Here is a 113,761-nt window from a genome sequence, read left to right on the forward strand (position 1 = left end):
CGTGAAGGCCGACGACGCCGTCGTGCGCGACTTCCTCGACCGCGCCCGCGTCGCGCGCCTGGCGACCCGCTCACCGAAGGGCGCGGCGGCCCTGGCGCCCCTGTGGTTCGTGCAGGTCGACGGCCGGCTGTACTTCGGCACCGGGCGCGACACCGTGGCGGCGCGCAACGCCGCCGCGAATCCCGACGTCGTCGTGCTGCTCGACGACGGCGAGCGCGGACCGGTCCTGCGGTTGCGCGGCCGGGCCACCGTGCGGCCGGGGGCGCCGCCCGCGGCCGTCACGGCCCGTTTCGGGCGGAAGTACTACCTGGGCGGATGGCGCTCGGAGCTGTCGCACGCGCGGAGCTGGTTCCTGCGTACCCGGTACTACGGGCAGAGCGCGCCGGCCACGATCGTCGTCGAACCGGGAGAGGCCGAGCTGCTGCGGCGGCCCTGAGGGGTGTCCCTCACGACGGCGGTCCGGCGTTCACGGCGGCGACGTGCCGCAGCCAGTCGGCCAGCGCCTGGAACCGCTGCCGATCGGGGTGGTGGAACACCACGGTGTCGGGATCCGTCGGCGCCGGCGCACCGTCCCGCCCGCTGCCCGTCACGATCCGGAGCATGCCGTCGGTCTGCGGCAGCGCCGGACGGAACTGCACGTCGCTCACGTCCCGCAACCGGATCCTTCTGGGCGTCAACGGAACCGGTCCCAGAGCTCGTGCCACGGGACCCTCCCGCAGGATCCACAGCCGGTCGCCCTGCACGACGATCTGCCCGCCCCACCCGTGGTACCGGCGCATCGGCAGCACCGGGTCGGGCGGGTCGGCGACCGGTCCGGGCGCCAGCCGTGGCACCGTCACCGGCGGCCCGTCGAGGACGCGCTCGTCGATCTCGTCGGCCGGGGTCACCGACACCGTCACCTCGGCGGCCAGCCGGGATCCGCTCACCGCGGCCCGTGCGGCGGTGCGCAGCCCCCGCCCGGACAGGTGCGTCACGATCGGCAGCAGACGCGCGCTGGACCGCCGGCCGAGATACCCGCACGGTCGATCGTCCACCCGCACCTCCACCAGCGCGCCGTCCGCCTCGTGCAGGGTGACGAGCAGGGCGTACTTGCCGGGCGGGTCGGCGTAGGGGTGCAGCAGGTCGAAGTGCTGTTCCTCCCCGGTGACCTGCAGGGTGCGACCCGAGGGCAGCAGCGTGTAGGGCACGTCCGGCGGATCGTTGCGGGGCACCAGCCTGGCCGGGGCGCCGAGGCTGACCGTGACGCGCGCGATGATGCGCCCGCTGCGGCCGGGGTCGTCGTTGTAGGTGCCCGCGTCCGCGGCCCAGATGCGGCCCGGCACGGTCGGCAGGTACCCGCCGGCGACGACGCGGCGCAGCACCGGCCCGTAGCGCAGCGCGTCGCCGTCGCCGAGGATCCCGACCGTCAGCCCGTCCGCGCGCACGCTCACGCCGTGCGTCTCCGGCAGCAGGGACACGTCCCTGCGGATCTCGGCGCCGGCCGGGTCGAACGCCGCACCGAGGGTCCGCACGATGTGCTCGGTCCAGGCGAACTCGCCCTCGATCTCGGTGTCGAACCGGTCCGGTCGGCACCCCCACAGCCGATACGGAACCAACTTGTCGCTCAACCGAACTCCACGCCCTGCGCCAGGGGGAGATCGCCGGAGAAGTTGACGGTGTTCGTGGCGCGGCGCATGTACGCCTTCCACGAGTCCGAACCCGACTCGCGTCCGCCGCCGGTCTCCTTCTCGCCGCCGAACGCGCCCCCGATCTCGGCGCCGGAGGTGCCGATGTTGACGTTGGCGATGCCGCAGTCCGAGGCGGCGAGGAAACGCTCGGCTTCACGCTGGTCGGTGGTGAAGATCGACGACGACAGCCCTTGGGGCACCCCGTTGTGCAGGGCGATCGCCTCGTCGAAGTCGTCGTAGGTCAGCACGTAGAGGATCGGAGCGAACGTCTCCTCGCGCACCACGTCCGTCTGCGCCGGCATCCGCACGACCGCGGGCCGGACGTACACCCCGTCGCCGGGGACCTCGACCGGATCGCCGCCCGTGACGAGAATGCCGCCGTCGAGCTCGGCGCGCTCGAGCGCCGCCCGCATCGCGGCGTGGGCACGGCCGTCGATCAGCGGGCCCACGAGCACCCCCTCGCCGAACGGATCACCCACCCGCAGTCCCGAATACGCCTTGGCGATCCGCTCGGTCAGTTCGTCGACGACCGAACGATGGGCGATGAGCCGTCGCAGGGTGGTGCAGCGCTGACCGGTGGTGCCGGCCGCGGCGAACACCACGGCCCGCACGGCGAGGTCGAGGTCGGCGGAAGGGCCGACGATCGCACCGTTGTTGCCGCCGAGTTCGAGCAGGCAGCGCCCGAACCGCGCCGCCACCCGGGGCGCGACGATGCGGCCCATCCGGATCGAGCCCGTTGCGCTGACCAGCGCGACGCGGGGGTCGTCGACCAGCGCCTCACCGACGGCGGCGTCGCCGACGAGGACGTGGTGCAGGCCGCCGGGGGCGCCCACGTCGCGTGCGGCCCGTTCGAGCAGGGCGTGGCAGGCCGACGCGGTGAGCGGCGTCTTCTCCGACGGCTTCCACACCACCGGATCGCCGCACACCAGCGCGATCGCGGTGTTCCAGGACCACACGGCGACGGGGAAGTTGAACGCCGAGATCACCGCGACCACCCCCAGCGGATGCCACGTTTCCATCAGGCGGTGGCCGGGTCGCTCCGACGGCATGGTGTGGCCGTAGAGTTGGCGCGCGAGGCCCACCGCGAATTCGCAGATGTCGATCATCTCCTGCACCTCGCCGAGCGCCTCGGAAGGGATCTTCCCGGCCTCGAGCGTGACGAGTTCGGCGAGATCGGACTTGTGCTCGCCGAGCAGTTCCCCGAGCCTGCGGACCAGCCGTCCTCGCACCGGCGCAGGAACCTGCCGCCAGCGTTCGAAGGCCGTGCTCGCCGCGGTGACCGCGGCATCGACATCCTCCGCGCGTGCCGGGTGCAGGCGCGCGAGCTCCGAACCGTCGATCGGGCTGGTGACCGGGTGCGGGCCGTCGAGCGCGGGCGCGCCCGCCCCGCAGCGGCGCAGCGCGGCCACGGCGCGATCGTGGAGATTGCCAGTCGGATTCATCGTCGATGTCCTTTCCGGGTCGGTTAGCCTGCGCTGATGGCGGAAAACTCGAAGGAGTCCCTGGACGAGATCGACCGGCTGCTCATGCGCGAACTGGTGGTGGACGGCCGGGCGACGCTGGCCACGCTCGCCGAGAAGGCCGGGTTGTCGATCTCCGCGGTGCAGTCCCGGGTCCGCCGCCTCGAAGCCCGGCACGTGATCCGCGGATACACGGCGAAGGTAGATCCCGAGGCGCTCGGGCTGATGCTGTCGGCGTTCGTCGCGATCACTCCTCTCGACCCGTCCCAGCCGGACGACGCGCCGGCGCGGTTGCGGCACATCGACGCCATCGAATCCTGCCACTCCGTGGCCGGGGACGAGAGCTACATCCTGCTCGTGCGCGTCGCCTCACCGCGGGCACTCGAACAACTCCTCCAGGAGATCCGCGCGACGGCGAATGTAGCCACCCGCAGCACGGTCATCCTCCAAACATTTTACGAACGATAGCGTTGCTGTGGATCGATCTTCCGGCATGTAACCGTTATGAGAGAAAATTTGACGTACCCTCGTGGCATGAGCACTGCATTCCGACACCCGGACGGTGCCCGCGAGCTGCCCCCGAGCCGGGTACATGCCGTTCTGCGTGAACATCTGCTGGTGGACGGGTTCGATCTCGTCCTCGACCTCGACCGATCACGGGGGGTGCGGCTCGTCGACCAACGGGACGGCACGGCCTACCTCGACATGTTCGGGTTCTTCGCGTCCTCCGCGCTCGGGATGAACCACCCCGACATCGTCGACGACCCGGCGTTCACCACCGAACTCGCCGCGGCCGCCGCGAACAAGCCGAGCAACTCCGACATCTACACCGTGGCGATGGCCCGGTTCGTCGACACCTTCGCCCGGGTGCTCGGCGACCCGGCCCTGCCGCACCTGTTCTTCGTCGACGGTGGCGGACTCGCGGTGGAGAACGCACTCAAGGCGGCCTTCGACTGGAAGAGCCGGCTCAACGAGGCTCGCGGACTCGGCTCCGACCTCGGGGGCAGCGTTCTCCACCTCTCCGAGGCGTTCCACGGCCGCACCGGTTACACGATGTCCCTCACCAACACGGACCCGGTGAAGACGGCCCGGTACCCCAAGTTCCGCTGGCCGCGCATCGACGCGCCCTACCTGGCCGCCGACCGCGACGTCGAGGCCGCCGAGGCGCACGCACTGCAGCAGGCGCACCGGGCGTTCGCCGAGAACCCGCACGACATCGCGTGTTTCATCGCCGAACCCATCCAGGGCGAGGGCGGCGACCACCACTTCCGGCCCGAGTTCTTCCAGGCCATGGCCGAACTGTGCCGCCGGCACGATGCGCTGCTGATCTTCGACGAGGTGCAGACCGGCGTCGGGCTGACCGGAAGCACATGGGCGTACCAGCAGTTCGACGTCACCCCCGACATCGTCGCCTTCGGGAAGAAGACCCAGGTCTGCGGCATCATGGCCGGCGGCCGGATCGACGAGATCCCCGACAACGTCTTCGCGGTCTCGTCGCGCCTGAACTCCACCTGGGGCGGCAACCTGACCGACATGGTCCGTGCCCGGCGCATTCTCGAGGTGATCGAGCGGGACCGGCTCGTCGACCGAGCGCGGATGACCGGGGCACATCTGCTGTCCGGGCTGAAGCAGCTCGCCGTCCGCCACCGGCTGGTCGGCGAGCCCCGAGGGCGCGGCCTGATGTGTGCGTTCACCCTGCCCACACCGGCGGTGCGCGACGCCGTGCTCACCCACCTGCGGGTCGACGAGCACGTGCTGATGATCGGCACCGGGCAGCGCGGCATCCGGTTCCGGCCGCCGCTGACGGTCACCACCGCCGAACTGGACGAGGCACTCGACGCCCTGGATCGGGTCCTGGGGACGATCGCGCGGACCTGACGGCCCCCTCGGAGTCGCCGCGGGGCGGCGGAGGTGACCCGCGCGGTGTGCGATCGCGAACCGTCCACCGGGTGTTCCGGTCAGGACCCGGCGTCGACGCGGAACGGCAGGGTGACGTCGACGGTCGTGCCGCCGCCCTCGGGGCTGTCGAGGACGAACTCGCCGCCGAGCGCGGCCGTCCGATCGCGCAGCCCGTCGAGCCCCCCGCCGGGCGTCGGCCGCGCGCCACCGCACCCGTTGTCCCCGATCGTCATGCGCAGCATGTCGCCCGTCCGGTGCAGGCCGATCCGGACGACGGTGGCCCCGGAGTGCTTACCGGCGTTGGTGACGGCCTCCGCGCCGATGAGGTACGCGGCGAGTTCGACGGGGGCCGAGGGGCGTTCGCCGAGCGCGTCGTCGATGTCCACGGGCACGGGTGCCCGCTCGGCCAGTGAGCGCAGCGCCGCCGCGAGTCCGCGCTCGGTGAGCACCGCCGGATACACGCCTCTGGCGAGCTCTCGCAGTTCCCGCAGCGCCACGTCGAGTTCGGCGGCACCGTCCGCGAGCAGCCGCCGCAGGGTCGGCTCGTCCCCGGCACGCTGTGCACGGCGCAGCAGCAGCGACGCGGCGACGAGACGCTGCTGCGCACCGTCGTGCAGGTCGCGCTCGAGGCGCCGGCGCTGGACGTCACCGGCCGTGACGATCCGTTCGCGGGAGCGCCGCACCTCGTCGAGCCGGAGCTGCAGGTCCGCGTGCAGCCGCTCGTGCTCGAGGGCCAGGCCGGTGGCGCTGCGGACCGCGGCGAGCAGCTCGGGTTGCGTCTCGAGCGACGGGTCGTACACCAGCGCGCCGACCGGTGTGCCGGCGCGCTCGAGGACGGTCGCCGCCCGGGGATCCGAGCGGCGGGGCAGAGCACGCACCGCACCGTCCGGATCGACGTACGCCGCCCGCTCCGGGACGTACGTCCACAGCACCAGGCTCGGGTCGTGCACGGCGCGTCGGAGCGCGTCGACGAACCCGGCACCGAGCGGCGCGGTGCCGATCTCGACCATCGCGTCGCTGACCGCAGCTCGGGCGAGCCGGTACCGGAGTAGGCCGATCGCGACCGCGAGCGGGAACAACGCCGTGGCCGGGTAGCGCAGGTTGAGCACCCAGGTCGGGGGCGACCAGGGCAGGTTCACCGCGCTGGAGAGCACGGCGAGTGTGATCACCGCCGAGAGGCCGTATGCGACCCCGAGCGGTGCGAATCCCGACCGGTACGCGGGCGACCCCGAACGCCAGCGCACGATCACCACCACCACGAGCGTCACCACGATCAGGAACGCGCAGAACCCGACGACGAGCTGCACGGTCCGCGCGAGGGACGGATCATCGCGCAGGAGAAGTAGATTCGTCGATGTCGACGGGGATGCCGCGGGTGCGGTCCGCGGATCGAAGAACAGCCACTCGGCCACGATGCCGACGGTGGCGAGGATCCAGGCGGCTCCGACGAACAGGCGTTGCCACGGTCGTTCCAGCCGACCGGTCGGGAATCCCACGAGGGCCTGGAGCAGGACGGGTAGGTACAGGTTCGTCGCCACCGCGCCGACGGTGAAGGCCACGGGTTCGCCGGAGCGCCGCAGACCGCCGAGGAACCACAGCAGGCCGGCCATGAGGATGAGAGGACCGGTCAGGTCGTGCGGGCGGGTGTTCCATGCGATCGCCCCGGCCACGACGAACGCCACACCGGCGCCGAGGAACAGCCCCAGTTCGGTCGGCCCGAACACCGGGAGGAACGGGCCCTCGGCGGCGGCGAAGGACTCGCGCGGCCCGAGCAGGAGCGTGCGCGCCGGATCCCGCAGTCCCGTCGGCGACCGGTCCACCGTGGCGGCGATCGCCGCGACCAGCACCGCAGTGACCACGACGAGTAGCTGGATCACTCGTTGCCGCACCCCGGCCTCCTCCCGGACCGTCTCAGTCTCCTCCCGCGTCGGCGTGGGCACCACCGTGCTGGCACGGGACGCCTCCGGTGTCACCACGGTGCCGGAATCCGGTGTCACCACGGATCCGCCGACCGTCTCGGCTGCCGGCGCAGCCGGCATGAGTGCGGCTGCCGGCGCAGCCGGCATGAGTGCGGCTGCCGGCGCAGCCGGTACCCGTGTCGATCGATCGGTCGACGAGGGGGCACACACGGACACCGTCACCGGGCTGCCGGAGTTCCCCGGCCGCGCGACGCCGGTGGCACGGTCACGACAGCGTGAACCCACCCCGTTAGGGTGGGCCCATGTCGGACTCCGCCGCCGGTAGCCCTGCCCGAACGCCAGGGCCCGGGCTCGAACCGAAGTCGATCCCCAACCTGCGCGACCTCGGCGGGTGGACCACCGGGGACGGCGCGTCGGTGCGCCGGGGCGTGGTGTACCGCTCGACCGACCTGAGCCGGGTCACCGACGCGGATGCGCGCGCACTCGAAGGACTGGGGCTGACGACGGTCGTGGATCTGCGAACGGCCGCGGAACGGGAGGCGGCGCCCGACCGGGTGCCGGCCGGCGTCCGGCATGTGCCGCTCGACGTGCTCGCCGATCGTGAGCACGGTTCGATCGCCGCACACATGAAGGAGTTGCTGACCGACGCCGCGTTCGCCCGGGAGGTTCTCGGGGACGGCCGTGGCGCCGAGTACCTGCGGGGCAGCTATCGCGACTTCGTGCTGCTGCCGAGCGCCCGGGCGGCGTACCGGACGCTGCTGCGCTCGCTGCTCGTCGAGGACGGGACCCCGGTTCTCGTGCACTGCACCACCGGCAAGGACCGCACCGGCTGGGCCGCAGCCGTGCTGCTGCTGGCGCTCGGTGTGGATCGCGACTCGGTGTTCGAGGACTACCTGCGGACCAACGAGATGCTGCTGCCGGCGTTCGAACCGATTCTCGCCGCGCTCACCGCGAAGGGAGTCGAGCGTGCGGACCTCGAATCCGTTCTCGGCGTCCGCGCCGAGTACCTCGAGGTGGCGTTCGCGACGGCCGAGGACGAATTCGGGTCGTTCGACCGGTACCTCGACGACGGATTGGGGCTCACGACCGCCGATCGGGACCGACTCGGGCAGGCTCTGCTCGGGTGAGATCCGGACCGACGCTACCGCGCGACCCGGATCATCCGACGCGACCGTCCCACTCGCGCACCAGCCTCGCCGGCGCCGTGACCCGGAACGACATGTCGAGCAACTCGGCGATCTCGTCCCAGTCGACGTCGGCCCGCTCCAGATCGAACCCGATCCACCCCGACGGACCGAGGTACGCCGGGTCGTAGGTGTGGGGCTGCCCGAGCAGGGCCTCGCGCTCGGCGGCGTCCGGTTTGACGATCAGCGATCGCGGGAACTGCACGCCCGTGGCCTTGACGGACCCGCCGTACACGGCGAACGCAGTCCTCGTGTAGAAGAACGGCCTGCCGTGCGAGATCTTCTCGGCGGCACCCGGGAAGGTCAGCGCCAGCCCACGTACCCGTGTCAGCAGCGGATCGGCCTCGTCGAACATGACGGGATGCGGCATGCGCGCAGCGTACCGTCCGGCGGTGACACCACGACCGGCGTCCGTTCTCGCTGTTCGCGACGTCCCGGGCGGCGGGGAAGTCGTCCCGGCGGACGCGGGCGCCTACGTCCGTGCGCGGGAACGACGACGCACCGCGGCGTACAGCGCGATGCCGAGCAGCACCCCGGCCAGGTCCGCGCACCAGTCCCACACCGACCCCGACCGGCGCACCGCGACGGCGGCCTGGAGGACCTCGGTGAGCGCCGCGTACACGGCGAGCCAGGCGACGGTCGCGGCGGGCGGGATCCGGGCGAAGCGGGAGGCGTACGCGAGCACCGCGAACATCAGCGCGTGCGTGATCTTGTCGGCGTGCGGGAAGCCGGACGGGGTCGTATCGCCCGGCAGCATGAGCAGCACGGTGACGACCACGAGCGTGAGCGTCACCGGCGCGAACCGGGCGGTCATGGACGTTCGGTGACCGTCATGCCCCAGGCGCCCTCGGCGAACCGTCGCACGGCCGCCGAACCTGCGGCCAGGGCGGCGGAGCCGCCGGGTTCGGCGGTGCCGATCAGTGTCCCGTCGGGACGCAGTTGGACGGTGGCTTCGACGGCGGCGGTCGTCGCCTCCCGGACCGACCAGTGGTAGCCGGTGTCCGCGGCCCACGCCTCGGGGTCCTCGGCGAGCAGATACCAGTTGCCCGCGTTGATCTCGACGGGCTCCACTCAGCAGCCACCCTTCGTGCCCTTGGTCGCGGAGAACAGGATTCCCGCGACCGGGATCAGCAGGAACCACAGCCAGTTGTCGAAGACGAAGAACAGCACCAGCGCGACGAACGGGACCAGCGCCATGGCGGTGGTGCGCCACTTCTCCCACTGCTCGGCCTTCGCGGTGTCCTGTACCGGCGCAGGCGTGTTCGGGGTCGCGGGGGGCAGGTCGGTGAACAGGGTGTCGAGCTCGGCGCGGGTGGTGGCCGCTGCCGCCTTCGCGCTGCGCTCGTCGAATTCGGTGAGGGTGAGCCGGCCGGCACCGAAGTGCTCACCGAGCAGGTTCAGTGCCTGTTCGCGTTCGACGGTGCCGATACGGACCTCGGGGGAGTCGGCCATGGGTCCACACTAATGTGTCGTCAGCGACCGGTCCCGCCGGTGCCGGTCCGGAATGCTCTGGAGATGATCAGGATCAGCGCGACCGCGGAGATCAGCAGCGCCACCGGATGCCGCAGTACCAGGGCCGGGGCGACGGCGAACATGCTCATCGCCAGCAGCCACACCACGTCGGGAATGTCGCGGGGGGCGGGCGGTTGCGGTTCCCGGGGGGCGGGGGCCGGAGCGACATCGCGCAGGAAGGCCGGCTCGGCCGGACGTGGCCGCCCGCCGCGGGCGCGGACGGCGAGGACGGCGACGGTGGCGGCGGCGCCCGCGCCCGTCATGATCCACACGCCCGGTTCCAGGAGTGCGTGGAGCGCGAACAGTCCGAGCACCACGACCGGGACCAGGAACCACCACCCGCGCCGACGTCCGTCGGTCCGGCCGGTCAGGGGAGGCAGGTCGGTGAACAGGAGTGCGAGGTCGCGGCGGGTGGTGGCGGCGGCGATGCGACCGCTGCGGTCCTCGAATTCGGCGAGGGTGAGCCGGCCGGCACCGAAGTGCTCGCCGAGCAGGACCTGAGCTTGCTCGCGCTCGACCGTGCCGACACGGATTTCCGGTGAATCGGCCATGTCACCACCCTAGACCCGGGACGGCCGACGGCGCGCCCCCGGAATCCGAGGATTCCGGGGGCGCGCCGTCGGACGCGGGACTACTTGAGCTCGGCGAGCACCGTGCCCTGGGTGATGGCGGCGCCCGGCTCGACCGCCAGGCCCGTGACGACACCGGCCTTGTGCGCGTTGACCGGGTTCTCCATCTTCATGGCCTCGAGCACCACGATCAGGTCGCCCTCGGCGACCTCCTGGCCCTCGGAGACCGCGACCTTGACGACGGTGCCCTGCATCGGCGCGGTGACCGCGTCACCGGAGGCCTTGCCGCCGTGGGCGCCGCCGCGCTTGCGCGGCTTCGGCTTCTTGCGCAGCGCCCCGCCGGCCGCAGCGCCACCGGCGCCGAGGGTGAACTGACCGGGCAGCGACACCTCGACGCGACGGCCGCCGACCTCGACGACGACGTTCTGCCGCGGCAGGGCCTCGTCCTCGTCCTCGGTCGCGGCCGCACCGCCGGTGTACGGCTCGACGGTGTTCTCCCACTCGGTTTCGATCCACTTGGTGTAGACGTCGAACTTCTCGCCGTCCCCGACGAACGCGGGGTGCTCGACGATGTGCCGGTGGAACGGGATCACGGTGGCCAGGCCGTCGACCTCGAACTCGGCCAGGGCGCGGCGGGCGCGCTCGAGCGCCTGCTGCCGGGTCTCGCCCGTGACGATCAGCTTGGCGAGCATCGAGTCGAACTGCCCGCCGATGACGTCGCCCTGCACCACGCCGGAGTCGACGCGCACACCCGGGCCCGAGGGCTCGCGGTACACGCTGATCGGGCCGGGGGCCGGCAGGAAGCCGCGGCCGGCGTCCTCGCCGTTGATGCGGAACTCGAACGCGTGCCCGCGCGGGGTCGGGTCCTCGGTGATCTCGAGCTTCTCGCCGTTGGCGATGCGGAACTGCTGGCGCACCAGGTCGATGCCCGCGGTCTCCTCGGTGACCGGGTGCTCGACCTGCAGGCGGGTGTTGACCTCGAGGAAGGAGACGGTGTCGCCCTGGACCAGGTACTCGACCGTGCCGGCGCCGTAGTAGCCGGCCTCGCGGCAGATGGCCTTGGCGGACTCGTGGATGCGGCGGCGCTGCTCGTCGGTCAGGAACGGCGCGGGGGCCTCCTCGACGAGCTTCTGGAAGCGGCGCTGCAGCGAGCAGTCGCGGGTGCCGGCGACGATGACGTTGCCGTGCTGGTCGGCGATGACCTGCGCCTCGACGTGGCGGGCCTTGTCGAGGTACTGCTCGACGAAGCACTCGCCGCGGCCGAAGGCGGCGACGGCCTCGCGGGTCGCGGATTCGAACAGCTCGGGGATCTCCTCGATGGAGTGCGCGACCTTCATGCCGCGGCCGCCACCGCCGAAGGCCGCCTTGATCGCGACCGGCACGCCGTACTCCTTCGCGAACTCCACGACCTCGTCGGCATTGGCGACGGGGTCCTTGGTGCCCGCGGCCATCGGCGCCTGGGCGCGCTCGGCGATGTGCCGTGCGGTGACCTTGTCGCCGAGGTCGCGGATGGCCTGTGGGGAGGGGCCGATCCAGATCAGGCCGGCGTCGATCACGGCCTGGGCGAAGTCGGCGTTCTCGGACAGGAAGCCGTAGCCGGGGTGGATCGCGTCGGCGCCGGACTTGCGGGCGGCGTCGAGGATCTTGTCGAACACCAGGTAGGACTCGGCGGAGGTCTGGCCACCGAGCGCGAATGCCTCGTCGGCGAGCTTCACGAACTGGGCGTCGGCGTCGGGTTCTGCGTAGACGGCCACGCTCCCGTAACCGGCGTCCTTGGCGGCTCGGATGACCCGCACAGCGATCTCGCCGCGGTTGGCGACGAGCACCTTCGTGATGTGCGCGCTGGCATGACTGGGCACGGAGCCTCCTGTTGATCGATCGTTAGGTTATTGCCGTCTCTGGGAGTGTAGGCGCCAATCCGATAGACGATGTAACCGGATAGCCACTACACCCTACGGGTCGCCCGGAACCCGGCAACGTTACCGGTCGGTAGTCGGATCGCCCCGGTTCGCGGGTTCCGGCGTGTCCCACGCGCGACCCTCGCTCACCTCGTGCATCAATTCCCGGACCCGCTCGACGAACGGCGGCACGTTGGCCACGGCGGTCGGCGTGTCGGGAAACCGGCCCGCCAGGTTCACGCCCTTCGGGCTGCGGTTGAACCACAGGAACACGTCGTGCGTGTAACTGCGGCTGCGCAGTGTCCGGGCGTTCCACTGCGGCCACTGCGCGGCCATGGGGACGAAGCGAACGTCCATGTACGACACCAGGAATCGCGGTCGCATGGGTATCCCCAGCAGTTCGCCGACGAGGTCGAACGGGACCCGGGCGCTCGCCCGGGTGCGGCGCAGTTCGGCACCGGCGCGCGCCACGAGCGTCGCGAAGTCCGCGGTCCCGGTCGTGTCGATCTCGACCGGACGCAGCCCCACGAACCAGCCGAGGGCTCCGGCCCACATCGGGCCGCTGCGGGTGTGGGCGGGCGCGATCGTCCGGAACAGTTCGATCCCCGCGAGTTCGACCGCGGCCCGGGCGAGACACGCCAGCGTGCCGGCGAAGAATCCGTGCCCGGCCTCCCGGCAGCGGGCGGCGAACCGGTTGGCCCGTTCGTCGTCGAGCATCCGCACGGACAGCCGACGCTGCGGCGACCCGTCGACGGGCCGGGGGCCGAGGGGCAACGGGAACTCGGGCATGCCGCCGCCGGCGGTCAGGGCGTCTCGCCAGATCCGCACGGCCTCGTGGTCGCCGGCCAGGTCGGCGGCGTCCGCCCGTTCCGCGGCACCGAAGTCGATGTAGCTGCCCACGGGGAACAATCCGGCCGGCCGGCCGGATCGCTCCTGCTCGTACAGGGCGGTGATCTCGTGGGCGACCAGGACGACCGAGTAGGCGTCGGCCACGGCAGGGTCAGCGGCGAAGAACACCGTGAACGACGAGCCGGACGCGTCCGCGTCCTCGGGTTCGAGGGTGGCGAAGACGTACGCCGGCCACGTGTGCGGTTCGGTGCAGTCGGCGAGCAGTTGCTCGAGGTGCTCGCGGATGTCGTCCGGAGCGGAGGGCAGGTGTCGGACGTACCGGACCGACACCGCACCGGCGGGCGCGGTGCGCCGGGTCGCGCCGGCGGGCGCGGTGCGCCGGGTCGCGCCGGCGGCCGCGTCGCGCCGGTGCGCGCCGGCGGCCGCGTCGCCGCCCAGGGCGACGTGGCTGCGCAGCGGTTCGTGGCGGTCGATCCAGCGTTCGAGGGCCCGCCGGAACGGTTCCTGTTCGAGATGCCCGCGGACCTCGAAGGCGGTACCCAGCCACGCATCCGGAACGTCGCCGTATCGGCTGCCCGCGGTGCGGCGCAGATGCGCCTCGTGGACGTACGACACCGGCCGCGGATCGGTCGTCCAGGCATCCTCCGCGGCGCACGGCAGCCATTCGGTCAGCACACCCGCCGGGATCGGGTAGTCCGCCAGCTCGGTGAACTCCATGACATCTCAGGTGCGCAGATGCCGCTTGATGCGCGCCAGCATTGCGCTCATCCCTCGCAGGCGCAGCGGGCTGACAGCTTCGGCCAGGCCGAGGGCCGAGTAGAAGTCGTCGGGGACCTCGAGGATCTGTTCGGCACTGAGGCCGTCGAGCCCCTGATGCAGGATGGACGCGAAGCCGCGGGTGGTCGGGGCCTCGGGGGGCGCGCTGAAGTGCAGCCGCACATGCTCACGGTCGGCCGTGTCGACCGACAGGAACAGCGGTGACTGGCACTCGGGCACCGGCTCCATCGCCGCCTCCTCGAGTTCGGCGGGAATCGGCGGAAGTTCCCGGCTGAACTCGAGCAGCAGCTGCAGCTTGTCCTGGCCGTCGACCGCGGCGAAGTCGTCGACGATCTCGGCGAGAGGTGCGGGCAGGGTCACCGGGCCGGCACCTCTCCGGGCTCCTCGCCCTTGACGATCGGCACCCGTACCGCATTGCCCCACTCGGTCCACGACCCGTCGTAGTTGCGGACGTGCTCGTAGCCGAGGAGATGGGTCAGCACGAACCACGTGTGGCTCGACCGTTCGCCGATGCGGCAGTACGCGACGACGTCGGCGTCCCGCGGGATGTCGGCGTAGATCTCCTCGAGCTCGGTGCGCGACCGGAACCGGCTGTCCGGTGCCGCTGCCCGCGCCCACGGAATGGACACCGCGGTGGGGATGTGCCCGCCGCGCAGCGCACCTTCCTCGGGGTAGTCCGGCATGTGGGTGCGCTCGCCCGTGTACTCCTGCGGGGAGCGCACGTCCACGAGCGGTCCCCTGCCGAGGTGGTCAAGGACGTCGTCCTTGAACGCCCGGATCGCGGCGTCGTTCCGCTCGACCACCGGGTAGCCGCTGGTGGTGCTCACCGGGATGTCGAGGGTGGTGTCGCGGTTCTCGGCGATCCAGGCGTCGCGGCCGCCGTCGAGCAGACGCACGTCCTCGTGACCGAACAGCGTGAACACCCACAGCGCGTAGGCGGCCCACCAGTTCGACTTGTCGCCGTAGATGACGACCGTGTCGGTGCGGCGGATGCCCTTGCGGTCCATCAGGGCGGCGAACTGGGCGCCGTCGATGTAGTCGCGGGTGACCGGGTCGTTGAGGTCGAGATGCCAGTCGATCTTCACGGCGCCGGGGATGTGGCCGACGTCGTACAGCAGCACATCCTCGTCCGATTCGACGACCTTCACCTCGGGTGCGCCCAGGTGGGCGGACAGCCACTCCGTCGACACCAGGCGGGTCGGATCGGCGTAGGCGGCGAAGGACGGGTTGGCGTCGGGCGCGACGGGCACAGGTGGCTCCTGAGGCAGTGGTGACAGTTCGGTGATCGACAATCCGGTGACGACGTGCGCCGTCGATTCTAGGCGGTACCGTCGGGCAACGTGCTGTGCTCCCCGTCCGCCCCGACGGACCTCGCGACCCGCGCCGACATCGATCGGCTGCTGCGCCGGTTCTACGAGCGCGCGCTGGTCGATCCCGTGCTCGAGGCGCCGTTCTCGACCCTCGCCGTGATCGGCCTCGACGACCATCTCCCGACGATCGGGGACTTCTGGGAGCAGGTGCTGCTGCGCACCGGCCGCTACCGCGGCGCCCTGGTGCCGGTGCATGCCGCGCTGCACCGCCAGTACGGGCTCGACGCGGCCCGATTCGACCGCTGGGTGCGGCTGTGGAACGAGGCCGTCGACGAGTTGTTCGCCGGGACGAACGCCGACCGCGCCAAGGCGAAGGCGGCGTCGATCGCGGCGGCGCTCAGCGCGCGGCTGGATCGAGCATCGTCAGCATGAGCCGCGACGGCTCGACTGCTCGTACCGCGTGCGGCAGGCGGGTGGTCATGTGCACCACCCCGCCCGGCTCGAGGTCGACGGTGCGCCCGTCGGCGGTCACCTGCAGGTGGCCGGTGAGGGCCTGCAGCAGGACCGGAAACGCGGCCGTGTGCTCGCGCAGTTCCTGCCCGGCGTCGAAGGCGAAGACCACGACGCGGGCACCCTCGGCGACGAGGACGCGCTGCGGGCGCGGTCGGTCCGGGTAGGGCTCGACGGCGTCGCGGACGTCGGCGAGGTGCGACAGGGCGGGGGCGGCGGGTTCGGGCTGCGGCGCGGCGGGGCTCACGACCGCAGGCTACCGCGGCTTCGTCGCGACGATCGCCCTACCGCGGCTTCGTCGCGACGATCGCCACGGCCGCGATCGACTTGCGGTACGTCGTGAACGTCGCGCGCATGCCCAGCACCCGCTTGCGGGCGTCGCCGTCGCGCAGCACGTTGCGTACGAAGCGCAGGGTGCCGAGGACGCCCTCGTCGGCGACGAACCGCGCGGGCCGCAGCAACGCCATCGGGGCGAGCCGCACGACGTCGACGCGCAGGCCGGCGTCGGTGAGCAGGGACCGCCACTCGGCGACGGTGAGCGGACGGGCGTTGACCTTGATGGAGCGGGCCAGGCCCTGCCGGATCTCGGTCTTCACCGCGTCGTCGAGCTCGTCGGGCACGAGGGCGAGCTCGTGGATCGCGTACCGGCCACCGGGGCGCAACGTGCGCACGGCCTCGGCGACGATGCGGGCCTTGGCGGCGTCGGTCTGCATGGTGAGCATCGCTTCGCCGACGACGACGTCGGCGTCCGCATCGGGAAGGCCGGTGGCCGCGGCGTCCGCGACGACGCAGCGACCGCGGTCGCCGATCGCGTCGCGGGTCAGCTCCGCGGCGGTCTCGTCGTGCTCGACGCCGGTGTACGAGAGCGGCGCCGAAGCCAGGATCTCCCGCGCGGTCCGACCGAGGCCGGGGGCGAGTTCGACGACGTCGCTGCCCTCGATGCCCGCATCGACGAGCAGGCGCGTGGTCATCCCCGCGCCGCCGGGACGCAGCACGCGCTTGCCGAGGCGAGCGAGCAGCCAGTGGCCGGGCAGGTGGGCGGAGTCGCGCTCGGACATGGGCAGGACATGGGGATCGCTCATGCCTCGATGTTAAGGGAAGGCAATCCTAAATAGAAGGGGCCTCGGCGGTGTTCGACGCCCAGAGCCGCGCCACCGACACGCCCACCTCGGCGAGCAGTCGTCGCACCAGCGGCAGGCCGATCCCGATCACCGAGGACGGGTCGCCCTCGACGCGCTCGACGAACCACCCGCCGAGGCTGTCGAGCGTGAACGCCCCCGCCACCTGCAGCGGCTCGCCGCTGGCCAGGTAGGCCTCGAGGTCGGCGTCGGTGGGGCGGCCGAAGTGGACGGTGGTGCTGCTGTGGCCGGCGGCGCGGGCGACGACCTCGCCGCCGCCCAGGCGCAGGACGCTGTGGCCGGTGAGCAGGTCGGCGCTGCGGCCCGCCATCGCCCGCCATCGCTCGCGGGCGACCTCCACCGTGCCCGGCTTGCCCTGGAGCTGCCCGTCGACCAGCAGCATCGAGTCGCAGCCCACGACGAGGGTCTCGTCACCGAGACCGTCGCGCACGAGGGCCGGCACGACGTCCGCCGCCTTCGCCCTCGCGAGCTCGGTGACCACCAGTTCGGGTGCCGCGCCGGGACCGAGCTCGGCGATCAGTGCATCCTCGTCCACCGCCGAGACCCGCACGATCGGGTCGACCCCGGCCGCGCGCAGCACGGACAGCCGGGCCGGGGACGCCGACGCGAGCACCAGCCTGGCCACGATCAGCCCAGGTTCGGGTACGAGTACGGCGAGAACGGCGCCGTCCGGCGGTGCATCCGCGTGGGGTCGCCCCACGTCTCGCGCGGGCGGTCGTCCTCTGCCGGGGCGGCGGATCCGGAGGCCGCGGCGAGCACCGCGACCAGCGCGGCGATCTCGACATCCGAGGGGTTGCCCTTGACGATCCGGATCGCCGCGGACGTCTCGGGGCCGGCGGTCTCGGCCGCCGGCGCCGTCGACTCGGCCGACTCTGCCGACTCGGCCGCTGCGACCTCGGTCACCTCGGTGTCGATGATGGTCTTCTCCTCAGCTACCGCAGTCACAACACACCTCCCGGGAGGTTACCGGAGGCGGCGGGCAGGGCGCGGGAGCGGGCGCGCTGCGCGTTCGAAGTCATGTCGTCCCTCTCGTGGGTCGGGGCCCGGCCGGCTCGGCGGAACCGAACCGGCCGGGATGGTCTCGGCCGAGTGGCCGTCAGAGGGGGATGTTCCCGTGCTTCTTCGGCGGCAGCGTGACCATCTTGCGCTCGAGCAGCCGCAGGGCCGCCACGATCTGCCCGCGCGTGTGCGACGGCGGGATGACCGCGTCGACGTAGCCGCGCTCGGCGGCGACGTACGGATTCACCAGGGTGTCCTCGTACTCGTTCTGCAGCTCGAGGCGCAGCGCGTCGACGTCCTCGCCGTTCTTGGCCGCTTCGAGCAGGCGCTTGCGGTAGACGAAGCCGACGGCACCGGAGGCGCCCATCACGGCGATCTGCGCGGTCGGCCACGCCAGGTTGACGTCCGCACCCATGTGCTTCGAGCCCATCACGTCGTACGCGCCGCCATAGGCCTTGCGCGTGATGACGGTGATCTTGCCGACGGTGGCCTCGCCGTACGCGTACAGCAGCTTCGCGCCGCGGCGGATGATGCCGTTGTACTCCTGCTCGGTGCCCGGCAGGAAGCCCGGCACGTCGACGAGGGTGACGATCGGGACGTTGAACGCGTCGCAGGTGCGCACGAAGCGCGCGGCCTTCTCCGAAGCGTCGATGTCCAGGCAGCCCGCGAACTGGGTGGGCTGGTTGGCGACGATGCCGACGCTGCGGCCGTCGACGCGGCCGAAGCCGACGATGATGTTCTGGGCGCGCTCGGCCTGCACCTCGAGGAACTCGTCGTCGTCGAGCAGGCGACGGATCACCTCGTGCATGTCGTAGGGCTGGTTCGCCGAATCCGGGATCAGGGTGTCGAGCTCGAGATCCTCCTCGGTGAGCGAGTCCTCGATCGAGCCGACGATCGGGTCGGTCGGCGCCGTGCGGGGCGCGGCGGCCTGATTGTTGCTCGGCAGGTACGACAGCAGGTCCTTGACGTAGTCCAGGGCGTCCTGCTCGCCGTCGGCGACGTAGTGCGCGACCCCGGACTTGACCATGTGCGTGTGGGCGCCGCCGAGATCCTCCATGGTGACGTCCTCGCCGGTGACGGTCTTGATGACGTCGGGTCCGGTGACGAACATCTGGCTGGTCTGGTCGACCATCACCACGAAGTCGGTCAGGGCGGGGGAGTAGACGTGTCCGCCGGCGGCCGGGCCCATGATCAGCGAGATCTGCGGGATCACGCCGGAGGCCTGCACGTTGCGGTGGAAGATCTCGCCGTAGAGGCCGAGGGAGACGACGCCTTCCTGGATGCGCGCGCCGGCGCCCTCGTTGATGCCGATCAGAGGACGGCCGGTCCGCAGCGCGAGGTCCATGACCTTGACGATCTTCTCGCCGTAGACCTCGCCGAGACTGCCGCCGAACACGGTCGCGTCCTGCGAGAACACGCACACGTCGCGGCCGTCGACGGTGCCGTAGCCGGTGACGACGCCGTCGCCGACCGGCCGGTTCTCGGCCAGGCCGAAGTTGGTGCTGCGGTGGCGGGCGAGCTGGTCGAGCTCGACGAACGAGCCTTCGTCGAGCAGCGCTTCGATGCGCTCACGGGCCGTGAGCTTGCCCTTCGCGTGCACCTTCTCGACGGCGGCCGCACCGCTCGGGGCCTGCGCCTGAGCCTGGCGATTGCGCAGGTCCGCCAGCTTGCCGGCGGTCGTGTGGATATCGGGCGTGCTCGCCGCCTCGGGCGCGGACGGCTCCTGGACAGTGGTCATGGGCCATGAGCTTAGCGAGCGTCAGTCAGCGAGCGCGCACCGAGCCCCCGCTTGTGTTGAATCATTGAACTGAAGCTACCGGCGAGTACGGTTCGCCGCCCATCCTAGGCTGTGCGGATGCCCACCGAACCCGAACCGCAGCGTCCGCCCGTCGACCCCGCGCCCGCGCGAGGCGAACTCGACGTCGAACGGTTGCGCGCCGCCCTCGTGCGCGGCGCCGATCCCGACGCGTTCTACCGGCGCCTCGACGTGGTCACCGAGACCGCCTCCACCAACGCCGACCTGCTCGCTGTCGCCCGCGACCCCGGCACCGACCGCCGCGTGCTGCTCGCCGAGTTCCAGCACGGCGGCCGGGGGCGGCACTCGCGGGGATGGGCCGGCGTTCCCCGCGCTCAGGTGATCGTCTCGGTGCTGCTGCGCATGCCCGGCATCGACCTCGCCGACCTGGGCTGGCTGCCGCTGCTGGCCGGCACCGCGACCGTCGACGCGATCCGGTCGGTGACCGGGGTCGATGCCGAGCTGAAATGGCCCAACGACGTCCTCGTCGAGGGCCGGAAGGTAGCCGGAATTCTCGCCGAGGTCGCCGGAACCCATCCCGAGCCCGCCGTGGTGGTCGGGATCGGACTCAACGTCTCGCTCACCGAGGACGAGTTGCCGGTACCCACCGCGACGTCGCTCGCGCTCGCCGGGGCGACCGATCTCGATCGCACCGCACTCGCCGAGGGGCTGCTGCGCGAACTCGGCCGCCGCTGGCAGCAGTGGTACGTCGCGGGCTGGGACGTCACCGGACCGGCCGCGGCGTACCGCGAACGGTGCGGCACGCTCGGGCGCCGGGTGCGAGCGGTGCTGCCCGGCGACACAGAACTGCACGGCGTCGCGGTCGACGTCGACGAGCAGGGCCGCATCGTCATCACCCCGGACGACGGCGGCGAGCCGATCGCGGTGTCGGCCGGGGACATCACCCACCTGCGCCCGGTGCCCTGACCCGCCCTCGAGCACCCCGCATCGCGGCTGTGTCATCGTGTCCGGCATGGGATACCCGGAGGACGCCCTCGCCGCCGAGGAACGGCTGCTGCTGCACCGGCACCCGCACTGGAAGATGCTCATCGTCCCGGCGGCGATCTTCCTCCTCGCCACCGCGCTCGCCGGATTTCTGCTCGGCCTGAGCCAGGCCCGGCTCGACGGCTCCACCGCGAGCACCCTGACGATCGTGCTCGCGGTGGCGTGGGCGGCGATCGTCGCCTGGCAGTGCCTGGCGCCGCTCGTCGGCTGGCTGTCGACCCACTTCATCGTCACCGATCGACGGGTCCTCGTCCGGCAGGGCGTTCTCACCCACTCCGGCATCGACATCCCGATGGGACGCATCAGCAACGTGCAGTTCCGGCACGGCCTGCTGGACCGGATCCTGCGCACCGGCACCCTCGTCATCGTCTCCGCGGCCGACGACCCGCTCGAATTCGACGACATCCCCGACGTGCAGCGCGTGCATGCCCTGCTGTATCAGCAGGCCTTCCACGCCGACCCGGTGCGGGGCGGGGAACCGCGGACCGACGGGCCGAGCCGCAAAGCCTGGTAACGCGCCGTGCGCCCGGTGCCGATCCGTACGCTGGATCCGTGACCGCAGTCCTGCTCGCCGAAGACGACGAAGCCATCGCCGCGCCCCTGTCCCGCGCGCTGGGCCGGGAGGGGTACGACGTCACCGTCGAACAGACCGGTCCCGACGCGCTCGAACGGGCGCTGTCCGGTGAGTACGAACTGCTCATTCTCGACCTCGGACTGCCCGGCATCGACGGCCTCGAGGTGTGCCGGCAGATCCGTGCCCACCGCTCCGACCTCGCCGTCCTGATGCTCACCGCCCGCACCGACGAGGTCGACTTCGTCGTCGGTCTCGACGCCGGCGCCGACGACTACGTCGGCAAGCCCTTCCGGCTCGCCGAGCTCATGGCCCGGGTCCGGGCGCTGCTGCGCCGCCGCGGGGGTGGCGAGCCCGAGGACGTCGTCGAGGTCTCCGGGATCCGGCTCGAACGGGCGGCCCGGCGCGTGCTCGTCGACGGCTCCGAAGTCACCCTCGCCAACAAGGAATACGAACTGCTGCGGGTGCTGCTCGAACACGCCGGCCAGGTGGTCTCCCGTGACGCCATCCTGCAGGAGGTCTGGGGCGACGCCGACCTGCGGGGTTCCAAGACCCTCGACATGCACATGTCCTGGCTGCGCCGCAAGATCGGCGACGAGGGCCCGGCCGGGGAACGACGCATCGCTACCGTCCGCGGTGTCGGATTCCGGCTGAACACCGACTGACGGGGCCGGGGTGCGCAGCCGAATCCTGTTCGCGGTCCTCGCGGGCTCCCTGCTCGTGGCCCTGCTGCTCGGAGTCCCGCTCGCCTACACCGCCTGGTTGTTCGTCGAGGACACCGCACGCCGCGACCTGCAGGGCCGGCTCGAGCGCATGTCCGCGGAGGTCATCGCCCAGGAAGGCGCCGACGGCCTGGTGGTCGGGGGACTCGACACCAGTTCCCTGCGGCTCGTCGTCCCCGACGGCGGACGCCTCCTCGTCGTCTACCCGACCCCCGAGGACGCCGCGGCCCGGCTCGACATCGGTGCCGCCACGGTGCCCGACCCACTGGTCGAGTCCCTGTCGATGGGAACGTCGGGATCCCTGCGGCTCGAGGCGCCGTCCGAGGACATGCGTCTGCTGCAGCGGCAGGTTCTCGTCGGGGTGACGCTGCTCGTGCTGCTGTCCGTGGCTGTCGGTGCCGTCGTCGCCGTCGTCACCGCGCGCCGGCTGGCGGACCCCTTGCGCGACGTCGCAGCGCGGGCCCGCCGGCTGGGCGAAGGCGACTTCCGGCCCGATCCGCGCCGGCACGGCATCCCCGAACTCGACCGCGTCTCGGACGTCCTCGACGCCGCCACCGTCGAGATCGCCGGTCGCCTGCAGCGCGAGCACGCCCTCGTCGGCGACGTCTCGCACCAGCTGCGGTCCCGGCTGACCGCGGTGCGGCTGCGCCTCGACGAGCTGTCCACCCACACCGACCCGGCTGTCGTCGAGGAAGCCGAGGAAGCGATGCGCCAGGTGGACCGGCTCACCACCGCCATCGACGAACTGGTCCGCGCGTCCCGCAACAGCGGTTCCGAACTGCGCACCGAGGTGTCCGTCGTCGGGGAGCTGACGGGGGTGATCGCGGACTGGCGAGGCCCCTACAAGGAAGCGGGGCGGGAATTGCACCTGAGCGGGGATCCGTCGCTGCGCAGCCGGGTGACCGGGTCCCGGCTGCGCGAGGCCGTCGCGGTGCTGGTCGACAACGCGCTCATGCACGGCGACGGCACGTGCACCGTGTCCGTGCGGCGGGTCTCGACCCTCGGCGGCGGATCGACGGTGTGCGTGGAGGTCACCGACGAGGGGGACGGTGTCAGCGACGAGCTGGCGCCGCACATCTTCGACCGCGGCTTCTCCGGTACCGGCTCGACCGGTGTGGGCCTGGCCCTCGCCCGGGCTCTGACCGAGGCCGACGGTGGGCGCCTGGAACTGCAGCGCCGCCGCCCCGCCCTGTTCGCACTGTTCCTCGGCTCCACCCGTGACGAGTCCACCCACACGGGGATCCGGGAACCGCGCTGAACCGTGAGTGGGGGCGGGACCGGAGTCAGCCCGGGTTCAGGAGTGTCCCAGGCCTTCCTCGGCGAGTTCCTCGTGCCCGGGAACCTCGTCCCCGTCCGGATTCATCTCCTCCGGGAACACGAAGCGGCGGAAGCACCAGAACCGGAAGACCATCTGCAGCAGATTGCCGATGATGTACGCGCTGACGAAGTCGGCGATGTTCTCGACGGTGAGGCTGACGTCCGGTACCCGCAGGTCGAACACGTAGCTCGAGATCCACAGCGGGATGAAGCTCAGGACCACGCCGATGCCGCTGACGGCGAAGAACAGCAGCGCCTCGTGGTGCCGTTCCCGGCCGCCCCGGTTCTTGAACGACCACTCCCGGTTGAGGACGTACGAGCAGATCACGGCGATCACCCCGGCGATGACCTTGGCGGTCACCGGCTTCTCCTCGAGCACCGTGAGCTTGAGGGTGTAGAAGATGACCGAGTCGACGACGAAGGTGGTGCCGCCGACGATCGCGAACTTGATCAGCTCGTGGTGCCGCAGCAACAGCCCCCGGAGAGGCTCGGGGACTCGGTTCACGGCCGCATCGACGAAAGACACCCGGACGAGTCTACGAAACCGTGGCTCGAAGACACGAACCCGCCGGTGGATTATCAGCTTTACCACAGGAACGCGGGGGTGTCGCGCGGGAGCGCGGCGCCACCCCCGTCGCCCGCTGTGACACCATGGTGAGCCGTGACCGCTACACCCCCGGACTCGGCCGCCGCGACCCCCGCCCCCGCGGCCGGCGACACCCCCTCGCACACTCCCCGCACGCTGCCCGCCGGTATGCCGGTCGTCGCGATGGTCGGCGGCGGTCAGCTCGCCCGCATGACCCACCAGGCCGCGATCGCGCTCGGCCAGACCCTGCGGGTGCTGGCCGCGAGCCCGGACGATCCGGCCGCCCGGGTCAGCCCCGACGTGGTACTCGGCAGCCACACCGACCTCGACGCGCTGCGCAGTGCCGCGACCGGCGTCCACGCCCTCACGTTCGACCACGAACATGTGCCCACCGAGCACCTCGAGGCGCTGCAGCGCGAAGGCGTCAGCGTGCAGCCGCCGCCGCAGGCCCTGATCTATGCGCAGGACAAGCTCGCGATGCGTCGGCGCCTCGCCGAGCTCGGCGCACCGGTGCCGCCGTTCGCCGAGCTCACCTCGGTCGAGGACCTCACCGCTTTCGGCGACGAGCACGGCTGGCCCGTCGTGATCAAGGCCGCCCGCGGCGGCTACGACGGCCGCGGTGTGTGGATCACCGGCGACGCGGACGAGGCGCAGCGGATCGTCGCGGAGCAACTCGCCGCCGGGGTGCCGCTCATCGCCGAAGAGAAGGTCTCGTGGCGGCGGGAGCTGTCCGCGATGGTCGCGCGCTCGCCGTTCGGGCAGGGCGCGAGCTGGCCCGTGGTCGAGACGGTGCAGCTGAACGGGCAATGCGCCGTCGTCATCGCGCCCGCCCCGAACCTGCGGGCCGACGTCGAAGCCGCCGCCGAACAGCTGGCACTGCGCATCGCCGCCGAACTCGGTGTCGTCGGGGTCATGGCCGTCGAGCTGTTCGAGACCGAGACCGGCGAGTTGATCGTCAACGAACTCGCGATGCGGCCGCACAACTCCGGGCACTGGGGCATGGACGGTGCCCGCACCGGCCAGTTCGAGCAGCACCTGCGTGCGGTGCTCGACTACCCGCTCGGCGACACGTCGCCGATCGCGCCGGTGACGGTGATGGCGAACGTGCTCGGCGCCCCCGAGGCGCCCGAGATGAGCATGGACGAGCGGCTGCACCACCTGTTCGCCCGGATGCCCGACGTGCGTGTGCACCTCTACGGCAAGGGTGAGCGCAAGGACCGCAAGATCGGGCACGTCAACGTGCTCGGGGACGCGACCGGGTCGATCGACGACCCGCAGTACGTGGCGGCGGTGCGCGAACGCGCGGAGCGCGCGGCGCACTGGCTCTCGCACGGAGTGTGGACCGACGGATGGGATTCTCACGGTGACTGACGGAGCACAGGTCGGCCTGATCATGGGCAGCGACTCGGACTGGCCGACGATGCAGGCTGCGGCTGAGGCGCTCGTCGAGTTCGGCATCCGCTTCGAGGTGGGGGTCGTCTCGGCCCACCGCACCCCGCAGCGCATGCTCGACTACGCCCGCGACGCCGCCGGACGTGGCATCAAGGTGATCATTGCCGGCGCCGGCGGCGCCGCGCACCTGCCGGGCATGGTCGCCTCCGCGACGCCCCTTCCGGTGATCGGCGTGCCGGTGCCGCTGAAGTACCTCGACGGCATGGACTCGCTGCTGTCGATCGTGCAGATGCCCGCCGGGGTGCCCGTTGCGACCGTCTCCATCGGCGGAGCCCGCAACGCCGGGCTGCTCGCCGCCCGCATCCTCGGCGCGGCCGACCCCTCGCTGCGGGAACGGATGGAGCAGTTCCAGGCCGGCCTCGAGCAGATGGTGCTCGAGAAGGACGATGCGTTGCGGCAGAAGCTGCTCGGCTGACTTCGTGCACGTACGCGCGCTTTTCGGTCGTCCGCGCTCGAAATCGAGCGCGCGGACGACTGCGCGCCGCGCGGATCGTTCTGTGCGCGCGTCGCGCGGTGACCCGCAGGCCCGCGCGGTGACGGCCCTGGCGCTGTTGTGGGCGCGCGTGTGGGGCGGCCGCATCGACTTCGACGACGAGTTCGGTCTCTACCTCTGCACCGGAATGCGCGGCGGCTACGCCCGCTCGGGGACGACGATCGGCGGGGCGTTCCTCACCGGCCGGTCACCGTCGCGCCGGATCCTGCGGCACGAGGCGGTCCACGCCGATCAGTGGGCGCGGCACGGCATCGGCTTCGCGATCCGATATCTCCGGGAAGAGCTGCGCCGTCCCGGTGCCCGCAACCGGTTCGAGATCGAGGCCGGCCTCGCCGACGGCGGCTACACCGGCGGGGTCAGCCGTCCAGACGGGCGGTGATCTTCTCGCTCGCGGCCCGTCGCTCCGTGGCCGCCGGATCCGGGTTGCTCACCTGCACCAGCGACGCGCCGGCGGCGAGGACGGCGAGCAGGCCCTCGATCAGTGCCTGCGGGGTGCTCCAGTCGCGGCTCGACAGCACCCGGTCCGCACCCGTGATGCCTGCGGCCGCGGCGGCGTCCCGGGCCGCGGCCACCACGTCGTCGGCCGTCCGTCCGTCGAGCACCGGCCCGCCGTCCCCGGCGGAGCGGAACTGGTCACCGTGCACCCGCACGTGCGTCGCATAGTCGGTGACCCCGACCGGCAGGTCCGGCACGGGCCGGCCGAACGCGTCGAGCGAGAGGACCGCGACCTCGGCGGCGTCCGCGACCTCGTCGAGACGGTCTGCGGTGACCAGCGCGAGATCCGCGTCGTCGGGTTCGAGCACCACCTCGGCGCCGGCCCACCACGCGCCGAGCAGGACCGCGGCGCTCTGCCAGTGGGCCGGGAGCAGGACGGCCACCCGCCCGCCGGGCAGCAGGCCGAACTCGTCGCGCACCATGTTCGCCGTCTTGGCGGCCCAGTTCGCGAGGGTGACCGCGGACAGCTCGATCCGGGCGCCGGATTCGTCGTCGTACCACGTGATGCGGGGGCCCGCCGGGTCGGCGGCCAGGATCGGATCGAGCAGGGTGTCGGTCAGCGTGGTCACAGTGTCCTCGTTCGTCAGTTCACACAGCGGGGGCCGGTGGAGCCGGCATCGATCGGCGGGCCGGGCGGAACGGACGTCGGGGTGGCCCCGGCGCTCACGAGTTCCGAGCCGGAGGCCACGGAGGTGACGCTCGCGTCCGCGCCCGGACCCGTGTAGTCCTCGGTGAGCACCACCCGCACCGTGTCGGCGTCGAGCGCCGGGTCGGCGGCGGTCGCCAGGCCGCCGAGTGCCGCCGCGACGGCACGCGCCTGGTCGGACCGGGGGTCGGCGGCGAAGACCGTCGACTCGTCCACTGCGCGGCCGGTGTGGTTGCCCACACCACCCTCGACGAAGCCGTCACCGACGAGCGCGGCCGCCACGCGGGAGGCCAGACCGGCGACGCCGCCGGCGTTGGCGACGTCCACCGTGACCGTGCCGGCCTCGACGTCCGGTGCCGGATCCGTCGTGGCCTGCGACCCGCCGTCACCCGGATCGACGAGGTCGGCGACGAAGCTGCGCACCTCCTCCGGATCCACCTGCACCACGGATTCGCCGTAGTCGGTCATCGCGTTGAGGTCCTGGACGGGGATCGTCGAGAACTGCACGGCGCCGCCGGCCAGGTCCTGCATCCGGGTGGCCAGATCGAGGATGTCCCAGTCGGAATCGAGGACCACCGACCGCTGCACGGCCGCGCTGAGCTGGTTCAGCTTGGACGGGTTGCTCAGCGTCTTCGCGCTGAGCACCTTCTGCACGAGCGACGCCATGAACACCTGCTGCCGCACGATCCGGTCCAGGTCCCCGCGCGGCAGGTCGTGGCGCTGCCGGACGAAACTCAGAGCGTCCGCGCCGTCGAGGGTCTGCTCGCCGGCGGGGAAGTTCGCCCCGGACAGCGGCTCGTCGACCGCGTTGTTCAGGCAGACGTCGACGCCGCCGACGGCATCGGTGAGCAGCACGAACCCGAGCAGACCGACCTCGGCATAGTGGTCGACGGTGACGCCGGTCAGGTCGGCGACCGACTCGACCAGCGCCTCCCGGCCTGCCTGCGTGGCCGCCTTCTCGGCGGCCGCGTCGGACTCGCCCGCCTCGACGAGTCGCAGCCGCTCGGTCTCCTTGGTGGCGCCGAACGCGGCATTGATCTTCGACATGCCGATGTCGGGCACCTCGACGTAGGTGTCGCGGGGGATCGAGATGGCGGTCGCCGAGGTGCCGTCGAGCGGCACCCGGATCAGGATGATCGTGTCGGTGTTGTTCGCCACCTCCTCGCCGGCCCGCAGCGCGTCGAGTTCGCGCTGGGACAGCGGATTGCCGTGGGCGTCGGTGCGGCTGTCGGTGCCCACCAGGAGGATGTCGAGGGCGCCGTCCCGGCCGTCGCCCAGGGTGAGCCCACCCACGGTGGCGAGGGAGGAACGCAGCGAATCGATACCGCGCCACGCGACGCCGGTGGCGACCAGGGTGAGCGCCGCGGCGACGGCGACGGCGATCCGCAGCGGCCGCCCGCGCAGGACCCCCGATCCTCCCCCCGCGTCGCGCGCCGGAGCTCGGCGTGTGGGCGGTTCTGGCGGCACCTGGCGGTCCTCTCGTCGGGCGTCGGGGTCGCACCCAGGCTACTGCCGTGACGGCGGCCCTTGTGGCACCCGCCGCGGCGTGCCCGGCTCGTACCGGGTGACAGCCGCCGGGGCATGCCACACTCGTGCCCGTGCAGACCGTTCTCGTCACCGGAGCCCGCGGACAACTGGGCCGTCACCTGCTCGCCCGCGGCGCCGCGGCCGGCCTCCGGATCCGGGGCGCCGGGTCGGAGGAGGCGGACATCACCGATCCCGGCGCGGTCGCCGCGCTCGTCGAGCCCGGCGCCGTCGTGCTCAACTGCGCCGCCTACACCGCGGTCGACGCGGCCGAGACGCATCCCGAGGACGCCGCCGCGGTCAACGAGCACGGCCCGGCCAACCTGGCCGCCGCGTGCGCCGCAGCCGGCGCCCACCTGATCCACGTGTCCACCGACTACGTGTTCGCCGGCGACGGGAACCGCCCGTACCGGGTCGGCGATCCGACCGGGCCGCGCACCGTCTACGGGCGGACCAAGCTCGCCGGGGAGCGGGCGGTGCTCGACCGGCTGCCGAGCGCCCACGTGGTGCGCACCGCGTGGCTCTACACCGGTGACGGCAACGACTTCGTCGCCACCATGCTCCGGCTCGAACGCGAACGCGACACGGTGCGCGTCGTCGACGACCAGGTGGGCTGCCCCACCTACGCCGCCGATCTCGCCGACGGGATCCTCGAACTCGCCGCCCGCGCGGGTGCGGTGCCCGGCGGGGTCCTGCACGCGACGAACTCCGGGGAGGCCAGCTGGTTCGACCTCGCTCGTGCGGTGTTCGCCGAGGCGGGTGCCGACCCGGGCCGGGTGCAGCCGTGCGGCAGCGACGAGTTCGTGCGCCCCGCGCCTCGTCCGGCGTACTCCGTCCTCGACGGCAGCGCATGGGCCGCGGCCGGGCTGACGCCGCTCCGGCCGTGGCGGCCGGCACTGCGGGCCGCGATCGGCGCACTGCGGACCCGGGCGTGATTCGGCGCGGCCGAGGCCGGCGGCTAAGGTGACGGCGTGAGTTCGACGCTGACCGTGGTGACGGTGACCTACTCGCCCGGTGAGCATCTGGAGCACTTCCTGACCTCGCTGACCGGCGCGACGAACCTGCCCACCCGGGTGATCCTGGCGGACAACGGGTCCACCGACGGCTCTCCGGAAGAGGCCGCGGCGCGGCACCCGAACGTGCGGCTGCTGCACACCGGCGGCAACATCGGCTACGGCGGTGCCGTGAACCGGGCCGTCGCGGAGGTCGACCCGGCGGAGGAGTTCGTCGTCGTCGCCAATCCCGACGTGCGCTGGGGACCCGGGTCGCTGGACCGGCTGCTCGAGGGGGCGCGTCGCTGGCCGCGGGCCGCGTCCCTGGGCCCGCTGATCCACGAGCCCGACGGCACCGTCTATCCGTCGGCGCGATCGGTGCCCGGGCTGGTCTCCGGCGCGGGGCACGCGTTGCTCGGCACGGTGTGGCCGAAGAACCCGTGGACGCGGCGGTACCGGCAGGAGAACGAGACCGTGTCGGAACGGGCGGTGGGGTGGTTGTCCGGCTCGTGCCTGCTGGTGCGGCGGGCGGCGTTCGATGCGGTCGACGGCTTCGACTCGCGCTATTTCATGTACATGGAGGATGTCGATCTCGGCGACCGGTTCGGCCGGGCGGGCTGGCTCAACGTGTACGTGCCCTCGGCGGAGGTCACGCACGCGAAAGGGCACGCTGCCGGCCGGCATCCGGAGCTCATGCTGCCGGCCCACCACGAGAGCGCCTACCGGTTCCAGGCGGACCGGCACCCGCATCGGTGGCAGGCGCCGCTGCGATGGACGCTGCGGGTCGGGCTCGCCGCCCGGTCGAGGATGTCGGTGGCCGCGGCGGCGCGCGAACGGGCGCGGACGGCCGAGGCGGGTAACACCACGGAACAGGGGACACGATGACGAACGATGCTGCGCCGCACACCGATGCGGTGATCCTGGTGGGCGGGCAGGGAACCCGGCTGCGGCCGCTGACGCTGTCCGCGCCGAAGCCGATGCTGCCCACCGCCGGCGTGCCGTTCCTGACGCATCTGCTCACCCGTATCCGCGCGGCCGGCATCAAGCACGTGGTGCTCGGTACCTCGTTCAAGGCGGAGGTCTTCGAGGACTACTTCGGTGACGGCTCGGAACTGGGACTCGAGATCGAGTACGTCACCGAGGCCGAGCCGCTGGGCACCGGCGGCGGCATCCGCAACGTCCTGCCCCGGTTGCGGGCCGACAACGTCATGGTCTTCAACGGTGACGTTCTCGGGGGAACGGACCTCGGCGCGGTGCTCGACACACACCTGCGCACCGACGCCGACGTGACCCTGCACCTGGTGCGTGTCGGCGACCCGCGCGCGTTCGGGTGCGTGCCCACCGACGAGGAAGGCCGGGTGACCGCGTTCCTGGAGAAGACGCAGGATCCGCCGACGGACCAGATCAACGCCGGCTGTTACGTCTTCAAGCGCGAGATCATCGAGTCGATCCCCGAGGGTCGTCCGGTGTCCGTCGAACGTGAGGTCTTCCCGTCCCTGCTGGCGGAGGGCAGGCGGGTGTACGGGCACGTCGATGCGGCCTACTGGCGGGACATGGGCACGCCGGAGGACTTCGTCCGCGGCTCGGCCGACCTGGTGCGCGGCATCGCGCCGTCGCCCGCCCTGGGTGGCCAGCGCGGCGAATCGCTCGTCCATCCCGGTGCCTCCGTCGCGCCCGGCGCCCTGCTGATCGGGGGCACGGTCGTCGGCCGCGGCGCCGAGATCGGCGCCGGCGCACGTCTGGACGGTGCGGTGATCTTCGACGGCGCGCGGGTCGAGGCCGGTGCGGTGATCGAGCGGTCCATCATCGGATTCGGCGTCCGCGTCGGCCCCCGCGCCCTGATCCGCGACGGCGTCATCGGCGACGGCGCCGACATCGGGGCGCGCTGCGAGCTGCTGCGCGGCGCCCGGGTCTGGCCCGGGGTGCAGATTCCCGACGGCGGGATCCGTTTCAGCACCGACGTATAGCGCGGGGGATCTGCGATGAAGTTCGAACGATATGTGGCACTGGGGGATTCGTTCACCGAAGGCGTCGGGGACCCGGATCCGGCCCGGCCCAACGGGTTGCGGGGCTGGGCGGATCTCGTCGCCGAGGAACTCGCCCGCGACAATCCGGAATTCGGATACGCCAATCTCGCCGTGCGCGGACGACTGCTGCGCCCGATCCTCGACCAGCAGCTCGACGTGGCAGTGGCGATGCGGCCCGACCTGGTGACGATCTATGCCGGCGGCAACAACCTCATGCGCCCCACGCTCGATCTCGACGCGCTGGCCGCCGAGTACGACGAGGCGATCGGCAAACTCGCCGCGACGGGTGCCCGGGTGCTCGTGTGGACGGCCTACGACGGCAGCTGGGCGCCGGTGTTCCGGATCCTGCGCGGACGCTGGGCCGTCTACAACGAGCTCGTCCGGGAGATCGCCGACCGGCACGGCGCGACGATCGTCGACTTCTGGCGTTTCGCGGAGTACCGCGACCTGCGGATGTGGGATTTCGACCGGCTCCACATGTCGTCGGCCGGCCACCGGAACATGGCGATCCGCGTGCTCGATCTCCTCGGTGCGGCACACACGCTCACTCCGACCGAGTTCGAGGCCGCGCCGGTGGTGTCCGCGGCGAAGCGGGCCGAGGACCGCCGGTGGGCGCGGGAGTTCCTGATTCCCTGGGTCGGGCGGCGTCTGCGCGGCACGTCCTCCGGGGACGGTATCGCGCCGAAACGCCCCACGTTGCAGCCGGTCTAGCCGGCCGCCCGGACGCGTGCGCCGGCGAGGCCGAGCAGGTGCCCGAGGGTGTCGTGCTCGGCCTCGGGCGGTAGCGCATCGACGGGCCACCACCGCAGGTCCGTCGATTCCGTGCTCCGGACGGGTACGGCCCCCGGTGGCGCGACGACGAGGAACCGCAGGTCGAGATGCCGGGTCGGGCGACCGAGCGAGCAGGTGATCGGGTGGGTGTGCGCCGAGAGCAGTTCCGGATCGATGGTCAGATCCTCGATTCCGGACTCCTCGGTCGCCTCCCTCAGCGCCGCGTCGACGACCGTCTCGTCGGATTCCTCGCAGTGCCCGCCGAGCTGGATCCACCGTCCCACCCGGGGATGGAGGGTGAGCAGCACGTGCCGACGGTCGGCATCGAGCACGAGCGACGACGCGGTGACGTGGCCGGGAACGTGCCGGCGCAGACATCCCTCGGGTGCGGCGTCGAGAAACGCCAACATGGTGTGCCGCAGCGACTCCGCGTCCGCCGAATCGGTCCGCCAGGCCCGCAGCCGGTCGACGGCCGAGGCGTGCAGTGTGGACGCGCTCACCTCACAGCTCCAGCAGCAGGTCGCCGGCCGCGGGGGCGACGCGCGGCGTCGCCGGCTCGAGGGGATGTCCGACCGCGATCGCGCCGAGCGGCGACCAGTCCGCGGGCAGGCCGAGTTCACGCCGCACGACGTCCGGGGCGAAGATCGTCGACCCGATCCAGCAGCTGCCGAGCCCGCGGACGGCGAGCGAGACCAGCAGCCCCTGTACGGCGGCGCCGGCGGCGACGGTGAACATCGTGGCCTCGGCGGCGGTACGCCGGGCGTCGGGGTAGCGGTGGGCGCCGTCGGGAACCCAGAACGGGATCACCACCTCGGGCGCGTCGTAGAGGATGGCACCGCGGCCCACCCGTCGGTCGATCGCCGCCGGGGCGAGCCCGTCGCCGGCGAGATCGGCGGCCCAACGCTCGCGCATGCGGTCGAGCAGCCGGCGGCGCACCTGCTCGGTGCGGACCCAGACGAACCGCACCGGGTGGGTGTGGTGCGGCGCCGGAGCGGTGAGGGCCTCGGCGACGGCCTCGCGCAGGTCTTCGGGATCGACCGGTTCCGAGGAGAATTCCCGCACCGACCGGCGCAGCAACAGCGCCTCGCGGCGGCCGGACTCGAGTGCCTCGGCGGTGCCGAGCCAGAACAGGTCGTCCTCGCCGCGGCGGATGAGTTGCTGGGCGGTGGAACCGTTGTCGGGCAGGTCGAGGCCACGGATCACCGCGACCGGAACCCCGCCCAGCTTGCCCTTGACGAGGTCGCCCGCGGCCGCGATCTCGTCGGCGACGGCCACGGAGGTGACGAACAGTTCGTTGCCCTGTCCGTCACGAGATCCCGCGTACTCGTGCAGGACCGGGATGCCGGCCGCCCCGATCGCCGCGTCGGTCTGGCCGACGCGCCAGGCCCGGCCCATCGTGTCGGTGACGACCACCGCGACGCTCACGCCGAGCAGTGTCCGCAGACGCTCGCGCAGTGCCGCGGCGCTCGCATCCGGATCCTCGGGCAGCAGGGCGAGTTCGGAGGCGGCGACGTTCGAGCCGTCGATCCCGGAGGCGGCCTGCACGATCCCGAGCCGGTTCTCGGTGATCAGGGTGCGTCCCTTGCGCGCGAGCACGCGCACCGCCTCCTGGTCGACGAGGCGGCGCCGGAGCGCGTCGCGGGCGTCGGGGTCGGTGGGGGAGTCCACGATGCGGCCCTCGACCTTGGAGAAGATCTTGCTGGTGACGACGAGGACGTCCCCGTCGGCGAGCCAGGGGGCGGCGTCGGCCAGTGCGGCGGCGAGGTCGTCGCCGGGCCGGAACTCGGGCAGGCCCGGCACCGGGCGGATCTCGATCGGCCGCCCGGGGGAGTGGTCGCGCACTCCGGCGGCGGTGCCGACGGCCGTGTCGGAGGGCGTAGTCACAGCGTCACTCCTGCCAGTTCGAGTGCGGCGCGAGCCATTTCGGCTGTCGCGTCGGGATCGGTCATGAGCAGCGGCACGCTGCGCACCTCGACGCCGGGCACGTCGGCGGTGTCGGTGGAGTGGATCAGCCAGCCGTCGAGCAGGCCGGCGCCGCTGCGGGCCCCGTAGTGCCGTCCCACCCCCTGAGCGGTGGTCTCGACTCCGATCACGCCGAGGCAGGCGTCGGCCATGCCGCGCAACGGTTTTCCGTCGATCACCGGCGACAGGCCGACGATCCGCGCGGACGTGGTGCGCAGCGCGCCGCGCAGTCCCGGGATCGCGAGGATCGCGCCGATGCTGACCACCGGGTTGGAGGGAGCGAGGATCACCGCATCCGCCGATTCGATCGCCGCGAGCACGCCCGGGGCGGGGGCGGCCTTCTCGGCGCCGATGTGCGCGAAGCTGTGCGTGGGAACCTGGGCGCGGTGCCGGACCCACCATTCTTCGAAGTGCACGGCGCGCTGCTCGCCGTCGACCGGATCGGTGATGACGACGTGGGTCTCGCTGCGGTCGTCGGAGACCGGGAGGAGGGTGACGCCGGGCTTCCAGCGGTCGCACAGCGCCTCGGTCACGGCCGAGAGCGGGTACCCGGCGCTCAGCAACTGGGTGCGCAGCAGGTGCGTCGCGATGTCGCGATCGCCGAGGCCGAACCAGTCCGGGGTGGCGCCGTACGCCGCCAGCTCCTCCTTCGCGTGCCAGGTCTCGTCGGCCCGGCCCCATCCGCGTTCGGCGTCGATCCCGCCGCCGAGGGTGTACATGCACGTGTCCAGGTCGGGGCAGATCCGCAGCCCGTGCATCCAGACGTCGTCGCCGATGTTGACGATCGCGGTCACCCGGTGCGCGGCGTCGGGGTCGAGGTCGCGGCCGGGTTCGATGCCGAGGAGCCGGCGCACGCCGGTGAGAAAACGCGCACCTCCGACGCCGCCGACCAATACAGTCACGTTCACAGGGCAAGCGTAGGCGGTGTGCCGCGAGAGCTGCCGGGGTGCCTGCGCGCCCGGGCGGCAGGTGCGCAGCGGCGCGGAGGAGAACCCCGGATGGTAAGGCAGCGGCACCGCTCGGCTTGACCGCGACACGCCCCACGTGTCTAATCACATAAGTGTCATTTCCAGTGAACCGGAGCCGAGATCGGTTGGGGTGAACTGTATTCGAACGCATGTTCGATCGGAATGGCGCGGAGTGGGCCGGTTTCGACGAGAGTTGCAGCGCTGCAGGTGAGGAGGCGAACGATGGCCGACGAGCGCGAATGGTTCGAGAGCTCTCGGATCGACACTGCAGGCATCGGCACGGCAGGCGAGGACGTCCGGGACATCGACGGCATCGGGGGGGACGCGTCCGCGCGGCCCGTGCTCAGTCTGATCGATGGTTTCGGCGACCCGTCCGACGGTGTCGACGAACAGTGGCAGGAACGCGCGTTGTGCGCGCAGACGGATCCCGAGGCGTTCTTCCCCGAGAAGGGGGGATCGACCCGGGAGGCGAAGCGGATCTGCTTGGGGTGCGAGGTCCGGGACGAATGTCTCGAATACGCGCTGGCCAACGACGAACGCTTCGGCATCTGGGGCGGTCTGTCGGAGCGCGAGCGGCGACGCCTCAAGCGCGGCATCGTCTGAGGCGTCAGTCCTCGTCGAAGCCACCGAGTTCGGGGTCGACGACCTCGGGCTCGACGCCGAGGTACGTCGCGACCTGGTGTACGAGGACGTCGTGCACCAGGTCGGTGAGATCCTCGGGATCCTTCGCCCGCAGTTCGAGCGGGCGGCGGAAGAGCACGATCCGGGCCCGCGTCGCCGCGCCACGCCGGTCGATCCCCGCCGGGACGAGCCGCGACAACGGCACCGGGCCGTCCGCGACCACCTCCGACGGCCAGGTCACCGAGTCCGGGTCGAGGGCGCGGATCTTGGGCACCTCGTCGACGGCGATGTCGAGTTTGGTCAGCCGGTCGTGCCACTGCGCGTCGATCGGGGCGAAGGCCCCCAGCACGAGTAGATCGAACTTCTCCGCGCGCGAGCGCCACGCCGGCACCTCGTGCGGGAACAGCGGGCCGCGCACACCACGGCCGCGACGCGCGACCGAGCGGGACGTCACGGGTCTGGGACGGCGCGATCGGGGCATGCCTGGACAGTACGACACGCAAATCCGTACCCGGTTCTCCGGTGTGTCCGGATAGTCCCGGAGCGCACGGCGCGCTACTCTCCGACTGTGAGATCACTGCGTCGATGCTGCCGGCCTGGGTGCAAGAACCCTGCTGTTGCGACGCTGACCTACGTGTACTCGGACTCCACCGCAGTCGTCGGGCCCCTGGCGACGGTCGCCGAGCCCCACTCGTGGGATCTGTGCGAATCGCACGGCTCGCGGATCACCGCACCGAAGGGGTGGGAACTGGTCCGGTACGAAGGTGCCTTCACCGCCGGTACCCCGGACGAGGACGACCTGACCGCCCTGGCCGAGGCGGTACGCGAAGCCGGGCTCGGCGAGCGGGGCCGCACCGACTCCGACGACACCGATTCCGGTGTCCCCCCGGCGCTGGCCGCACCCCCTACCGCCCGCACCGGCCGGCGTGGTCATCTGCGCGTGTTGCCCGATCCCACGTCCTGATCGTCGCGCACTAGGCTGACCGTGCCCCGCCGCGGAGGCGGCGGCGCCAGTCGACGATCAGGAGCAGCAACAGTGGCGAGAACTGCCGAGTCCGTGTCCGCCGTGGTCAAGGCGTACGACGTGCGTGGCCTGGTGGGAGAACAGCTCGACGCCGGATTCGTCCGGGACGTCGGAGCCTCCTTCGCCCGCCTGATGCGTGACGGCGGCGCCACCCGCATCGTGATCGGGCACGACATGCGCGCCTCGTCCCCGGAGCTGTCCCAGGCCTTCGCCGCCGGCGTCACCGCCCAGGGGCTCGACGTCGTCCACATCGGCCTGGCCTCCACCGACCAGCTGTACTTCGCGTCCGGGATCCTCGAGGCTCCGGGCGCCATGTTCACCGCGAGCCACAACCCGGCGCGCTACAACGGCATCAAGCTGTGCCGGGCCGGGGCCAAGCCGGTCGGACAGGAGACCGGGCTCGCCACCATCGCGGCCGAACTCGTCGCCGGCGTCCCGGACTTCGACGGAGCCCCCGGCGCCGTCACCGAGCGGGACGTGCTGGCCGACTACGCCGCGTTCGTCCGCTCCCTGGTGGACCTGTCCGCGATGCGCCCGCTGAAGGTCGCCGTCGACGCCGGCAACGGCATGGGCGGGCACACGGTGCCCGCGGTGTTCGGCGCGCTCCCGATCGACCTCGTGCCGCTGTACTTCGAACTCGACGGAACCTTCCCCAACCACGAGGCCAATCCGCTCGATCCCGCCAACCTGGTGGACCTGCAGAAGCTGGTGCGCGACTCGGGGGCCGACCTCGGCCTCGCGTTCGACGGTGACGCCGACCGCTGCTTCGTCGTCGACGAGCGTGGTGAGCCGGTCACGCCGTCGGCGGTCACCGCGCTGGTGGCCTCGCGCGAACTCGCGAAGGAACCCGGATCGACGATCATCCACAATCTCATCACGTCCCGCGCGGTGCCGGAGCTGGTCACCGAGCTCGGGGGCAAGCCCGTCCGCACCCGCGTCGGGCACTCGTTCATCAAGCAGCAGATGGCCGAGACGGGGGCCGTGTTCGGCGGCGAGCACTCGGCGCACTACTACTTCCGCGACTTCTGGGGCGCGGACTCGGGCATGCTCGCGGCCCTGCACGTGCTCGCCGCGCTCGGTGGCCAGGACCGGCCCCTGTCCGAGCTGATGCGCGAATACGACCGGTACGCCGCGTCCGGGGAGATCAACTCCACCGTCGACGACGCCACGGAGCGCACCGCCGCCGTGCTCGAGGCCTTCGGCGACCGTGCCGAAGCCGTCGACCGGCTCGACGGCGTGACCGTCGATCTCACCGACGGTGCCTGGTTCAACCTGCGGGCCTCCAACACCGAGCCCCTGCTGCGGCTCAACGTCGAGGCCCGCACGGCCGAGCAGGTCGACGCGCTGGTGAGGGAAATCCTGGCCATCGTGCGCGCGTGACGGAATTATCCGTGGCGGGGATAATCGAGATCCCGGGGCGCGGTCCCGGGTCGGTGCGAGTCGGAAGGACGGTGGCGCAGCCATGACGGCTCCCTCTTCGATCCTCGACTTGGACGACACCGGTGCCCTGATCGACGCCGACGTCGACGGGATCCTGCGATTCGCCGCGCTCGGCGGGGCACAGATCCGCGCCACCGCCGCGGCCGTCGACGAGCAGATCCTCGATCGCCTGCACGGCCTGCACCCGCGCAGCGTGGTGCTCGTGTGCGGCGACGCGCGCGCGGCCCGCGCGGGCGAGCTGGTCGTCGCGATGCTCGCGGCGCGCTCGGCCGTGCCGCTGGTCACGGCCCCCGTCACCCCGCCCTGGGTCGGCCCGCTCGACGTCGTCGTCGTGGCCGGTGACGACGCCGGCGACCCCCAGCTCGTCGAATCGGTCGCCGCGGCCCTGCGGCGCGGCGCCGAGGTGGTCGTCGACGCCCCGGACGAGGGACCGATCCGGGCGGCGGCGGCGGGCCGGGCGATGCTGCTGCCGCCGCGGATCCGGGTGCCGGTGGCGTACTCGCTCCTACGGCACCTGGCGGTGTTCCTCGCGGTGGTGGCGGCGATGGAGGCCACCCGCACGGCAGGCGCGGTTCCCCCGCTGGCCGATCTCGCCGACTCGGCCGACGGCGAAGCCGGCCGCGACCAGCCTGGCAGTGAGGTGTTCCGGAACCCGGCGAAGGCGCTCGCCGCCCGCATCCAGTCCCGGCGGGTCGCCCTGGCGGGTGACTCGGCGGTGACGGCCGCGCTGGCCCGGCACGCGGGGGAGTCCCTGCTGCAGGTGGCCGGCGTGATCGCCGCGGCGGCGGCGTTGCCGGACGTTCTCGCCGCACGGGACCGGCTCGTCGCGATACCCCCGGCGGGTGGGGAGTCGTACGATCCGTTCTTCCACGACGAACAGCTCGACGGGCCGGTGCCCGCACCCCCGGCGCGGGTGTTCGTGGTGAGTGTGGAGGAAGATCGGCGGCAGGCGGAGCGGCGCGCGGCAGCGCTGCCGGACATGGAGTTGGTATCGGTGGTGGGGGAGTTCGAGGCGAAAGCGGTGCCGTCGGTGCCGGAGCAGGTGGCGGTGCTGGCCGTGCGATTCGAGATGGCCGCTGCCTATCTGCGGTTGGTCGGTGGTCGCTAGTGCTCCGACTCGAAGGTGCGCTGCGTTCGTATGCCTGGGGTTCGCGCACCGCGATCGCGGCACTGTGCGGCCGGACGGTGCCGTCCGCTCATCCGGAGGCGGAACTGTGGCTGGGTGCGCACCCCGCAGACCCGGCGCGGGTGGTGAGCACCAACGGTGACGGCCCGGGTGGGGGCACCTCCCTGCTCGATGTCCTCGAGGCCGACCCGGGTGGGCACCTCGGGCCGGCGACACTGAGCCGGTTCGGGCCGCGGCTGCCGTTCCTGCTCAAGTTGCTCGCCGCCGAGGAACCACTGTCGCTGCAGGCGCATCCGAGTGCCGAACAGGCTGCCGAGGGCTTCGCCCGGGAAGAGGCCGCGGGCCTGCCCCTGGAGTCGCCGGTGCGGAACTACCGTGATGCGAGCCACAAGCCCGAGCTCGTCGTCGCCCTCACCCGGTTCGAGGCGCTCGCCGGTTTCCGGGATCCGCACCGCACCGTCGAGCTGCTCGCCGCCCTCGAGGTACCCGAACTCGATCCGTACGTCGGGCTGCTCGCCGGGCAACCCGACTCCGACGGCCTGCGGGCGCTGTTCACCATCTGGATCACCCTCCCGCAGTCGGTGCTGTCGGCCCTGCTGCCGCGGGTACTCGACGGCTGCGTGACCTACCTGGCGACGCACAACGGCAACGGCGTAGCCCCGTTCGCCGAGGAAGTGCGGACAGTGCTGCAGCTCGCCGAGTTCTATCCCGGCGACGCGGGCGTACTCGCCGCGGTCCTGCTCAACCGGATCACCCTCGAGCCGGGACAGGGCCTGTTCCTCGCAGCGGGGAACCTGCACGCGTACCTGCACGGCATGGCCGTCGAGATCATGGCCAACTCGGACAACGTGCTGCGCGGCGGACTCACGCCGAAACACGTCGACGTGCCGGAGCTGCTGCGAGTGCTCGATTTCCGGCCCGTGGACGTGCCGATCCTCGAGCCCGAGCCGGCCGGCCCGGGGGAGGTGCGCTACCGGACTCCTGCCCCGGAGTTCGCCCTGTCGCGGATCGATCTCGCCCCCGGCTCGGGTGCGGCGCCGGACGGCGTCGCGCTGCCGCCGTGCGGTCCACAGATCCTGCTGTGCACCTCCGGGTCCGCCGGCGTGGAATGCGAGGGGCGGACCCTGCAGCTGGCGGCCGGGCAGGCGGTCTGGCTCTCCGCGTCCGACCCTGCCGTCACGGTGCGCGCCGCCGGCGGGCCGGCGCAGCTGTTCCGCGCCCGGTTGGCGGAGACGGGCATCCCCGTCGACTGACGTGGACCGGCCCGGCGGCGACGGACGCTCGTGTTGACGGGATCGGCCCCGCGTGAAACCGTCGCGGCATGTCGATCGTGCACGAATCCGCCACCGCCGGGGAGCCTCCGCGAGCCGGGGAACCCGAAGACCGGCAGCGCGTACCGTTCCACGAGGCCAGCCGGATGCTGCTGCGCAATTCGGTGCTCGATGCCATGCGGGACCTGCTCACCGCCCGTGACTGGTCCGCGATCACCATGACGGACGTCGCGCGGGGTGCGGGCGTGAGCCGGCAGACCCTGTACAACGAGTTCTCGTCGCGGCAGGGCCTCGCTCAGGCGTACGCACTGCGCCTGGTCGATCAGTTCGTCGACGCCGTCGACGACGCGATCTACACCCACGTGGGACAGGCGCGCCCCGCCCTCGTCGAGGGGTTCACCTCGTTCTTCGTCGAGAGCAGTGCCGACCCGCTGATCCAGTCCCTGCTGCGCGGCGAGGCCAAGCCGGATCTGCTGCGGCTGATCACCACGGATGCGGCGCCGCTCATCGAGCGGGCCTCCGCTCGGCTCTCGGAGACCTTCCAGCGCAGCTGGGTACAGGCGTCCGCGGCGGATGCGGGCATCCTGGGGCGGGCGATCGTGCGCGTCGCGATGAGCTACATCTCCATGCCGCCCGAGTCCGACCGGGACGTCGCCGCGGACCTGGCCGAGCTGCTCGGCCCGTTCATCGATCGCTCCGCCCGGCGCGACTGAACAGCGAGTTGTATAGCCTGTTGGCAGAACCGACTGCCAACAGGAGAGGCATCCTCACGTGTCCGACAACAAGCTCGTGGCCGACCAGCGGAACGGGATCGACTTCAAGGTCGCCGATCTGTCCCTCGCCGAATTCGGCCGCAAGGAGATCCGGCTGGCCGAGCACGAGATGCCCGGTCTGATGGCGTTGCGCCGCGAGTACGCGGAGGTGCTGCCGCTGAAGGGTGCGCGGATCTCCGGCTCGCTGCACATGACGGTGCAGACGGCCGTGCTGATCGAGACGCTCGTCGCCCTCGGCGCCGAGGTGCGCTGGGCCTCGTGCAACATCTTCTCGACCCAGGACCACGCCGCCGCCGCGGTCGTCGTCGGCCCGCACGGAACCCCGGAGGAGCCGAAGGGCGTACCGGTGTTCGCATGGAAGGGTGAGACGCTCGAGGAGTACTGGTGGGCGGCCGAGCAGATGCTCACCTGGCCCGCCGCCGCCGACGGCACCCCGCGCCCGGCCAACATGATCCTCGACGACGGTGGCGACGCCACCATGCTGGTGCTCAAGGGCGCGCAGTTCGAGAAGGCGGGCGTGGTGCCGCCGGTGGACGAGGACCACGACTCCGCCGAGTACCGGGTCTTCCTGGCGCTGCTGCGCGAATCCCTCGCACAGGACGCCAAGAAGTGGACCGCGATCGCCGAGTCGATTCGCGGCGTCACCGAGGAGACCACCACCGGCGTGCTGCGGTTGTACCAGCTCTCGGCCGGCGGCGATCTGGCGTTCCCCGCGATCAACGTCAACGACTCGGTCACCAAGAGCAAGTTCGACAACAAGTACGGCACCCGGCACTCGCTGCTCGACGGGATCAACCGCGGCACCGACGTCCTCATCGGCGGCAAGGCCGCCCTGGTGTGCGGTTACGGCGACGTCGGCAAGGGTTGCGCGGAGGCGCTGCGCGGGCAGGGTGCGCGGGTGTCGGTCACCGAGATCGACCCCATCAACGCACTGCAGGCGCTGATGGACGGCTTCGACGTCGTCACCGTCGAGGGCTTCATCGAGCAGGCCGACATCGTGATCACCGCGACCGGCAACAAGGACATCATCACCTTCGATCACATGCGTCGCATGAAGCACCAGGCCATCCTGGGCAACATCGGCCACTTCGACAACGAGATCGACATGGCCGGCCTCGAGCGGGCGACGGACGTCACCCGCATCAACATCAAGGCGCAGGTCGACGAGTTCCGCTTTGCAGACGGGCATTCCATCATCGTGCTGTCCGAGGGCCGGTTGCTGAACCTCGGCAACGCCACGGGTCACCCGTCGTTCGTGATGAGCAACTCGTTCGCCAACCAGGTGATCGCCCAGATCGAGCTGTGGACCAAGCCGGACGAGTACGACAACGAGGTCTACCGTCTGCCCAAGCACCTGGACGAGAAGGTCGCCCGCATCCACGTCGAGGCCCTCGGTGGTGAGCTGACCAAGCTGTCCAAGGACCAGGCCGAGTACATCGGGGTCGACGTCGAAGGCCCGTACAAGCCCGAGCACTACCGGTACTGAGCGCGGGAATCGCAGGACACCGCCGATGGGCGCGTTGATCGTCGTGGAGGGGCTCGACGGGGCCGGCAAGAGGACACTGTCCGCCGGCCTCGTCGAGTCCTGGCGCGCAGCCGGATTCGTCGTCGCGACGCGTGCGTTCCCGCGTTACGGGACCTCGGTGCACGCCGACCTCGGGGCCGAGGCGTTGCGGGGCCGGCACGGCGACACCGCCTCGAGCATCGAGGCGATGGCGCTGCTGTGGGCCCTCGACCGCCGTGACGCCGCCGACGAGTTGCGGAAACTCCTGGCGGACAACGACATCGTCCTGCTCGATCGGTACGTCGCGTCCAATGCCGCCTATACCGCCGCCCGGCACCACGAGGACGGCTCGGGACCGGCGGTGGAGTGGGTCCGCGAGCTCGAGTTCGAGCGGTTCGCGCTGCCCGTGCCGGATCTGCAGCTGCTGCTGCGGGTGCCGGTCGAGCTGGCGGCTCGCCGGGCCCGTAGCCGCGCCGCGGCCGACACGGCCCGCGACCGGGACGCCTACGAACGGGACTCGGGTCTGCAGGCCCGCACCGGGCAGGTGTACGACGACCTCGCACGCCGACAGTGGATGTCGCCGTGGCGGGTTGCCGGACCCGATGCCGATCCGCGACAACTCGCCGCCGACATCTCAAATCAGCTTCACCACGGTCGAGGAGTGACACGATAGAAGCCATGAAGCCGAGGATTCTGGTTGTCGACGACGACACCGCGCTCGCCGAGATGCTCACGATCGTCCTGCGGGGCGAGGGATTCGAGCCGTTCGTGGTGGGAGACGGTTCGCAGGCGCTGAACGCGGTCCGGGAGATCCGGCCCGACCTCGTCCTGCTCGACCTCATGCTCCCGGGCATGAACGGTATCGACGTCTGCCGGGTGCTGCGCGCCGACTCGGGCGTGCCGATCGTGATGCTCACCGCCAAGTCGGACACCGTCGACGTGGTGCTCGGACTCGAATCCGGCGCCGACGACTACATCGTCAAGCCGTTCAAGCCGAAGGAGCTCGTGGCCCGGGTGCGCGCGCGGCTCCGTCGCACCGAGCAGGAACCGGCCGAGGTGCTCTCCATCGGCGACATCGCCATCGACGTTCCCGCCCACAAGGTCACCCGCGGGGACGAGCTGATCTCCCTCACCCAGCTCGAGTTCGATCTGCTGGTGGCGCTCGCGCGCAAGCCGCGGCAGGTGTTCACTCGTGAGGTGCTGCTCGAGCAGGTGTGGGGTTACCGGCACGCGGCCGACACCCGCCTGGTGAACGTCCACGTGCAGCGCCTGCGGGCGAAGGTCGAGAAGGATCCCGAGAACCCCGAGGTGGTGCTGACGGTGCGGGGCGTCGGCTACAAGGCCGGACCGCCGTGATCGGTGGGTACCGACTGCGGCGGCGGATCACCAGGAGGACTCTGCCGCTGCTGAGGTGGTCACGTGCGGTGAGCAACCGGCTCGCCCACACGTGGCGGCGATCGCTGCAACTGCGGGTCGTGGTCTCGACCCTGTCGCTGTCGCTGATCGTGATGCTCGTCCTCGGTGTCGTCCTCACCAGCCAGATCACCGAACGGCTGCTCGAGGTGAAGATCAACGCCGCCACCGAGGAGGTCGAGCGGTCCCGCGCCCTCGTCGAGGGCCAGCTCGCCGGCGCCGACGACTCCGGCTCGCTGCAGGTCCGGCTCGACGGAGCCGTTGCGGCGCTGACCAATCGCGGCAGCGACGCGGGCGAGGACACCGGCGTCGCGGGCACCTTCGACCCGGCGCTGATCGTGCCGGGCGACGGTCCGCGCGCACCGACGTCGAGCGGGCCCGCCGACCAGATCCCCGAGAACCTGCGTGCCTTCGTGCAGAAGGGCCAGATCGCCTACCAGTTCGCGACGGTGTCGGATCCCGACGGTTATTCGGGCCCGGCGCTGATCGTGGGCACGCCGACGGCGTCGGACATCTCCACCCTCGAGCTGTACCTGGTGTTCCCGCTGGCGGGCGAGGAGAACACGTTGTCCCTGGTGCGCGGCACGCTGCTCGTCGGTGCCGGGGTGCTGCTCGTGCTGCTCGCCGCGATCTCGATGATCGTCGCCCGCCAGGTCGTGCTGCCGATCCGTTCGGCGTCGCGCATCGCGGTCCGGTTCGCCGACGGCCGGCTCAAGGAACGCATGCCGGTGCGTGGCGAGGACGACATGGCGCGCCTGGCCATGTCCTTCAACGAGATGGCCGAGAGCCTGTCGCGGCAGATCACCCAGCTCGAGGAGTTCGGCAACCTGCAGAAGCGGTTCACCTCGGACGTCAGCCACGAGCTGCGTACCCCGCTGACGACGGTGCGGATGGCCGCCGATCTCATCCACGACGGCAGCGACGAACTCGACCCGTCCCTCAAACGCGCCTCGGAGCTGCTCGTCACCGAGCTCGACCGGTTCGAGAGCCTGCTGGGCGACCTGCTCGAGATCAGCCGCCACGACGCCGGCGTCGCCGAACTCGCCGCCGAGCAACTCGACCTGCGCATGTGTGCCCGCGCCGCGGTCTCCACCGTCCGGCACCTCGCCCGCGAGAGCGGCACCGAGCTGATCGTCGACCTGCCGGGTGAACCCGTCGACGCCGAGGTCGATCCGCGCCGCGTCGAGCGCATCCTGCGCAACCTGCTCGCCAACGCCATCGACCACGGAGAGGGCAAGCCCATCCTGCTGCGCCTGCGCGCCGACGACAGCGCCGCCGCGTTCATCGTCCGGGACCAGGGCGTCGGTCTGCGGCCCGGCGAGGAGAAGCTCGTCTTCAACCGCTTCTGGCGGTCGGACCCGTCCCGGGTGCGGCGGTCCGGCGGAACCGGGCTCGGCCTGGCGATCAGTGTCGAGGACGCCAACCTCCACAACGGCAAGCTCGAGGCCTGGGGTGAACCCGGCCTGGGATCCTGCTTCCGGCTCACCCTGCCGCGACAACGGGGACGCAAGGTCGGCCGCAGTCCGCTGCCGCTGGTCCCCAGCACGGTCCGCGCGGTACAGGGCCGTCCGCTGCCGGGTGCGGCGGACGAGGACGCGTCCGTGGACGCCGACGCCGGCGAGGACTCCGCGACGGCTGCGCACCCGGCAGTGGTACCGGTCCCGCCCGAAGGGGCCACCCCATGAGGGGCGCGAGGACGCTGCTCGCGGTGCTGACGGGCCTGGTCCTCGCCGTGTCCGGCTGTGCCAGCCTGCCGGACTCGTCGTCGCCCCAGGCGGTGGGCACCATCGCGCGCGAGCCCACCACCACGTCGGTCCCGGCTCCGGCGCCGGGACGGGAACCGGATCTGCTCCTGCGGGACTTCCTGCGCGCCAGCACGGACCCGGCCAACCGTCACCTCGCCGCCCGGCAGTTCCTCACCGCCGACATGTCGGCCGAGTGGGACGACGCCGCCAGCGCCACGATCGTGGACAAGGTCGACGTGCTGCCGGAGTCGCGCAGCGCCGATCGCGCGACGTACGTCATCCGCGCCAACCGGGTCGGCCACCTGGAGGAAGGCGGGGTCTACCGTCCCGACGAAGGACCGTTCGAGACCAAGATCACCCTCGTGCTCAGCGGCGGCGAATGGCGCATCGACGAGATGGGTCCGGGTGTGGTCATGGACCGCCCGCAGTTCCTCAACGGCTACCAGCGGCGTTCGCTGTACTTCGTCGACCCGTCCGGGCGCACGGTCGTCCCCGACCCGCGCTGGATCGCCGCCACCCAGGACCAGACTGCGGCCCAGCTGATCGACCTGCTCACCGAGGGGCCGAAAGCGGCCCTGGCACCCGCCGTGCGCACGGAACTCGGCTCGGGAGTGTCCGTGCGGGGGCCGATCACCAAGGCCGACGGCCGCACCACCCAGGTCGGTGTCGGTCTCGGTGGTATCCGGATCGACTTCCTGGGGCTGCGACCCCTGAGCAAGGAGAGCCGCGAGTTGCTCGCCGCCCAGGTGATCTGGACCCTCGCCAACGCCGAGATCACCGGCCCGTACGTCCTGCTCGCGGACGGTCAGCCCCTCGACGAGCGATTCCCGAACGGCTGGACCACCGCGGACGTCGCGTCGATGAACCCGCTGGCCACCTCGAGCGCCACCATCGGTCTCCACGCCCTGCGCGGTGGCGGGCTCGTCAGCGTCGCCGAGACCGGGGTCACCCCGGTACCCGGGACCTTCGGCACCGCCACGAACCTGCGCTCCGTGGCGTTGTCGCACGACGGTGAACTGGCGGCGGCCGTCGCCGACACCGGACGTCCGGAAGCCGCCGCCGAGTTGGTGATCGGTCCGTACCGCGACGGCCCGGCGGCGCGCGCCCTCGACGCCGACTCGATCACGCGGCCTACGTGGGCGCTCGACGACAATTCCGTGTGGTCCGTGGTCAACGGCACGAACGTGGTGCGTGCGGTGCGTGAGCCGGGCACCGGCCGGATCACGGTCCTGCCCGTCGACGCCGGAGCCGTGCGGGCGGTGGGCAACACGATCAGCGATCTGCGGCTCTCCCGCGACGGCGTGCGCGCGGCGATGATCGTCGACGGACGCGTGTACGTCGCGGTGGTCGTGCAGAGATCGAACGGGGAATTCTCCCTCACGACACCCCGGGAGATCGCCATCGGTCTCGGCAGCCCCGCCCTGTCCCTGGACTGGAGCACGCCGGACACCGTGGTCGTGGCACGGGCCGCGTCCGACGTCCCGGTCGTGCAGGTCGCGGTCGACGGCTCGCGAATGGACGCCCTGCCGAGCCGCAACCTCACCCCGCCGGTCGTCGCCGTCGAGGCGTCGACGACCTCGGAGTTCGTGGCCGACTCGCGGGCGGTGTTCCAGCTGAACAACGCCGATCCGGCCGGCGACCGGTACTGGCGGGAGGTGCCCGGCCTGACCGGGCTGCAGGCGGTTCCCGTCCTGCCGGGCTGACGGCTCGGGGAGATGTCGGGGTCGGCGGTCACACTGTCGCGGTGCTGACGTCGCTGCTGGATCTGGTGCTGCCCGTCGAGTGCGGCGGTTGCGGCCGCCCCGGCGTCGGCTGGTGCCGGCGCTGCGCCCGGGACCTGGCGGACGCGCCGGCCCGGGTCCGGCCCCGCGTCGATCCCGGCGTTCCGGTGTGGGCGCTGGGGACGTACGGCGGTGCGCGTCGCCGCGCCGTGATCGCGGCCAAGGAACACGGCCGGCGCGACCTGGCCGGTCCGCTCGGCCTCGCGCTGGCCACCGCCGTGTCACGGCTGCGGCGCTGGGGGGAGCTGCCCGCCGGGCCTCTCGTCGTGGTGCCCGCCCCGACGCGAACCCGGGCGGCACGCTCTCGCGGGGGCGACCCGGTGACGCGTGCGGTGCGGGCGGCCGCCGGACACGACCGGCGCCTCGAGGTCTGCGGCCTTCTCGTCACCGGACGTGGTGTCCGCGATTCGGTGGGGTTGTCGGCTGCGCAGCGGCAGCGCAATCTGGCCGGGCGGGTGCGGGTGCGGACGGCGGGCCCGCCTCCCGGAGCGGAGGTGCTGCTCGTCGACGACGTCGTCACGACCGGCGCCACCGCCACGGAATCGGTGCGGGTTCTGCGGGCGGCGGGCCATCGCCCGTGCGGGGTGCTGGTGATCGCCGCCGCATGAGAGCCTGAGGACCCCGAGCCGCAGGCCGAGGGGCCGGGCACGTCGGGGACATCGGTCCCACCGTCAGGTGACGACGGCGTGAAATTGAGCGGAACGGTGGCACTCCCCGCCGTTCCGTACTACCGTCGCCCTCAGACCCGAAAACACAGGTAGCGGGCGCAAAACGCCCTTCAGCCGTCGTGTCGGGCGGAGCGCATTTCGCGCTCGTCGATCATGCCGGCGCGCGAGCTGCGCCGGCCGTACTCGGGAGGTACGAGTGACGATCCCTTCGAAGTCCAAGGTTCCCGCTGCTGAGGCCGAAGCCGGTACTGCGGAGTCCAACGGTCCCCGCGCCGACGTCGTCGTCAAGGGGCGCAACGTCGAGGTCCCGGATCACTTCCGGGTCTACGTGTCCGAGAAGCTCGCTCGGCTCGAACGTTTCGACCCGACGATCTTCCTGTTCGACGTCGAGTTGCAGCACGAGCGCAATCGCCGGCAGCTGAAGAGTTGCCAGCGCGTCGAGATCACCGCTCGGGCCAAGGGGCCGGTGGTGCGCGCAGAGGCATCCGCGGACAGTTTCTACGCTGCCTTCGAGTCCGTGACGGACAAGCTCGAGGCGCGGCTGCGCCGCACGAAGGACCGCCGCAAGGTACACCACGGGGAGAAGACCCCTGTCTCGGTGGCCGAGGCCACTGCCGAGCTCGCCAAGGACGATTCGCTCGGAATCTCACCGGAGATCTCGCTGGAGCAGTACGAGCCCGAGCCCTCGGGGCCGGGCCGGATCGTGCGAACGAAGGAACACACAGCCGAGCCGATGACCGTCGACGACGCGCTGTACGAGATGGAGCTGGTCGGTCACGACTTCTACCTGTTCCACGACAAGGAGACCGACAGTCCGTCCGTCGTCTACCGCCGGCACGCGTTCGACTACGGGTTGATCCGGCTCGTGTGACCACTGCGCCGCACAGCGGCGGCACCGTGCGTGCCACCCCGCCGAGCGGTCGCCCGTGGTCACCTCGTCGATAGACCGCCTACCATGGAATCCGGCCGGGGTCGATACAGGCCTCGGCCGGATTTTCGTTGTCCGTGCTGTACCCGAGATTGAGGACGAACACGCCCGTGCTGTCGCTGTCGAAGCTGCTCCGAGTCGGTGAAGGTCGCATGGTCAAGCGGCTCAAGCACATCGCCGACCACGTCGATTCCCTCTCACCCGAGTTCGAGTCCCTCACCGACGAGCAGTTGCGGGCCAAGACGGACGAGTTCCGTCGTCGCTACCAGGAGGGTGAGTCCCTCGACGAGTTGCTGCCCGAGGCGTTCGCCACGGCCCGCGAGGCGTCGTGGCGCGTGCTGGGTCAGAAGCACTACCCGGTTCAGATCATGGGCGGCGCGGCCCTGCACTTCGGCAACATCGCCGAGATGAAGACCGGTGAGGGCAAGACCCTGACCTGTGTGCTGCCCGCATACCTCAATGCCATCGCCGACGAGGGCGTGCACGTGGTGACGGTCAACGACTATCTCGCCAAGCGCGACTCCGAGTGGATGGGCCGGGTGCACCGGTCACTCGGTCTCGAGACCGCGGTGATCCTGTCCGGTCTGACGCCCGCCGAGCGGCGCACCGCATACGCCGCCGACATCACCTACGGCACCAACAACGAGTTCGGCTTCGACTACCTGCGCGACAACATGACGCACTCGCTCGACGATCTCGTGCAGCGCGGCCACAACTTCGCGATCGTCGACGAGGTCGACTCGATCCTCATCGACGAGGCCCGGACGCCGCTGATCATCTCCGGCCCGGCCGACGCGTCGAGCAAGTGGTACGCCGAGTTCGCGCGGATCGCGCCGCTGCTGAAGAAGGACGTCCACTACGAGGTGGACATCAAGAAGCGCACCATCGGCGTGCACGAAGCGGGGGTCGAGCTCGTCGAGGACCAGCTCGGCATCGACAACCTGTACGAGGCGGCGAACTCGCCGCTGGTGAGCTACCTCAACAACGCGATCAAGGCCAAGGAGCTGTACCAGCGCGACAAGGACTACATCGTCCGGGACGGCGAGGTGATCATCGTCGACGAGTTCACCGGCCGCATCCTCGTCGGACGTCGCTACAACGAGGGCATGCACCAGGCCATCGAGGCCAAGGAACGCGTCGAGATCAAGGCGGAGAACCAGACGCTCGCCACGATCACGCTGCAGAACTACTTCCGCCTCTACGACAAGCTCTCCGGCATGACGGGCACCGCCGAGACCGAGGCCGCGGAGCTGCACCAGATCTACGAGCTCGGGGTGATCCCGATCCCGACCAACAAGCCGATGGTCCGCGTGGACCAGGGCGACCTGATCTACAAGACGGAGACGGCGAAGTTCGCGGCGGTCGTCGACGACGTCGCCGAACGGCATGCCAAGGGGCAGCCGGTCCTGATCGGCACCACCAGCGTCGAACGCTCCGAGTACCTGTCCGCGCAGTTCACCAAGCGCGGCATTCCGCACAACGTGCTCAACGCCAAGTTCCACGAGCAGGAGGCGACCATCATCGCCGAGGCCGGGCGGTCCGGTGCGGTGACCGTCGCGACCAACATGGCCGGCCGCGGTACCGACATCGTGCTCGGCGGCAACCCCGACATCCTCGCCGACGTGGAGCTGCGCAAGCGGGGTCTCGACCCGGTCCACACGCCCGAGGAGTACGAGGCGGCCTGGGACGAGGCGGTCGAGCGGATCAACGCCGAGGTCAAGGCCGACGCCGACAAGGTCAGGGACGCCGGCGGCCTGTACGTCCTCGGCACCGAGCGGCACGAGTCCCGCCGGATCGACAACCAGCTGCGCGGCCGCTCCGGCCGGCAGGGAGACCCGGGCGAGTCGCGCTTCTACCTCTCGCTCGGTGACGAGTTGATGCGCCGGTTCAACGGTGCGGCGCTCGAATCGATCATGACCCGCTTGAACCTGCCCGACGACGTGCCGATCGAGGCGAAGATGGTCTCGAAGGCCATCAAGAGTGCCCAGACACAGGTCGAGCAGCAGAACTTCGAGATCCGCAAGAACGTCCTGAAGTACGACGAGGTGATGAACCAGCAGCGCACCGTCATCTACGACGAGCGTCGCCGCATCCTGCGCGGGGAGGATCTCGAAGGCCAGGTCGAGCACATGATCACGGACGTGGTCACCGCCTACGTCGACGGCGCCACCGCGGACGGTTACGTCGAGGACTGGGACCTCGAGCAGCTGTGGACGGCCCTGCGGACCCTCTACCCGGTGGGCCTCGATCACAAGGAGCTCGCTACCTCCACGGACGGCGAACCCGCGGATCTCAGCCGGGAGGAACTGCGTGAGGCGTTGCTGAAGGACGCGCACGCCGCGTACGCCCGCCGTGAGGCGGAGATCGACGCCATCGCCGGGGAGGGCGGCATGCGCGAGCTCGAGCGTCGGATCCTGCTCTCGGTGCTCGACCGCAAGTGGCGCGAACACCTCTACGAGATGGACTACCTCAAGGAGGGCATCGGCCTGCGGGCGATGGCCCAGCGCGATCCCCTCGTGGAGTACCAGCGCGAGGGCTACGACATGTTCGTCGGGATGCTCGAGGGCCTGAAGGAGGAGTCCGTCGGATTCCTGTTCAACCTGCAGGTCGAGGCCGCGCGGCCGCAGCCGGCCCCGGGGGTCGGTGTCACCGCCGCGTCCGCCGCGGCTACCGCGCAGGCCGCCCCCACCCTGACGAAGCCGGCTCCGACCCCGGCCGCCCCCGCGCCGACTCCGGCACCCACGCCCGCCCCGGCGACGCTGCGCGCGAAGGGACTCGACGAGGACGACGATCGCAATCTCACCTACACCGGGCCGGCCGAGGACGGCAGTGCCCAGGTTCGGCGCAGTTCCGCGACCTCGTCGCCGGCCGCGTCCGCACCCGGGACGACGGGCACTCGTCGGCAACGCCGGGAGGCGGCACGCAAGCAGGCCAAGGCGCAGCGCCGCCGCTGACGGTGCGTCCGGGCCGGGAGGTGGCCGGCCCGGACGCATGGTCAGCCCAGCCACACCGTGGTGAGCAGCCATCCGTGCGGCGTCCGGCGTGACACGGGGTGGCGCGAGATCCGGCCGGCCAGCGCGAACACGCGATGGCCGCGGCCGTAGGAGCCGAACAACTCGGCGGTGTCGGCGTCCACCGCACGCAGCCGGGTCCGCAGGAGCACCGCCGTCCCCGCATCGTTCGTCCTCGCGCCGACAGCTACGGACGCATGCAGCGACGGATGGAGCACGGCGGCGAGCTGGGGCTCCGGGCGGCGGCGGTCGGCTACTTCGAGGATCAACCGGGCCGCGAGGTCGGCGAACCGTCGTGCCGCCGGATCCACCTCCGGCAGTGGTCGCCCGGTCGGCGGCACGGCCTTCACCCGCGTCGAACGGCCGTCGTGCGGGGTGAGGCGCCGCTTCGCGTGCCGGCGGTGCGGTCCGGCCGGGCAGCAACGCTGCACCGGCGGCTCGAACGGAACGATGCGCCGGACGTAGCGGGCGTCGTGCTGAGGGGTCATCGATTCTCCCGGTTCCGAGGGACGACGTCGGCGCGGAACAGCCGACGGCGGGTGCGTAGACCCCGGGAGAGGACGGAGCCGCCGGTCATGGTGCCACATCCGTCTCGCCGTGTCGCCGTGTCGCCGTGTCGCCGTGTCGCCGTGTCGCCGTGTCGTTCGGGTCGTTGCATCGCCTGACCGGTGCGCGCGAACTAGGGTGGGGCGATGCGTGGACTGGTGCTCGATTTCGGTGGGGTGCTCGCGGGCCCCGGCACGGACGCGGCCGCGCTCGGCGGGATCCTCGCCGAGGTGCGCCGGCGCGGCGTGCGCACCGCGATCCTCAGCAACGATCCGGGTGGCCCCGCGGCCGCACCCCTGCGCGATCTGGGGCGGGGCCGGCTGGTGGACGAAGTGGTGCTGTCCGCGGACGTGGGCACCGCGAAACCGGATCCGCGCAGCTACCTGGCGGTGGCCCGGCGTCTCGGGCTCGAACCGTCGGCGTGTGTGTTCGTCGACGACCTGCGGGTGAACGTGGACGGTGCGGTAGCCACGGGAATGGTCGGCGTGCATCACGCCGATGCCGCCGAGGTGGTGGCGGAACTGACGGTGCTGTTCGGTCTCGACGAGCCGTCGCAGGCCGGAGCGGCTCGACGGGACGAGGACGAGAGGGATGCGGGGCGATGACCCACCGGATGTCGGCTCAGGACGCGTCGTTCTACTTTCTGGAGACAAGCAATACGCCCATGCACATCGGGTCGCTCGCCATCCTGGAGCAGCCGAGCGGCGGGCTCGACTACGAGGACGTGCTGCGGCTCGTGGAGCGCCGGCTGGCCGCGGTGCCGCGGTATCGGCAGAAGGCGCGCGAGGTCGCCCTCGGCCTGGCGCGTCCGGTGTGGGTCGACGACCGCGACTTCGACATCACCTATCACGTGCGGCGGTCGGCGCTGCCGCGGCCCGGCTCCGAAACGCAGCTGCACGAGCTGTTGGCCCGGTTGATCTCCCGTCCGCTCGACCGCTCCCGGCCGCTGTGGGAGATGTATCTCGTCGAGGGCCTCGCCGGCGACCGGTGCGCCCTGTTCACCAAGACCCACTCGGCGCTGGTGGACGGCGATCAGGCGCTCGAGATCGGGCAGGTGCTGTTCGAGCCCACCGAGACTCCCCGGGTGGATCCGGAGGAATTGTGGATGCCGGAGCCCGAGCCGAGTGACTCGGCGCTGCTGCTCGGCGCGCTCGCCGAGCTGGTGGCCAGGCCCGGTGAGGCGGTGTCGGGAGTGCGGGCGGCCGTCGGCGATCTGGCCGCGACGGCCGGGGAGGCGCTGGACGTGGTGGGCCGGCTGGCGCGCACCGCCGCCCAGTCCGCGCCCGACAGCCCGTTGAACGCCCCGATCTCCCGTAACCGCCGGTTCGCGGTGGTCAAGGCGGACCTCGAGTTGTACCGGAAGATCCGGGCGCGCTACGGCTGCACCGTCAACGACGTCGTGCTGGCGGTGATCGCGGGGGCGCTGCGGTACTGGCTGCTCTCCCGCGGGGAGCCGCTGACGGAGGCGACGGTGGTCCGGGCGATGGTGCCCATGTCGGTCTACGCGGAGGACCCGGACGTGCCGGAGGCGGGCCGGGAGGAATCCGAGACGGGTCCGCGCGGCGAGGTCTCGACCTTTCTGGTCGACCTCCCGGTGGGGGAACCGAACGCGGTCGTCCGTCTGTCCCACATCTCGCACGCCGGGGAGGCCTACTCTCGGCAGGGCCGCCGGGTCCCGGCGCGGTCGATGATGCGACTGTCCGGGTTCGCGCCCGCGACCATGCATGCCGTCGGGGCTCGTGTCGCGAGCGGATTCTCTCAGCGCATGTTCAACCTGATGATCACCAACGCGCCGGGCCCGCAGCATCCCCTCTACCTCGCCGGGGCCCGGGTCCTCGAGATGTATCCGATCTCGCCCCTGCTGAAGAATCAGGCGCTGAGCGTCGCGTTGACGTCGTACGACGGCAACGTCTACTATGGTCTCAATGCGGACCGCGACGCCATGCCCGATGTGGAGGTGCTGACGTCGCTGCTGCACGAGTCGCTCGAGGAGTTGTTGGATGCCAGTAGGTGAGTTGTGACACGGGTGTACGTACCGGCGACCATCGAGACGTTGAAGCGGTTGGTCGCCGACAGTGAGTTCGAGGCGGTGAGCGGCACCGCGTTCGCGGTCACCCCGGCGCTGCGCGAGGCGTACACCTCCGGCGACGACGAGGAACTCGCCGAGGTCGCGATGGCCGAGGCCGCCCGCGCCTCGCTGCGGCTGCTCGCCGGCCGGGCCGACGACGACCCGCCGCCCGAGTTCGGCCTGCGCCGGGTGGTGGTGGCCGCGGACGTCGACGGCGTCACCCTGCGTCCCGACCTCGACGACGCGGTGGTCCGGCTGCCCGGTCCGGTGCCGCTGTCCGCGGTGGCGTCGGTGCATGTGGACCTCGCCGCTGCGGAACCGGACATCGCCCGGGCCCTGCCGGTCGTCGATGCGGCCGACCTCGGCGACGAGGAGGCGGAGTTCGTACTGGGCGACGCCGAGGACCACGAACTCGCCTGGTACGCCACGCAGGAGCTGCAGTTCCTGCTCGAGCTGCTCTGACCCCGTGAGTGTGATCACCGTCTCGACCCAACCTACGCCTCCGTAGGGAGCTGGTAACCTACGGAGGCGTAGCCCCTGGACGAGGAGAAGTGATCGGATGGGTCTGAAGGACTGGATCGAGCGGCCGGCGGCGCACGTCGCGACGAAGGACCGATCCGTGTCGAACATCCTGCGTGGTGCGGCCGCGCGGCTGACGACACCCCTCCTTCCCGACGACTACCTGCACCTCGCCAACCCGCTGTGGTCGGCGCGCGAGCTGCGTGGACGCATCGTCGAGGTCCGCCGCGAGACCGCGGACTCCGCGACACTCGTCATCAAGCCCGGCTGGGGCTTCGACTTCGGATACGCACCGGGCCAGTACATCGGCATCGGATTGCACGTCGACGGCCGCTGGCACTGGCGTTCGTACTCGCTGACCTCCTCGCCCACGTGGGACCGCAAGCTCATCTCGATCACCGTCAAGGCCATGACCGACGGGTTCCTCTCGACCCACCTCGTCAGCGGCGTGCCCGCCGGCACGATCGTGCGGCTCGCCGAGCCCAAGGGCGAGTTCGTCCTGTCCGACCCCCCGCCGGCGAAGATCCTGTTCCTCACCGCGGGCAGCGGCATCACCCCGATCATCTCGATGCTGCGCACCCTCGACCGCCGGTCCGTGCAGGCCCATGCCGAACTGCCCGATGTGGTGCACGTCCACTCGGCGCCCACCGCCGCCGAGGTGATGTTCGCCGACGAGATCGCCCGATTCGGGGCGGATCACGAGCAGTACCACCCGTACGTGCGCCTGACGCGGGAGCAGGGCAAGTTCGCCCTCGCCGAGCTCGACACCGTGTGCCCCGACTGGCGGGAGCGTCAGGTGTGGGCGTGCGGACCGCAGGCGATGCTCGACGACATCGACCGGTTCTGGGACTCCGCGGGCCTGTCCGAGCGGCTGCACCTGGAACGCTTCGCCGTCTCCCGCGCGGACACCTCCGGCGCCGGCGGGACGGTGACCTTCGCCAAGTCCGGCAAGACCGTCGCCGTCGACGGTGCGACGACCCTGCTCGAGGCCGGTGAAAGCGCCGGCGCGCTGATGCCGTTCGGCTGCCGGATGGGAATCTGTCAGACTTGTGTGGTGCCCTTGGAGAAGGGGCATGTCGTCGACCTCCGGTCCGGCAAGGAACACGCCGAGGGGGAGCGGGTACAGACCTGCATCTCCGCGGCTGCCGGAGACTGCACGCTCGGCGCCTGACGCACTACCCACCCGTTCCAGGGGGAAGGACCCCGGTGGCAATCACCGACATCACCGAGTTCGCTCACCTCACCGACGCGGACATCGAGGAACTCGGCCGCGAGTTCGACGCGATCCGTCGCGACATCGAGGACGCCCGAGGGCTGCGCGACGCCCGCTACATCCGCAACACCATCCGTCTGCAACGCGTCCTCGAGATCGGCGGTCGCGCGGCGCTGTTCGGCAGCCGCCGGCGTCCGCTGTGGCTGCTCGGCACGGGCCTGCTCTCGCTGTCGAAGATCATCGAGAACATGGAGCTCGGGCACAACGTGATGCACGGGCAGTGGGACTGGATGAACGATCCGGAGATCCACTCGACCTCGTGGGAATGGGATCAAACGGGTCCGTCGCAGCACTGGAAGCGCGCCCACAACTACGCGCACCACACCTACACGAACATCGTCGGGATGGACGACGACGTGGGCTTCGGCATCCTGCGGATGACGCGCGACGAGAAGTGGCGGCCGATCAACCTGCTGCAGCCCCTGGCCAACCTGATCCTCGCAGCCACGTTCGAGTGGGGCATCGCACTGCACGACCTCGATGCCGAGAAGAAGGCTGCCGGGGTGCCGGAAGGCCAGTGGAACTCCCAGCCCACCAAGGACTTCGCGCGCAAGATCGCGCGGCAGCTGGGCAAGGACCTGGTGCTGTTCCCGGCCATGACGGGCCGTGCGTGGCGCAGCACGATCACGGCGAACCTCACGGCGAACCTGGTGCGGAACCTGTGGGCGTACGTGGTGATCTTCTGCGGCCACTTTCCCGACGGCGCCGAGAAGTTCACCGTGGCGCAGTACGAGAACGAGACGCAGGGGCAGTGGTACCTGCGGCAGCTGCTCGGTAGCGCCAACATCGATGCCGGCCCGGTGATGGCCTTCATGACCGGCAATCTGAGTTACCAGATCGAGCACCACCTGTTCCCGGACCTGCCCAGCAACCGCTACCCCGAGATCGCGGAGCGGGTCCGCGCGCTGTGTGCGAAGTACGACCTGCCGTACACCAGCGGTCCGCTCGGTAAGCAGTACCTGCTCGCGCTGCGCACGATCCACAAGCTGGCACTGCCGGACGCGTGGCTGCGGGCCACGTCGGACGACGCCCCGGAGACCTCCTCCGAACGCAAGTTCCGGCGTCCCGATCTGCCGCGGGTGCGGTCGGTGGGGGAGCGTCGTGAGGGGCTCGCGACCGCGCTGCGGACCCTGCGGGCCGCCAAGCGCGCAACCCGCCGGAAGTGATCTGCCGCACAAGCTACATCTCCGTAACCTACGGATTCGTAACTTACGGTACGGTAGGCGCATGGCCATTTCGGACATCAAGGAGTACGCGCACCTCACCGAGGCGGACGTCGAGGCCCTCGGCCGGGAGCTCGACGCCATCCGGCGGGACATCGAGGACTCCCGCGGCGAGCGCGACGCCCGCTACATCCGCAACACGATCCGGCTGCAGCGCGGCCTGGAGCTGAGTGGGCGTGCGGTGCTGTTCGGCAGCCGCCGGCGGCCGCTGTGGCTGCTCGGTGCGGGCCTGCTCGGCCTCTCGAAGATCGTCGAGAACATGGAGCTCGGGCACAACGTGATGCACGGGCAGTGGGACTGGATGAACGATCCCGAGGTCCACTCCGTCCACTGGGAGTGGGACAACGCCGACCCGTCCGCGCACTGGAAGCAGACCCACAACTACCTGCACCACAAGTACACCAACATCCTCGGCATGGACGACGACGTGGGATACGGCCTGCTGCGGGTGACGCGCGACCAGCGCTGGTCGCCGTTCAACTACGGCAACATCGTCTACAACGCCCTGCTCGCCCTGCTGTTCCAGTACGGCGTCGCGGTCCAGCACCTCGAACTCGGCAAGGTCGCCAAGGGCCGCGACGACCGCGCCGAGACCAAGCGCAAGCTGCGCGAGGTGGGGGACAAGATCGGTCGCCAGATCGCCAAGGACTACGTGGTCTATCCGGCGCTGACGGGTAAGGCGTGGAGGTCCACGCTCACCGCGAACATGACGGCCAACGTGATCCGCAATCTGTGGACCAACGCGGTCATCTTCTGCGGGCACTTCCCCGACGGCGCCGAGAAGTTCACCAAGGCCGACGTCGACAACGAGACGCAGGCGCAGTGGTACCTGCGCCAGATGCTCGGCAGCGCCAACATCTCCGGCGGCCCGGTCATGGACTTCATGACCGGCAACCTGAGCTACCAGATCGAACACCACCTGTTCCCGGACCTGCCGTCGAACCGGTACGCCGAGATCGCGGTGCGGGTGCGCGAGCTGTGCGACAAGTACGACCTGCCGTACACCACCGGCCCGCTCGCCGTGCAGTACTTCAAGTCCTGGCGCACCATCGCCAAGCTGTCGCTGCCGAACAAGTACCTCGCGGACACCCCGGACGCGGCCCCGGAAACCGCGTCCGAGCGCGGCTTCGGCGGCACCGCCGTCGTGGACCCTGCGACCGGCCGGCGACGCGGCCTGGCCACCGCGATCCGCGAGAACCGCCGGGTCCGCGGCGTGCGCCGTCTCCTCGGCATGCGCTGATCCCGAATCCCCACCGAGCGCCCGGCGTCCCTGTGACACCGGGCGCTCGGCGTCCCTGTGACACCGGGCGCTCGGCGTCCCTGTGACACCCGGCGTCCGGGGACCGGGCTCACCAGGATTCGTTGGCGGCGATCGCGGTCAGCAGTGTGCGTACGGCCATCGCGCGGCGCCCGGACTTGCCCTCGAGGGCGTCGAGTGCGCACTCGGGGTCCGCGGGCGGGCCCAGGTGGGTGCAGCCACGGGGACAGTCCTCCACCGCGTCGGCGAGATCCGAGAACGCGGCGATCACGTCGTCGGCATCGATGTGAGCGAGCCCGAACGACCTGATCCCGGGGGTGTCGATCACCCACCCGCCGCCCGGCAACGGCAGCGCCACCGACTGCGTGGAGGTGTGCCGGCCCTTCCCGACCCCCGAGACCTCGCCGGTGGCGCGGTCGGCATCCGGGACGAGCCGGTTGACCAGAGTGGACTTTCCCACGCCGGAATGGCCGATCAGCGCGGTCGACCTGCCCGCCAGCATCGCCGTCAGCTCCGACAGGTCCTGCTCGCGGCCCGCCAGCACCACGGGAACGTCCAGATCCGCGAACTGCGCCGTGAACTCCCCGGGATCGGCCAGATCGCTCTTCGTCAGGCACAGCACCGGTTCCAGCCCGCCCGCAAACGCGGCGACCATGGACCGTTCGACCAGCCCGGTCCGAGGCGGCGGATCGGCCAGTGCGACGACGATCAGCAGCTGCTCCGCGTTGGCCACGACGATCCGCTCGAACGGGTCGGTGTCGTCGGCGGTGCGGCGCAACACCGTGGTGCGTTCCTGTACCCGCACGATGCGCGCAAGCGTGTCGGGCCGCCCCGACAGGTCCCCGACCACCGCGACCCGATCCCCGACGACGACAGGGGTACGGCCGAGCTCCCGGGCCCGCATCGCGACGACCGGCCGCGCGGGATCACCCTCCAGCACGCAGCCCCACCGGCCACGGTCGACGGAGACGACCATCGCTTCGACGGCGTCCCGATGGGCCGGCCGGTCCTTCGTGCGCGGCCGCGAGCCCTTGCCCGGACGGATCCGGACGTCGGTCTCGTCGTAGGTCCGCCGGCTCAGGAGCGCGCTCCCCTCAGCATCCCGGCCCACAGCTCGGGGAAGCCGGGCAGGGTCTTGGCCGTCGTGCCGATGTCCTCGACCTCGATGCCGTCGACCACGAGTCCCACGATCGCGCCCGCCGTCGCCATCCGGTGATCCGCATACGAATGCCAGCGTCCGCCGTGCAGCGGCGCGGGCACGATGTGCAGGCCGTCCGCAAGCTCGGTGGCGGAACCGCCGAGCTTGCCGAGCTCCGTGACCAGGGCGGCCAGGCGGTCCGTCTCGTGCCCGCGCAGGTGGGCGATGCCCCGCAGCGTGGACGGGGTGGTCGCCAGCGCCGCGAGTGCGGCGACCGTGGGGGCGAGCTCGCCGACGTCGTGCAGGTCGACGTCGAGGCCGCGCAGATGCTTCGGGCCTCGCACGGTGAGCGTTCCGTCGGACAGTGCGACGTCGGCACCCATCTGCTCGAGGATTCCGCGGATCGCGTCGCCGGCCTGGGTGGTGCGCTGCGGCCATCGCGGCACCGACACCGTGCCGGCCGTGACGGCCGCGGCCGCCAGGAACGGGGTCGCGTTGGACAGGTCGGGCTCGACGACCCGGTCCACGGCGCGGACCGGGCCCGGTGCGACCCGCCAGGTGTCGGGCACGGACGTGTCGACCGTCACCGCGGACTCGCGCAGCATCTCGACGGTCATGTCGATGTGCGGCATGGACGGCACGGCCGCCCCGGCGTGCCGCACCGTGACGCCCTCGACGAACGCGGCGGCGGAGAGCAGCAGACCCGAGACGAACTGTGACGACCCCGACGCGTCGATGGTGACGGTGCCGCCGCGCAGGGAGCCGCGCCCGCGCACGGTGAAGGGCAGGGTGTCGCCGTCGACGTCGGCGCCGAGCGAGCGCAGGGCCTCGAGGACGGTGCCCATCGGGCGGGTACGCGCCTGCTCGTCACCGTCGAAGAAGACGTCGCCGTCGGCCAGCGCCGCGAGGGGCGGCACGAATCGCATCACCGTTCCCGCCAGGCCGCAGTCCACCCGGGCGCCGTGCAGCCGGCCGGGGATGACGTGCAGCGTGGTGCCGTCGTCTCGCTCGTCGATCGTCGTGCCCAGTCCGCGCAGGGCCGCGATCATCAGGTCGGTGTCGCGACTGCGCAGCGCACCGGTCACGGTGGACGGGCCGTCCGCGAGCGCAGCGAGGATCAGGGCGCGGTTGGTGATCGACTTGGACCCGGGCAGCGTGACGGAACTGTCGACGGGTGACTCGGCTCGGGGCGCACTCCACGGATTCACCCGTCCATCTTCGCCTATCCGCAGCCGGCAGCCACCTGCCACACCCCGCGGCCGGGTGCGGTCCGCGGCGCGGGTGGTCGGCGCGGCACCTCCCGGGCGCCCCCGCATCAGGCCCCGGCGGTGATCGGCGCCACCACTGCTCCCGTGAGCCGCACCAGGTCCGCCGGGGCGAGTTCGATCTCGAGGCCGCGGCGTCCGGCGCTGCACAGGACCCGGTCCCACTGGTGCGCGGAGGCGTCGACGGCGGTGCGCAGCCGGCTGCGCTGACCCAGCGGTGAGATTCCCCCGAGGACGTAGCCGGTGGCGCGTTCGGCGTCGCTGCGTTCGGCCATGACCGCCTTGCCGCCCCCGAGGGCGGCCGCGGCCGCCTTCAGCGACAGCGTCGCCGGGACCGGGATCACGGCCACCGCGAGCTTGCCGTCGGAGAGCTTGATCACGAGGGTCTTGAAGATCTGGGCGGGGGCCACCCCGAGCCGCTGCCCGAGGAGCTCGACGGCCTCGGAACCGAACGAGCCGGCTCGCGGGTCGTGCGGGTACTCGTGGACGCGGTGGGTGACTTTCTCGCGTGTCAGCAGCGTGGTCGCGGGAGTGGAGGTCGAGGCCATGCGCGTCAATGTAGGGAACAAGCACCCACCCTGTCGTGTTGATTCCGGGTGGCCGCCACGATCGGCGTGGCCGGTGACCGAGAGCGAGGAGTGCCGCGTGCCTGTGCTGTGCCCGTCCCGGCCGGTAGCCTTCACGGATACGGCAAGTGAAGGGATCGGTGTGGTCGAGGAGTCTGGTACGGAACTGGCCGAACGGTTCGAGCGGGATGCATTGCCCCTGCTCGATCAGCTCTACGGCGCGGCGCTGCGGATGACCCGCAACCCCGCGGACGCGGAGGATCTGGTTCAGGAGACGTATATCAAGGCGTTCTCCGCCTTCTCCTCGTTCAAGGAGGGGACCAATCTCAAGGCGTGGCTGTACCGCATCCTGACGAACACCTACATCAACTCCTACCGCAAGAAGCAGCGCCAGCCCGCTCAGTACCCCACCGAGGAGATCACCGACTGGCAGCTGGCGGCGACGGCCGAGCACAGCTCCACCGGTCTGCGGTCGGCCGAGGTCGAGGCGCTCGACGCGCTTCCCGACGACGACATCAAGGCCGCGTTGCAGGAGCTGCCCGAGGAGTTCCGGATGGCGGTGTACTACGCCGACGTCGAGGGTTTCCCGTACAAGGAGATCGCGGAGATCATGGGCACGCCCATCGGCACGGTCATGTCACGGCTGCACCGCGGCCGCAAGCAGCTGCGCGGCCTGCTGGCCGATGTCGCGCGGGAGCGAGGATTCAACCGGAGCGGGGCCGTGGACGCTGCTGTCGGACACGGCGTGGACAACAAGGAGGTCTCGAGGTGAGCGAGTCGGCCGACTTCGATCAGCTCGACTGTTCCGCAGTGATCGCGGACGTCTATCTGCTGCTCGACAGCGAGTGCGACGACCGGTCGCGTGAGCGTCTGCAGCGCCATCTCGACGACTGCGGGTCCTGCCTCGAGGCGTACGGGCTCGAATCCCAGCTCAAGTCCCTGCTCAGCCGCAAGTGCGGCGGCGAGCACGCCCCGGAGGGCCTGCGGGAGCGGCTGCTGGTCGAGATCCGGCGGACCGTCGTCGTGACGCGCACCGACGTCCGGGATTGACCACCCGACACGCGTGAGGGGGCCGGAAGCAGCTGCTTCCGGCCCCCTCACGCGTGTGTGCGCGCCTCAGGCGTTGGGACGCTTGCCGTGGTTGGCGGCGTTACCCTTGCGACTGCGCTTCTTGCGGCCTCGCTTACCCATGGTCCGATCTCCTTTCTGGTTCATTACAGTGTTTCACGTGTGGTCCGGTGGCCCTGAAAGCAGGGCCACCGTCTTCTTCGTGGAATGAGGTGCCCGATGGCCGAAGACGTGCGCGCCGAGATGGTCTCCACCGTGTTCGAGGTGGTGGTGCAGGAAGGGGACGTCGTCGCCGAGGGCGACACGCTGGTGATCCTGGAGTCCATGAAGATGGAGATTCCGGTGCTCGCCGAGACGTCGGGCACCGTGACCTCACTGGACGTGGTCGTCGGCGACGTCGTGCAGCAGGGCGACCTCATCGCGGTCATCTCCTGAGTCCGCACGTGCCGCCCGTGTCCACCCTCAGCGCTCTTCTCGCCGAGCACACCGACCTGCCGGGCGGTGCGGTCGACCACCTGCAGCGAGTCGTCGGCGAATGGCAGTTGCTCGCGGACCTGTCCTTCGCGGACGTCCTGTTGTGGGTGAGCGCCGAGCCGAGTGGGGTGGTGTGCGTGGCGCAGTGCCGCCCCACCACCGCATCGACCGTGCTGCCCGAGGACATGGTGGGTTCGGTGGTGTCCGAGCGGGAGCACCCGCACGTGTTGCGGGCCCTCGAGACCGGAGTGGTCGTCTCTGCGGACGCGCGGCCCAGCCACGTCGCGCCGCTGCGCCGGCAGGCGGTGCCGGTCCGCTGGGACGGGCAGGTCATCGCCGTTCTGAGCCGCGACGCGGCCACCGTGGCCAGGCGCACCAAGAGCGCCCTCGAGACCGCGTACCTCGAGTGCGCCGACGCCCTGTTCACGATGATCTGCGAGGGCACCTTCCCGACCACGGAATCGCGTTCGGACACCAAGTCGAGCCCCCGCGCGGGCGACGGCTTCATCCGCCTCGACCGGTCCGGCCGGGTGGTGTATGCGAGCCCGAATGCCCTGTCCGCCTACCACCGGATGGGGTTGAACTCCGACCTGCTCGGCCAGAACCTGATCGAGACGACACGCGCGCTGGTGACCGATCCGTTCGAGAGCGAGGACGTCGAGAGCTACCTGCGGGGTGCGGTGCGCGGCAAGCTGGGACGGCCCATGGAGATCGAGGCACGCGGGGCCACCGTGCTGCTGCGTGCGCTGGTGCTCGCGCCCGGCGGCCGGCTCGAGGGTGCGGCGGTGGTCATCCGCGACGTCACCGAGGTCAAGCGGCGCGATCGGGCGTTGCTGAGCAAGGATGCCACGATCCGGGAGATCCACCACCGGGTGAAGAACAACCTGCAGACGGTCGCGGCCCTGCTGCGGCTGCAGGCGCGACGCACCGGCAACACCGAGGCCCGGCAGGCGCTGGCCGAGGCGGTGCGCCGGGTGACGTCGATCGCGCTCGTGCACGAGGCGCTGTCGATGTCGGTGGACGAGGAGGTCGATCTCGACGACGTCGTCGACCGGCTGATCCCCATCGTCGTCGACGTCGCGGCCGTGGGCAGTCAGGTCCGGGTGCGCCGGGAGGGCAGCCTGGGGGTATTCCCCGCCGAGCGGGCGACACCGCTGGTGATGGTGCTCACCGAACTCGTGCAGAACTCGGTCGAGCATGCCTTCGATCCGGGTGCGGCCGGCACCGTGACGCTGCGGGCCGAGCGGTCGGCCCGCTGGCTCGACGTGGTGGTCCACGACGAGGGCAAGGGACTGCCGGAGGGATTCGACCTCGAGAGCTCGGACCGGTTGGGCCTGCAGATCGTCCGCACGCTCGTCGCCGCCGAACTCGGCGGCACGTTGCGGCTCGAGCGGGGCGCGACGACGGGAACGGATGCGCGGCTGCGGGTTCCGCTGGGCCGGGTGGCGCTCGGCTGAGCCCCGGTGGGGAGTCCGGCGGGAACCAGGCCCGCGGAGGCAGGAAGGCCCGGCACCGAAGCGGTGCCGGGCCTTCCCGGAGATCTGTGGCGGTGGGCCGTGTCAGACCGCGGAGCGCGCCCGGGTGCGGGCGTTGCGGCGCTTGAGGGCACGACGCTCGTCCTCGCTCATGCCGCCCCACACGCCCGCGTCCTGACCGGACTCGAGGGCCCACGAGAGGCACTCGGCGGTGACGGGGCAGCGGTTGCACACGAGCTTGGCGTCGGCGATCTGCGCGAGGGCCGGGCCGCTGTTACCGACGGGGAAGAACAGCTCGGGATCCTCGTCGCGGCAGATGGCCTTGTGGCGCCAGTCCATGCTTCTACTCTCCTTCGATAGTGCTCGTCGCACCGGCTGATCGTGGTGGCAAGTTCATGCGTGCGTCGGCAAGTGTTTCCGCGCGGTTACTTGTGAATGCTTTCACGAACCAGCGTGAAGTCAATAGGAATCGACACGACCGTGGGGAAGCTCACGCCGGCTGTGGCCCGTTCCGGGACTCGAACTTCCTTTGTACACCGCGGAACACAAAAATGTAACCCGGGTCACTCCACGGACGGGGTGGGTGCCACGACCTCGAGCACGGCCGGAACCGACACGAACTCCACCTCGGTGCGAAGACCGAGGTAGTCCCCGTCCACCTGCAGGCCGATCGGCCGGCTCGATTCCGCTCGCACCCGTGCGACGTCGTCGACCCGCACCAAGCGGCGGGAGTTCGGATTCCCGTGGCGCGCGAGCAACTGGCGGACCACCCGCAAGCTTGCGAACACCGCCGTCGTCGTCATCGCGAAGACACCGAGCCCGGTGTCGAACGAGGTGCCCGGATTGGTGTGCACCGGGCGCTTGTCCAGATAGGTCCACGGGCTCGAATTGGAGACGAACGCGTAGTACACGCCCGGGATCGGCGGCCGTCCGGGCAGCGTCAGCGTCAGCGCGGGCTCGGCACCCTTGGACTTGAAGAACTGCGTGATCGAATGCACGACGTATCGGGCGGTCGTGACCTTCCGCCCGCCCAGCCGGCTCAGGTCGACGGCCTCGCACACCTGTGCGTCGAGTCCGAGCCCCGCATTGAAGACGAACCACCGGCCGTCGCAGTGGCCGAGACCGATCCGGCGGGTCGTGCGCCGGGCCAGCAGATCGAGCAGTTGCGCGGTCGCCTTCACCGGATCGGCGTCCACACCCAGCGAACGGGCGAAGACGTTGGCCGACCCGCCGGGGACGACCGCGAGCAGCGGGAGCGTGGGGTCGGCAACCCGCTCGGACGGGGTACCGAGCAGGCCGTTGACGATCTCGTTGACGGTGCCGTCGCCGCCGTGCGCGACGACGACGTCCATTCCGTCGGCGTGCGCCGAGCGGGCCAGTTCGGCGGCGTGCCCCCGATGGGTGGTGTGGGCGACGGTGAGGGAGACCCGATCGGCGAGCGCGCGGGCCAACCGGTCGCGACCGGCCGGAGTGGTGGTCGTCGCGTTGGGGTTCACGATCAGCAGTGCGCGCACGGAGCATCAGCCTAAGTGGTCTCGCACGGGTCCACTACGCTGGCCGGGTGTCCACCGAGTCGCCACGCAGCACCGTCCCGTCCACCGTTCGAGCGGCGGGTGGTCTCGTCGTCCTCGAAGGCGTGATCGCGATCGGTTTCGCTGTGGTGTCCGTGGTCCGGGCGCTGACGGGCGGGCACGACCAGACGGTCGGAAACGGCTACGGCCTCGCGCTGTGGCTGGGAATCCTGTTCGGTGGCGTGCTCGCGGCCGGGATCGCGCTGTTACGCGGACAGCGCTGGGGACGGGCCGTGGCGATCGTCGCGCAGCTGCTGTTGCTGCCGGTGGCCTGGTCGCTGCTGACCGATTCCCACCAGGTCGTGCTCGGCATCCTGTTGACCCTGATCGTGGTGCCGGCGCTGGTGCTGCTGTTCAGCCCGCCGACGACGCGCTGGCTGGCCCAGGACTACGCGCCGGATGCCGACGACGCGGCCTGACCCCCGCCGAGCGCGGTGAGCGCCTGCCCGCTGAGACGGAAGGTGGTCCACTCGTCCTGCGGGACCGCGCCGAGCGAACGGTAGAACCCGATCGACGGCGTGTTCCAGTCCAGCACCGACCAGCTCAGGCGGCTGTAGCCGCGGTCGACGCACTCGCGGGCCAGCGCCGCGAGCAGGGCGCGGCCGTGTCCCTGCCCCCGGTGCTCGGGCCGGACGTACAGGTCCTCGAGATAGATGCCGTGCACCCCGTCCCAGGTGGAGAAGTTGCGGAACCACAACGCCATGCCCACCACCGTTCCGTGCGCGTCCTCGGCCACGTGGGCGAACGCGGCGGCATCGGCCCCGAACAACGCCGTGTGCAGCTGCTCGGGCACGACGGTGCACTCGTGGCGAGCCTTCTCGTACTCGGCCAGTTCGTAGACGAGGGCGGTGAGAGCGTCGACGTCGGCGGGACGGGCGCGGCGGATCACGATCGGGCCTTTCGTGAGGTTCGGCGACCCGCCGGAGGGCGGATATCGCGGTCGATTCTCGCGTTCGGGCGAGTTTTCAGCGAGGATCGACCCGTGACAACGGTACTTGCGGTGGCAAATCAGAAGGGTGGCGTCGCGAAGACGACCACCGTCGCGTCTCTGGCGGCCGCCCTGGCCGGGCTGGGGCAGCGGGTGCTCGTCGTCGACCTGGACCCGCAGGGCTGCCTGACGTTCTCGCTCGGGCACAACCCCGACCGGCTCGAACGGTCGGTGCACGACGTGCTGGTGGGGGCGGCGGAGGCCAAGGAGGTCCTGCTCGATACCGACGAGGGGTTCACGTTGCTGCCCGCGACGATCGACCTCGCCGGCGCCGAGGCGCTGCTGCTGATGCGGCCGGGGCGCGAGTTCACCCTTCGCCGGGCGCTGGCGCCCCTGCTCGACAGCTTCGACGTCGTCGTGATCGACTGCCCGCCGTCGCTGGGCGTGCTCACGCTCAACGGCCTGACCGCGGCGCAGTCCGTGCTCGTGCCCCTGCAGTGCGAGACCCTCGCGCACCGCGGCGTCGGGCAGCTGCTGCGCACCGTCGCCGAGGTCAAACAGATCACCAACCCCGACCTCGAGCTGCTCGGTGCCCTGCCGACCCTCTACGACGCCCGCACGACGCACAGCCGTGACGTGCTCGCCGACGTCGCCGACCGGTACGACATGCCGGTGCTCGCGCCGCCGATCCCGCGCACCGTCCGCTTCGCGGAGGCGTCGGCGTCCGGAGCCTCGGTGCTGGCCGGCCGGAAGAACAAGGGCGCCGAGGCCTACCGCGTGCTGGCCGAGAACCTGCTCGCCCATTGGCGCGACGGCAAGGAGCTGGTCACCTTCACGTCGTGACCGGTGGCCCGGCCGGGCTCACCGCAGCACCACGACCTGCGGCCCCCGCTGCTCGAGCACCGCACTCCCGGCGACCGCGACGTTCACGACACCGGTCCCGTCGCGCGCGACCGGAATGCGCTGCCGTTCCGTCCCGGTGGCCGGATCGACCACGGCGAGGGCGTCGCGCACCGGAAGCAGCAGCGCTCCGGCCATGGCACTGCCGGTGCCCGTCGTTCCCGGCACCGTCCACTGCGGCACCAGGTCGTCGCCGCCGAGGGCGACGGTCTGCGTGCCCGACCACCACGTGAGGATCGAACCCTGGGCCGTCGCGGGGAACACCGCCTCCGGTGTCGCCGCGGCCGACAGCGGGTGCCGCGCGGTGACCGTGCCCGCGGCGTCGTACACGGCGAGCACGGGCCCGGAGGACGCGGTGGGCGGCAGATACAGCACCGTGCGCTCGCCGGTCACCGCGACGACCCGCGTACCGCCGTCGTCCGGTCCCAGTTCCGGTAGCACCGACGAGGCGATCTCCGCCGGCTGCGAATCGGCCTCGGGGGTCGTCTCGAGCAGCGTCAGGCGGTCGGCTTCCTCACCGGGGCAGCGTTCGACCACCGCAAGCCGGCTGTTGCTCGCCGCGGCCGAGTTCAGCGTGCATCCGCTGCGGGGCTGGGCCCCCGGCACGACGGGCGCGTCCACGCGTCCGTACTCGAGTGTCCGCACGAGATCGGACCGCCACAGTTCGAGACGAGTGTCGCCCCGGGAGATCACGTGGGTGTCGGCAGCGGTGAGGGTCACCGCGTCGTCGGCGTCGCTCGAACGTTGCGCGCCGCGCATTCCCGAGTCGGGAACGAGCTGGGTGACCTGGCTGCATCCCCGCCGGTCGCGGTAGACCGCGACGGCGGTGCGCCAGTCCTCGACCACGCCGCACAGCGGTATGTCGCGGTCGTAGCGCCACAGTTCGGCGCCCGAGTCGAGGGCGCGGCCGGTGACGGTGCCGCCGTCCCCGGTGACCACGACGGCGCCGACCGCGATCGGACGGGACGTCGCGCCGCTGGGGGCGCGCCACGCCTCCGTCAGGGTCGACGGCACGACGGTCGCGGACGGTGGCGGCTCCGGTGCCGCGTCGGTCGTGACGGACACGGTGCCACGCGCATCCGAGCGCAACCAGACGACGCTCGCCGCCGCGACGACCGCGACGGCGAGCACGAGTGCTGCGATCAGATCCGCCCGGGTTCTGCGCTCCGGTGCGATCATCGCGAGCGGCTACTGGGCAGCCGAAGCCGTGACCGTTTCGCTGTTCGCGACGGTGTCGCCGGTCGCGGCGGAACCGCCGCGGCGCCGCCGACGGCGCCGCCGTGCGGGCGCTGTTCCGCTCCCGGACTCCTCGCTCTGCCCCGAGGCGGAACTCGCGCCCGCCGTCTCGGGACCGGTGCCGGAGTGCTCGGCGCCGCCGGTCTCCGGCCGGCCGCCGCGCGTGCGCCGGCGGACCCGGGTGCGCTTGGGTCGTGCCGCATCCTCGGAGCCCTCCTCGCGGGCGGGCCGCTCGGTCGGCGTCTTGCGGACGGTTCCGGTCGTGCCGTCGGGGATGCCCAGCTCCTCGAACAGGTGCGGCGAGCTCGAGTAGGTCTCGACCGGATCGGGCATGCCCAGATCGAGGGCCTTGTCGATGAGCTGCCAGCGCGGAATGTCGTCCCAGTCGACGAGGGTGACGGCGATACCGGTGCGCCCCGCCCGGCCGGTGCGGCCGATGCGGTGGACGTAGGTCTTCTCGTCCTCGGGGCACTGGTAGTTCACGACATGGGTGACGTCGTCGATGTCGATGCCGCGCGCGGCCACGTCCGTGGCGACCAGCACGTCGATCTTGCCCTTGCGGAACTTGTCCAGCGCCTTCTCACGAGCGATCTGCCCCAGGTCACCGTGCACGGCCCCGACGGCGAAGCCGCGCTCGGCGAGCTCGTCGGCGACCTTCTGCGCGGTGCGCTTGGTACGGGTGAAGATCATGGTGGCGCCACGACCCTCGGCCTGCAGCACGCGCGCCACCAGTTCCGCCTTGTCGAGCGCGTGCGCGCGGTAGACGAGCTGGTTGGTGCGCTCGTGCACCGCGGAGGACTCCGGTTCCTCGGCGCGGATGTGTGTCGGGCGGGTGAGGAACGTGCGGGCGAGCGTGATGATCGGCCCGGGCATCGTGGCCGAGAACAGCATCGTCTGGCGACGGTCGGGCACCATGCCGAGGATGCGCTCGATGTCGGGGAGGAAGCCGAGGTCGAGCATCTCGTCCGCTTCGTCCATCACCAGCACGCCGATCTTGCCGAGGATCAGGTGACCCTGGTTGGCGAGGTCGAGCAGCCGGCCCGGGGTGCCGACGACGACGTCGACGCCCTTCTTCAGCACGTCGACCTGCGTTTCGTACGGACGTCCGCCGTAGACGGACAGGATCTTCAGGGCACCGGTGGAGCCGGGGAGGTACTTGGCGGCGTTCTCGAGGTCCTGGGTGACCTGCAGGCACAGCTCGCGCGTCGGCACGATCACCAGCGCGCGGGGCGTGCCGTCGAGGGCGGTGGTGCCGGACTCGGCGGTGGTGAGGCGGTGCAGCAGCGGGACACCGAACCCGAAGGTCTTGCCCATGCCGGTGCGTGCCTGTCCGATCAGGTCGTCGCCGGCGAGGGCGAGGGGGAGCGTCAGCTCCTGGATGGCGAAGGTGCGCTCGATGCCGATCTCGGCGAGAGCGCGGACGATCTCGTCCCGCACGCCCAGTTCGGCGAACGTGGGCGGGGTGTGGGTGGCGTCGAGTTGGGCCGACACCGTGGTTTCGGTGGCGTCGTCTTCGTGGTCGACAGTGATCTTGCTCAGGGGTCTGGCCTTCCTGGTCTCGGCACGCACGCACGAGTGGAGAGGCGACCGGGCCTGCGCCTCAGCGGCCGGTAGGGCTCTGCGAGGCGCGGCAGCGATCTGCGATCGGGTGCGCGCACATCATCGGTGAAGTCCGCGGGGCCGGTGGTCGGCGCCTTGAGGCGCGGCCTTCCGGAACCATTGTACCGGGTGCGAGTGCCGTGAGCCGCGCGGTCGCCGGCCGGGTACTACGCTGTGTCGTCATGGGAGCCGAAACGTCACCGTCACCGTCCCGTCCATCCGCCGCCCCGGTGCGCGTGCCGGCCGACCATCCCGGCGTCGCCGAGCTGTTCGCGGTGCTCGCCTACGGTGAGATCTCGGCCTTCTATCGCCTTGCCGACGATGCGCGGATGTCGCCGAGCCTGCAGGGGCGGGTGGCGTTCGCAAGCATGGCGGCGGCGGAGATGAGCCACTTCGAGACGCTGCACGCCGCCCTGACCGCGCGCGGTGTCGAAATCTACGCGGCGATGGAGCCCTACCGGCGTGCCCTCGACGCCTACCACGCGTCCACGAACCCGTCGAACTGGCACGAGTCGCTGGTCAAGGCATATGTCGGCGACGGCATCGCCGCCGACTTCTACCGCGAGATCGCCGGTACCCTCGCCCCCGAGGTGGCCGAGGTCGTACGAGAGGTGCTCGCCGAGACCGGGCACTCGGAATTCGTGGTGCACGAGGTCCGCGAGGCGGTGCGGCACAGCGCCGCCGACAAGGACCGGCTGATGCTGTGGGGGCGGCGGCTGCTGGGCGAGGCCATCACCCAGGCCCAGTACGTGATGGCCCAGCGGGAGGATCTCACCGATCTGGTGATCGCCGCTACCGGTGATCTCGCCGACATCGCGGCGTTGTTCGACCGGATGCAGCTCGAGCACGCCGACCGGATGGCAGTGCTGGGACTGCACTAATCTGGGCGGGGACAGCTGTAGAGCCCTGAGAGTTCGGAGGTCGACCGTGGAGGTCAAGATCGGTGTTGCGGACAGTCCCCGCGAGCTCACCGTGGTCAGCGAGCAGACGCCCGACGAGGTCGAGTCGCTCGTGACGCAAGCCCTGGCCGGCGACAAGGACGGCGTCCTGACGCTCGTCGACGAGAAGGGCCGCAAGCTCATCGTGCAGGCATCGCGGGTCACCTACGTCGAGATCGGCCCCGCCGACATCCGCAAGGTCGGGTTCGCGGCGAGCTAGAACGACGGCATCACGACGGAAGGGCCGGGGCGACTGCCCCGGCCCTTCCGTCGTTGCGGGCGCGACCTCGGTCGGCGCCGTCGCTCATCGCCGGCGCAGCTCCGGCTGCAGCGGCACGTGCGACAGACCACCCCAGGCGAGCGCGACTGTGGTGTCGACGGCGTCTTCCTTCGGGATCGGCCGGGCGGCCTCGAGCCAGTAGCGGGCCGTGAACTGGCTGGTGCCGACGAGGCCGACCGCCAGGATGCGCGCCCGGTACGGGTCGAGCCCGGAGTCGTGGCTCACCAGGTCGAACACCGCGTCGACGCACGCCTCGGTGGCCTGCTCCACGCGGTTCGCCACCTGCGGCTCGCCCATCAGATCCGACTCGAACACGAGCCGGAAACCCTGCGAGTCGTTGTCGACGAAGTCGAAGAACGCCTGCACCGCAGCGCGGACGCGCTGCCTGTTGTCGGTGGTCGACCGCAGGGCCTGGCGGACACCGGAGATCAGGCTGTCGACATAGCTCTGCAGTACCGCGCAGTACAGTTCGAGCTTGCCGGGGAAGTGCTGGTACAGCACCGGCTTGCTGACCCCGGCGCACTCGGCGATCTCGTCCATGCCGGCCGCGTGGTACCCGCGGGTGACGAAGACTTCGCTGGCTGCAGCGAGGAGCTGGACCCGGCGCTCGTCCCGCGGCATCCGGGCGCCGCGTCGAGTGCCGGTGCCGTTGCCCGAGCTGGTGGCGCGGCCGGACGATGTCCGGGCTGCGAGTTCGGTCATGTCGCTCCCAATCCGAGATATTCGTCGAAGTGATACCTACCACTACGACGTGCAATCGTCTCTGCACGTTACAGGCCGGGGGGCCTCGAGGTGCCGCGCACCCCTACCCACGAGTATCCCAGCCCAGGGCCTACTGTGCGCGGCGCCACAGCGGCGCGGGGGCGGTCGCGTGCCGCGCTTCGCGACCCGGCACGCCCCGCGACGACCGTGTGAGATTCTGGCAGCCGTGACCGAGCGAGCAGGAGCCGACGTGGCGGACACACCGCGCCGCCCGGTGCGCAGTCCGCACCGGACACCCGAGGATCGGCCGTCCGAGTGGCGCCGCACCCGCGCCCCTTCCCACCAGCCCCTGCGAGCCCAGTGGGATCCCGTTTCGGGGGAGAGCACCCGCCCGCGTCCGCCGCGCCCGGATCGCGGGGTGCGCCGGCAGAGCCGGCTCGGGCGCTTCGTCGCGACCTACGGATGGCGGGCCTACGCCGTTCCCGTCCTCGCGATCCTCACGGTGATCGTCGTGGTGGACGCCCTGCGCGCCGGTGGCGATCGACCCGACCCCGCGGCAGCCGGGGACGCGGTAGCCGAATCCGGCGGCGTGGTGGGTGTGCCCGCGCCGGTCGCCGACGGCACGTTCCCCGACGATCTGCCGTCCGGTGCGCTCCCGGAAGGTGGGCCGTTCACGGCGGCCGGAACCGGCACCTGGCGGGTCGTGCCGGGGACCGGCGATCAGGTCGGCACCGGCCGCGTCTACACCTACACAGTGGAGATCGAGGACGGCGTCGACACCACCGGCTACGGCGGCGACGCCGCATTCGCGCGGATGGTCGACGAGACCCTGGCCAACCCGAAGAGCTGGATCCAGGACCCGGCGTTCGCATTCCGGCGCGTCGATCAGGGTGAGCCCGACTTCCGGGTGTCGCTGACCTCCCAGATGACGATCCGGCAGGGCTGCGGGTACGACATCGAACTCGAGGTCTCGTGCTTCAACCCCGGCGTGGGCCGGGTCCTGCTCAACGAGCCCCGCTGGGTGCGGGGCGCCGTCGCGTTCCAGGGGGACATCGGCTCCTACCGCCAGTACCTGATCAACCACGAGATCGGGCACGCCATCGGCTTCGCCGCCCACGAAGGGTGCGGGAGCGACGGAGGCTTGGCGCCGATCATGATGCAGCAGTCGTTCGGCACGGCCAACGACGACATCGCCGGGCTCGACCCCGAGGGCGTCGTCCCCCGCGACGGGCTGACGTGCAGGTTCAATCCGTGGCCGTATCCGCGAGCATGAGGATGGGACAATCGGGGAACCGCCCGATCGAACCGGCCGAGGAGCTGTCGTGACGTCACTGCCATCCCTGGTGGAATCCGGTGCACTGCCACCTCTGGTGGAACCCGCCGCGGACCTGACCCGCGAGGAGGTGGCCCGTTACAGCCGGCACCTGATCATCCCCGGGGTGGGGGTGACGGGGCAGCGACGGCTGAAGAACGCGCGGGTGCTGTGCATCGGTGCCGGCGGCCTCGGTTCCCCGGTGCTGCTCTACCTCGCCGCGGCCGGGGTCGGCACCCTCGGCATCGTCGAGTTCGACGACGTCGAATCGTCCAACCTGCAGCGGCAGGTGATCCACGGGGTCGCCGACGTGGGCCGGCCCAAGGGGGAGAGCGCCCGCGACACGATCCGGGGGATCAACGAGAACGTGGCGGTGCGCCTGCACCCGGTCCGGCTCGACCGCAGCAACGCCGTCGAGCTGTTCGAGCAGTACGACGTGATTCTCGACGGCACCGACAACTTCGCGACCCGCTACCTCGTCAACGATGCGGCGATCCTCGCCGGCAAGCCGTACGTATGGGGGTCGATCTTCCGGTTCGAGGGACAGGTGTCGGTGTTCTGGGAGGCCGCGCCGGGCGGGCGGGGACTGAACTACCGGGACCTGTACCCGGAGGCGCCTCCGCCGGGCATGGTCCCGTCCTGTGCGGAGGGCGGTGTCCTCGGGGTGCTCTGTGCGTCCGTCGGGTCGATCATGGCCACCGAGGCGATCAAGCTGATCACCGGCATCGGCGAGTCGCTGCTCGGACGGCTGATGATCTACGACGCTCTCGCGATGAGTTACCGGACGGTGACGTTGCGCCGTGATCCGGGCCGGGTGCCGGTGACGGAGTTGGTCGACTACGAGTCCTTCTGCGGTGTCGTGCCGGACGACGCCGCCGAGGCCGTGGCCGAGTCGACGATCACCCCGACCGAACTGCACCGGCTGCTCGAGTCGGACCGGGAGATCGAACTGATCGACGTGCGCGAGCCGGTCGAGTGGGACATCGTCCACATCGACGGGGCGCGGCTGATCCCGAAGGACCGCATCCTCTCCGGAGAGGCGCTGGCGGAGCTGTCGCAGCACAAGCCGATCGTGCTGCACTGCAAGACCGGGATCCGCTCGGCCGAAGCGCTCGCCGTGCTGAAGAAGGCCGGTTTCTCGGACGCCACGCACCTGCAGGGCGGCGTGCTCGCGTGGGCTCAGCAGGTGGACCCGTCACTGCCCGTGTACTGAGGGAACACGGTGAGATAACGATGCGGGAATGCTGTCCCCGGGTAACGGAGTGCCTTCCCTGAAGGCGGCGGCGCCGACTGTACGGTGTGCCCCGTGAGTCCCCTCGAACCCCCGCAGCACGTGCGCTCGACCTTCGGCCTACGCGACGTCGAACCGGTCCCGCTCGGGGCGGACTGGGACGGTGGCTGGCGCTGCGGCGACGTCGTGCTCTCGCCGGTCGCCGACCACGCCCGGGCAGCGTGGTCGGCGAAGGTGCGCGAGAACCTCGACGTCGACGGGGTCCGACTGGCGCGGCCGGTTCGCTCCACCGACGGCCGCTACGTCGTCTCCGGCTGGCGCGCCGACACGTACATCGTGGGCACCTCCGAACCACGGCACGACGAGGTGGTGGCGCTGTCGCTCCGGCTGCACGCCGCCACCGCCCAACTCGAGCGACCGCGCTTCCTCATGCAGCCGCCCGTGGCGCCGTGGGAGGACGTCGACGTGTTCGTCGCCGCCGACCGCGCGGCCTGGGAGGCGGTACCGCTGCGCACCGCCCGCGCCGCCGGCGCCCCCGACACCGTCACGCCCGACGGACGCAAGAGCATCGATCTGATCAACCAGCTCGCGACGTTGCGCAAGCCGGTCCACTTGCCCGATCAGCTCGTGCACGGCGACCTGTTCGGCACCGTGCTCTTCGCCGGCAGCGCCGCACCCGGCCTGACCGACATCACCCCCTACTGGCGACCCGCGTCGTGGGCGGCCGGCGTCGCCGTCGTCGATGCGCTGTCGTGGGGCGGCGCCGACGACGAGCTCATCGGCCGCTGGGAGGACCTGCCGGAGTGGCCGCAGATGCTGCTGCGCGCGGTGATGTTCCGGCTCGCCGTGCACGCCCTGCATCCGCGCTCGACGGAGGAGGCGTTCCCGGGGCTGGCACACACCTCGGATCTGGTGCGTCTGCTCCTCTAGGTCTCGCCTCCTCTAGGCGTCACTGCCGCGCAGCTCCCCGAACATCGCGAGGGCGGCGGCCGCGGCGCGACCCGGGTCTCCTGCGACGACGGCGAGCACCAGTTCGCGGTGCTCGTCGTGGAAGCCTGCGCCGGTCTCTTCGACGCGACGGCGGATCGTCTCCTCGATGACGGGTATCAGCGAGTCGTAGAACTCGAGGTACACGGCGTTGTGGCTGGCCGCGACGATCGCGCGGTGCAGGGCGACGTCGGCGGCGAGGGCGGCGGCCGAACGCGGGTCCGCCCACGCGCGCATCCGCGCGTCGAACAGTTCGGTCAGGTGTTCTGCGTCCGCCCGGGTGCGGCGCTGCGCGGCGAGCGCCGCGGCGGTGACGTCGAGCGCCTGCCGCAGTTCGAGCACGTCCTGTTCGTGGGCGTCGGCGAAGTAGGTGCCGAGTGCGCTGCCCACCTCCGAGGTGGCGACCACGTAGGTGCCCGATCCCTGCCGTCGCTCGAGCAGCCCCGAATGCACGAGTGCCTGGACGGCCTCGCGCACGGTGTTGCGGCCCGTGCCGGTCAGCTCGGCCAGGGTGGGTTCGGTCGGGATGCGGGTGCCCACTGCCCAGGCGCCGGTGCGGATGTGGCCGCGTAACTGCTCGGTGACCTGGGCGACGAGACCGGTGCGTCGCACGGTGCGCATGGGGCTCCTTCCTGCATCCGGAAAACGCCTTCGACGATATACATCGGGTCATCCTATGATTCGCTCCGTGGTTGTCACCGATGCCGGATCCACGTCCCTGCTGCGGGGACGTCTCCTCGTCTTCGTCGCGATCGTGATGTCCGCCCTCACGCTGCGCCTCGCCGTGACCTCGTTCAGTCCCCTTGCCGAACAGATCCGCGCCGAACTCGGCTTCGCGCCTGCCGTCGTGGGTGTCTTCGGGATGGTGCCGACCGCGATGTTCGCGGCGTTCGGTCTCCTCACCCCGGTCATCGCACGGCGAGCGGGGCTCGAGACCACGGCCCTGATCGCGATGCTGGCCGCCGGAGTCGGCATGGCGGCCCGCGCGCTGACTCACGAGACGTGGACACTGCTCGCGTTCTCGGCGCTCGCCCTCGCCGGAATGGGCGTCGGCAACGTGGTGATCCCGCCGCTGGTCAAGCGGTACTTCTCCGACCGGCTCGCCGTCGTGAGCACCGTCTACATCGTCGGCGTCCAGATCGGCACCGTGTTGCCCGCCCTGGCCGCGGTCCCCGTCGCGGAAGCCGCGGGGTGGCGCTGGTCGATCGGTCTGTGGGCGGCGTGGGCGTTCGCCGCGGCGATTCCGTGGATCGGCGTACTCCACCGGGCCCGGGGTGCGAAGCCGGGCACCCGCGACGCGCCCCCTTCCGCCCCTGCACCCGGCCGGGTGTGGCGCTCGCCCGTCGCATGGGGCATGGCCGGCATGTTCGGCATGACCTCCCTGATCACCTACTCGATGTTCACCTGGATTCCCGCCGTACTGCTCGACGCCGGGGGCAGCGAGGCACTCGGGGGCGCGATGACCGCGCTGTTCTCCTTCGTCGGCCTGGCGGCCTCGTTCGTCGCCCCCGCCGCGTGCGCCCGCATGCGGGATCCCTTCCCGCTCGTCCTCGTGTGCGTGGCGAGCTACGCCGTGGGGTTCACCGGCCTGCTGCTCGCACCGCTGACGGCCACCGCCCTGTGGGTGCTGGCGATCGGCGTCGGGCCGACCACCTTCCCCATGGCACTGACCCTGATCAACCTGCGCACCCGCACCCATGCGGCGTCGGCGGCGCTGTCCGGGTTCACCCAGGGCCTCGGGTACACCGTCGCCTGCGCCGGACCGGTCCTGGTCGGGGTGCTGCGCGAGATCACCGGTGGCTGGACGGCACCGTTCGTGTTCCTCGGCGGCGCCGCGTTCGTGGTCCTGATCGCCGGCCGGGTGGCCTGCCGGCCGCGGTACGTCGAGGACACCTGGGGCGGCTCCGGCGCCGATCCGCACCCCGCGCACCCCCGCGGCGACGACCTCACGGAGACCTCCTGCCGCAGGTGAGCATCTCTTGACGCGGCAGTCACCGAGGGCAGCACCGCGGCAACACCCGTTTCCTACCTTGGGTCCATCGATACCGACCCGAGGAAGGGGCATGGGGTGGCCGCAACGACCGGAATATCACCGACCGAAGGCCTGCGTGCGAAGTTCGCCCGCAAGCACCGCATCGAACACTGGGACGCCGAGGACACGGCGGCATGGGACGCCGGCGGCAAGGAGATCGCGAAGCGGAACCTGATCTGGTCCGTCCTGGCCGAGCACGTCGGCTTCTCCGTCTGGTCCATCTGGTCCGTGATGGTGCTGTTCATGCCGACCGACGTCTACGGCATCGATGCCGCCGGCAAGTTCTTCCTCGTCGCCGTGCCTACCCTGGTCGGTTCGCTGCTGCGCATCCCCTACACGGTCGCCACAGCCCGGTTCGGCGGTCGCAACTGGACCGTGTTCAGCGCGCTGGTGCTGCTGATCCCCACCGTCGCGACCCTGTACCTCATGCTCAACCCCGGCTTCTCCTACACCACCTTCCTGGTGGTGGCCGCGATCGCCGGCCTCGGCGGCGGCAACTTCGCGTCGTCGATGACCAACATCAACGCCTTCTACCCGCAACGGCTCAAGGGTTGGGCGCTGGGCCTGAACGCGGGCGGCGGCAACATCGGCGTGCCGGTGGTGCAGCTCGTCGGCCTGCTCGTCATCGCCACCGTCGGCAACACCGAACCGTGGATCGTGTGTGCCGTCTACCTGGTGCTGTGTGCCTTCGCCGCGCTCGGCGCGGCCCTGTTCATGGACAACCTCGGTGATCAGCGCGCCGACCTGCGAGCGATGGGGGAATCCCTGCGCTACCGCGACTCGTGGATCCTGAGCTTCCTCTACATCGGCACCTTCGGCTCCTTCATCGGTTTCAGCTTCGCGTTCGGCCAGGTACTGCAGATCAACTTCCTCGCCGGGGGCGCGACCGCCGCCGAGGCGGCCCTGCACGCCGCACAGATCGCGTTCGTCGGTCCGCTGCTCGGATCGATCGCCCGGCCGCTCGGCGGCAAGCTGGCCGACCGCATCGGGGGCGGCCGGATCACGCTGTACACGTTCGCGGCAATGGCCCTCGCGGCCGGACTGCTCGTCACCGCCGGCACCCTCGACGACGCCACCGCCGGCGCCGCCACCGGCGGAATCATGGTGACCTTCGTCCTCGGGTTCATCGCCCTGTTCCTGCTCTCGGGTATCGGCAACGGCTCCGTCTACAAGATGATCCCGTCCGTCTTCGAAGCCAAGGCGCAGAGCCTCGACTCGCTCGACAGGGCCGGGAAGGCCGCCTGGGCGCGCAGCATGTCCGGCGCCCTGATCGGTTTCGCCGGCGCCATCGGCGGTCTCGGCGGCGTCGGGATCAACCTGGTGCTGCGCGCCTCCTACAGCAGCGAAGCCAAGTCGGCGACCATGGCGTTCTGGGTGTTCCTCGCCTTCTACCTGGTCTGCATCGTCGTCACCTGGGCCGTGTTCCTGCGCCGCCCCAGCGCCCCCACCGGGCAGACGCCCGCCGAGCGCGACGTCACCACCGTGGCCGTCCGCGCCTGAGGGCGCCCCGGCCCCACCCGCACACCAAGGAAGAAGGAAACGGTATGAGCCACAAGTCTGTCGTCGTCGTCGGGCACGGCATGGTGGGCCACCGATTCGTCGAGGCGCTGCGCACCCGTGACGAGAACGACCTCTGGTCGGTGACGATCCTGTGCGAAGAGCCGCTGCCCGCCTACGACCGCGTGGGACTGTCCTCGTACGTCGGTTCCTGGGATTCGAGAGAACTCGCCCTCGCCGGCAACGAGTACGAGGGTGACGACCTGGTCGACCTGAGGATCGGCACCCGGGCCGCGGCGATCGACCGGGCCGGGCGCACCGTCACCACCGACGCCGGCGAGGTGATCGGGTACGACGCGCTCGTCCTGGCCACCGGCTCGTACCCCTTCGTCCCGCCGATTCCCGGCAAGGATCTGGCCGGGTGCTTCGTCTACCGCACCCTCGACGACCTCGACGGCATCCGGGCCGGCGCGCAGCAGGCCGCGCCGGGTGCGGTCGGCGTCGTCGTCGGTGGTGGACTCCTCGGGCTGGAGGCGGCCAACGCGCTGCGGATGCTCGGCCTGACACCGCACGTCGTCGAGTTCGCGCCGCGGCTCATGCCACTGCAGGTCGACGAGGGCGGCGGCGCGCTCCTCGCCCGCCTCGTCACCGACCTCGGCCTGACGGTGCACACGGGCGTCGGCACCGCCGGGATCACCGACGGTCCCGACGGGTTGCGGGTGGAACTGTCCGACGGATCGGTGATCGACGCCGCGCTGCTCGTGTTCTCGGCCGGGGTGCGCCCCCGCGACGAGCTGGCCCGCGACGCGGGGCTCGAGCTGGGCCCCCGCGGCGGCGTCCGCACCGACCTCGGCTGCCGCAGCACGACCGACGACGCGATCTACGCCGTCGGCGAATGTGCCGCCGTCGACGGCACCTGCTACGGACTCGTCGCGCCCGGCTACAGCACGGCAGAGGTCGTGGCCGACCGGCTCGTCGGCGGCGGCGCCGAGTTCCCGGGGGCCGACCTGTCGACCAAACTCAAGCTGCTCGGGGTCGACGTCGCGAGCTTCGGCGACGCGCACGCCGCCACCCCGGGCGCCCTCGAGGTCGTGCTGTCGGACGCGGCCAAGGGCACCTACGCCAAGCTGGTCGTCTCGGACGACGCGAAGACACTGCTCGGCGGCATCCTCGTCGGCGACGCCTCCGCGTACGGGTCGCTGCGGCCGCTCGTCGGCCGGGAGCTGCCCGGCGACCCTGCGGCGCTGATCTCGCCGGCGGGGGAGAAGCCGGGCGCCGGGTCGCTGCCCGACGACGCCGAGGTGTGCTCGTGCAACGGGGTCACCAAGGGGGCGATCTGCGGCGCCATCGCCGACGGCGCGTGCGACATCGCCCAGGTCAAGGCGTGCACGGGCGCCGGCACCACGTGCGGCGGGTGCCTGCCCACCGTCAAGCAGCTCCTCGCGGCGTCCGGCGTGGTCATGTCGAAGGCGCTGTGCGAGCACTTCGATCAGTCCCGGGCCGAGCTTTTCCAGATCGTGCAGGCCACCGACACCCGCACGTTCTCGGCACTGATCGCCAAGTACGGCCGGGGGACCGGCTGCGACATCTGCAAACCCGTCGTCGCCTCGATCCTCGCCTCGACCGACTCGGATCACATCCTGGGCCGGCAGCAGGCGGCGCTGCAGGACACCAACGACCACTTCCTGGCCAACATCCAGAAGAACGGCACCTACTCGGTGGTGCCGCGGATGCCCGGCGGGGAGTGCACCCCCGAGCAGCTCATCGTCATCGGCGAGGTCGCCCGCGACTTCGGGCTGTACGTCAAGATGACCGGAGGACAGCGCATCGACCTGTTCGGCGCGCGGGTCGAGCAGCTGCCGCTCATCTGGAAGCGACTCGTCGACGCCGGCATGGAGTCCGGCCAGGCCTACGGCAAGTCGTTGCGCACCGTGAAGAGCTGTGTGGGATCGACCTGGTGCCGGTACGGCGTGCAGGACTCGGTCGGCATGGCCGTCGACCTCGAGCTGCGCTACCGCGGGTTGCGCTCCCCGCACAAGCTCAAGTTCGGTGTCTCCGGCTGCGCACGCGAGTGCGCCGAGGCGCGCGGCAAGGACGTCGGGGTGATCGCGACCGAGAGCGGCTGGAACCTGTACGTGTGCGGTAACGGCGGCCAGTCGCCCAAGCATGCGCAGCTGCTCGCCGGCGGTCTCGACGACGAGACGCTCGTGAAGTACATCGACCGGTTCCTGATGTTCTACGTGCGCACCGCCGACCGGCTGCAGCGCACCGCGCCCTGGCTCGAGGCCCTCGACGGCGGTCTCGAGCACCTGAAGGCGGTCGTGTGCGAGGACAGTCTCGGCATCGCCGGCGAGCTCGAGGCGGCGATGGCCAGGCACGTCGCCGGATACCGGGACGAGTGGGCCGGCGTCCTGGAGGATCCCGAGAAGCTGTCCCGGTTCGTGTCGTTCGTCAACGCCCCCGACGTTGCCGACCCGACCGTGCGGTTCGACGACTCGGGCAAGCGGAAGGTGCCGGTACTGGTCGGAATGCCCTCTTACCGCGAGGGAATCTCGGGTTAACCCCCGAGAAACACCGGCCCCGGAGAATTCCGTCCGTAGTTCCAAGGAGGACATTCATGACCGTCATCGAGACGCACACTGCCGAACGCGCGTCGCGCGCCACCGTGTACGACGGGCGTCTGGAATGGACGTCGGCCTGCCCGCTCAGCCACCTCATCCCCGGTCGCGGCGTCGCCGTGCTGCTGCGCGGCGGGGAGCAGGTCGCACTGTTCCTGCTCGACGACGGCACGTTGCGGGCGGTGGGCAACTTCGACCCGTTCGGCCGGGCCGCGGTGATGTCGCGCGGGATCGTCGGCGACCGCAGCGGGGAGCCGACCGTCGCGTCCCCGCTGCTCAAACAGGTCTTCTCGCTGGACGACGGACGCTGCCTCGACGACCCGTCGGTCCGCCTGCCCGTGTACGACGTGCGGGTGTGGGCCGGAGTCGTCCAGATCCACAGTCTCGTGCCCGTGCACCGCGGTTACGGCGAGCGTTCGTGAGCGAGGACACCGTGCCGCTGCACGGCTTCACGATCGGCATCACCGCCGCGCGCCGCGCCGACGAGTTCGCCACCCTGCTGACCCGGCGCGGCGCGGAGATCGTCCATGCACCCGCCATCCGCATCATCCCGCTCGCGGACGACGCCGAGCTCGAGCGAGTGACGCGCGACATCCTCGACACCCCGCCGGACATCACCGTGGCCACCACGGCGATCGGCTTCCGCGGCTGGATGGGGGCCGCGGACGGCTGGGGCCTCGCCGAGCAACTCGGCGAGGCCCTGGGCGGCAGCCGCATCCTCGCCCGCGGGCCGAAGGTCACCGGCGCGATCCGCGCGGCCGACCTGCGGGAGGAGTGGTCCCCGGCGTCCGAGTCCTCCGCCGAGGTGCTCGAGCACCTCCTGGCGGAGGGCGTGGAGGGGGTGCGGATCGCGGTGCAGCTGCACGGCGCCCGGACCGAGTGGGAGCCCGGTGCGGATCTGTGCGAGGTGCTGCGCGACGCCGGTGCCGACGTGGTGGCGGTCCCGGTGTACCGGTGGACCCCGCCCGACGATCCCACCGCGATGGACCGGCTCATCGAGCAGATCGCCGACCACAGCATCGACGCGGTGAGCTTCACCAGCGCCCCGGCCGTCGCGTCGCTGCTGCTGCGTTCCAAGGCCACCGGCATGCTCGAGGCGATGCTGCGCGCCCTGCGCACCGGCGTCACCGCGGTGTGCGTGGGTCCCGTGACGGCCGCGCCCCTGGTCGAGCTGGAGGTGCCGGTCTCGGCGCCGGGCCGGGCACGGCTCGGATCCCTCGCCCGGCACCTCGCCGAGGAGCTGCCGCGGCGCGCCCACCGCATCGAGGCGGGCGGGCACGTGCTCAGCGTCCGCGGCCGGTGCGTCGTGGTCGACGGGGAGATCCGCTGCCTGGCGCCCGCCGCGATGGCGTTGATGCGGACCCTGGCCGCCCGCCCCGGCCGGGTCGTCTCCCGTGAGGAACTGCTCGCTGCGCTGCCCGGGGGCGGAGGCGACACCCATGCCGTGGAAACCGCGGTGGCGCGGCTGCGGTCCGCGCTCGGCGCCCCCGCGATCGTGCAGACCGTCGTCAAGCGCGGCTACCGGCTCGCGGTGGACCCCACCGGCTGCGCCGACAAGGACTACCCGATCAACTAGGGGCATCGTCCCCGGCCGACCCGTTCCCGACCAGGAGTTGTGACCATGACCGACCCGGCTCTGCTGCTCGTCGCCCACGGCACGCGCAATCCGCGCGGCGTCGAGACGATTGCGGCCCTCGCCGACGCCGTCTCCCACGAGGTGGGCACGACCCGCGTCGCCTTCGTCGACGTCCTCGGGCCTTCGCCGTCGGAGGTGCTGCGCCGCTCCGGGCGACCCACCGTGCTGGTGCCCGCCTTCCTCGCCTCCGGCTACCACGTGCACGCCGACGTACCCCGGGAGGTCACCGACAGTGGGCATCGCGCCGTGGCGGTCACCCGCGCGCTGGGACCCGATCCCGTGCTCGCCCGGGTGCAGCTGCAGCGCCTCGCCGCGGCCGGCTGGCGACCAGGGGACGCGGTGGTGCTCGCCGCGGCGGGCTCCTCCGACCCGCGCGCCGTCGGCGACGTGCGCCGGGCCGCGGGCATGTTGTCGGCCCTCGCGCGCGTCGCCGTGCGAGTCGGGTACGTCGCCACGGGATCTCCACGCGTGCCGGACGTCGTCGCCGAACTGCGCGCCGCGGGTGCGCGCCGGGTGTTCGTCGCGTCGTACCTGCTCGCCGACGGCCTGTTCCACGCGCGTCTCGCCGACGCGGGCGCCGACGGCGTGGCGGCACCGCTCGGAGTGCACGACTCGATCGTGCGCCTGGTGGCCGACCGGTACCGGTCCGCGGCCACGGCGCTGCTCACCGCGGAGCCGCTGCGCAGGTGAGCTTGCCGACACGGCGCGGGCGATGAGAGCTGCGCCCCGTATCGTCGATCCCCGTGTCCGAAGCGATGGTAGAGCCGGGAGCCGGGTCCCGGAGTGACGCGGCGTGCCCGCCGCTCCCGGCACCGGGGCCGGCCCGGACGCTCCTGCTCGGCGTGCCCAGGCGAGGCCGGCGCTGGCCCGGCGCACTGCGCGCCGCCGTCGCGGTGGCGCTGCCCGGCCTCGCCGGTCTTGCGTTCGGTCACGGACCCGTCGCCGCGACCGTCGCCCTCGGGGCGTTCGCCGTCGTGTACGGCGAGGGTCGCGCCTACCGGGCACGGTGGAAGGTGGTGCTGTTCGTCGCGGCGGCACTCGTCGTGCTGGCCGGTGTGGGTGCCGGGGTCGGTGTGCTCGTGCAGTCGGGGGCGTCGTGGACGTGGCTCCTGCTCGTGGCGGTCATGACGGCCGTCGTCGCCGTGGGTGCCTTCCTGGTCGACGCGTTGCGGTTCGGTGCCCCCGGTGCGTTCCTGCCGCTGCTGACCCTGGAGATCGCCGCGGCGCTGCCGAGTGCGGGTGTGCCGGTCGGCGCGGTCGTGTCGTGGACGGCGGTGGGTGCGGGCACGGCGGTTGTCGTGTCGATGTCCGGCGTGGTGGTCCGGCCCCGCACGCCCGAGCGTGTCGCGGTGGCGGCGGCCGTGTCGGCCGTCGCCACCTGCCTGCGCTCCCCGGCGGCGCTCGGCCCGCGACACGAGGCGGTCCGGGCACTGCACGCCGCATGGATGTGCCTGCACGACGGGCGGATCGGCGACGGTGACCATCCACTGACCGGGGCGCTCCGAGCGGCGCACCTGCGGCTCGCGACCCTCGTCGCGGGCACCGACGAGGGCGCCGCCTCCGAGACCGACGACCTGCGACCGCAACCGCCACTGCCGCGCCCGTCGGCGCGATACCGGCTCGCCCGGGCAGCTCGGCCCGGCAGCCGATCCTGGACCATCGTCGTGCGCCTTGCCGTGGCCGGTCCCGTCGCGGGCGCACTGGCACTCGCGGGCGGTGTCGGACGACCGGACTGGGCGGTGATCACGGCGGCGATGGTGCTGCATCAGGGACCCGACCGGGTGCTGGGCAGCTACCGGGGTCTGCACCGGTTCGCCGGTACCGTCGTGGGCCTCGGCGTGCTGGCCGCGGTCGTGTGGGCGGCGCCGACGGCGGTGGGGGTCGTCGTGGTGGTGGCGGTGCTGCTGGCCGGAACCGAGGAATACCTCGTCCGCAACTACGGGGTGGCGATGGTGTTCATCACGCCGCTCGCGCTGCTGCTCGGGGGCGGTGGGGTGCCGCACGACTTCACCGTGGTGGCTCGCGACCGGTTGCTCGAAACGGTGATCGGCGTGCTCGCCGCCGTCGCGGTGCTGTGGTTCGTGTTGCCGTCCGCGCATCGCCGCGTGCTGCGCTTCGCCGACGCGCGGGTCGCCGAGACGGTCGCCACCATCGTGCAGGCGCGCGCGGCGGGGGAGCGGACCGCGCTGCCGGAACTGTGCCGCGACCTGGAGTTCGATCTGCACGCCGCGACGACCGCAGCGATCGTCGCGGCCCACTCCGAACCCGCCTGGACGCGCGACCGGTGGCCGGAGCACCGGCGACTCCACGAGACCGGATACCGGGTCCTCACGCATCCGGGCTGACCGTTGCCGGTCACTGCGGCAGCGGCACCAGCTCCACCGGATCGCCGTTCTCCGCGCCGGGTGGCACGAGCGCGATCGCGCGCCGTCCGATCAGTCCCGCCAGGTGCGCGGTGCGGACCGCGTTGTCGCACACCCACGATCCGTTGCCGGTCTGTCGGGCCGGCAGCAGCCGGGTGACGTCACCGCTCACCTGCGAGGCGTTCGCCAGCGGTGCGGTCCACGGTGCCTGCGGCCGGCGGCCCGTCAGACCGTCGACGACGGCGGGCAGCATCACCAGCAGCGTCGCGACGGCCGCGACCGGATTGCCCGGCAGGCCGAGCACCACTCGGCCGTCCGGCAGCACGGCTGTCACCTGGGACCCGCCCGGCTTGCACCGGACCCGTTCGACGACGATCGACGCGCCGGCCCGCGCCAGCGCAGATCGCAACTGGTCCGCGGCCCCGCCGCCGGTCGCCCCGGCGACGACGATCGCGTCGACGCCGGTGGTCTCGCCGAACAGCCGGTCGAACCCGTCGCCGGTGTCGCGCAGGTGCGCCTCCCCGGCGACGGCGGCCCCGCACCACTGCACGAACCGCGGCAGGACGGGACCGAGCGAATCTCGGGTCTGACCCTCGCGCAGCGGCCCGTCGCGGCGGATCTCGTCGCCGGTGACGACCACGTGGACCCGCACGGGTCCGCGGACCTGCACGGCGGTCACCTCGCCGCTCAGCGCCGCGGAGATCACCGCCGGGCCCAGGGCGACGCCCGCCGCGGCGAGTTCGACGCCGGGCGCCCAGTCCTCCCCGCGACGGCGCGCGTCGTCGCGCACCGGGGCATCGGGTATCCGGGTGACGGTGCCGTCGGTCACCTCGACGTGTTCGTCGCGCACGACCGTCGTCGCGCCGGGCGGCAGGTAGGCGCCGGTGGCGATGCGCGCCGCCTGGCCGTTCTGCAGGGTGAACGGCTCGGTCGCGCCGGCCCGGTGGACCTCGGCGCGCAGCAGCCACGGTCCGTCGCCGGCGACGGCGTATCCGTCCATCGCCGACACCGCGGCTCTCGGCAGCGCCTCGGCGGCGACGAGCGGTGCGGCGAGGGTGGCGCCCTCCGCCTCGTGCGGCGCGCGGGTGCGGACCGGCAACCGCGGCAGCGACTTCCGGAGCGCCGCGCGCGCGGCCTCGGGGTCGGCCGCGATCAGCCCGGAACGGGCGGCCCGGGCCTGCGCGAGCTCCTGCGGTGTGTCGCAGTCCGCGGTCCCCGCCACCGGGACCGTGACGTATCGCTCCGGCAGCAGGGCCTTCATCGGTTGATTGGCCGGATCCGCCCCCAGCGCGGCGAGGTGGCCGGCGAGCGCGGGACCACGCCACGCGGCGAGCAGGAACTGGATCCGCCCCGAGTCGTCGACCGCGAACGCCGCGTCGGATCCCGGGGCTCCGCGCAGGGCCTCGACGAGTGCGGCGACCGTGTCCGCGGTGAGGAACGGCAGGTCCGCGGCGAGGGTCAGCACCACCGGCTCGTGGACGCCCGCGGCGGCGAGCGCGGCAACCGGCCCGGCCCCGGCGGGCTCTTCCTGTACCTGAATCACCGCGGGGTCGAGATCGTCGCGTCGTGGTCCGACGACGGCGATCCGCCGGCACCCGCCCACCGCGGTCAAGGCGATGTCGAGCAGTCGCCGTCCCCCGACGACGAGCGCGGGCTTGTCGACACCGCCCATGCGGGTCGCGCGCCCACCCGCGACGATGACGGCCTCCACGTCGGTCAGCGAACTCATGAGGTCATGCTGCCCGACGCCGGCCGGCGCGGCGTGCCGGGCCGGGTCAGTCCGGCGTGTGACGACTGCGCGGCGGCCCGCCGATCCCACACCGGCCCCCGCGTCGGCGGGGTGCGCGGCGGCCGGTGCACGCGTGCGGGAGGTCCTGCTGCGGTGCCTGCCCGGGCGGCGCGGTTCGCACCGCCCGCGGGGGTGTCGCTGTGCTGCCGGCTGCGGGACGGCCTCGGCTCCACCCGTCTCGTCGCCGCGACGGAACGGCAGGACTCGTCCTGCCGCCGGGCACCCGATTCGGCGCCGGTCGTGCGTTCGACGACCATCAGCGCCGGCCGTTCACCCAAGCGGTCGCGGACCTACTCGCCGCGGTCGACGTGCCGGCCGGGCTCGGCGCGGCCGTCCTGGAGCCGCGTGCAGCGGCACCAGGTGTGAGCCGGTTCAGAACCGGTGTCGCGCCGCCGCGAGATCGACCCGGCCGTCGCGGATCGGCACTCCCTCCCGGCCCAGCCTGGCGAGCTGCCGGTGGGCCAGGTGCGCGGCGGGCCTCCCGGAGGCCGGGACCACCCGGTGCCACGGCAGGTCCGCGCTGTCGGTCCGCATGATCCAGCCCACGGTGCGCGGGCTGGACAGTCCGGCCGCCGCCGCGACGTCGCCGTAGGTGGTCACGCGGCCTTCGGGGACCGCCGCGACCAGTTCCCGGACGCGTTCGACGTCGGCCTCGCTCGTCGCCGGCACCTACAGCAGCTTCCGGACGAGGGCCGCCGTCTCCTGCGGTCGTGCCTGTTCGATCATGTGGTCGCAGTCGAGGTCGAGTGTCGTGAGGTTCGTGCCGAGCCGGTCGGCGAGGGCGGCCCGGAACTCGTCGGTGACGTACGGCGGCTGCACCTTCGCGGCCCGCGCGACGATCGTGGGCAGGTGGGCCGGGGGCAGGACGAACTCGCGTGCCAGCTCGCTCCACGACGCCACGAGCGCGGGAACGCACAGCCGCCAGTTGACCCGGCCGGAATCGAGGGTGACCAGGTGCTCGGCGAGTTCGGCGTCGAGCAGCGCGGGATCGACCTCACCCCAGGAACCGTTCGTCTTGTCGGCACGGGCCTCGGCCGCGTCCGTGTAGTCGGGGTGCTGCACCGTCAGCTCCGCGATCTCGAGCATGCGTTCCGGCGGCAGCCCGATCGCCGGATCCAGCAGCACCAGACCGCGCACCCGCTCGGGCGCAGCCGCGGCCAGATGCACGGCCAGGGCACCGCCGAACGAATGGCCGACCACCAGCACCGGACCCGAGGCGTGGGCGTCGAGGACGGTGAGCAGGTCCCGTACGTGTGTCTCGAAGTTCCACGGCGGCGTCCACGGGGAGCGGCCGTGTCCGCGCAGGTCCGGCGCGAGCACCCGTGCATGGGGGAGGTGCTGCGACGCGAGGTGCTCCCAGCGCCGGCCGTGACCGGTGAGGCCGTGCAGGGCGAGCAGCTGCGGACCGTCGACGGGACCGAACAGGTGGGTGTGCAGTTCGTTCACCCGTCGATTGTGTCAGGGCCGCGGCCGGCTCCAGGGGCAGCCGATGCGCTCGCACGGGACCGGTGCGGCCGTGTCGGCCGATCGGCAGGGACGGGCCGGGCTCCCGGACCGGGGGTGGATTCGGTCTCGCGGGCGGTCAGACCGGCCGTGCCGGCGGGAACGACCACCGCGGCGACGGGGCGGCCGCTCACCCGGTCACGAACCACCACGGGGGGTCCGTCCTCGTCGGCGCAGTAGCGGTCGCCCCACTGGAGAAGTGCGACCAGGACGGGGAAGAGGTCCATGCCCTTGTCGGTGAGCCGGTACTCGTTGCGGGTGCGGTGTCCGGCCTCCCGGTACGGCGCCGGGCGCAGGATTCCCGCCGCCACCAGTTTGCGCAGGCGGTCGGCCAGGATCGGCTCGGACATCCCGATGTGCCGCCGCATGTCGTCGAACCGGCGCACGCCGTTGAACGCCTCCCGCAGGACGAGCAGGGTCCACTTCTCGCCGATCACGTCCAATGTCCGCTGCACGGAACAGTTCGTCGTGTCCGTCTCCAACCAGCGCATGCCCCGAGGCTAGCCCCTTGCTCACTGCAATTTCAGAAGTTAGCGTGGCGCCATGGACACCACCGGTACCGATCTCCCCAGCGACAGCGCCTTCCTGCAGGCCGCGGGCCTCGTGCTCGACGAGGTCTCCGGCACCCGGGTCACCGGGCACATCGATCTGGGGCGGGACCATCACACCCCGTGGGGCGTCGTGCACGGCGGTGTCTACACCACCGCCGTCGAATCCGCGGCCAGCGCCGGAGCCAGCGCCGCTGTCCAGGACCGCGGCCAGTTCGCGGTCGGGGTCCACAACAGCACCGACTTCCTGCGCTCGAGCACGGGTGAGCGCGTCGACGTCGTCGCCGAACCACTTCAGCAGGGCCGCGTCCAGCAGCTGTGGCTCGTCACCGTCACCGGCACCGAGAGCGGCAGGACCCTGGCGCGCGGTCAGGTCCGGCTGCAGAACGTTCCGCTGCCCGGCTGACTCGCCGCTCGCGGTCGGTTTCATGGTCGCCGCTCGCGGTTGTGCCGTCTTCGCCGCTCGCGGCGGTGCCGTCTTCGCCGCTCGCGGCGGTGCCGTCTTCGCCGCTCGCGGCGGTGCCGTCTTCGCCGCTCGCGGCGTGTCGGACCCGTCTGCTGGAATGGCCGCATGACCGACGCCGACCTTCGCCCCGACGCCCGGCCGCAGCAGGTCGAGGTGCGTCTGGTGCCGAGGCCGGACGAGGCACCCCCGCAGCGCCGATGGCCCGAGGACGTGCAGCGGCTGTTCGCGGACTCGCCGCCCCTGCCGCAGTGGCGGCCGTGGCAGGTGCTGGGCGGTCCCGGGACGGGAAAGACGGCGCTGCTCGTGGACCTGGCCGTCGCCCGGATCGTCGCCGGCGCCGACCCGGAATCGGTGCTGGTGCTCACCCATTCGCGACGCGCCGCCACCGAGGTCCGCGAGGCGATCACCGCCGGGTTGCTCCGCGCGGGGGTGGCTGGCGGCGGTCCCCGCGCCACGCGGGAGCCACTGGTGCGCACCGTCCACTCGTACGCGTTCGCGGTGCTGCGGCTGCAGGCGTCCACACACGGCAACCCGCCGCCGCGCCTGATCACCGGAGCCGAGCAGGACGCCGTCCTGCGCGAGTTGTTGCGCGGAGATCTCGACGACGGCGCAGGAATGTGGCCCGAGCGGCTGCGGCCCGCGCTCGGCATGACCGGATTCGCAGTGGAGCTGCGGGACCTGATGTTGCGCGCCAACGAACGCGGTCTCGGCCCGGAGGACCTGATCGAGCTCGGGCAGCAGCGATCGCGACCGGAATGGGTCGCCGTCGGCGAGTTCGCCGCCCGGTACGAGCAGATCATGCTGCTGCGCGGTGCCGTGGGCATGGAGGCCCCCGAGGCCACCGCGCCCGCCCTCGACGCCGCCGAACTCGTCGGTGCCGCCCTCGCCGCATTCGTCACCGATCCGGACCTGCTCGCGCGGGAACGCTCCCGGATCCGGCACCTGCTCGTCGACGACGCGCAACATCTCGATCCGCAGGCCGCGCAGTTGGTGCGCGTCGTCGGCCTCGGCACCCGCACCACCACCATCGCCGGTGACCCGGACCAGGCGGTCTTCACCTTCCGCGGTGCCGACCCGGCCTTTCTCGCCTCGCTCGCCGACGACGACCCGAGCCGCCGCGTGGTGCTCGGAACCAACCATCGCGCCGCCCCGGAGGTGGCAGAACTCGTCGGCCGGATCACCCGGCGGCTCTCCGGTCTCCCGCCGCACCGCGGCGCACCCGCCGTCCCCTCGGACGATCCGGGAACCGTGCGGGTCCGGGTGCTGCCGACGCCGGCGAAGGAGGCCGCGCTCGTCGCAGACACGCTGCGCCGCGCCCACCTCGTCGACGGGGTGCCGTGGTCCCGCATGGCCGTCGTGGTGCGGTCGGTGCCGCGTTCGCTCGCTCCGCTGCGGCGGGCCCTGCTGGCCGCCGGGGTGCCGGTGACCACAGCTGCATCCGAGCTTCCGCTGGCCCGCCAGCACGGGGTCGCCGGGCTGCTGCTCGTGCTGCGGGCGCTGTCCGGGCTGCCGTTCGGTGGTGAGGAGGCGCTCGCCCTGCTGTCCGGTCCCGTCGGCGGAGCCGAACCGGTCGCGCTGCGCCGCCTGCGCCGGGGCCTGCGCCGGGTCGAACTCGCCGCCGGGGGCGACCGTGACTCGGCCGAACTGCTGCGGCTGCTGCTCGTCGACGACGAGAGCGAGGACGCCGAACGGCTCGTGCACGGCCTCACCGACGTCGAGGCGGCGCCGCTGAAGAAGGCGCAGTCCGTGCTGCGCAAGGCACGGGAGGCCGCGCGCCGCGGCGGCGGGATCGAGGACGTGCTGTGGGAGGCGTGGCAGGCCACCGGCCTCGAACGCAAGTGGTCCGCGGCATCCGAACGCGGTGGACCCGTCGGCGCGCAGGCGGATCGCGACCTCGACGGCATCGTGGCGCTGTTCGACGCCGCCGCCGACTACGTCGACCGGCTGCCGCGCGCCCAGCTCGCCGGATTCGTCGACTACCTCACCGAGCAGGAGATCCCGGGTTCCGTCCGCGCCCGCCTCGTCGCGCAGGCAGAGGCGGTGACCGTCGTCAGTGCGCACTCGGCGGCCGGCCGCGAGTGGGACGTCGTGGCGGTCGCAGGCGTGCAGGAGGGCCTTTGGCCGAGCCTGCGGGCCCGCGGCACCCTGCTCGGGATCGAGACGCTGATCGACGCGGTCTCCGGGGCCGACGACGGTGGCGACGGCACGACGCGGCTCTCCCGCACCGCCCCGCTGCTGGCCGACGAGCGCCGCCTGTTCCTCGTCGCGTGCAGTCGCGCGCGGCGCACCCTCCTCGTCACCGCCGTGGAATCGGTCGGCGGCGACACCGACATGGTGCGGTCCCGGTTCGTCGACGAGTTGGTGGGCGCGGCCTCGGACGACGAGGTCGACGAGCCGGGGGAGGACGTCTCGGTACTGCCGGAGGAGATCCGCACCCGCGTGCTCGCGCTGCCCACCCTCGTCGCCGAGCTGCGCAGCGTCGTGTGCGATCCCGTGGTGGCCCGCGACGACCCTCAGCGGCAACGCCGGGCAGCGGCACAGCTCGCGCGGCTCGCCCGGGCCCGGGTGCGCGGCGCACATCCGGACCAGTGGTACGGCACCGCCGAACCCAGCACGCAGCAGGAACTGTGGGACCCCGGGGCCGACGCGGTGCCGCTGTCGCCGTCGACGGTCGAACAGCTCACCACGTGCCCGCTGCGGTGGATGTTCGAGCGGCACGGTGGCTCCGAGGGCGACAACACCCACGCTGTCGCGGGGAGCCTGGTGCACACGCTGGTCCAGGCGCTCGCCGGACGGATCCCGCCGGACCAGGTGGAGCGGGCGCTCGAACGGGCTTGGGACTCGGTCGATCTCGGCTCGCAGTGGTACGCCCGTCGCGAGCTCGAGCGCACCCGCGCCATGCTGGACACGTTCTCGGCGTGGCTGCGCGGTACCCGTGGCGAGCTCACCGAGGTCGGTGTCGAGATCGCCGTCGACGGCATCCTCGAACCCCGGACCGACGACGAGCCGCGGGTGCGGTTGCGTGGCCGGATCGACCGGCTCGAGCGGGACCCCGAGGGGCGGCCGGTGATCATCGACGTCAAGACCGCGCGCCATCCCGTCACCAAGGAAGCGGCGCAGGAGCACGCGCAGCTGGCGGCCTACCAGGTCGCCGCCGCGGCCGGCGCGATCGACGGGCAGCCCGCCGCCGAACCCGGCGGGGCACGGTTGGTGTTCGTCGCCAAACCTCACAACAAGGAGGGCGCCACCCAGCGGGTGCAGCCTCCGCTGGACGCCGAGACGCTCGACCGTTGGCGTGACGTGATCCACGAAGCAGCCGCGGCCACCCGGGGACCGCAGTTCCTGGCCCGGGTCAACGACGGGTGCCGGCACTGCCCGGTCCTGTCGAGCTGCCCGGCGCACGACGAGGGCAGGCAGGTGACGGGACAGTGACACCACCGACGGTGACCGCGGCCGAGTTGGCAGCCGCGCTCGGGCAGTTCCCGCCGACCGACGAGCAGGCCGCGGTGATCGAGGCGCCGCTGCGGCCCACGCTCGTCGTCGCCGGCGCCGGGGCCGGCAAGACCGAGACGATGGCGGCGCGGGTCGTCTGGCTCGTCGCGAACGGTTTCGTCGACCCGGAACAGGTGCTGGGCCTGACATTCACGCGCAAGGCCGCCCAGCAGCTCACCACCCGGATCCGCCGGCGGCTCGCGAAGCTCGCCGGTTCGCCGCTGGTGCGCGACCTCGACCCCACCGGCGGGCTACGGGCCCGCATTCTCGCCGGGGAGCCGGAGGTGGGCACCTATCACTCGTACGCCGGGCGACTGCTCGGTGAGCACGGGCTGCTGTTGCCCATCGAACCGTCGGCGACGCTGCTGTCCGAGACCGAACTGTGGCAACTCGCGTATCGCGTGGTCAGCGCCTGGGACGGCGACCTCGACACCGACCGCAATCCCGCGTCGGTCACCGAGTGCGTGCTGGCGCTGGCGGGACAGCTCGCCGAGCACCTCGTCGAGCCGGACGACCTGCGCGTCGCGCACACCGAGCTGGACAAACTCGTGCACACGCTGCCCGCGGGCCCCAAGCAACGTGGGGGCCCGGCGAAGACCCTGCTGAACATTCTCGACGTGCAGCAGTCGCGGATCGAACTGCTGCCCCTGGTCGAGCGGTTGGCGCAGACGCTGCGCCGCGAGGGCGCGCTGGACTTCGGCAGCCAGATGTCGCTCGCGGCCCGGATGGCGCGCGACCACCCGGAGGTGGGCCGTGCCGAGCGGGCCCGGTTCCGCGTGGTGCTGCTCGACGAGTACCAGGACACCGGCCACGCCCAGCGCGTCCTGCTGTCGTCGCTGTTCGGCGGTTCGCCGTCCGGCAGGACCGAGGACCCCATGCCCGCCGTGACCGCGGTGGGCGACCCGATGCAGTCGATCTACGGATGGCGTGGCGCGTCCGCGGCGAATCTGCCCCGGTTCTCGACGGACTTTCCGCTGGCGGACGGCAGCCCCGCACCGCGGCTCGAGCTGCTCACCAGCTGGCGCAACCCCCCCGAGGCCCTGGAGCTGGCGAACTCGGCGTCGGAGCCGTTGCGGCACAAGGGTGTCCAGGTGAGCATGCTGCGCGCCAAGCCCGAGCCGGTCACCGGTGACGTCCGGCTCGCCCTGCACACCGACGTCGAGGCCGAACGGGAATGGGTGGCGGAGCGGATCGCCGCCGAGTACGCGGCCGCCCGGGAGTCCGAGGCGCCGCCGCCCACCGCGGCGGTGCTGGTGCGCCGCAACGCCGACGCCGCACCGATCGCCGAGGCACTGCGCGCCCGCGGGCTGCCCGTCGAAGTCGTCGGTCTCGGCGGCCTGTTGCACACCCCCGAGGTCGCGGACGTGATCGCCATGCTGCGGCTGGCCGCGGACCCGACGGCTGGCAGCGCGGCCGTGCGGGTGTTGACCGGGGCCCGCTGGCAGCTCGGCGCCGCCGACCTGCAGGCGCTCTGGCGACGGGCCGGTGAACTCGCCATCGGGGGCCGGTTCGGCGTCGGCGGCTCGGTCACCGACTCGGCCGCCCTGGCCGAGGCGCTCGACAGCGCCCTGCCGGGCGAGCAGTCCGAGCAGGCGGGGATCGCCGACGCACTCTCCGATCCCGGTCCACCGCACCGCTATTCGGAGTTCGGGTACGCGCGCATCGTCGCGCTCGGCAAGGAACTGGCGTCCCTGCGGGAGCGGCTGGGCCAGCCGCTGACGGAACTCGTCGCGGAGGTGGAACGGGTCCTGGGCATCGGCATCGAGGCGCAGGCCAGGGCCGGCAGCGACGGCGGAGTCGGCCGGGAGAACCTCGACGCCTTCGCCGACGTGGTCGCCGGGTACGCGAGCCGCGGTTCGGCGACGTTGACCGGCCTGCTCGCCTATCTCTCCGCGGCGGAGGAGATCGAGGGCGGACTCGCCCCGGGCGAGGTGCAGGTCGCCACCGAGCGGGTGCAGGTGCTCACCGTGCACTCGGCCAAGGGCCTCGAATGGGAGGTGGTGGCGGTTCCGCACCTGACGGCGGGGGTGTTCCCCTCGTCGACGGCGGGCAGCACCTGGCTCGGCGCCCTCGGGGAACTGCCGCCGTCGCTACGTGGCGACCGGGCACTGCCGGACGAGAACAGCGAAGGTGTCCCCGTCCTCGATCTCGAGGACGTCTACGACCGCAGGTCGCTCGAGGACCGCATCGACACGCACAAGGACGCCCTCAAGCACCGGAAGATGGACGAGGACCGGCGTCTGTTCTACGTCGCGCTCACCCGCACGGAACGAGCCCTGTTCGTCTCCGGCCATCACTGGGCCGAGTCCGGAACGGAGCCGAAGGGACCGTCCCCGTTCCTGTCCGAACTGCACGAGCTGGTGGCGGAGCGACCCGGACTCGGTCGCGTCGAGATCTGGGCCCCGGCGCCGGAGGCCGGCACCGAGAACCCGATGACCGCGGATCCGCACACGGCCGTGTGGCCCCGCGATCCCCTCGGGCTCCGGCGCCCCTTCGTCGAGCAGGGCGCGGCCCTGGTCCTCGCGGCACTCGAGGAGCCCGAACCCGCGCCTCCGGCGAACCCGGACGACGACCCCGACGACTGGGCCGCGGACGTCGACGCGCTCCTCGCCGAACGGGCCCGTCGTGCCGAGCAGCGTGCCGAGGTGACGTTGCCCGCGCAGATGTCGGTCAGCCAGTTGGTGGATCTGGCTGCGGACCCGGCCGCGCTGGCCGCGCGACTGCGCCGCCCCTTGCCGTTCCGGCCGAACCCGCTCGCGCGGCGCGGCACGGCTTTCCATGCCTGGCTCGAACGCCGGTACGGCGCCACACGGCTGCTCGATCTCGACGAGCTGCCCGGCGCGGACGACGCCGGCGGCGACGAAACCGAACTCGACCGGCTCCAAGAGGCATTCCTGCGGTCGCAGTGGGCCCAGCGCAACCCGGTGGAGGTGGAGGTCCCGTTCGAGACCTCGCTGGCCGGGGTGGTGATCCGCGGCCGGATCGACGCGGTGTTCGAGGATCCGGACGGCGGCTGGACGGTCATCGACTGGAAGACCGGTGCCGAGCCCGACGAGGACCGGCTCGAGGCGGTGGCGATGCAGCTGGCCGCGTACCGCCTGGCCTGGGCGCAGCTGATGGCAGCCCGCACGTTCCGCGCGACCGGCCGGCCGGCCGAGCCGCCGCTCGGCAAGGTCCGGGCCGCCTTCCACTACGTGCGCACGGGACGGACCATCGCACCCGAGGACCTGCCCGGAGCCGAACGGCTGGACCGGCTGGTGCGCAGTGCCGGCGCGGACCGTCCGTCGGCCGGCGAACGAGAGCGACCGGCGTCAGCGGCGCGGGGCGTTGCGCCGGGCCGTGAGCGCCTGGGAGATCAGGGGTAGTTGCAGGGGCAGCCGGGCCACCGCGACCGCCTTCGCGGCCGGGGAGAGCCGCTCACTCCGCAGCCACGTCACGGCCATCTGCACGTTGGCCGGGAACACCGCGATCAGCAGCGCCGCGGCCAACGTCCCGCCGAGCCGGCGGGTCCGCGGAATCGCAAGTGCCGTCCCCACGGTCAGCTCGGCGATCCCGGATGCGTACGTGTACGTGCGCGGCGAGCCCGGCAGCGCCGTCGGCACGATCCGGTCGAAGGGGCGAGGGGAGGCGAAATGCGCCGCGCCCGCGCCGAGGAGGAGCGCGGACAGCCGCAGCGCCGCGCGCTGGGACGGGTGGGTGGACATGCGCGCCACACTAGCGGCCGACGCGTAGGCTGCGAGCCGATGTCAGCAACGAGAACGTCGGTGACCGTGTCGCCGGAGCAGAGAACACCGCGGGAGTGCCGCCATGCCGGGTAGGTTACGCGGCCGCTTCAGCCGTTCCGACGTGCTCACCGAGCGCCCGGACTTCGCGCTGGTGGGCATCCTGCGGGTGCCGCAGTTGCAGACGAGTCCGAGCCGGGCCATCACCCGTCGCGTCGGATATGCGGTGGCGGCATTGATGTTCGCCGTGCTGGTGGTCTACCTGGACCGGGACGGCTATCGCGACGCCCAGGGTGACCCGCTGTCGCTGCTGGACTGCATCTACTATGCAACCGTCTCGCTGTCGACCACCGGGTACGGCGACATCACCCCGTTCACCCCCGAGGCGAGACTGATCAATGTCCTGGTCGTCACGCCGCTCCGGATTTTCTTCCTCATCGTCCTGGTCGGTACGACGCTCTCGGCGCTGACCGAGAGTTCGCGCCAGGCGTTCAAGATTCAGCGTTGGAGGCGCCGCGTGCGTAATCACACCGTCGTCGTCGGATACGGCACCAAGGGCCGCACCGCGGTGGATGCGATGCTGGGCGACGGGGTTCCGCCCTCGGAGATCGTCGTCGTCGACACGGATCCGGTGGTGCTCGAAACCGCCGCGGGACAGGGCCTGGTGACCGTGCAGGGTTCGGCGACGAAATCGGATGTGCTGCGCCTGGCCGGGGTTCAGCACGCAGCAGCGATCATCGTCGCCGCCAACCGGGACGACACCGCGGTGCTCGTCACGCTCAGCGCGCGCGAGATCGCTCCGAGGGCAAAGATCGTCGCGGCCATCCGCGAATCGGAGAACACGCATCTGCTGCGCCAATCCGGCGCGGACTCGGTGGTCATCTCGTCGGAGACCGCGGGCCGGTTGCTCGGCATCGCCACCACGACCCCGAGCGTCGTGGAGATGATCGAGGATCTGCTCACCCCGGAGGCGGGATTCGCGATCGCCGAACGGGACGTCGAGCCGAACGAAGTGGGCGGCTCGCCCCGGCACCTGTCCGACATCGTGCTCGGCGTCGTGCGCGACGGTCGCCTGCTGCGCGTGGGGTCCCCCGAGGTCGACGCCGTGGAGGCGGACGACAAGCTGCTCTACATCCGGCGGGTGTCGGGCTGAGCCCGCGCCGCCGCTAGGGTGCAGGCGTGAGCCGTTTCCAGCTGTCCGACACCCCCCTGCTCTCCCGCGCGGTCGTCGACCGCGCCGAGGAGCTGCGGGGCGACGCCGCGGCCCTGCACGACGGTTGGTCGCAGGCCCTTCTGCTACGGGTCGATCGTCACGGGCAGGTGCCGGTGGACGGCGACGCACTGGTGTTCGCCGCGGCGGTGGAGCTGGGACCCGAGCCGGTTCCGGGCGCGGTGTTCCTCGGTGTGCGCGGCGACCGGCACGTGTGGGCGATCCGGGTGCTCGCGCAGACCGGAACGGTCGCCGATCTGCGCCGGGTGGGGGAGCGGCTCGACGACGCCGACGCGGGTCTGATGGTGACCGCGGTGGCCCTGCTCAATTGGCACGACAGCGCGGGTTTCAGTTCGCTGGACGGAGCGCCGACCGAGCCGACCCTGTCCGGCTGGTCGAGGATCAGTACCAGCACCGGTCACGAGGAGTTCCCGCGGACCGACCCGGCGATCATCTGTCTCGTGCACGACGGCGCGGACCGGGTCCTGCTGGCGCGACAGCCGGTGTGGCCGGAGCGACGGTTCTCCGTGCTCGCCGGGTTCGTCGAGGCGGGGGAGTCGCTCGAGTCCTGCGTCGTGCGGGAGATCCGCGAGGAGGTCGGCGTCGACGTGCGCGAAGTGCGATATCTCGGTAGCCAGCCGTGGCCGTTCCCGCGCTCGGTGATGATCGGGTTCTCGGCCGTCGCCGATCCGGACCGTCCGCTGGCCTTCCTCGACGGCGAGATCGCCGAGGCCCGCTGGTTCACCCGCGACGAGGTGCGGGCCGCGCTGGCGCTCGGAGACTGGGCCTCCCCGGCCGACGCCCCGTTGTTGCTGCCCGGATCGATCTCGATCGCTCGGGGCATGCTGGAGGGCTGGGTCCGGGGGAGCTGAACCGGTCAGGACCGGGGCCACAGCAGACCGGTGAGCACGGTCTCGACGAGGTGATCGGTGTACTCGTAGGTCAGCGGACCGGAGCGCAGCAGCCAGCGCTGGGCGACGGGGGCGAAGAGGGTGTCGACGACGGCGTCGAGATCCACTTCGGGGGACAGCTGACCCTGTCGCTGCGCCGCGCACAGCCGCTCCTTCTTCAACCGCCGCGTCGGCTCGTCGAGGCGACGGGAGTATTCGGCGGCCAGGGACTCGTCCTCGAGGACGGCGACGGTCAGCGCGCGCAACGGCCGTTCGAACCGGGGATCGTTCAGTTCGTCGACGGTGGCGCGCAGCACCGCCTTGATGTCGGCGACGAGATCGCCCGTGTTCGGTAGGCCCTGCGGGTCCTCCGGTTCGCCGCCCACGTTTGCGTCGAGGTAGGCGTCGAGCAGCACCGATCCCTTCGACGGCCACCACCGGTAGATGGTTTGTTTCCCGACGCCGGCTCGGGCAGCGATCGCCTCGATGCTCGACTTGCCGTAGCCCACCTCACCGACCAACTCCACCGCGGCGGTCAGGATCGCTGTCCGGGCGGCGTCGCTGCGGCGGGTGATTCTCGGAGGCATGGAACACAGCATAGGCCAAACCGAGACGAGACGGACCGTCTTGACTGAGAGGGGCGGTGGTCCCATACTGGCACGGCGAGACGATCCGTCTCGTCTAGTATTCGAGGAGGTGCCGACATGGTCGAGCAGCGGATATGGCTGGTCACGGGGGCGAGCCGCGGGCTGGGCCGAGCGTTCACCCGGGAGGCGCTCGCCGCGGGAGACCGGGTGGCCGCCCTCGCCCGCACCGCGACCGCAGCGCCCGAGTACCGGGACGACGAGCGGGTACTCACCGTCGACGTCGACGTGACCGACCGGTCGGCGGTGTTCGCGGCGGTCGAGCGGGTCGTCGACCACTTCGGTCGCCTCGATGTCGTCGTCAACAACGCCGGGACGATGTGGACCGGCTTCGTCGAGGAGTTCACAGAGGAGCAGGCACGCGCCCAGATGGAGACCAACTTCTTCGGAGCGCTGTGGGTCACGCAGGCGGTGTTGCCGGCGCTGCGCCGACGTCCACCGGGCCGGCTGCTGCAGATCTCCAGTGTTGCGGGGATCGCGGCATTTCCCACCACCGGGTTGTACAGCGCGAGCAAGTTCGCACTGGAGGGACTGAGCGAGGCGGTCGCTGCGGAGGCCGCACACTTCGGGGTCGCCGTGACGATCGTCGAACCCGGCGGATACTGGACGGACCTGTACAAGGACATGCCCGCCACTGCGCCGCTCGACGACTATGCGGCGCTGCGCGCCGAGCTGGCGGCGACGTCGGACGCCGACGGCGTCGACAGCGAGCCGGCGCTCGCCGCGGCTGCGGTCCGGGCAGTCGTGGACAGCGACGATCCACCGAGACGGTTGATCCTCGGCAGCGTCGTCTACGACGCCGCGGTCGGACTCGCGCAGGACCGCATCCGGGACTGGGCGGCATGGGAGAAGGTCAGCCGGGCGGCCGAACATGCCGTGCCGGCCCCGCCGGGATACACCACCTGAGGTCCTCGGTGCCCCCGGCGGATGCGGTGCCGTCCGCTAGAGGCCGAGCGCCTGCTTGACCGCGGACAGCGGGGGATTGGTCGCGGTGCTGCCGTCGGCGAACTGCACGGTGGGAACGACGTGGTTTCCGTTGTTGACGCTGCCGACGAACTCGGCGGCCGACGGGTCGGCTTCGATGTCGATCTCGGCGTAGCCGATGCCGTGCTCGTCGAGCTGGCGCTTGAGGCGACGGCAGTAGCCGCACCAGTCGGTGGTGTAGAGCGTCAGGGCGGGAGCGTCGGTCGTAGTCACGGTGCGCACAACAACCACCGTCTGTCCGCTGTTCCGTCCTGCGGTCAAATGTGTTCTCCGCCACAGTCGGTGTGGGCCGGATGCCTGTCACCCCGTCCTGCCATGATGGAGCCCATGCGCGCAGAGACATCGGTGGAGGGACTCGATCCCCAGCAGGCCGCGGCGGTCCTCGCGCCGCGGGGCCCGGTGTGTGTCCTCGCCGGCGCAGGTACCGGAAAGACCCGGACCATCACCCGCCGCATCGCGCACCTGGTGTCCCACGGACACGTCGCGGCGGGCCAGGTCCTCGCTGTCACGTTCACCGCGCGCGCCGCCGGAGAGATGCGCGGCCGCCTGCGCGAACTCGGCGTGGGCGGTACGGGTCCGCAGGTGCAGGCGCGCACCTTCCATGCCGCCGCGCTGCGGCAGCTGCGTTACTTCTGGCCGCAGGTGGTCGGCGACACGCCGTGGCAGCTGCTCGACCGCAAGTTCGCGGTCGTCTCCCAGGCCGCGCACCGGGCCGGGTTCGCCACCGACACGGACACCGTGCGCGACCTGCTCTCGGAGATCGAGTGGGCGAAAGGATCGCTCGTCGCGCCGGAGGACTATCCGGCCGTGGTGGCCCGCGCCCGGCGTGAGCCCCCCGCCGACGCCGCGCGGGTCGCTGCCGTCTACGCCGGCTACGAGTCGCTCAAGGTGCGCGACGACGGCATCTACCTCGACTTCGACGACCTGCTGCTGCACACGGCCGCCGCGCTCGAGGAGCACAGCGCCGTCGCCGAGGAGTTCCGCGACCGCTACCGCTGTTTCGTCGTCGACGAGTACCAGGACGTCACGCCCCTGCAGCAGCGGGTGCTCGACGCGTGGCTCGGCGACCGCGACGACCTCACCGTCGTCGGCGACGCGAACCAGACGATCTACTCGTTCACCGGTGCCACCCCGCAGTACCTGCTCGACTTCTCCCGCCGGTTCCCGGACGCGACGGTGGTCCGGCTCGAACGTGACTACCGGTCCACCCCGCAGGTCGTGGCCCTCGCCAACCAGGTCATCGGCGCGGCGCGCGGCCGCATCGCCGGGACCCGGCTCCAGCTCGTCGGCCAGCGCCCGCCCGGACCGGAGCCGGCGTTCGCCGAATACGACGACGAGCCCGCCGAGGCGCAGGCCGTCGCCAAGGCGATCGCCAAGCTGCTGGGTTCGGGGGTACCGGCCGCCGAGATCGCCGTGCTCTACCGCATCAACGCGCAGTCGGAGGCCTACGAACACGCGTTCACCGAAGCCGGTATCCCGTACCAGGTCCGCGGCGGCGAGGGCTTCTTCACCCGGGCGGAGGTGCGGCAAGCGGTCGGGGCGCTGCGGCAGGCGCAGGCCCGAGACGACCTGCCCGAGGGCGCCGATCGCGGCGCCGCCCTGGTCACGCTGGTGCGAGCGGTGCTCGCCCCGCTCGGGCTGAGCGAGACCGAACCTGCCGGTGCGCAGGCCCGCGAACGCTGGGAATCGCTGCGGGCGCTCGTGCAGCTCACCGAGGAACTCCTCGGGCACGAGCCCGACCTCGATCTCGACGGACTGTTGCGCGACCTCGCGGCGCGGGCGGAGGCACGGCACCCTCCGACGGTGCAGGGCGTGACACTCGCGTCGCTGCACGCGGCCAAGGGCCTGGAATGGGACGCGGTCTTCCTCGTCGGTCTCACCGACGGGACCCTGCCCATCGTGCACGTCGTCGGTGACAGTTCGACACCGCCCGACGAGGCAGGCATCGAGGAGGAGCGCCGGCTGCTGTATGTCGGCGTCACCCGCGCGCGCGTGCACCTGCACCTGTCGTGGGCGCTTTCGCGCACCGAGGGCGGTCGCCGGTCGCGGCGGCGATCACGGTTCCTGCACGGTCTGATCCCCGACGATTCGCCGGCGTCACGGATTGCGGCTCCCCCGTCGCCGAAGCGTAAGCGGCCGCAGTGCCGCGTGTGCGGCAAGCCCCTCATGGGATCGTCCGCGACCATGCTCGGACGCTGCGAGGGTTGCCCGTCGAACCTGGACGAATCGCTGCTGGTGGCATTGAAGGACTGGCGCCGGGAACGGTCCAAGGAGATGAAGGTCCCCGCCTACGTGGTGTTCAGCGACAACACGCTCATCGCCATCGCCGAGCAGCAGCCGGGCGACGACCGCGCCCTCGTCGCCATCCCCGGTATCGGGGCGAAGAAGCTCGAGCAGTTCGGAGCGGACGTGCTCGCTGTCGTGCGTGGTGAACGCGCCTCCGACACCCTCGATCTCTAGCGGCTCCGCGGATGCGGCAAAACCGCAGGTAGAAAATGGGTTGTGCGATCGACGGCCGAGTTTCTAGGCTGGAGGTCGATGTCACGGGAAAGGCCCGTGCGCGGACGACGTCAGGAGGTGGCCCCGATGCTCGGCTTCGATGCAGCTGCAGTGGTGGTCGCCGTCCCCGTCGCCGGCGCCCCCGTCGCCGCCGGTGCGTGCACTCCGCGCGTCGCCCGCGTGCGAGCAGCCGCCCTTTCGTCCGTGTCCCGAAGCCACCGAGGTCAGCCCCGGTAATCTTCGATTCGCCTTCCGGCCACGGACACCGCCCAGCGGACCGTGGCCTTCTTCGTCTTCTGCCCGGTTCGCTCATCGCATCCGAAACCAGACAGAGGAGACATCCATCGTGCAAACCGCAACGCTCGACGTCGACCGAACGACGCGCGTGCGCGAGTTGCCCTGCCGCGGCGACGATCCGGATCTGTGGTTCGCCGAATCACCGACCGAGTTGGAGCGGGCCAAGGCGCTGTGCGGCCGGTGCCCGATTCGAGCCCACTGCCTCGCCGCGGCACTCGACCGGGCCGAGCCGTGGGGTGTGTGGGGCGGCGAGATCTTCGAACGGGGCGCCGTCGTCGCCCGCAAGCGCCCGCGGGGGCGTCCCCGCAAGGAACTGGTGTGCGCCTGACCGGGCTGCCGGGACGTCAGTCCACCGGGTCGGTGAAGCCCGGCAGCCACTCCGACAGGATTCGCATGTACGGCGCGTGCGCGTCCAGCTGAGCGCAGATGCCGACCGAGCCGAGGAGTACGCGGACGATGTTCGCGTACTCCGGCGGCAGGTTCAGAGCCCGCGCGGTCCGGAAGTTGGATCCGGAGAAGTCGGTGGCGGTGCCCGCCGCCTTCTGCAGCCACGCCCGGGTGAAGTGGAAGGACTCCGTGTGGATCGGGTCGGTGAACGGGCGCAGGTAGTCCGCGATCTCCTGCTCGGTGACCTCCCTGCCCGGCAGGACGAACCGGTTCTCGTAGAGCAGTGTGGTCAGCTCGTCGAAACGTTCCTCGAGGGCCAGCCGCACCATCCGGCCCAGCACCGGGGGCAACCCGTTCGGCATCGCGGCCGTGGCCCCGAAGTCGATGACGCCGAGCCGGCCGTCGTCGAGCAACATGAAATTGCCCGGATGGGGGTCGCAGTGCAGCAGGCCCACCTGTGCCGGGGAGGCGAAGTGGAACTCGGCGAGCAGCGCCCCCGCCCGGTTGCGCTGCTCGCGGGTACCCTCCGCGATGATCGTGGACAGCGGTGTCGCCGTGAGCCATTCGGTGACGAAGACCTTCGGGGAACTGGCGACCACCCGCGGCACGACGAACCGGGGATCGTCGCCGAACACTTTGGCGAAGGCCCGCTGATTGTCGGCCTCGATCCGGTAGTCGAGCTCCTCCTCGGTGCGCGCGGTCAGCTCGTCGAGCACCGCGCGCACGTCGGTGCCCGGCATCACCGTCGCGAACAGACCCGCGAACCGGGACAGGGTCCGCAGATCGGCGCGCAGCGCCTCGTCGGCGCCCGGGTACTGGACCTTCACCGCGACCTCGCGGCCGTCCGCCCACGTCGCCCGGTGGACCTGGCCGATGCTCGCCGACGCGGTGGGAACGTCGTCGAACGAGGCGAACCGTTCCCGCCAGCCGGCACCGAGCTGCTGATCGAGGACACGGTGGACCGTCTTGGCCGGCAGCGGCGGAGCAGCCGACTGCAGCTTCGTCAGCGCCTCCCGGTACGGTTCGGCGAACTCCTCCGGCACCGCGGCTTCCATCACGCTCAGCGCCTGGCCGACCTTCATGGCTCCGCCCTTGAGCTCACCGAGCACCGTGAACAGCTGTTCGGCAGCCTTCGCCGCGAGCTCGGCGTCGATCTCCTCGCGGTCCCCGCCGGCCAGACGCCGGCCGAACCCCACCGCGGCACGACCTGCGATCCCGAGGGGGATGCTGGCGAGCTTGGCGGTGCGGGAACTGCTTCTCCGGGGGATTTCGGCCACGCCCACCATCATGCCTGACGCCGTCCCCCCGGCGCGGGGCGCCGTGGGTCGACCCCGCGTCACGCCGGCGGGCCGGCGCACCCGCAATCCGGGTGTCGGTACCAGCGCCGCGACGCGAGCCGGTGACTGCGCAGGTCCACCTCGAGGGTCCGGTCCAGTGTCGCGGGCGCCACGGTCGTGAGAATCGCGTCGAGCTCGGCGAGGGCGAGAGCCGCGGTCGCCAGCACCACGGGGGGCTCCGCACAGCCGACGCGGTCGCACAGTTGAGCCGCGAGCTGCGGCCAGTGCGGGTCGAGGTCGGTGCGGGTGAGATCCGCGCAGCGCAGACAGCTCGTGCGCCCCGGGACGACGAACGGCCCGACGATGCCACGGCCGTCGCGCAGCAGCACGGTCAGGTGCGGCACGCGGTGCCGCATCAGCTCCCGGACGAGCCGGGGATCGGGGACCAGTGCGTCGGCGAGCAGCACGCACTGCACGTCCCATCGAGCGACGTCACTGTCGCCGGTGTAGGCGGCGGACCGGCTCAGCCGGGTGCCCGAGACCGTCAGTTGGGTGACCAGCGTATCCGCGAGGGGCCCGCGCCCGTGCACCCGCACCCGGGGAGCCACCGGTACGGTCCCGCCCGGGTCCCGGACCGCGCCGACGGTGGTCAACTCGTCGAGCAGGACGGTGACGGCATCGTCCGCCAGCCCGGCCTGCGCCGTGCGGGCCAGAATCTCCGCGCGCGACGAACGCCCGTCGAGCAGGCTCAGCACCGTCGACAGGGCGAATGCGTCGAGCCCTGCGCCGGGGGAGAGGACGGCGGCGGTATCGGGACCCCACCCGAGTTGGACCGAGCCGTCCGGGCGACGGAGCACTTCGAGGGCAGGATCGAGCGCAGGTCCGGGCTGGTGCATGGCCGTGGTCATGCCCGCCAGTCTGCGGCACCCCGGGCCGCGCCCGGGTGCCCGAGGCCGGTTGTCCACAGGGGGAAACCGCGATCTACCAGCGTCGAAGCGCGCTCAGGCGGATTCGTCGGGATCGGTGGACTCGCCGGAGTCGCCCTTCTCCCGCTCGGCACGCTCGCGTGCCTCGGTCTCGCGCAGCTGTGCGATCGGATCGTCGAACGTGGTCGTTTCGCCGCCGAGGATCCGATCGAGGAAAGCGGCCGGGTTGTCCAGGTCCGACGAGTCCGGCAGCAGGTCCGGATGGGCCCACACCTTGTCCCGTGCCTCCGTCCCGGCATCGGCGGTGAGGCGGCGCCACAGGACGGCGGCCTCGCGCAGTTTCCGCGGCCGCAGCTCGAGACCGACGAGTGTGGCGAAGGTCTGCTCCGCGGGCCCACCGCTCGCACGGCGACGGCGCAGCGTCTCGCTCAACGCGGCCACCCCCGGCAACCGGTCGCCGAGGGCATCGGCGACCACGGTCTCCACCCAGCCCTCGACCAGGGCGAGCAACGTCTCGAGGCGCTCGAGGGCCTGCTTCTGCTCGGGAGTGGTCTGCGGCTCGAACGCCGCGCCCTTGAGCAGTTCCTCGATCTTCGACGGGTCCGTCAGCGCCGCGGGGTCGATGCCCTGCGCGAGGTCCTCGATCGCGGAGAAGTCCATCCGGATGCCGCGCGCGTAGTCCTCGACGGTGGACAGCAGGCGTGATCGCAGCCACGGCACGTGGCTGTAGAGCCGCTGGTGTGCCGCCTCACGCGCGGCCAGGAAGACGAGAACCTCCTGCGCCGGCTGCTCGAGCCCCTCACCGAAGGCATCGATCGCGGCGGGCATCAGCGCGGCGGTGCCCTCGGGCCCGAGGGGAAGACCGATGTCGGTCGAGGCCAGGACCTCCTTGGCCAGCTGTCCGAGGGCCTGGCCGAGCTGGGAGCCGAACGCCAGGCCACCCATCTGGGAGAACATCCCGAGCATCGGCCCGGCCATCGCCCGGGCCTCCTCCGGCAGGCCCTGGACCCACATGCCGTTGACCTGCTCGGCCACGGGATCGCACAGGCGCTTCCACGTTCCGAGCGTGTTGTCGAGCCAGTCCACGGGCGTCCACGCGACGGTGCGGGTCGCGCCGGCGGGCAACGTCGTCGCGCCGTCGAGCCACAGCTCTGCCAAGTGCGCGGCGTCGCGGACGGCGTCCGCAGACCCGGACGAGACGGGGGTCACGGAGCCGATCTGCTGGCGGGCGAGCTTGGCGGCCACCTCGTAGTTGACGGGTCCCGAACCACCGGACCCCATCGCGCTGCCCATGCCGCTGAGCATCTGCCCGAACTGCGTCAGCATCTGCCCGAGCGCCGCCGGGTCGAAGCCCTGCGCTCCGAACGGGTTGTCGCCACCGGCCCCGAACGGGGCACCGCCTGCGCCGGGCGCACCGAAACCGAAGGGAAAACCGCCGGGAGTGCCGCCCTGGGACCCGCCCCCTGCCGAGCCGGCACCCTCGGCACCGGATCCCTCGGCGCCGGAACCGGAATCCTTCCTGCGGTCCGGGTCGTCGTCGGGATTCGAGAATCCGAAAGGCGTGTCGCTCATGTCGTCAACGGTACAAGGCCCACCGCGCAGCGGTGGCCCCCGCGATCACGCTGACCGCGAACACCGCCGCTCCGGATACCCTGGCCGGGTGAATCGACGGCTCGTGACGATCCTGGCGGTGCTGTTCCCCGCGCTGCTGCTGGTGACGGTGGCGCTGAATGTGAAGGTGCCCTACGTGGCGCTCGGCCCCGGCCCGACGTTCGACACCCTCGGCGAGGTCGACGGCAAGGCGGTCGTCGCCATCGAGGGCACCGACACCGACCCGACCACCGGCGAGCTCGTGATGACCACGGTCGGTGTCAGTGACCGCCTGACCGTGGCGCAGGCCCTCGCGGCGTGGCTCGGCAGCCGGTACGGGATCGCCCCGCGCGAACAGATCTACCCACCCACCGCGACCCGGGAGCAGGTCAAGGAGGCGGACGCCGCCCAGTTCGAGCAGTCCGAACGCAGCGCAGAACTCGCCGCCCTGCATCATCTCGATCTGCCCGTCGTCCTGCGCGTCGCCCGAGTCGGCGAGTCCGGGCCGTCCGCCGGGGTGCTGCGCGAGGGCGACCGGCTCGTCAGCGTCGCGGGGGAGCCGGTGACCACCGCCGGCAGCGTGCAGCGCGCCGTCGCCGCCGTCGCCCCCGATACGCCGGTCGACATCGGGATCGTGCGGGACGGTGTCGAGCAGACCGTCGCGGTGACCGTGGGCGCCCGCCCCGACGATCCGGAGAAGGGTTTCCTCGGCATCAGCCCCGAGGAGGTGCCGGACGTGCCGTTCGACGTGACGTTCAACCTCGCCGACGTCGGCGGGCCGTCGGCAGGGCTGATCTTCAGCCTTGCGGTGGTCGACAAGCTCAGCCCCGGCGAGCTCAGCGGCGGCGCGGTCGTCGCGGGGACCGGGACCATCGATTCCGACGGGGCCGTCGGCCCGATCGGCGGCATCACCCACAAGCTCGTCGCGGCGTCGGAGGACGGCGCGACGGTGTTCCTCGTGCCCGCCGACAACTGCGCCGAGGCACGCAGCGCTGCTCCCGACGGCATGCGGCTGGTCGAGGTCGAGACCCTCGAGGGCGCGATCGGTGCGCTCGGCTCGCTCGCCGGCGGGGGCGACGCGCCGAGCTGCGGGTAGACGCGGGACCGGCGCTAGTCGTCGCCCGGTTCGAGGGTCGCGTACAGCGCCGCCACCACGTTGGGGGCGAGGTTGTCGTAGGTTCGCAGCTCGATCCCGGCGAACGGGTCGTCTTCGTCGGTGGGCCGCAACTGCAGCAGCGACAGCGATGGGCCGTCCCGCAGCACCGCCGCGATCAGTCGCGCATCCCGCCGCTCCGGATGGCCGTGCGCCGCGACGCGGGCGGCCTCGTCGGCGGCGTGGGGATCCGCCAGCAGCGGGACCAGCGCGTCGTCCAGATCCGACTCCGCGCTCGGCGGCAGCACCACGATCTCCTGCACCAGGGCGCAGCCGGCGACCGATTCGGGCCAGCTGGTGGTGGCGAGGAACTCGTCGAGGGCGGGGCTGCCGCCCTCGACGTCGTCCGGGAAGGCGTCCTGCTCCACCGGGGTGTACTCGTGGCCCGCGTCGAGCTGGTCGAGCAGCGTCGGTTCCGACGCCGCCAGCAGGGCCGTCGGCACCAGCGCGAACATCTGGGGTGGCTGCCCCCAGCCACCGGCGTCGACGAAGTCGACGATCTCACCGACGCACCGGCGCAGGGCGTCTTCGGACGGGACGGGATAACTGTCGCTCACGGACATATCCTTGCACCGTCGCCAGGTCTCGTCGCCGCCGCGGCGTGGTGGCCGCCTCATTCCGTAGAGTGGGGCGAAACGGTCACCGCGAGTGCCGTGGGTGACAGTCGAGGTGAACAGCTGCGGCGCATCCGCGTCGCCGGAGAATTGGGAGTGTGGCACGTGGGCATGAGGCCCCCCACCGGAGTACCTTCGCTGTCGAAACGCAGCAAGATTCTGCTGAGCCTGGCCGTGGTGGCCGCGGTGCTGCTGCTGGTCGGTCCCCGACTGGTGGACGCCTACACCAACTGGCTGTGGTTCGGTGAGGTCGACTTCCGTGACGTGTATGTGAAGGTGCTGCTGACCCGGATCGTCCTGTTCGTCGTCGTGGGCCTGTTCGTGGGCGCCGTGGTGTGGCTCGCCATGCTCCTGGCGTACCGATCGCGCCCCGTGTTCGTGCCCGCATCCGGGCCCAACGACCCCATCTCGCGGTACCGCACCACGGTGATGTCCCGGCTGCGCACCTTCGGCCTCGGCATCCCGATCGTGCTCGGGCTGCTGTCCGGCCTGATCGCGCAGGCGAGCTGGGTGACCGTGCAGATGTTCTTCAACGGCGGCTCGTTCGGCACCACGGACCCGCAGTTCGGGCTGGACGTCGGCTTCTACGCCTTCGACCTGCCCTTCTACCGCTTCCTGCTGAACTGGATGTTCGTGGCCGTCATCCTGGCGCTCTTCGCCAGTCTGGTCACCCACTACATCTTCGGCGGCATCCGGCTCGCCGGCCGCGGTGGCAGCCTCACCCGCGCCGCCCGCATCCAGCTGGCCGTACTGGCCGGCATCTTCGTCGCGTTCAAGGCGGTCGCGTACTGGCTCGACCGGTACGCACTGCTGTGGAGCGGGCGCAAGGAGCCCACGTTCACCGGCGCGGGATTCACCGACATCAACGCCGTGCTGCCCGCCAAGCTGATCCTGATGGCGATCGCCGTCATCTGCGCGGTGGCGTTCTTCGCGGCGATCGTGCTGCGCGACCTGCGTATCCCGGCGATGGCGACCGCGCTGCTGGTGCTCTCGTCGATCCTCGTCGGGGCCGTGTGGCCGCTGGTGGTCGAGCAGTTCTCCGTCCGGCCGAACGCCGCCGTCAAGGAGGCCGAGTACATCGAGCGCAACATCGCGGCGACCCGTCAGGCCTACGGCATCACGGACGAGACCGTGGAGTACCAGGACTACCCCGGCGTGGGCAGCACGTCGCCGCGCAACGTGCCGGCGGACGTGACGACGATCGCCAACACCCGTCTGCTCGACCCCAACGTGCTGCCGCGCACCTTCACCCAGCAGCAGCAGCTGAAGAACTTCTACGGGTTCCCGCCGTCGCTGGACATCGACCGGTACGAGATCGACGGGCAGCGCGAGGACTACATCGTCGCCGCCCGCGAACTGTCGCCGTCGAGCCTGACGGGCAACCAGACCGACTGGATCAACAGGCACACGGTGTACACCCACGGCAACGGCCTGGTCGCCGCCCCCGCCAACCGGGTGAACGCCGCCGCGAGCGAGTCCGCGGAGGAGGCCGCCAACAGCAACAGCGGCTACCCGGTGTACATGGTCAGCGACATCGCGTCGCTCGAGTCCGGCAACCAGGTGATCCCGGTCGAGCAGCCGCGGATCTACTTCGGTGAGGTCATCGCGCAGGAGGAGCCCGACTACGCGATCGTCGGTGCCGCCGAGGGCGAGGCCCCGCGGGAGTACGACACCGACACCGCGCAGTACACCTACACCGGCTCGGGTGGCGTGTCGATCGGCAACTGGTTCAACCGCCTCGCGTTCGCCTCGAAGTACGCCGAACGCAACATCCTCTTCTCGAGTGCGATCGGCAGCGAGTCGAAGCTGCTGTTCAACCGCGATCCGCGGGACCGGGTGACGAAGGTCGCGCCGTGGCTCACCGCCGACGGCGACGCATATCCCGCGGCGGTCGACGGCCGCATCGTGTGGGTCGTCGACGCCTACACCACGCTCGACAACTACCCGTACGCGCAGCGCAGTTCCCTCGAAGGTCTCGTCGAGGACAGCGTCGACCAGAACACCGGCCGGCTGCTGCCCCGCAAGGAGGTCTCCTACATCCGGAACTCGGTGAAGGCGACAGTCGATGCGTACGACGGCACCGTGACCCTCTACCAGGTCGACGACCAGGACCCGGTCCTGAAGGCGTGGATGGGTGTCTTCCCCGATGCGGTGACCCCGCAGGACCAGATCTCCGACGAGCTCCGCTCGCACTTCCGGTACCCGGAGGACCTGTTCAAGGTGCAGCGCGAGATGCTCGCGAAGTACCACGTCGACGACCCGCGCGAGTTCTTCACCAACAACGCGTTCTGGTCGGTGCCGAGCGACCCGACGGTCGAGACGACGGCCAATCAGCCGCCCTACTACGTGCTGATCGGTGACGAGGAGACGGCCCGCCCGTCGTTCCGGCTCACCTCTGCGATGGTGGGCTTCAACCGGCAGTTCCTGTCCGCGTACATCTCGGTGAACTCGGACCCCGACAACTACGGCAAGTTCACGATCCTCCGATTGCCGACCGACACCCAGACCTTCGGTCCCGCACAGACGCAGAACGCGATGATCTCCGACACGCGCGTCGCGTCGGAGCGCACTCTGCTCGAGCGGTCCAACCGGATCCAGTACGGCAATCTGCTGACGCTGCCGATCGCCGAGGGCGGCATCCTGTACGTCCAGCCGATGTACACGGAACGCAACTCGGCGAGCGGAAACACCTCCACCTTCCCGCAGCTGTCCCGGGTGATCGTCAGCTATCGCGAGCCCGGGCC

At 71.5% G+C, this 113,761-nt stretch carries 112 protein-coding genes (2 of these 112 cut by a window edge); 65 read left to right on the top strand and 47 right to left on the bottom strand.

Annotated elements, in window-relative coordinates; all coding sequences use genetic code 11:
- Both RR3_RS19135 and RR3_RS19140 read left to right on the top strand, forming a co-directional pair.
- Window positions 1-5: the 3' portion of a hypothetical protein gene (locus tag RR3_RS19135; protein ID WP_010594797.1), read on the top strand. Its footprint begins 367 nt before the window's first position; the window shows 5 of its 372 coding nt (coding positions 368-372); the start codon falls outside the window, past its left edge; the stop codon is at window positions 3-5.
- Window positions 2-436, top strand: a complete 435-nt coding sequence (locus RR3_RS19140; RefSeq protein WP_010594796.1) for a pyridoxamine 5'-phosphate oxidase family protein — start codon at window positions 2-4, stop codon at window positions 434-436. Before RR3_RS19135 ends, RR3_RS19140 begins: the two co-directional genes overlap by 4 nt.
- Before the next feature lie 10 nt (window positions 437-446).
- On the opposite strand, the gene RR3_RS19145 is transcribed toward RR3_RS19140, so the two are convergent.
- Both RR3_RS19145 and amaB read right to left on the bottom strand, forming a co-directional pair.
- The gene (locus RR3_RS19145) at window positions 447-1,607 is read right to left on the bottom strand and encodes a DUF4429 domain-containing protein (RefSeq protein WP_010594795.1); all 1,161 of its coding nucleotides are present in this window, start codon (window positions 1,605-1,607) and stop codon (window positions 447-449) included.
- Window positions 1,604-3,109, bottom strand: coding sequence for an L-piperidine-6-carboxylate dehydrogenase (gene amaB / locus RR3_RS19150; RefSeq protein ID WP_010594794.1), 1,506 nt, complete (start codon window positions 3,107-3,109; stop codon window positions 1,604-1,606). Before amaB ends, RR3_RS19145 begins: the two co-directional genes overlap by 4 nt.
- A 36-nt stretch (window positions 3,110-3,145) precedes the next feature.
- Between amaB and RR3_RS19155 the strand changes: the two genes are divergently transcribed.
- Window positions 3,146-3,595: an Lrp/AsnC family transcriptional regulator gene (locus RR3_RS19155; RefSeq protein WP_010594793.1), complete on the top strand. Its 450-nt coding sequence runs from the start codon at window positions 3,146-3,148 to the stop codon at window positions 3,593-3,595.
- A 66-nt stretch (window positions 3,596-3,661) separates the two neighbouring features.
- Window positions 3,662-5,005 (top strand): L-lysine 6-transaminase, encoded by a 1,344-nt coding sequence (lat, locus tag RR3_RS19160; protein ID WP_064066485.1) that lies wholly within the window; start codon window positions 3,662-3,664, stop codon window positions 5,003-5,005.
- A gap of 80 nt (window positions 5,006-5,085) precedes the next feature.
- Here lat and RR3_RS19165 read toward each other — a convergent pair whose 3' ends face one another.
- Complete coding sequence (locus tag RR3_RS19165; protein ID WP_230831608.1) at window positions 5,086-7,023, bottom strand: sensor histidine kinase; 1,938 nt, start codon at window positions 7,021-7,023, stop codon at window positions 5,086-5,088.
- A gap of 224 nt (window positions 7,024-7,247) precedes the next feature.
- On the opposite strand from RR3_RS19165, the gene RR3_RS19170 reads away from it, so the two are divergent.
- Window positions 7,248-8,072, top strand: a complete 825-nt coding sequence (locus RR3_RS19170) for a tyrosine-protein phosphatase (protein WP_017679597.1) — start codon at window positions 7,248-7,250, stop codon at window positions 8,070-8,072.
- A 31-nt stretch (window positions 8,073-8,103) separates the two neighbouring features.
- Here RR3_RS19170 and RR3_RS19175 read toward each other — a convergent pair whose 3' ends face one another.
- The 9 genes from RR3_RS19175 to RR3_RS19215 all read right to left on the bottom strand — a co-directional run bounded on the left by RR3_RS19175 (window position 8,104) and on the right by RR3_RS19215 (window position 14,984).
- Window positions 8,104-8,499 (bottom strand): MmcQ/YjbR family DNA-binding protein, encoded by a 396-nt coding sequence (locus RR3_RS19175; protein WP_040272445.1) that lies wholly within the window; start codon window positions 8,497-8,499, stop codon window positions 8,104-8,106.
- Between the two features lie 102 nt (window positions 8,500-8,601).
- The gene (locus RR3_RS19180) at window positions 8,602-8,943 is read right to left on the bottom strand and encodes a VanZ family protein (protein WP_040272447.1); all 342 of its coding nucleotides are present in this window, start codon (window positions 8,941-8,943) and stop codon (window positions 8,602-8,604) included.
- Window positions 8,940-9,200, bottom strand: a complete 261-nt coding sequence (locus tag RR3_RS19185) for a hypothetical protein (protein ID WP_017679595.1) — start codon at window positions 9,198-9,200, stop codon at window positions 8,940-8,942. Before RR3_RS19185 ends, RR3_RS19180 begins: the two co-directional genes overlap by 4 nt.
- Complete coding sequence (locus RR3_RS19190) at window positions 9,201-9,581, bottom strand: DUF1707 SHOCT-like domain-containing protein (protein ID WP_017679594.1); 381 nt, start codon at window positions 9,579-9,581, stop codon at window positions 9,201-9,203.
- 20 nt (window positions 9,582-9,601) lie between these two features.
- The gene (locus RR3_RS25340; RefSeq protein ID WP_017679593.1) at window positions 9,602-10,192 is read right to left on the bottom strand and encodes a DUF1707 SHOCT-like domain-containing protein; all 591 of its coding nucleotides are present in this window, start codon (window positions 10,190-10,192) and stop codon (window positions 9,602-9,604) included.
- Between the two features lie 80 nt (window positions 10,193-10,272).
- Window positions 10,273-12,069, bottom strand: a complete 1,797-nt coding sequence (locus tag RR3_RS19200) for an acetyl/propionyl/methylcrotonyl-CoA carboxylase subunit alpha (protein WP_010594783.1) — start codon at window positions 12,067-12,069, stop codon at window positions 10,273-10,275.
- A gap of 120 nt (window positions 12,070-12,189) precedes the next feature.
- Window positions 12,190-13,674, bottom strand: a complete 1,485-nt coding sequence (locus tag RR3_RS19205; protein WP_072786532.1) for a condensation domain-containing protein — start codon at window positions 13,672-13,674, stop codon at window positions 12,190-12,192.
- A 6-nt stretch (window positions 13,675-13,680) separates the two neighbouring features.
- Complete coding sequence (locus RR3_RS19210; RefSeq protein ID WP_010594781.1) at window positions 13,681-14,094, bottom strand: SufE family protein; 414 nt, start codon at window positions 14,092-14,094, stop codon at window positions 13,681-13,683.
- Window positions 14,091-14,984 (bottom strand): sulfurtransferase, encoded by an 894-nt coding sequence (locus tag RR3_RS19215; protein WP_064066803.1) that lies wholly within the window; start codon window positions 14,982-14,984, stop codon window positions 14,091-14,093. Before RR3_RS19215 ends, RR3_RS19210 begins: the two co-directional genes overlap by 4 nt.
- Before the next feature lie 90 nt (window positions 14,985-15,074).
- On the opposite strand from RR3_RS19215, the gene RR3_RS19220 reads away from it, so the two are divergent.
- Window positions 15,075-15,476 carry a group III truncated hemoglobin gene (locus RR3_RS19220; protein ID WP_010594779.1) on the top strand — a complete coding sequence of 134 codons (402 nt, stop codon included), beginning with the start codon at window positions 15,075-15,077 and terminating at the stop codon, window positions 15,474-15,476.
- Here the strand turns inward: RR3_RS19220 and RR3_RS19225 are convergent.
- The 5 genes from RR3_RS19225 to RR3_RS19245 all read right to left on the bottom strand — a co-directional run bounded on the left by RR3_RS19225 (window position 15,442) and on the right by RR3_RS19245 (window position 19,430).
- Window positions 15,442-15,801: a cupin domain-containing protein gene (locus RR3_RS19225; protein WP_010594778.1), complete on the bottom strand. Its 360-nt coding sequence runs from the start codon at window positions 15,799-15,801 to the stop codon at window positions 15,442-15,444. The two genes, RR3_RS19220 and RR3_RS19225, sit on opposite strands and share 35 nt — an antisense overlap.
- 37 nt (window positions 15,802-15,838) lie before the next feature.
- A complete protein-coding gene (locus tag RR3_RS19230) occupies window positions 15,839-16,636 on the bottom strand; it encodes a class I SAM-dependent methyltransferase (protein ID WP_064066804.1) in 798 nt (265 codons plus the stop codon).
- Between the two features lie 25 nt (window positions 16,637-16,661).
- The gene (locus tag RR3_RS19235; RefSeq protein ID WP_026137500.1) at window positions 16,662-17,318 is read right to left on the bottom strand and encodes a Maf family protein; all 657 of its coding nucleotides are present in this window, start codon (window positions 17,316-17,318) and stop codon (window positions 16,662-16,664) included.
- A gap of 2 nt (window positions 17,319-17,320) precedes the next feature.
- Window positions 17,321-17,638: an acyl-CoA carboxylase subunit epsilon gene (locus RR3_RS19240; RefSeq protein WP_010594775.1), complete on the bottom strand. Its 318-nt coding sequence runs from the start codon at window positions 17,636-17,638 to the stop codon at window positions 17,321-17,323.
- Window positions 17,639-17,789: 151 nt separating this feature from the next.
- Complete coding sequence (locus RR3_RS19245; protein ID WP_010594774.1) at window positions 17,790-19,430, bottom strand: acyl-CoA carboxylase subunit beta; 1,641 nt, start codon at window positions 19,428-19,430, stop codon at window positions 17,790-17,792.
- A 117-nt stretch (window positions 19,431-19,547) separates the two neighbouring features.
- Between RR3_RS19245 and RR3_RS19250 the strand changes: the two genes are divergently transcribed.
- Genes RR3_RS19250 through RR3_RS19265 form a run of 4 tightly spaced genes read left to right on the top strand, consistent with a single transcriptional unit; the run spans window position 19,548 to window position 23,043 of the window.
- Complete coding sequence (locus RR3_RS19250; protein WP_010594773.1) at window positions 19,548-20,414, top strand: biotin--[acetyl-CoA-carboxylase] ligase; 867 nt, start codon at window positions 19,548-19,550, stop codon at window positions 20,412-20,414.
- Between the two features lie 46 nt (window positions 20,415-20,460).
- On the top strand, window positions 20,461-21,006 hold the full coding sequence (locus tag RR3_RS19255) for a PH domain-containing protein (RefSeq protein WP_010594772.1): 546 nt from the start codon (window positions 20,461-20,463) through the stop codon (window positions 21,004-21,006).
- A gap of 38 nt (window positions 21,007-21,044) precedes the next feature.
- The gene (locus RR3_RS19260; RefSeq protein WP_010594771.1) at window positions 21,045-21,728 is read left to right on the top strand and encodes a response regulator transcription factor; all 684 of its coding nucleotides are present in this window, start codon (window positions 21,045-21,047) and stop codon (window positions 21,726-21,728) included.
- A 10-nt stretch (window positions 21,729-21,738) separates the two neighbouring features.
- Window positions 21,739-23,043: a sensor histidine kinase gene (locus RR3_RS19265; RefSeq protein ID WP_010594770.1), complete on the top strand. Its 1,305-nt coding sequence runs from the start codon at window positions 21,739-21,741 to the stop codon at window positions 23,041-23,043.
- 36 nt (window positions 23,044-23,079) lie between these two features.
- On the opposite strand, the gene RR3_RS19270 is transcribed toward RR3_RS19265, so the two are convergent.
- Window positions 23,080-23,628: a GtrA family protein gene (locus RR3_RS19270; RefSeq protein WP_010594769.1), complete on the bottom strand. Its 549-nt coding sequence runs from the start codon at window positions 23,626-23,628 to the stop codon at window positions 23,080-23,082.
- A gap of 135 nt (window positions 23,629-23,763) precedes the next feature.
- On the opposite strand from RR3_RS19270, the gene RR3_RS19275 reads away from it, so the two are divergent.
- The 3 genes from RR3_RS19275 (at window position 23,764) to RR3_RS19285 (ending at window position 26,012) form a co-directional block, all read left to right on the top strand.
- Window positions 23,764-25,059 (top strand): 5-(carboxyamino)imidazole ribonucleotide synthase, encoded by a 1,296-nt coding sequence (locus RR3_RS19275; protein WP_020480515.1) that lies wholly within the window; start codon window positions 23,764-23,766, stop codon window positions 25,057-25,059.
- On the top strand, window positions 25,052-25,555 hold the full coding sequence (gene purE, locus RR3_RS19280) for a 5-(carboxyamino)imidazole ribonucleotide mutase (RefSeq protein ID WP_010594767.1): 504 nt from the start codon (window positions 25,052-25,054) through the stop codon (window positions 25,553-25,555). Before RR3_RS19275 ends, purE begins: the two co-directional genes overlap by 8 nt.
- Before the next feature lie 82 nt (window positions 25,556-25,637).
- Window positions 25,638-26,012, top strand: coding sequence for a hypothetical protein (locus RR3_RS19285; protein ID WP_010594766.1), 375 nt, complete (start codon window positions 25,638-25,640; stop codon window positions 26,010-26,012).
- Here RR3_RS19285 and RR3_RS19290 read toward each other — a convergent pair.
- Window positions 25,990-26,697, bottom strand: a complete 708-nt coding sequence (locus tag RR3_RS19290; RefSeq protein WP_010594765.1) for a TIGR03089 family protein — start codon at window positions 26,695-26,697, stop codon at window positions 25,990-25,992. The genes RR3_RS19285 and RR3_RS19290 overlap by 23 nt on opposite strands.
- Before the next feature lie 14 nt (window positions 26,698-26,711).
- The gene (locus tag RR3_RS19295; protein ID WP_064066355.1) at window positions 26,712-28,241 is read right to left on the bottom strand and encodes an LCP family protein; all 1,530 of its coding nucleotides are present in this window, start codon (window positions 28,239-28,241) and stop codon (window positions 26,712-26,714) included.
- A gap of 131 nt (window positions 28,242-28,372) precedes the next feature.
- On the opposite strand from RR3_RS19295, the gene rfbD reads away from it, so the two are divergent.
- The 4 genes from rfbD to RR3_RS19315 are packed head-to-tail and all read left to right on the top strand — an operon-like array spanning window position 28,373 to window position 32,028.
- On the top strand, window positions 28,373-29,233 hold the full coding sequence (rfbD, locus tag RR3_RS19300) for a dTDP-4-dehydrorhamnose reductase (RefSeq protein WP_010594763.1): 861 nt from the start codon (window positions 28,373-28,375) through the stop codon (window positions 29,231-29,233).
- A gap of 36 nt (window positions 29,234-29,269) precedes the next feature.
- Entirely contained in the window at window positions 29,270-30,175 is a 906-nt protein-coding gene (locus RR3_RS19305; protein ID WP_010594762.1) for a glycosyltransferase family 2 protein, read from the top strand.
- Window positions 30,172-31,257, top strand: a complete 1,086-nt coding sequence (gene manB, locus RR3_RS19310) for a mannose-1-phosphate guanylyltransferase (RefSeq protein ID WP_010594761.1) — start codon at window positions 30,172-30,174, stop codon at window positions 31,255-31,257. Before RR3_RS19305 ends, manB begins: the two co-directional genes overlap by 4 nt.
- Before the next feature lie 15 nt (window positions 31,258-31,272).
- A complete protein-coding gene (locus tag RR3_RS19315; protein ID WP_017679581.1) occupies window positions 31,273-32,028 on the top strand; it encodes an SGNH/GDSL hydrolase family protein in 756 nt (251 codons plus the stop codon).
- On the opposite strand, the gene RR3_RS19320 is transcribed toward RR3_RS19315, so the two are convergent.
- From RR3_RS19320 to cofD, 3 genes are read right to left on the bottom strand one after another with little or no spacing between them, the layout of a single operon-like run.
- Window positions 32,025-32,588 carry an NUDIX hydrolase gene (locus tag RR3_RS19320; protein WP_010594759.1) on the bottom strand — a complete coding sequence of 188 codons (564 nt, stop codon included), beginning with the start codon at window positions 32,586-32,588 and terminating at the stop codon, window positions 32,025-32,027. The two genes, RR3_RS19315 and RR3_RS19320, sit on opposite strands and share 4 nt — an antisense overlap.
- A gap of 1 nt (window position 32,589) precedes the next feature.
- Window positions 32,590-33,972, bottom strand: coding sequence for a coenzyme F420-0:L-glutamate ligase (locus RR3_RS19325; protein ID WP_010594758.1), 1,383 nt, complete (start codon window positions 33,970-33,972; stop codon window positions 32,590-32,592).
- Window positions 33,969-34,958 carry a 2-phospho-L-lactate transferase gene (cofD, locus tag RR3_RS19330; RefSeq protein WP_010594757.1) on the bottom strand — a complete coding sequence of 330 codons (990 nt, stop codon included), beginning with the start codon at window positions 34,956-34,958 and terminating at the stop codon, window positions 33,969-33,971. The genes RR3_RS19325 and cofD overlap by 4 nt, the downstream gene beginning before the upstream one ends.
- Before the next feature lie 399 nt (window positions 34,959-35,357).
- On the opposite strand from cofD, the gene RR3_RS19335 reads away from it, so the two are divergent.
- Window positions 35,358-35,621, top strand: a complete 264-nt coding sequence (locus tag RR3_RS19335; protein WP_051059567.1) for a WhiB family transcriptional regulator — start codon at window positions 35,358-35,360, stop codon at window positions 35,619-35,621.
- 4 nt (window positions 35,622-35,625) lie between these two features.
- Here RR3_RS19335 and RR3_RS19340 read toward each other — a convergent pair whose 3' ends face one another.
- Window positions 35,626-36,120 carry a metallopeptidase family protein gene (locus tag RR3_RS19340; protein WP_040272457.1) on the bottom strand — a complete coding sequence of 165 codons (495 nt, stop codon included), beginning with the start codon at window positions 36,118-36,120 and terminating at the stop codon, window positions 35,626-35,628.
- An 87-nt stretch (window positions 36,121-36,207) separates the two neighbouring features.
- Between RR3_RS19340 and RR3_RS19345 the strand changes: the two genes are divergently transcribed.
- The 13 genes from RR3_RS19345 (at window position 36,208) to secA (ending at window position 52,266) form a co-directional block, all read left to right on the top strand.
- Window positions 36,208-36,603 (top strand): DUF3499 domain-containing protein, encoded by a 396-nt coding sequence (locus RR3_RS19345; protein ID WP_172603582.1) that lies wholly within the window; start codon window positions 36,208-36,210, stop codon window positions 36,601-36,603.
- A gap of 72 nt (window positions 36,604-36,675) precedes the next feature.
- Entirely contained in the window at window positions 36,676-38,043 is a 1,368-nt protein-coding gene (locus RR3_RS19350) for a phosphomannomutase/phosphoglucomutase (protein ID WP_010594753.1), read from the top strand.
- 82 nt (window positions 38,044-38,125) lie between these two features.
- Entirely contained in the window at window positions 38,126-39,211 is a 1,086-nt protein-coding gene (locus RR3_RS19355; protein ID WP_010594752.1) for a hypothetical protein, read from the top strand.
- Entirely contained in the window at window positions 39,211-40,482 is a 1,272-nt protein-coding gene (gene manA, locus RR3_RS19360) for a mannose-6-phosphate isomerase, class I (RefSeq protein ID WP_064066356.1), read from the top strand. The genes RR3_RS19355 and manA overlap by 1 nt, the downstream gene beginning before the upstream one ends.
- Window positions 40,483-40,550: 68 nt before the next feature.
- Complete coding sequence (locus RR3_RS19365; protein ID WP_010594750.1) at window positions 40,551-41,213, top strand: TetR/AcrR family transcriptional regulator; 663 nt, start codon at window positions 40,551-40,553, stop codon at window positions 41,211-41,213.
- A 58-nt stretch (window positions 41,214-41,271) separates the two neighbouring features.
- The gene (gene ahcY / locus RR3_RS19370) at window positions 41,272-42,759 is read left to right on the top strand and encodes an adenosylhomocysteinase (protein WP_010594749.1); all 1,488 of its coding nucleotides are present in this window, start codon (window positions 41,272-41,274) and stop codon (window positions 42,757-42,759) included.
- 25 nt (window positions 42,760-42,784) lie between these two features.
- Window positions 42,785-43,450, top strand: coding sequence for a dTMP kinase (locus RR3_RS19375; protein WP_010594748.1), 666 nt, complete (start codon window positions 42,785-42,787; stop codon window positions 43,448-43,450).
- 5 nt (window positions 43,451-43,455) lie between these two features.
- A complete protein-coding gene (mtrA, locus tag RR3_RS19380; protein ID WP_064066357.1) occupies window positions 43,456-44,133 on the top strand; it encodes an MtrAB system response regulator MtrA in 678 nt (225 codons plus the stop codon).
- Complete coding sequence (mtrB, locus tag RR3_RS19385) at window positions 44,130-45,875, top strand: MtrAB system histidine kinase MtrB (RefSeq protein WP_190242312.1); 1,746 nt, start codon at window positions 44,130-44,132, stop codon at window positions 45,873-45,875. Before mtrA ends, mtrB begins: the two co-directional genes overlap by 4 nt.
- Window positions 45,872-47,638 carry an MtrAB system accessory lipoprotein LpqB gene (gene lpqB / locus RR3_RS19390; protein ID WP_026137494.1) on the top strand — a complete coding sequence of 589 codons (1,767 nt, stop codon included), beginning with the start codon at window positions 45,872-45,874 and terminating at the stop codon, window positions 47,636-47,638. Before mtrB ends, lpqB begins: the two co-directional genes overlap by 4 nt.
- A gap of 41 nt (window positions 47,639-47,679) precedes the next feature.
- Complete coding sequence (locus RR3_RS19395; RefSeq protein WP_010594744.1) at window positions 47,680-48,324, top strand: ComF family protein; 645 nt, start codon at window positions 47,680-47,682, stop codon at window positions 48,322-48,324.
- A gap of 256 nt (window positions 48,325-48,580) precedes the next feature.
- A complete protein-coding gene (hpf, locus tag RR3_RS19400; RefSeq protein WP_017679572.1) occupies window positions 48,581-49,255 on the top strand; it encodes a ribosome hibernation-promoting factor, HPF/YfiA family in 675 nt (224 codons plus the stop codon).
- Between the two features lie 209 nt (window positions 49,256-49,464).
- Window positions 49,465-52,266, top strand: coding sequence for a preprotein translocase subunit SecA (gene secA / locus RR3_RS19405; RefSeq protein ID WP_051059569.1), 2,802 nt, complete (start codon window positions 49,465-49,467; stop codon window positions 52,264-52,266).
- Between the two features lie 41 nt (window positions 52,267-52,307).
- Here the strand turns inward: secA and RR3_RS19410 are convergent, their stop codons facing one another.
- Window positions 52,308-52,811: an Rv3235 family protein gene (locus RR3_RS19410; protein WP_017679570.1), complete on the bottom strand. Its 504-nt coding sequence runs from the start codon at window positions 52,809-52,811 to the stop codon at window positions 52,308-52,310.
- A gap of 204 nt (window positions 52,812-53,015) precedes the next feature.
- Between RR3_RS19410 and RR3_RS19415 the strand changes: the two genes are divergently transcribed.
- From RR3_RS19415 to RR3_RS19440, 6 genes are all read left to right on the top strand, one after another.
- On the top strand, window positions 53,016-53,474 hold the full coding sequence (locus RR3_RS19415) for an HAD-IA family hydrolase (RefSeq protein WP_010594740.1): 459 nt from the start codon (window positions 53,016-53,018) through the stop codon (window positions 53,472-53,474).
- Window positions 53,471-54,883: a WS/DGAT/MGAT family O-acyltransferase gene (locus tag RR3_RS19420; RefSeq protein ID WP_010594739.1), complete on the top strand. Its 1,413-nt coding sequence runs from the start codon at window positions 53,471-53,473 to the stop codon at window positions 54,881-54,883. The genes RR3_RS19415 and RR3_RS19420 overlap by 4 nt, the downstream gene beginning before the upstream one ends.
- A 3-nt stretch (window positions 54,884-54,886) precedes the next feature.
- Window positions 54,887-55,399: a DUF6912 family protein gene (locus RR3_RS19425; RefSeq protein WP_026137493.1), complete on the top strand. Its 513-nt coding sequence runs from the start codon at window positions 54,887-54,889 to the stop codon at window positions 55,397-55,399.
- 97 nt (window positions 55,400-55,496) lie between these two features.
- Window positions 55,497-56,627, top strand: a complete 1,131-nt coding sequence (locus tag RR3_RS19430) for a ferredoxin reductase (protein ID WP_017679566.1) — start codon at window positions 55,497-55,499, stop codon at window positions 56,625-56,627.
- Window positions 56,628-56,662: 35 nt separating this feature from the next.
- The gene (locus RR3_RS19435; protein WP_017679565.1) at window positions 56,663-57,895 is read left to right on the top strand and encodes a fatty acid desaturase family protein; all 1,233 of its coding nucleotides are present in this window, start codon (window positions 56,663-56,665) and stop codon (window positions 57,893-57,895) included.
- A gap of 61 nt (window positions 57,896-57,956) precedes the next feature.
- Window positions 57,957-59,192, top strand: a complete 1,236-nt coding sequence (locus RR3_RS19440; RefSeq protein WP_017679564.1) for a fatty acid desaturase family protein — start codon at window positions 57,957-57,959, stop codon at window positions 59,190-59,192.
- A gap of 109 nt (window positions 59,193-59,301) precedes the next feature.
- Here the strand turns inward: RR3_RS19440 and rsgA are convergent, their stop codons facing one another.
- The 3 genes from rsgA to ybaK all read right to left on the bottom strand — a co-directional run bounded on the left by rsgA (window position 59,302) and on the right by ybaK (window position 62,161).
- Window positions 59,302-60,321, bottom strand: a complete 1,020-nt coding sequence (rsgA, locus tag RR3_RS19445; protein ID WP_040272459.1) for a ribosome small subunit-dependent GTPase A — start codon at window positions 60,319-60,321, stop codon at window positions 59,302-59,304.
- Window positions 60,288-61,556, bottom strand: a complete 1,269-nt coding sequence (gene aroA / locus RR3_RS19450) for a 3-phosphoshikimate 1-carboxyvinyltransferase (protein ID WP_010594731.1) — start codon at window positions 61,554-61,556, stop codon at window positions 60,288-60,290. The genes rsgA and aroA overlap by 34 nt, the downstream gene beginning before the upstream one ends.
- A 107-nt stretch (window positions 61,557-61,663) precedes the next feature.
- Window positions 61,664-62,161 carry a Cys-tRNA(Pro) deacylase gene (gene ybaK / locus RR3_RS19455; RefSeq protein ID WP_010594730.1) on the bottom strand — a complete coding sequence of 166 codons (498 nt, stop codon included), beginning with the start codon at window positions 62,159-62,161 and terminating at the stop codon, window positions 61,664-61,666.
- A gap of 160 nt (window positions 62,162-62,321) precedes the next feature.
- Between ybaK and RR3_RS19460 the strand changes: the two genes are divergently transcribed.
- Complete coding sequence (locus RR3_RS19460; protein WP_010594729.1) at window positions 62,322-62,951, top strand: sigma-70 family RNA polymerase sigma factor; 630 nt, start codon at window positions 62,322-62,324, stop codon at window positions 62,949-62,951.
- Window positions 62,948-63,229 carry a mycothiol system anti-sigma-R factor gene (gene rsrA, locus RR3_RS19465; RefSeq protein ID WP_010594728.1) on the top strand — a complete coding sequence of 94 codons (282 nt, stop codon included), beginning with the start codon at window positions 62,948-62,950 and terminating at the stop codon, window positions 63,227-63,229. The genes RR3_RS19460 and rsrA overlap by 4 nt, the downstream gene beginning before the upstream one ends.
- Before the next feature lie 66 nt (window positions 63,230-63,295).
- Here the strand turns inward: rsrA and RR3_RS25345 are convergent, their stop codons facing one another.
- Entirely contained in the window at window positions 63,296-63,370 is a 75-nt protein-coding gene (locus RR3_RS25345) for a 50S ribosomal protein bL37 (RefSeq protein WP_022597109.1), read from the bottom strand.
- A gap of 96 nt (window positions 63,371-63,466) precedes the next feature.
- Here RR3_RS25345 and RR3_RS19470 point away from each other — a divergent pair, with 96 nt between their 5' ends.
- Together RR3_RS19470 and RR3_RS19475 are read left to right on the top strand one after the other, a co-directional pair.
- Window positions 63,467-63,682 carry a biotin/lipoyl-binding carrier protein gene (locus RR3_RS19470; protein WP_003939128.1) on the top strand — a complete coding sequence of 72 codons (216 nt, stop codon included), beginning with the start codon at window positions 63,467-63,469 and terminating at the stop codon, window positions 63,680-63,682.
- A gap of 17 nt (window positions 63,683-63,699) precedes the next feature.
- Window positions 63,700-65,178 carry a sensor histidine kinase gene (locus RR3_RS19475; protein ID WP_017679563.1) on the top strand — a complete coding sequence of 493 codons (1,479 nt, stop codon included), beginning with the start codon at window positions 63,700-63,702 and terminating at the stop codon, window positions 65,176-65,178.
- Window positions 65,179-65,280: 102 nt separating this feature from the next.
- On the opposite strand, the gene RR3_RS19480 is transcribed toward RR3_RS19475, so the two are convergent.
- Complete coding sequence (locus RR3_RS19480; RefSeq protein WP_003939130.1) at window positions 65,281-65,535, bottom strand: WhiB family transcriptional regulator; 255 nt, start codon at window positions 65,533-65,535, stop codon at window positions 65,281-65,283.
- A gap of 224 nt (window positions 65,536-65,759) precedes the next feature.
- Window positions 65,760-66,710, bottom strand: a complete 951-nt coding sequence (locus tag RR3_RS19485) for a diacylglycerol/lipid kinase family protein (RefSeq protein ID WP_010594726.1) — start codon at window positions 66,708-66,710, stop codon at window positions 65,760-65,762.
- 47 nt (window positions 66,711-66,757) lie between these two features.
- On the opposite strand from RR3_RS19485, the gene RR3_RS19490 reads away from it, so the two are divergent.
- On the top strand, window positions 66,758-67,186 hold the full coding sequence (locus RR3_RS19490) for a hypothetical protein (protein ID WP_010594725.1): 429 nt from the start codon (window positions 66,758-66,760) through the stop codon (window positions 67,184-67,186).
- On the opposite strand, the gene RR3_RS19495 is transcribed toward RR3_RS19490, so the two are convergent.
- The gene (locus tag RR3_RS19495) at window positions 67,156-67,656 is read right to left on the bottom strand and encodes a GNAT family N-acetyltransferase (RefSeq protein WP_010594724.1); all 501 of its coding nucleotides are present in this window, start codon (window positions 67,654-67,656) and stop codon (window positions 67,156-67,158) included. The genes RR3_RS19490 and RR3_RS19495 overlap by 31 nt on opposite strands.
- Before the next feature lie 93 nt (window positions 67,657-67,749).
- On the opposite strand from RR3_RS19495, the gene RR3_RS19500 reads away from it, so the two are divergent.
- Window positions 67,750-68,538, top strand: coding sequence for a ParA family protein (locus RR3_RS19500; RefSeq protein WP_010594723.1), 789 nt, complete (start codon window positions 67,750-67,752; stop codon window positions 68,536-68,538).
- 18 nt (window positions 68,539-68,556) lie between these two features.
- On the opposite strand, the gene RR3_RS19505 is transcribed toward RR3_RS19500, so the two are convergent.
- Entirely contained in the window at window positions 68,557-69,774 is a 1,218-nt protein-coding gene (locus RR3_RS19505; protein ID WP_017679561.1) for an Rv3212 family protein, read from the bottom strand.
- Window positions 69,775-69,783: 9 nt separating this feature from the next.
- Window positions 69,784-71,400: a DEAD/DEAH box helicase gene (locus RR3_RS19510; protein WP_017679560.1), complete on the bottom strand. Its 1,617-nt coding sequence runs from the start codon at window positions 71,398-71,400 to the stop codon at window positions 69,784-69,786.
- Window positions 71,401-71,612: 212 nt separating this feature from the next.
- On the opposite strand from RR3_RS19510, the gene RR3_RS19515 reads away from it, so the two are divergent.
- Window positions 71,613-72,311, top strand: a complete 699-nt coding sequence (locus RR3_RS19515) for a ferritin-like fold-containing protein (RefSeq protein WP_026137492.1) — start codon at window positions 71,613-71,615, stop codon at window positions 72,309-72,311.
- A 46-nt stretch (window positions 72,312-72,357) separates the two neighbouring features.
- A complete protein-coding gene (locus tag RR3_RS19520) occupies window positions 72,358-72,588 on the top strand; it encodes a DUF3107 domain-containing protein (protein WP_003939138.1) in 231 nt (76 codons plus the stop codon).
- Between the two features lie 84 nt (window positions 72,589-72,672).
- On the opposite strand, the gene fasR is transcribed toward RR3_RS19520, so the two are convergent.
- On the bottom strand, window positions 72,673-73,350 hold the full coding sequence (fasR, locus tag RR3_RS19525) for an HTH-type transcriptional activator FasR (protein ID WP_017679558.1): 678 nt from the start codon (window positions 73,348-73,350) through the stop codon (window positions 72,673-72,675).
- A 226-nt stretch (window positions 73,351-73,576) separates the two neighbouring features.
- Between fasR and RR3_RS19530 the strand changes: the two genes are divergently transcribed.
- The 3 genes from RR3_RS19530 (at window position 73,577) to RR3_RS19540 (ending at window position 76,823) form a co-directional block, all read left to right on the top strand.
- On the top strand, window positions 73,577-74,623 hold the full coding sequence (locus tag RR3_RS19530) for a DUF3152 domain-containing protein (RefSeq protein WP_371851042.1): 1,047 nt from the start codon (window positions 73,577-73,579) through the stop codon (window positions 74,621-74,623).
- Window positions 74,624-74,672: 49 nt separating this feature from the next.
- Entirely contained in the window at window positions 74,673-75,875 is a 1,203-nt protein-coding gene (gene moeZ / locus RR3_RS19535) for an adenylyltransferase/sulfurtransferase MoeZ (RefSeq protein ID WP_371851043.1), read from the top strand.
- A gap of 93 nt (window positions 75,876-75,968) precedes the next feature.
- Window positions 75,969-76,823, top strand: coding sequence for a TIGR02569 family protein (locus RR3_RS19540; RefSeq protein ID WP_010594716.1), 855 nt, complete (start codon window positions 75,969-75,971; stop codon window positions 76,821-76,823).
- Window positions 76,824-76,835: 12 nt separating this feature from the next.
- On the opposite strand, the gene RR3_RS19545 is transcribed toward RR3_RS19540, so the two are convergent.
- The gene (locus RR3_RS19545; RefSeq protein ID WP_010594715.1) at window positions 76,836-77,501 is read right to left on the bottom strand and encodes a FadR/GntR family transcriptional regulator; all 666 of its coding nucleotides are present in this window, start codon (window positions 77,499-77,501) and stop codon (window positions 76,836-76,838) included.
- Window positions 77,502-77,556: 55 nt separating this feature from the next.
- Between RR3_RS19545 and RR3_RS19550 the strand changes: the two genes are divergently transcribed.
- The 7 genes from RR3_RS19550 (at window position 77,557) to RR3_RS19580 (ending at window position 87,008) form a co-directional block, all read left to right on the top strand.
- Entirely contained in the window at window positions 77,557-78,852 is a 1,296-nt protein-coding gene (locus RR3_RS19550) for an MFS transporter (RefSeq protein ID WP_010594714.1), read from the top strand.
- Between the two features lie 96 nt (window positions 78,853-78,948).
- On the top strand, window positions 78,949-80,412 hold the full coding sequence (locus tag RR3_RS19555; RefSeq protein ID WP_010594713.1) for an MFS transporter: 1,464 nt from the start codon (window positions 78,949-78,951) through the stop codon (window positions 80,410-80,412).
- Between the two features lie 44 nt (window positions 80,413-80,456).
- Window positions 80,457-82,970 carry a nitrite reductase large subunit NirB gene (gene nirB, locus RR3_RS19560; RefSeq protein WP_017679555.1) on the top strand — a complete coding sequence of 838 codons (2,514 nt, stop codon included), beginning with the start codon at window positions 80,457-80,459 and terminating at the stop codon, window positions 82,968-82,970.
- Between the two features lie 56 nt (window positions 82,971-83,026).
- Window positions 83,027-83,449, top strand: coding sequence for a nitrite reductase small subunit NirD (nirD, locus tag RR3_RS19565; RefSeq protein ID WP_017679554.1), 423 nt, complete (start codon window positions 83,027-83,029; stop codon window positions 83,447-83,449).
- Window positions 83,446-84,603 (top strand): uroporphyrinogen-III synthase, encoded by a 1,158-nt coding sequence (locus tag RR3_RS19570; RefSeq protein WP_061064829.1) that lies wholly within the window; start codon window positions 83,446-83,448, stop codon window positions 84,601-84,603. The genes nirD and RR3_RS19570 overlap by 4 nt, the downstream gene beginning before the upstream one ends.
- A 45-nt stretch (window positions 84,604-84,648) precedes the next feature.
- Complete coding sequence (locus RR3_RS19575; RefSeq protein WP_017679552.1) at window positions 84,649-85,353, top strand: sirohydrochlorin chelatase; 705 nt, start codon at window positions 84,649-84,651, stop codon at window positions 85,351-85,353.
- Window positions 85,354-85,418: 65 nt separating this feature from the next.
- Window positions 85,419-87,008 (top strand): FUSC family protein, encoded by a 1,590-nt coding sequence (locus RR3_RS19580; protein WP_051059568.1) that lies wholly within the window; start codon window positions 85,419-85,421, stop codon window positions 87,006-87,008.
- A gap of 10 nt (window positions 87,009-87,018) precedes the next feature.
- Here the strand turns inward: RR3_RS19580 and RR3_RS19585 are convergent, their stop codons facing one another.
- From RR3_RS19585 to RR3_RS19605, 4 genes are all read right to left on the bottom strand, one after another.
- Entirely contained in the window at window positions 87,019-88,755 is a 1,737-nt protein-coding gene (locus RR3_RS19585) for an NTP transferase domain-containing protein (protein ID WP_010594707.1), read from the bottom strand.
- A 432-nt stretch (window positions 88,756-89,187) separates the two neighbouring features.
- Complete coding sequence (locus RR3_RS19595; protein WP_010594705.1) at window positions 89,188-89,484, bottom strand: MGMT family protein; 297 nt, start codon at window positions 89,482-89,484, stop codon at window positions 89,188-89,190.
- Entirely contained in the window at window positions 89,485-90,261 is a 777-nt protein-coding gene (locus RR3_RS19600) for an alpha/beta fold hydrolase (protein ID WP_010594704.1), read from the bottom strand.
- The gene (locus RR3_RS19605; RefSeq protein WP_172603606.1) at window positions 90,258-90,809 is read right to left on the bottom strand and encodes a winged helix-turn-helix transcriptional regulator; all 552 of its coding nucleotides are present in this window, start codon (window positions 90,807-90,809) and stop codon (window positions 90,258-90,260) included. The genes RR3_RS19600 and RR3_RS19605 overlap by 4 nt, the downstream gene beginning before the upstream one ends.
- A 52-nt stretch (window positions 90,810-90,861) precedes the next feature.
- On the opposite strand from RR3_RS19605, the gene RR3_RS19610 reads away from it, so the two are divergent.
- The 3 genes from RR3_RS19610 to RR3_RS19620 all read left to right on the top strand — a co-directional run bounded on the left by RR3_RS19610 (window position 90,862) and on the right by RR3_RS19620 (window position 98,189).
- Window positions 90,862-91,272 (top strand): PaaI family thioesterase, encoded by a 411-nt coding sequence (locus RR3_RS19610; protein ID WP_064066100.1) that lies wholly within the window; start codon window positions 90,862-90,864, stop codon window positions 91,270-91,272.
- A 165-nt stretch (window positions 91,273-91,437) separates the two neighbouring features.
- Entirely contained in the window at window positions 91,438-94,764 is a 3,327-nt protein-coding gene (locus RR3_RS19615; protein WP_064066101.1) for an ATP-dependent helicase, read from the top strand.
- Window positions 94,761-98,189 carry an ATP-dependent helicase gene (locus RR3_RS19620; protein WP_234420098.1) on the top strand — a complete coding sequence of 1,143 codons (3,429 nt, stop codon included), beginning with the start codon at window positions 94,761-94,763 and terminating at the stop codon, window positions 98,187-98,189. The genes RR3_RS19615 and RR3_RS19620 overlap by 4 nt, the downstream gene beginning before the upstream one ends.
- Here RR3_RS19620 and RR3_RS19625 read toward each other — a convergent pair.
- Window positions 98,136-98,528 carry a DoxX family protein gene (locus RR3_RS19625; RefSeq protein WP_064066110.1) on the bottom strand — a complete coding sequence of 131 codons (393 nt, stop codon included), beginning with the start codon at window positions 98,526-98,528 and terminating at the stop codon, window positions 98,136-98,138. The two genes, RR3_RS19620 and RR3_RS19625, sit on opposite strands and share 54 nt — an antisense overlap.
- Window positions 98,529-98,631: 103 nt before the next feature.
- Here RR3_RS19625 and RR3_RS19630 point away from each other — a divergent pair, with 103 nt between their 5' ends.
- Both RR3_RS19630 and nudC read left to right on the top strand, forming a co-directional pair.
- Window positions 98,632-99,699 (top strand): potassium channel family protein, encoded by a 1,068-nt coding sequence (locus RR3_RS19630; RefSeq protein WP_010594695.1) that lies wholly within the window; start codon window positions 98,632-98,634, stop codon window positions 99,697-99,699.
- A 26-nt stretch (window positions 99,700-99,725) separates the two neighbouring features.
- Complete coding sequence (gene nudC / locus RR3_RS19635) at window positions 99,726-100,628, top strand: NAD(+) diphosphatase (protein ID WP_017679544.1); 903 nt, start codon at window positions 99,726-99,728, stop codon at window positions 100,626-100,628.
- Window positions 100,629-100,633: 5 nt separating this feature from the next.
- Here nudC and RR3_RS19640 read toward each other — a convergent pair whose 3' ends face one another.
- On the bottom strand, window positions 100,634-101,245 hold the full coding sequence (locus RR3_RS19640) for a TetR/AcrR family transcriptional regulator (RefSeq protein ID WP_017679543.1): 612 nt from the start codon (window positions 101,243-101,245) through the stop codon (window positions 100,634-100,636).
- Between the two features lie 105 nt (window positions 101,246-101,350).
- On the opposite strand from RR3_RS19640, the gene RR3_RS19645 reads away from it, so the two are divergent.
- The gene (locus RR3_RS19645; protein WP_017679542.1) at window positions 101,351-102,196 is read left to right on the top strand and encodes an SDR family NAD(P)-dependent oxidoreductase; all 846 of its coding nucleotides are present in this window, start codon (window positions 101,351-101,353) and stop codon (window positions 102,194-102,196) included.
- Window positions 102,197-102,232: 36 nt separating this feature from the next.
- On the opposite strand, the gene RR3_RS19650 is transcribed toward RR3_RS19645, so the two are convergent.
- Window positions 102,233-102,487 (bottom strand): mycoredoxin, encoded by a 255-nt coding sequence (locus RR3_RS19650; protein WP_026137488.1) that lies wholly within the window; start codon window positions 102,485-102,487, stop codon window positions 102,233-102,235.
- A 114-nt stretch (window positions 102,488-102,601) separates the two neighbouring features.
- Here RR3_RS19650 and RR3_RS19655 point away from each other — a divergent pair, with 114 nt between their 5' ends.
- Entirely contained in the window at window positions 102,602-104,734 is a 2,133-nt protein-coding gene (locus tag RR3_RS19655) for an ATP-dependent DNA helicase UvrD2 (RefSeq protein ID WP_225222608.1), read from the top strand.
- 385 nt (window positions 104,735-105,119) lie between these two features.
- The gene (locus RR3_RS19660) at window positions 105,120-105,398 is read left to right on the top strand and encodes a WhiB family transcriptional regulator (RefSeq protein ID WP_010594688.1); all 279 of its coding nucleotides are present in this window, start codon (window positions 105,120-105,122) and stop codon (window positions 105,396-105,398) included.
- A 16-nt stretch (window positions 105,399-105,414) separates the two neighbouring features.
- On the opposite strand, the gene RR3_RS19665 is transcribed toward RR3_RS19660, so the two are convergent.
- The 3 genes from RR3_RS19665 to RR3_RS19675 all read right to left on the bottom strand — a co-directional run bounded on the left by RR3_RS19665 (window position 105,415) and on the right by RR3_RS19675 (window position 109,232).
- Window positions 105,415-106,746 (bottom strand): ABC1 kinase family protein, encoded by a 1,332-nt coding sequence (locus RR3_RS19665; protein WP_010594687.1) that lies wholly within the window; start codon window positions 106,744-106,746, stop codon window positions 105,415-105,417.
- 47 nt (window positions 106,747-106,793) lie between these two features.
- Window positions 106,794-107,642 (bottom strand): hypothetical protein, encoded by an 849-nt coding sequence (locus RR3_RS19670; protein ID WP_010594686.1) that lies wholly within the window; start codon window positions 107,640-107,642, stop codon window positions 106,794-106,796.
- 93 nt (window positions 107,643-107,735) lie between these two features.
- Window positions 107,736-109,232 carry a zinc-dependent metalloprotease gene (locus tag RR3_RS19675; RefSeq protein WP_010594685.1) on the bottom strand — a complete coding sequence of 499 codons (1,497 nt, stop codon included), beginning with the start codon at window positions 109,230-109,232 and terminating at the stop codon, window positions 107,736-107,738.
- Window positions 109,233-109,320: 88 nt separating this feature from the next.
- On the opposite strand from RR3_RS19675, the gene RR3_RS19680 reads away from it, so the two are divergent.
- Window positions 109,321-110,346 (top strand): YlbL family protein, encoded by a 1,026-nt coding sequence (locus tag RR3_RS19680; protein WP_017680863.1) that lies wholly within the window; start codon window positions 109,321-109,323, stop codon window positions 110,344-110,346.
- A gap of 14 nt (window positions 110,347-110,360) precedes the next feature.
- Here the strand turns inward: RR3_RS19680 and RR3_RS19685 are convergent, their stop codons facing one another.
- Complete coding sequence (locus RR3_RS19685; RefSeq protein WP_010594682.1) at window positions 110,361-110,966, bottom strand: PPA1309 family protein; 606 nt, start codon at window positions 110,964-110,966, stop codon at window positions 110,361-110,363.
- A 156-nt stretch (window positions 110,967-111,122) separates the two neighbouring features.
- On the opposite strand from RR3_RS19685, the gene RR3_RS19690 reads away from it, so the two are divergent.
- Window positions 111,123-113,761, top strand: the 5' portion of a protein-coding gene (locus RR3_RS19690; protein WP_029540056.1) for a UPF0182 family protein. 358 nt of this gene lie beyond the right edge of the window; the window shows 2,639 of its 2,997 coding nt (coding positions 1-2,639); it begins with the start codon at window positions 111,123-111,125; its stop codon lies off the right edge, out of view.

The sequence above is a fragment of the Rhodococcus ruber NBRC 15591 genome (genome assembly GCF_001894945.1).
Taxonomy (GTDB): domain Bacteria; phylum Actinomycetota; class Actinomycetes; order Mycobacteriales; family Mycobacteriaceae; genus Rhodococcus; species Rhodococcus ruber.

What these genes read in the sequence shown, in the direction of transcription:
- RR3_RS19365 (WP_010594750.1), top strand. Translation starts at nt 40,551, where the DNA reads ATGTCGATCGTGCACGAATCCGCCACCGCCGGGGAGCCTCCGCGAGCC.
- RR3_RS19515 (WP_026137492.1), top strand. Translation starts at nt 71,613, where the DNA reads ATGGGAGCCGAAACGTCACCGTCACCGTCCCGTCCATCCGCCGCCCCG.
- manB (WP_010594761.1), top strand. Translation starts at nt 30,172, where the DNA reads ATGACGAACGATGCTGCGCCGCACACCGATGCGGTGATCCTGGTGGGC.
- RR3_RS19155 (WP_010594793.1), top strand. Translation starts at nt 3,146, where the DNA reads ATGGCGGAAAACTCGAAGGAGTCCCTGGACGAGATCGACCGGCTGCTC.
- RR3_RS19440 (WP_017679564.1), top strand. Translation starts at nt 57,957, where the DNA reads ATGGCCATTTCGGACATCAAGGAGTACGCGCACCTCACCGAGGCGGAC.
- RR3_RS19625 (WP_064066110.1), bottom strand. Translation starts at nt 98,528, where the DNA reads ATGTCCACCCACCCGTCCCAGCGCGCGGCGCTGCGGCTGTCCGCGCTC.
- RR3_RS19615 (WP_064066101.1), top strand. Translation starts at nt 91,438, where the DNA reads ATGACCGACGCCGACCTTCGCCCCGACGCCCGGCCGCAGCAGGTCGAG.
- RR3_RS19605 (WP_172603606.1), bottom strand. Translation starts at nt 90,809, where the DNA reads ATGCGCTGGTTGGAGACGGACACGACGAACTGTTCCGTGCAGCGGACA.
- amaB (WP_010594794.1), bottom strand. Translation starts at nt 3,109, where the DNA reads ATGAATCCGACTGGCAATCTCCACGATCGCGCCGTGGCCGCGCTGCGC.
- RR3_RS19585 (WP_010594707.1), bottom strand. Translation starts at nt 88,755, where the DNA reads ATGAGTTCGCTGACCGACGTGGAGGCCGTCATCGTCGCGGGTGGGCGC.
- RR3_RS19630 (WP_010594695.1), top strand. Translation starts at nt 98,632, where the DNA reads ATGCCGGGTAGGTTACGCGGCCGCTTCAGCCGTTCCGACGTGCTCACC.
- RR3_RS19610 (WP_064066100.1), top strand. Translation starts at nt 90,862, where the DNA reads ATGGACACCACCGGTACCGATCTCCCCAGCGACAGCGCCTTCCTGCAG.
- ybaK (WP_010594730.1), bottom strand. Translation starts at nt 62,161, where the DNA reads ATGGCCTCGACCTCCACTCCCGCGACCACGCTGCTGACACGCGAGAAA.
- RR3_RS19670 (WP_010594686.1), bottom strand. Translation starts at nt 107,642, where the DNA reads ATGACCACGGCCATGCACCAGCCCGGACCTGCGCTCGATCCTGCCCTC.
- RR3_RS19675 (WP_010594685.1), bottom strand. Translation starts at nt 109,232, where the DNA reads ATGAGCGACACGCCTTTCGGATTCTCGAATCCCGACGACGACCCGGAC.
- RR3_RS19250 (WP_010594773.1), top strand. Translation starts at nt 19,548, where the DNA reads ATGCCCACCGAACCCGAACCGCAGCGTCCGCCCGTCGACCCCGCGCCC.
- RR3_RS19665 (WP_010594687.1), bottom strand. Translation starts at nt 106,746, where the DNA reads ATGATGGTGGGCGTGGCCGAAATCCCCCGGAGAAGCAGTTCCCGCACC.
- secA (WP_051059569.1), top strand. Translation starts at nt 49,465, where the DNA reads ATGGTCAAGCGGCTCAAGCACATCGCCGACCACGTCGATTCCCTCTCA.
- mtrA (WP_064066357.1), top strand. Translation starts at nt 43,456, where the DNA reads ATGAAGCCGAGGATTCTGGTTGTCGACGACGACACCGCGCTCGCCGAG.
- RR3_RS19355 (WP_010594752.1), top strand. Translation starts at nt 38,126, where the DNA reads ATGACGGCTCCCTCTTCGATCCTCGACTTGGACGACACCGGTGCCCTG.
- RR3_RS19245 (WP_010594774.1), bottom strand. Translation starts at nt 19,430, where the DNA reads ATGACCACTGTCCAGGAGCCGTCCGCGCCCGAGGCGGCGAGCACGCCC.
- RR3_RS19205 (WP_072786532.1), bottom strand. Translation starts at nt 13,674, where the DNA reads ATGGAGTTCACCGAGCTGGCGGACTACCCGATCCCGGCGGGTGTGCTG.
- RR3_RS19640 (WP_017679543.1), bottom strand. Translation starts at nt 101,245, where the DNA reads ATGCTGTGTTCCATGCCTCCGAGAATCACCCGCCGCAGCGACGCCGCC.
- RR3_RS19175 (WP_040272445.1), bottom strand. Translation starts at nt 8,499, where the DNA reads ATGCCGCATCCCGTCATGTTCGACGAGGCCGATCCGCTGCTGACACGG.
- RR3_RS19340 (WP_040272457.1), bottom strand. Translation starts at nt 36,120, where the DNA reads ATGCCCCGATCGCGCCGTCCCAGACCCGTGACGTCCCGCTCGGTCGCG.
- RR3_RS19575 (WP_017679552.1), top strand. Translation starts at nt 84,649, where the DNA reads ATGACCGACCCGGCTCTGCTGCTCGTCGCCCACGGCACGCGCAATCCG.
- RR3_RS19685 (WP_010594682.1), bottom strand. Translation starts at nt 110,966, where the DNA reads ATGTCCGTGAGCGACAGTTATCCCGTCCCGTCCGAAGACGCCCTGCGC.
- RR3_RS19180 (WP_040272447.1), bottom strand. Translation starts at nt 8,943, where the DNA reads ATGACCGCCCGGTTCGCGCCGGTGACGCTCACGCTCGTGGTCGTCACC.
- RR3_RS19315 (WP_017679581.1), top strand. Translation starts at nt 31,273, where the DNA reads ATGAAGTTCGAACGATATGTGGCACTGGGGGATTCGTTCACCGAAGGC.
- lat (WP_064066485.1), top strand. Translation starts at nt 3,662, where the DNA reads ATGAGCACTGCATTCCGACACCCGGACGGTGCCCGCGAGCTGCCCCCG.
- RR3_RS19645 (WP_017679542.1), top strand. Translation starts at nt 101,351, where the DNA reads ATGGTCGAGCAGCGGATATGGCTGGTCACGGGGGCGAGCCGCGGGCTG.
- RR3_RS19230 (WP_064066804.1), bottom strand. Translation starts at nt 16,636, where the DNA reads ATGAGCGATCCCCATGTCCTGCCCATGTCCGAGCGCGACTCCGCCCAC.
- RR3_RS19410 (WP_017679570.1), bottom strand. Translation starts at nt 52,811, where the DNA reads ATGACCCCTCAGCACGACGCCCGCTACGTCCGGCGCATCGTTCCGTTC.
- RR3_RS19420 (WP_010594739.1), top strand. Translation starts at nt 53,471, where the DNA reads ATGACCCACCGGATGTCGGCTCAGGACGCGTCGTTCTACTTTCTGGAG.
- RR3_RS19430 (WP_017679566.1), top strand. Translation starts at nt 55,497, where the DNA reads ATGGGTCTGAAGGACTGGATCGAGCGGCCGGCGGCGCACGTCGCGACG.
- RR3_RS19550 (WP_010594714.1), top strand. Translation starts at nt 77,557, where the DNA reads ATGATTCGCTCCGTGGTTGTCACCGATGCCGGATCCACGTCCCTGCTG.
- RR3_RS19655 (WP_225222608.1), top strand. Translation starts at nt 102,602, where the DNA reads ATGCGCGCAGAGACATCGGTGGAGGGACTCGATCCCCAGCAGGCCGCG.
- RR3_RS25340 (WP_017679593.1), bottom strand. Translation starts at nt 10,192, where the DNA reads ATGGCCGATTCACCGGAAATCCGTGTCGGCACGGTCGAGCGCGAGCAA.
- RR3_RS19255 (WP_010594772.1), top strand. Translation starts at nt 20,461, where the DNA reads ATGGGATACCCGGAGGACGCCCTCGCCGCCGAGGAACGGCTGCTGCTG.
- fasR (WP_017679558.1), bottom strand. Translation starts at nt 73,350, where the DNA reads ATGACCGAACTCGCAGCCCGGACATCGTCCGGCCGCGCCACCAGCTCG.
- nirB (WP_017679555.1), top strand. Translation starts at nt 80,457, where the DNA reads ATGAGCCACAAGTCTGTCGTCGTCGTCGGGCACGGCATGGTGGGCCAC.
- RR3_RS19190 (WP_017679594.1), bottom strand. Translation starts at nt 9,581, where the DNA reads ATGGCCGACTCCCCCGAGGTCCGTATCGGCACCGTCGAACGCGAACAG.
- RR3_RS19580 (WP_051059568.1), top strand. Translation starts at nt 85,419, where the DNA reads ATGGTAGAGCCGGGAGCCGGGTCCCGGAGTGACGCGGCGTGCCCGCCG.
- RR3_RS19480 (WP_003939130.1), bottom strand. Translation starts at nt 65,535, where the DNA reads ATGGACTGGCGCCACAAGGCCATCTGCCGCGACGAGGATCCCGAGCTG.
- nirD (WP_017679554.1), top strand. Translation starts at nt 83,027, where the DNA reads ATGACCGTCATCGAGACGCACACTGCCGAACGCGCGTCGCGCGCCACC.
- RR3_RS19545 (WP_010594715.1), bottom strand. Translation starts at nt 77,501, where the DNA reads ATGCGCACCGTGCGACGCACCGGTCTCGTCGCCCAGGTCACCGAGCAG.
- RR3_RS19470 (WP_003939128.1), top strand. Translation starts at nt 63,467, where the DNA reads ATGGCCGAAGACGTGCGCGCCGAGATGGTCTCCACCGTGTTCGAGGTG.
- RR3_RS19375 (WP_010594748.1), top strand. Translation starts at nt 42,785, where the DNA reads ATGGGCGCGTTGATCGTCGTGGAGGGGCTCGACGGGGCCGGCAAGAGG.
- RR3_RS19415 (WP_010594740.1), top strand. Translation starts at nt 53,016, where the DNA reads ATGCGTGGACTGGTGCTCGATTTCGGTGGGGTGCTCGCGGGCCCCGGC.
- RR3_RS19505 (WP_017679561.1), bottom strand. Translation starts at nt 69,774, where the DNA reads ATGATCGCACCGGAGCGCAGAACCCGGGCGGATCTGATCGCAGCACTC.
- RR3_RS19170 (WP_017679597.1), top strand. Translation starts at nt 7,248, where the DNA reads ATGTCGGACTCCGCCGCCGGTAGCCCTGCCCGAACGCCAGGGCCCGGG.
- lpqB (WP_026137494.1), top strand. Translation starts at nt 45,872, where the DNA reads ATGAGGGGCGCGAGGACGCTGCTCGCGGTGCTGACGGGCCTGGTCCTC.